Raw genomic sequence first — 94,462 nt, 5'->3', positions numbered from 1 at the left:
AAATACCTTTGCAGAGAGACGAAAGGCGTTTTCGTTTCTCTCCCTGTCCATCAAAGGAGGAAACTATTATGGCCAATATTTCATCGATTAAAACGGCATCCCTCAGTATGTGCTTTTCCGTCGGCGCCGTCCTGTTCAGCTCTCACGCCGGCGGCGGTTTTGCCACAGGCAATCAGGAAAACGTCTACTTCGTCAGCCTGGGCTGGCTCGGCCCCATTACGGCGATCATCACCATGCTGCTCTTTACCCTGACCATCAAAGAAGCCATGAACATGTACAATTCGCGGCACCTCACCAGTTACCGCCAGTTATTCCAGAACTTATACCGCCCCTTTACGGGCATCGAATACTTCTTTGAAGCCTTCTTCTATATCATGGTCTTAATGGCCGTATCGGCTACGATTTCCGGTGCCGCTTCCGCCATCAATGCCCAAACCGGCCTCAACTACTACGCCGGTATCGGCGTCGTCGGCATCATCATCTTCTTCTTGACGATCTTCGGTGCCGGCCTGGTCCGCCGAGCAACGACGTACATGGGCATGGCCATCCTGGCCATGGTCGCCATCATTTTCTCGGTCGGCATCTATACGGCAGGTTCCGTTGAAGGAACCCAGGCCTTTACAGCCGTCATGGCCCAGGACTTTTCCGCCAACGGTTTCATCAACGTCCCGACAGCCATTCTCCACGCCTTCACCTATGCCGGTTTCCAGTGCGTCGTCATCCCGACCATGATCGTCGTCGGTACGCCCTTAGTCACCCGTAAGAACTGCGCCACGTCGATGTGGATTTCCTTCGCCATGAACGCCGCTGCCCTGACCTTAGCCGTCGTCATGCTCTTAGGCTGGTCCGGCTTCTACGGTAAATCGACGCTGCCGACGCTGACCAGCAGCCAGGCCATGGGATTACCGTGGCTGACCATCGTCTACAGTGCCTTCCTGATGCTGTGCCTCATTTCTACCGGCGTCACGACGGTCTTCGGCTTCACGGCTCGTTTTTCGGAAATTGATATCTTGAAAAAAATCAGCTCCCGCTCGGTCATCCGCGCTGCCATGGTCACGGCCTTCATCATCATCGCCTCGATGACCGTTTCCATTGCCGGCCTGACCAATATCATTAAATACGGTTACGGCTACTGCGGATACGCTGCCATCGCCATCATCATCGTCCCCTTCCTGACCATTGGCCGCTATAAAAATAAGCGCTACGCCAATGATGCCGCATACCGGGCTCGCATCGACAGCATGAACGAAAATCCCCAGGCTGCCCAGGCTTTCAAACCGACGGCCGAAGCTGCCGGCCATTAATTGAGATAACTCAAGGTATCGCCAAAAGACACGTCCGCTCACAGACAGACAAAATGCCTTGCATCTACGAGGGTGCAAGGCATTTTTATCGCTTATGATATTTTTTATTCGACTAAGCGGTCAGGCACTTTCAGTTTCATGAAACCGTATGTGCCATTGGCAATCATCAGCAAGTCCCGGTCCTGTACGTTGAGTTTCTGACGGATTTCAGCATCCCGATTCGCCAAGATTTTGGCACTCCAATTGGGATCGATGAGGGACGAGCAGCCGGCAGCGACGATTTCCGAATGGGCCAGTGCCGCTTCTACGTCGGCACGAGTGCGGACGTCACCGACGGAAATGAGGGGCATGCGGCCGCCAATGGCGTCGTGGACATAGGCCAGCATCGATTTTTCCTGGTATTCCGGAAGTTTGGTCTTACGGTCATAACGGGTCAGGGAAATATGGAGATAATCCAATTTCTTATCGGCCAGTTTATCGACGAGCCACAAAGTTTCCTTCAAATTGAAGCCCGGATCCGTTTCTTCCCGCGGCGAAAAACGGTAGCCGATGATGAAGTTGGGAACGTTCATGGCATCGACGGTTTCAATGATGCCATCGACAACGCGTTCAATGAAGGTATAGCGCTTTTCCAGGCTTCCACCCCATTTGTCGGTGCGGCGGTTGGAATGGGGTGAAAAGAACTGGTGCAGCAAGTAGTGGTTGGCACCGTGGATTTCTACGCCGTCAAACCCGGCTTTGACAGCTCGAACGGCAGCCTTTTTAAAGTTTTCGATGATTTCTTCGATTTCGTCATCCCGCAGTTCCCGCGGCGTTTCGGCACCTTTCTTGGCAGCAGCGACGGCGCTGGGGGCTACAGGCTGTTCGCCTTCGATGGTCTTGCTGTCGGTCATGCGGCCGGCATGGAAGATCTGAAGGATAGCCCGGGTCCCGTCCCGTTTTATCGTCGAAGCCAATTTGCTGAGATTGGGAATGAATGCATCGTCATGGACGCTCAATTCCCCGGTCCACCCCTTGCCGTTCGGCTGGATATAGGCTACGCCCGTAACAAACATGCCGACAGCACCGGTGCGCATGCCGTAATAGGCGATTTCGTCACCTGTGACCGTGCCGTCATAATAACTCATGCGCGTCGTCATGGGCGGAATGGCCAAGCGGTTCTTTACCGTAAGGCCTCGTTTGAAGGTAAGGGTATCCGTTAAGTTAGTCACTGTCTTCACCTCTCTTGAAAGATTATGTCAGTATACGTTTAATAGAGGCACGCCATCATGCCGGCATTTCGTGCTCAGTCCCGGTCGGACGCGCTTAAATTCGACGATTCCCGTCGGAATTGAATGTAGCCGTAATAACAGTGCCTGCATCGTACCATCTAGCGTGGTTTGTTTTATCATACCCCAGGCCTTCCAACCCGTCAAGAGACGTCATCAAAAGAAGAAGGAGCTGCCCCTTGAGGATCTTTTCCTCAGGCACAGCTCCAGTTTCTTATAATTCAAATACGTCTCTGCGGCGCAGGGGCAAGTATTGTTTTTCATCCCGCAGTTGGCGGGCCTTTTCGTAATCCAAATCAGCCAACAGGAGTTCTTCACCGGCTCCTGCCAAGGCCGCGACAGATCCGTCCGGTCCGGCAACGATGGTCTGACCACAGAAATCCATGACGCCTTCTTGACCGGTACGGTTGACCATGACGGCATAGAAACTGTTCTGGAAAGCAGGGATCCGAATTTCCCATTGGAATACATCCAGCGGTTCTGTCGTTTCATTGGCCACAGCCGTAATGACCAGATCCGCCCCTTTCAGCGCCAGCGTCCGGAAGCTTTCCGGATAATGACGGTCAAAGCAGACGATAAGGCCGATATTGCCGGCTGATGTCGGCACGACGACGAAACCGTCATCGCCGGGCGAGAAGTAATCCTGCTCATAGAAATGGTGGGCCCGGACAATATGGTTCTTGCGGACAATGGCTTTGATTTCCCCATTTTCATCGATGACCATCATCGTCGGATAAATCTTTCCGTCCCAAGTCAATACCAGTGAAAAGACGCCGATGATGCCTTCTTCCCGGCAGGCACGGCACAGTCCTTCGATATGCGGATCATCCAACGGAAGGGCGATATTGTCCTTAGAAAGACCGGCATACTGCGGTATATATTCCATCAGCTGCCCTTCCGGAAAGCAGACCAGCTGTGCGCCGGATTCTTTCGCCTTATGAAGATAGGTCAGGGCCTTCTGATAATTTTCTTCTAAATTTTTTCCCAACCGGAGCTGGGCACAAGCAATGCGTACCATGAGTTACCTTCCTCTCCTTCTTTATTGCAAGATACGCTGCAGGCGGCGAACCGTTTCCTGCAGGACTTCCATAGAAGCCGCAAAAGGCATGCGGATACAATTTTCAGCACCTCGGCCAAAGGCATCCCCCGGCGCTGCAGCAACCCGGCCCTCGGTAAGGAGGTATTCACTTAAGGCCAGGGAATCCATGCCGCGGTAATCAATCCGTGGTAAGACATAGAAGGCACCTTGAGGAGCCCGGCAGGTGACGCAGGGGATTTCATTCAGGGCCTGTACAAAATATCGACACCGTTCATCATATTCCCGGCACATGCGGCTGACGTCGGCTTCACAATCGAGGGCCGTAAGAGCTGCACTCTGCACGAAGGATGTCGCACAGTTGAGAATATGCTGCTGGACTTTCGCCATTTGCCGAAGCAGATCCGGATCGGCAGCGACGTAGCCCAGACGCCAGCCGGCCATGGCATAGGCTTTTGAAAAACCGTTGAGCGTAATGACCCGGCCCTTCAATTCGGGCAGGCTGGCCGGACTGATATGCTTGAACCCGGAAAAAATGATTCGTTCATAGATTTCGTCGGAAAAGATGAGCAAATCCCGCTCACAAGCCACTTCGGCAATGGCCTTCAGTTCATCAGCCTGGCAGACGCGGCCCGTCGGATTATTGGGCGAGCATAAAATAATGGCCTTCGTCTGCGGCGTAATGAATCGCTCAATCTCACTCTTGCGAATCTGATAGTTATCCTCATAAGACAAAGGGATGCCGATAGCTTTGGCCCCCGTCAATTCAATAATGGGCTTATAGGATACATAGGCCGGTTCAAAATACAGGGCTTCATCACCGGCCTGGAGGCAGGTAAAAAGGCCGATGAAAAGCGCTAATTTCGTACTGGCCGTCACTAAAATCCCTTCCGGAACGGCATCGATGTGATTTTCGACCTGCAGTTTCTGTGCCAGTTTCCGGCGCAGTTCCGGCAGGCCCTGACTCTGGATATAAGAGGTGAATCCGGCCTTCATATCTGTATAGGCCCGTTCGATAATCGGTGACGGCGTCTTAAAATCCGGTTCACCACCGGCCAGGTTAATGATATCCTGGCCTTCTTCTTTCATCTGTTTTGCCAAACTCATGAGCCGCACCGTTGCAGACGGCTGCAGCTCCTTTACCCGTTGGCTGATAAAATCACGCATGACTGATCCCTCCTGTTTCAATTACTGCCACTTCTTGGCAAAGCCCATCAAATCGGCCGTCGTTTGGCCTTGCTGCAACAGAACTTTCAATTCGTCTTCTTTGGCTTTCTTAGCTTGTGATTTTTCAAGAACTTCTGCTGCTTTTTCCTTGGGAATGACGACGACACCGTCGGCATCGCCGATGACGATGTCACCGGGATGAACGATTCGTCCTCCGCATTCAATGACAGCATTGATGGTACCGCATGTTTCTTTCAGCGTCCCGTTCGGGCAGACGCCTCGGGCAAAGACGGGATAGTTCATGTCGATGATATCCCGCTTATCCCGGCAGGCCCCGTCGATGACGACGCCGGCGATTCCCTTGGCCCGGCAGGATGTCGCAAAGAGTTCCCCAAAGACACCGGCCTGGAGATATCCCCCGCACTGAATGACCAAGACGACGCCCGGCTTGGCTTCGGCAATAGCCCGGTGAATCGTCAGGTTGTCGCCGGGCACGCAGGTCACGGTCATGGCATAACCGGTCATTTCAAAATGATAGTCCAACGGTTTTATAGCCTCATCCATACTCCCTTCCCGGCCGTTCATATCACAAATGTTCCCTGTCGGGATACCTTTAAAAGCACTGGCAATATCCATATCGATTCCCCTCTCTTACTGTTCTTCGTGTGTCTGCAAATGATGATAGCCCATCTGTGCCCGAGCTTCTTTCAAGGTCTTACCGCTCTTGACCAGGGCTACAATCTTTTGTTCCGTCTCTTCAATGGATCGGGCGATTTTCAGCGTCGTTTCTACGGCCTGCAAGGGAATGCAGACGGCACCGTTTTCATCGGCTACGATCAAATCTCCGGGGCAAACCTTGACCGACGAAATAGAAACAGGTTCGTTAATCGAAGAAACTTCAACGCGGTCCTTGCCGGTCATCATGTAATTGCCTTTTGTAAAGATCGGATATTTTAACGCTTGAATCGTCTTAACGTCCCGGCATACGCCGTCGATGACCGTACCGGCCACGCCTTTCCATTCAGCGACCTGGGACATGATATCCCCCCAGACCGTGCAGTACTGTCTGCCTTCATTGGCAATGACGACGACATGGCCCGTCGGCACATCGTCGAGGAAATCGCCTACAGTCCCCTTAGTTTGACCGCAGGGAATATACTGTACGGTAAAAGCCTGGCCGCAAAGACGCGTTCCCGGGACGACGGCTTTGATGCCCAAAAGGCCACCGTCAATACCCTGCTTATCAAGAGCATCGGTCAGAGAAGACGTATCCAATTCTTTAAAAGCTTCTACGATTGATGTATCTAATTCTTTATAGTTCATTTTGACTGCATCCTTTCTGTGATTCCATAAAAGTTACCGGTTTATTCATACCTGTAAAAAAATAAATGACCGTGAGAGCAGCATACAATACCAGGGCCACGCAAAAACCGATACGAGTCGACTCCCCATAGGCGATAACCACCAGGGAAACGGCGATAAAAGCGGCGGCAATCCACGTCGTCAAGGGGTAAAAAGGCAGGCGGAAACGGCTTTCCTTTATTTTCCCGGCGGCCAACAGCCGACGATAACGGTGGTGTGAAACCAAGATGATCATATAGGTCACCATGATGGACGTCGAACCGGCTCCAACCATTGCATTGAAGACATCCTTCGGCACGAAAAGGCTTAAGATAACGCCGGCAAAGAGGGAAATGGCAATGACGATGACACAGCGGTACGGAATGCCGTTGCCATTTATCTTCCGGAGATACTGCGGCGCCTGATGCTGTTCCGACAAGTTAAACACCATTCGCGTCCCGGCAAAGAGATTACTGTTAAACGAAGACAAGGCCGACGTCAGTACGACGAAGTTCATGATTCCGGCTGCTTCTTGAATGCCTGCGTAGTGGAAAACTTGGACAAAGGGACTGCCGAAATTCCCGCCTACCTGATCCCAGGGGAAGATACACATGACGACAAATAACGAGCCGACATAGAAAATGAGGATTCTCAAAAAGATATTGTTAATGGCTTTCGCCAGCGTTTTTTCAGGATTCTGTACTTCACCGGCCGTATTGCCGATCATTTCCGAACCGCCGTACGCATAGATACAAAACGGCAGGGCCATCAAAAAGCCAGAGGCGCCTTTCGGGAAGAAACCTCCCGTATCCCATAAATGAGAGATCCCGACAGGTTCCGAAAATTGCCCGATACCGACAAAAATAATGAGTCCGCCAAAGAAAATCATGCCGACAATGGCAATAATCTTAATCATGGCAAACCAAAATTCCAATTCCCCAAAATGGCGGACGGCCATGAAATTCATCCCGACGATCAGGGCAAAGGCCAGAAACGACCATAACAATCGCGGCGTATCCGGAAGCCAAAACTGCATGAATATCGGTGCTGCAATGATTTCTGCCGTGCAGACAGCCCAAATCATGTACAAATAATTCCACGAAGCCATAAAGCCGGCCCAAGGACCGATATAGTCCCTGGCATGGCGGGCAAAGGACCCGGAAACCGGATTATGTACGGACAACTCGCCTAAAGCCCTCATGACAATAAAGACAATCAAGCCGCAAACCATATATCCCAGGATAATCGACGGCCCTGTCAGCTGGATGGCCGGGGAAGACCCCAGGAACAGGCCGACACCAATAGCTGTGCCAATGGCCATCAACTGAATATGCCGTTCTTTTAAACCACGCTGCAGACCTTCTTTCGTTTTTTCAGCCATAATATAACCTCCTTATACCCGACCGAGCTGAGACTGACGTACGTACACATAGCCGTCCATGATGAGCCGGGCAGTCCGGTACATAGCCGCTTTGCGAACGATAATAGAATCTTTTTCAATATCGACAATCGATTCTGCCGGAATGATTCCTGCCGGATGACCGATACGGATGTCCAGGTTCTGCTTCGTCTCCGGTCGGACGACCGGACTGACGACAGTGCCGGGAAGTTTTGCCGCAATGGCCAAGGTAACCGTTGACGTAACAGGATAACTCTTGTGGACTTGCTGCATGAACAGCAGGCGGCTGACAATATCGACATCCTGTCCGTCTACGTGCTTGCCGTCAAAGGTCTGATACGACGCCGGCGGACTGACCAGTGCAATAAAGGGAACGTATCCCGATTCTTGTACGGAAGACTGCCAATGCTTCACCATTCCGATTTTTTCAGCTGCTTTTCCTCGAATTTCTTCCAACAAGTCCATGACTTCCTTATTGGCTTCGAGCATTTTAGGCGTTTCCAGACCGGTCAGATTGAGTTCAGCGGCTTGGATAAAGACCAAGGGATTGCCGACATCAAAGATGGAAACGCGATAATTCCGACCGCGGGCTTCAATGACATCGGATAAATTTCCGGTAGGCAGCATCTTTCCCGTAAAGGCTCCCTGCCCGTCTTTCCAGTCTAAGGTGATGCGGGCCCCGGACCCCGGCACGCCGTCAATATGAAGCTCTCCGTCGACGACGGCTTCGCCTTCAGAAACGGGTATTTCCGCGGTGACGATATTGTCAGAATTCGTCAAGTGGATCCGAACGGTTGTCACCGGTTCCGTTACCGGAACCAATCCGTGATGGATGGCAAACGGGCCGACAGCAGCTGCGATATTGCCGCAGTTCCCCTTGCGGTTGACACTGGCTTCGTCGAGTGCCACCTGAGCAAAGGTATAATCTACATCCGCATCAGGCCGTGACGGCGGACCGATGATGGCACATTTGCTGGTCAGTAGGTCACCCCCTCCCAGCCCGTCTATTTGACGGATATCCGGTGTCCCGAAAATCTGTAAGATGACCTTATCCTGCTGATCCCGATCCGACGGCAAATCGTGAGCCATAAGAAAAATTCCTTTACTCGTGCCGCCGCGCATAATACTACAGCGGATCATGTTCATTCCCGGATACATTCAATCAACTCCTTTCAACTATTCCTATTGGTTAATCTCATTATATACGCTAGTCATTCATTTGAATAATGAATGATTTAGCATTATAATATAGATAACTTAGATATTTTATGATATATATCCGCCGTAAGAAGGGATCATTATGAACATCACTGCCATCCGCGTCTTCTTGGAAATCGTCAAGACACACAGTCTTTCGAAAGCAGCGGAAAACCTCTACTTATCACAGTCGACGGTCAGTCATCATTTAAAAACCATGGAAGCCGAACTGAACAGTCAGCTCATTATCCGCCATCAGGGCCAACGGACGATCCACCTGACTCCCAAAGGCGAAAATTTTCTTCCCCTGGCAGAGCGTTGGCTCTCCTTATTTAAGGATACACAGGCGCTTCAAGACATGCGGCCGCACAGCACCTTATCCCTGGGCTGTACAGACAGTCTCAATACCTACGTCTTTCCGGAGCTGTACCAAAATCTCCTCTCCCATGAAGAGACCCTTGACTTAGACATCCGAACCCAGCATTCACAGGAGATCTACAATCTCCTCTTAAATCATGAAATCGACACGGGCTTCGTCATTACCTCCTTCGCTTACAAAAATGTCGTGACCCGAATCTTATTCACCGAACCGATGGTCTTATTGTGCCAAAAAGACATGCCGTTTCCTTCTGCTTCGATTCATCCCCAGGATTTAGACGTAAAAAAAGAAATCTTCATCGACTGGAGCCCTGAATTTCGAGCCTGGCATGATTTCTGGTTCAATACCGTCACCAGTCCGCGCATCAAGTTCAATAATCCGTCATTGAGCCACTATTTTCTAAAAAATAACTACTGGTCTATATTCCCGATCTCCATGGCCCGTTTACTGCTGAAAGAAATGGATTTGGCCGTCTATCCACTGACCTCACCGCCGCCAGATAGGACCATTTATCAAATCACCCATAAGGAGCCCCTTTCCAATCACATTCCCGTACTCACGACATTTCAAAAATACGTCACCTACTTCCAGGAAACGACGACGCTATTTCAAAAACTCTAAAAGGAATGCCCCTCCGCTGTCGCTGGGCCGGCCAACCAAAAACACCCGATATCAAAGGAATCCCTCTGATATCGGGTGTTGTCATGTATTCCGTTTTTGCGGTGCCCCTTAATGGAAGCGCCAGGTCATGCCGGCGTTGAGTTCCCATTCATTGTCGTAGGAGCCGTTGAAGTTCCGTTCGAATTCGAGCCACAGGCTGCGGTCGTTGCTGAGTTCGGCCGTAATGCCGGCGCCGATGTCGTACCACGTATCGTGATGGGTCTTATCGAAGCGCAGGCGTTCCAAGCCGTCCATAGAGGTCAGGTTGAAGGTGCGGTTCCCGGCAAATTCATGGAGGATGTCGGCCTTGAAGTACCAAGCCTTGTTGGCGTCGATGTCACGGCCGAGGCGGAATCCCAGGCGGCCGATGAAGCTGTGGACGCTGTCGAAGTCCTGATGAATACCGTCGCTGGTCCGGAAGTTGGTCCCGTTGATGTGAGTATATTGAAGCTGGCTCTGGGGCTCGATGTACCACGAATCGCGCAATTCTTTCTTGCGGCCCCATTCGACGCTGGCCTGTTGGTACCAGGACCCGAAGGAGCTCTTCGAGGCTTCGCCGTCGAAAAGTCTCGTCGTCCCTTCGCCGTTAATCTTTCCAATGCGGCCGACGACGTCGAGATAATGGCCCTTCTGACCGAGCCAGGTCTGATAGAAGCTGCCCGTGTAGCCCTTGTACTTGCCCTGCCCTTCGGTAAAGGAGGTTTGGCTGCGAAGGTAGCTGAAGGAAAGACCCTGACGAAGGGTACTTCCATCCTCTCTCTGATCTACGCCGTCGAAGCCCAGTTCAAAGCGGTTGCTGTGACCATCATAGCTGTCACGGCCGAGGTGGCGATAGGTCAAACGGGCCCACATGCCCGAATCTTCCCCATCAGTATAACGAGCTTCGCCGAGTCGTTTATTGAGGGTATCCATATTCGTCGCCAAGTCGAAGAGGGCTCGATTCTGTACGTCGGCGGCCGGAACGACGTTGCTTTCGACCCTATCGACAGCCGTGAAGTACCAGTCCGTCGTATCATTCGTTGTTTCGTGGGTGAGGCCGATAACGGGCTCATAAAGATGACCTTTATGGGTGATGCGCCCCTGAATGGAACTGGTGAGGACGGCGTCGCTGTTATTCAACGTCGCTACATACAAACGATCATTAACCCCCATCTTATCGAGGTTCATGGCCGACGAATCAGCAACGACATTCTGCGTTCCCGTGGCACTGTCGGTCACGGTTACATAATCGCTGTTGGCCGTAGCATTCTTAGCCCCCTGATTGGACAGCCAGTCCAAATCCATGGCCAGTGTGCCCGTGCCGGAGAGGGTATTGACGGTTAACTGCTGACCGGTCCGGCTGCTGTCTCTCATATTGACGGTGCCGTTATTGGTAAGGTTAGTCAGGGAGCTGTCGCCGGTCACATTCCAAACGGTTCCCGTCCCAAGATTCAAGTCCAGCGTTCCCGTGCTTTCATCGGTGCCGTCTGCGGCTCGATTGCGATAAGAGGAACGAGAAAGGGCCGCGCTGTCAGACACGGTCGTCGTCCCGGTCAGGTACGAGCCGACCTTATTCAAGTCGAGAGAAATAGTACCATCATCGGCCACGATATTGCCTTTAATGTATTTAGCCGCATCCTCTGCGGTCGCCTCGATGACGCCGCCGTCGACAGCATGTAAAGCCGTGCCGCTACTGCGAATCGTCAAAGGTCCATTGAAAGTGATGGTACCGCCATTTTGAGCAACGGCGCCATCAGCGCCATTCAAGGCGGCTTCTCTACCGACGATGATATTACTGCCGTCAGCCATAAGTCCTGTCACAGTGCTATTAACGGTCAAGGGCCCGTTAAAGAGGAGAGTTCCGCCATATTCAGCGATAGCTCCGTCGGCTGCAGTAAGGACAGCTGCCCCGTCGATAGTGATTCTTCCTTCATCGGCCGTAAGCCCCGTTGCCGTGCTGGTGATCGTCAAAGGACCCTTAAAGAGAACCGCTCCGCCATTTTTAGCAATGACTCCGTCTAAGCCATTCAGGACAGCTTCACCTTCGACAGTAATACTACTATTATCTCTGTAAGCTACAAGGCCGGTATCCGTACTGCGTACGGTCAAAGGCCTTTTAAAGAGAAGGCTTCCGCCGTTTTGAGCAATAGCTCCGTCGACGGCCTCCACATCAGCAGCCCCGTCAAGCGTAATCGTACCCTCATCGGCATTAAGTCCTACGTCACTACTCGTAAGCTTCAGAGATGGGCCGGTAAAGGAAATCGTTCCTCCATCGATAACTACGGCGCCATCTCCCGTATCCATGTCAACCTTTCCTCCGAGGGTAATTTTACCGCCATTATTAGCATATACCCCAACAGCCCCGTTATTAGAGATAGTCAGCGTCCCTTCGGTAGCCTTAGCCGTAATCACAGCCTTTTCGCCATCGGCATACAGATTGGCAATTTTCGGATTTCTATCATCTGCTCCGGTCGTCGAAAGAGTCATATCGTTGCCGGCTTTCAAATTCACCGTGCCCTTGGCATGAACGACAGGTGCGGCTACACCGATATCTAAGATCATATCGTTACCGGCCGTGATATTCGCCGTACTGCGCTCATCGGTATCAATCAGACTGACAGATTGTCCGGCCTTGGTACTGACGGAAATATCATTTCCGGCTCCTACCGTGACAGACGCCCCCTCCTTAAGGTCAAACATGTTTACCGACGGAACATCTTTCAGAATAATATCATGTCCGGACTTGATAGAGGCCTTGCTTCCAGATTCTAAAACATGAACAGGGTTCGCATTTTCCTTCTGATTATTATAGATAATATCGTTCCCGGCCACCAAATTGACTTCTGCTTTATTCTTACCAAATACAACACGATTCACACCTTTATTATTGAAGTGGATATCATTATCGGCAGATAGGCTCACTTGACTCTGATTCTCCGCGTGAATCATCTGATTCGTACCATACTTTGGATTCTGACCATACTCCTGATTCAATATCACATCGTGATTAGCATGTATATTCGCCGTTCCCGCCTTTTTAAGCTCTATTATAAAACTCATGCTGCCATTGTTTACAACGAAATCCTTCCCTGCCGATAGAGAAAGAACACTCCCTTTATCTCGAATAAAAAGCGGGGAATACTCATTATTATTTTCAACCTTATTAAATTCAATATTGTTTTTCGCATCAAGAGAAATTTTCTGTCCCACCCCCGTAGAATAGATAGAAGAAACCTTATGGAAGTTACTAACTATATTGTCGGCATTGGTAATCGTAACTTTATTATCATTTCCGCCAGAAAAATTAATAAAATTGCCATATTCTCCTGCAGTAAGCGTATGTCCATCCATATCAAGGGTAAAGGACTTATGGTCTTGACGACTCGCACCAATAATCGGCCAACTGTCGCTATTATCGTTGTTATGGATTTCCACATCACTTGCAGCCCGGACTATTTCTTCAGCCTTATCCACCGTAACCCCATAGCGCCAAGGAGGAAGGGTATATTCACCCGATATCTCCTCTCCCCCCGTCCAAAGGGAGGTACTGGCATAGGAACCGGCCACGGGCATGGCCAGCAGCATGGTCAAAATACAAGCGCGTAATACATTCCGTTTCTCCGTTTTCATCGTATCCTCTCCAAACATAAAAAATCCGAAAATCATTCATTTTATTCAAGTATAAATTACTTTTGGTCATTTATCTATATACTTATGTAATAGAACAGTCATTTATCTGTATAATATGTGTAAGTTTTATGTTTATACGATCAATTTATCGATAAGTTGCTGTGATATATGTATTTTTTTGAACGAAAAAATCCCCGATATCAAGATATTCCGCCTGATATCGGGGATAATAGTTTATGTATTCAATTGTTTCCCTTATTTCCCTTAATGGAAGCGCCAACTGAAACCACAAGCTCCCGTCGTGGCTACGTTCCGTCGTAGGACCGGCATCGACGATCATGACCTTTATTGTAATTTTCAAAAAAAATCCCCGACAGCTATCGTTACTATCGGGAATCAGGTATTCACTTTTTGATTGTCTTTCACAGACAGAAAATTTAAAACGGTCGCCGTTCAGGGCACTCCATACCAAAATAAAAGGCCACGCACCTCATTTTCCTGCGCCTATTTTGGACAAGGTTGTCAAACACCAGGCAAAGGCTTTGGCACAGCGCTTATCCGTATGTTGGAAGTGATTGCCTTTATTCCATTCGAGCGCGGCTTCCAGTCCTCCGAGCGATTTCAGATACTCATAGTGGCTGCAGATGGAGTCTTTGACGGTGGCCATGACGGTATTACGGGTCCGCCATTCTCGATCGCCGAGGCTGAGGTAGACAGCCTTCGTCTTAGGTCGGTCCTGCCGGGCATAGTCCGACCAATGAGGGAACCAAACCGACGGCGACGCGGCAGCAATGGCTGAAAAGGCATCAGTCTGCCACGCCGTCCACAGTGCGAAGAGTCCGGCCAAGGAATAGCCGCCTAAGATGATAGGCAGCTCTTGAGGCAGTCCGTATTCTTCGATTGCCTTCGGGACGAGCTCTTTTTCGATAAAGGACAATGTTTCTCCTGCACCGTGCCCAAAGGCAGTATTGCCAAAGACCGGCGGCGCGTCCCAGGGGGACAATTCTTCATAAGGCTCAGCCACGGAAAAGGCCAGTAAGGAAAAAGGCACGTCCACGGCATCGACAAGGGCCTGCACTTCTTTGTCCAACGCCGCTTTATCCGGTTCGTCGACGGGCTGGATCAGCAGATACGACGGCGATGCCCCTTCATAGAGAACGCCGTCTCTGCCGGCAACGGAAAAGAAATGTTTCTCCACTGTCTCACCGCCCTTCTTTATCCGCCAAAAAGGCTTCGGCATCTTTGCGGACCTCTTCTAAATCGAGGCCTTGACTGCGGGCACCGAAGATACAGCCGCAGTAAGGCTGGCGATAGAGTCCGTAGGCTTCGGCCATCTTAGTCGAGGTCAGAAAGCCGTTGCCCTTCTTAAAGTCCGTAGGCAAGTAGGAAATCCCGTATGCTGCTTCAATCTCGCGGCCGACGTCATTGATGACCTGCGAATTTTTATGAGGGCTGACGGTCAAGGTCGTCGTGAAGTAATCGAAGTCGAGTTCCTTCATCTTTTCGGCAGCGGCCTTCATGCGCTGCTCAAAACAAACGCGGCAGCGGGCGCCGCCTTCCGGCTCGTCTTCCAGGCCTTTTACGGCTTCAAAATAAGATTTAGGCTCATATGGGGCGGCCAAGAAGTGAACGTCGTGGCCCGTTTTTTCATTATATTCGGCAATGAACTCTTTCTGCACCCATTCCCGCCGCTTATATTCCGCTTCGGGATGAATGTTGGGATTAAAAAAATAGACCGTCACGTCGGAAACCTCAACCAGGCGATCCAAGACGGCCGTACTGCAGGGACCGCAGCAGGAGTGGAGCAGAATCCGCGGCTTGACGCCGTCCTGCTGCCAGCGCTTGGCCATCTTCTGGTACACCGTATCGTAGTTGATCCGCTGGTTCGGATTCATACGGGATAAAATTTCATGATAATCGATCATCGTCTGTACTCACTTTCTGTCGCCTAAAAGACGGCGAAAAGGACGGCACGGACACCGTAAAAAAACACCCGCGCGGCTTCCCGGCTGCGTGGGTATGGTCTTTCAAATTGGTGGAGCATAGGGGGATCGAACCCCTGACCTCAAGATTGCGAACCTTGCGCTCTCCCAGCTGAGCTAATGCCCCAATACGTCCTTATTGTAACGCAAAAGTTCCTGAGGTACAAGAAAAAGTTGATCCCCGCCCCAAACTAGAACCACCTTATTCAAACAAATCATCTAAGCGATAGAGAACAACGTCCGGTCGGGGCGTAACTTGATAGCCGGAACGGGAAAAAAATCCGTATTGATAGCAGGCTAACCCCGTCTGCTGTACCTGTCGTATCTCCTCTTCTATCATGGCGTCCGTCAATGGAGACTGACGAAATTTCGCTTCATAAAAGATGTATCCTTTCCGGTCATGGGTTACGACATCGAATTCGCCATTACGATGTTCTTTCGGTAAATCATAATAGTAGCGGCCAATGGCATCGAATATTTCGGGCAGCTCTCCCCTTCTATTTTTTCGGATAAGGAATTGACGACAAATATCTTCAAAACAATGCGGAACAAGCTGTTCTTCAAAATCAGTGTCAATATATCGATCATAAAAGGCATCAGGCGACATAATACGCCGCTGTGAACTATATCGGAAAAGATATCGGTAATAGAAGCCAGCCATATTATCTGAAATATGATAGCTGGTTTTTTTCGCATTTTGAGCATCATTAATAGGAGCCGTCTTTTCCACCAGTTCCATCAAAATCAGTCGTTTCAATACCTCAGCCAGTACCGGGCTGCTGGAAATATGAGATTGGGACAAAATATCCTTATACCGCCGAAAACCTCGCGCTAAGGCTTCAAAGGCTTCATTAGCATTGACAAATTTCCCCAATTCTCCCAATAAATACATTTGAACCTCATTTTCTAACCGCGCACCCGGTACAACGAGAAGGCGAAGAATATTGTCACGAACGCTCGTAGTCTCATCGACAAGCCGGTTATAGTAAGGAATGCCGCCAAAAACACTGTACAAGCGAATCTTATCGACGGGAGAAAATGAAGGATAGAACTGCGCTGTTTCAAAATAGTCCATGGGATGCAAATGAATCGTCATGGTCAATCGGCCGTACAGTGGATTTTCTTCCAATAATAAGGATTTCATCGTGTCCACGAAGGAACCGCAAAGGATTAATTTTAACTGCGATTGGCCGTGATATTTGTCAATCATCGCCTGAATGATGCTGTCAAGGCCTTTTACGGTCTGACGTAAATAGGGATATTCATCCAAAACAAGTACACTCTTTTCCCGACAAGCCTGTTGAAAGAAAAAATCCAACAAAGCTTCAAAACTGTCAAAAGACAGCGGCGGATAGCCATATATTTCGGAAAACAAAGCCGATAAGCTCTCGGTATTATTCATCTCCGTCGTTCGCTTACACTGATAGTACAGTCCTTTTGTCTGACAGCCTTGCAAAAATTGTTTTATCAACTCACTTTTCCCTACGCGGCGTCTGCCATAAATAAGGACGACTTCTTGTTGATCTGAATGGTACATTTCCGCCAATTTCTCTAATTCATCCTGTCTGCCAATAAACATATTTTCTCCTTTACTCAGATTTATTTTAGTCATATTATTTTTAGTCGGAAATTTATGACTCATTCCTTTCCGACTAAAATACTTTTAAGTAAATTATACCATACTTCAAGACTTCGCGGCTACAGGGAAAGAAGAAGAGGAAATTTGTATCCCCCCTATGGGCTTATATTTCTTCCTTTTTTTCAGTAAAATAATACTATATTAAACTATTCGTGGAAAAGAGGTCATTATCAATGCATATCCCTGAGAATTATCTGAGCCCTTCGACGTGCGGCGTCCTGGGGGCGGTCATGGTTCCGATCTGGCTGCTGTCGATCCGCAAGGTCAAGGAAACGGTCCCTCGTGAAAAGCTGCCCCTCCTCGGCGTCGCTGCGGCTTTTTCCTTCTTGGCCATGATGTTCAACGTTCCCCTTCCGGGCGGTACGACGGGTCATGCCGTCGGCGGCACGCTCATCGCCATCCTCCTCGGCCCCTACGCGGCCTGTCTCTCTGTCAGTGTGGCCCTTCTCATCCAAGCCCTCTTCTTTGGCGACGGCGGCATCTTAGCCTTTGGCGCCAACAGTTTCAACATAGCCTTTGCCTTGCCCTTTACGGGATATTTCGTCTATCACGGCGTAAAAAAACTCATCTCTTCGGATATCATCGCTGCCGGTATCGGCTCTTATGTCGGCATCAACGTCGCCGCCTTCTGCGCTGCCGTTGAATTCGGCATCCAGCCATTGCTCTTCACCGATGCCGCCGGTCAGGCATTATACTGCCCGTACCCTCTGTCCATTTCCATTCCGGCCATGATGATCGGCCATATCACGATTTTCGGTTTGGCTGAAGTCATCTTCACGACAGGTGTCCTGGCCTACCTCAAAAAGACATCGCCCGCTTTATTTCATATGTCGGCTCCGGCCTCGTCGAGTAAATCCTTGTTCGGACTCTTGGCTGCCCTCATTTTGGCCACGCCTTTAGGGCTCTTAGCTGCCGGTACGGCTTGGGGCGAATGGGATGCGGAAGAACTGGCAGAAACGGATTTCTTCGGCTCGGCCTTAGGCTATACGCCGGCCGGTATGGAAAACGGCTTCTCCTTCGATGTCCTCATGCCGGACTATGCCATTGCAGGGCTCCCCGACGTTTTAGGCTACATCATTTCCGCCCTCGTCGGCACGGCCCTGTTGATCATCATCTTTAAAGTCATCGCGTCCTTCCTGCCGGCCAAGCCGTCCTTTGACACACCATCTCAGCATTAGGAGGCCTAAACGATGAAACTCCCCGAATGGGCGCAGCGTGAAGAAATTTATAATCCCGGCCGTGACCGGGATTATTTCATTTCCCGCTCTCTCCTGCGCTTAGTTTCTATATTGAAGGCCCTGCGCCAACAGCACGGCCCGTCGCGATGGTCCGTCGGTGCCGGTCCGGCCTTGCTGACGACCTTACTCATGATTCTCCTCATCGTCCTCTGTCGGACCATGGCCTTTCTCTGGGCTGTCCTGGCCGGTGAATTGGTCCTCCTGGCCTTCCATCCGGGACGTGAGCTGCGCACGACCTTGGCGGCAGCCCTTGCCGCTTCCGCCGTCTGTGCCGTCATCGTCACCCCGGCCTTTTTTCTCGGCAACGGACGCCACGTCTTTCTCCTGCCCTGTAAAACCTGTCTCACCGTCCTCTGTCTGATGCTCCTTCAGCAAAACGTGTCGTGGCACAAACTGACGGCCGCCCTCAAGGCCTTTCACGTTCCGTCGCTGGTCATTTTCATCTTGGATACGACCTTACGCTACATCGCCATCCTCGGCCAAGAATCGGCAGAACTCTTGACGGCCCTGAAACTGCGCTCCGTCGGCCATAATCCCGATAAAAAAGCGGCCCTCAGCGGCGTCGCCGGCATGATGCTGCAAAAGTCGCAGCGCCTCTCTCAGGACCTCTACGAAGCCATGCGCTGCCGCGGTTTCACCGGCGAATACCAAGTCTATGATGAGGGAAAAAGGCGTTCCTTGTCACCGGCTACGGGCGTGCTGCTCCTGATGCTCTTATCTTACGTCTATCTCTTCATCCGCTTGGAAGGAGTTCTTTCATGATTATTCTCGACGACGTCTGTTTTGCCTATGACGACAGACCCATTCTCAGTCACCTGACGGAGACGATCGAACCCGGTCAGGCCGTCCTCCTCACCGGGCCCAACGGCTCCGGCAAATCGACTCTCCTGCGGCTGTTGAACGGCCTTATATTCCCGCAGCTGGGGACCTATACCTTTGACGGCACGGTCATTACGGCGGCCAAGATGCGCGACCACCGCTATTCAAAATGGTTTCACCAGCGCATCGGCTATATCTGGCAGCATCCTGATTCGCAGCTCTTTTGCAGCAGCGTCCGCGAAGAATTGGCCTTCGGTCCCGTCCAAATGGGCCTCCCTTCCGAAGAAGTCAAAAAACGCGTCGATGATGCTATGGATCTGTTGGGCCTGACGAAACTGGCCGACAGGGCGCCTTATTCCCTGTCCGGCGGCGAAAAGAAGCGGACGGCTATGGCCTCCATCCTGACCATGAATCCCCAGATTTGGACCATGGACGAGCCGGAAAGCTACCTCGATGCCGACGGCCTTGCCTGGTTGGAAGATTTCCTGCCCAGCCTGAAAGCAGCCGGAAAGACCCTCATCGTAGCGACCCACCACGCCGGTATCATCGAAAAGATTATCGATAAAGAAATATCAATGAAGTCATAAAAAAACAGATGCAGACCTATTCGTAGGCTTGCATCTGTTTTTGATTGGCTTTCACACGTTCATTCATGGTGTTGATTTGTCCTGCTTTGTGCAAAGCCTGCCGTCCGGCATCGTATTTCCCCTGCCGAAAATACAGGACGGCCATGGCATTGGCAGCATCTGCCGACTGGGGTGAAAAGCGGAGGATTTCTCGGAAGGAACGCAGAGCCTCTTCATCGTTTCCGAGGTCCATGGTCAGCATTCCGCGATTATACCAGGCCTCTAAAAATTCGGGCCGAAGGGCAATGGCCTTATCATAACTTGTGAGGGAATCGTCGAGGTTCCCTCTTTTTTGCTGGGTCAAGGCCAGATCATACCAGGCTGCCGAAGACTCTTCATTTTGCTTTATGGCTTGGCGAAAATCCTCTTCGGCCAGCCAGTAATACCCTTTATGGAAGAAGACGATGCCCCGATAAAGATAGGACGTCGGGTCGTCCCTGTGGAGGATGACTTTTTCAAAGCCCGTCAGTAAATCATCGTCGCTCCCGTCCGGCGTCTGGGCTTCGGTCCACATCCAGAGGATTTCCTGACCGTAGTGCTTGCCGGGGACGGCCCAGCGACCATTGAGGCCGGTCCAATTCGTCACCTTTCCGTAGAGGTCGGGATGATTTTGAACGAGGAGTTCATAACGGGGATCTACGATAGCCGTTTTCGGCCGTTCCGTGCTGGCATAAGCCAAAAGATGCTGGATATGGGCGCGAACGCCGAGCTGCGGCGTGGCAAAACTGGCTCCGGGGGCCCCGTTTCCCGTTGCACCGAGGCCGCAGAAATTATTCTGCTCAGGCGACACGTCACCGCCATAGGCAAAGTATCCCGTCTCCTTCAAGGCCTGACAGAGGGCGACGTCGGGACGGATGCCTTCGCGGCCGGCTTCGTCGTAATAAGCTTGTACGACGTCTTCTAAGGGAGCGTTTAATTTAGGATTGGCATTGCGCTGACGGATGAAGCGGACCATCTGCGCCTGAGATACTGTCGCCGGCCCCATGATCGTATCGGAGCCTTCCGGCACGTCGAGGAAGGGCCGATCATAAGGCGGCAGCATCTGCCAGTGAGCCTTCTCGACAGCCTGTTTGTCAACACCTATTTTAGCTTGAACCGGAAGAGACACGAAAAAGGGCAGGCCCAACAGCACTGCCCCCATAAGGCCTGCCAAAAGGCCTCTTTTCAGCTTAGAATTCACGATAGATGCCCTTCTTCCGCTTAGCTTCCGTAGATTTAGAAATATACGTCCCCAAGACTAAGGGATAGCCCTTGCGCTCGATGATTCGGGCCATGTAATTCCGGAAGGGACAGGGCGGCCGGTGGTACGAGTCGGATACGACGCACGAGGCGAAATGGATGGTGACATTTTCTTTATCATCGCCGTAGCGCTTCATCTTCCGGGCCAAGTTTTCGAGCTTGGCTGAAATGCCGGCACCGCAGCAGCCGCCGCAGGTCATCATGAGAAACCGCGTATCGGCGGGATAATCAGCCATGGTGTCCACGCGGTTGGCGAAGGTATTCATACAGGCATAGCCGCTGCAGCGCTTGGTGACGATATCGCATTGGATGACGACGACTAATTGGGACATAAGGTTCCCTCCTTTTAGTTATATACGTAGGTATTCAAGAAATCCTGAGTCCAAGCCGGATCGATGCGGGCCAGCACCGGTTCTTCTTTCGGCAGATTTTCCGATAAAGACTGTTCAAACTGGTTGTACAAGGGGCTGAGGCCGTCCTTAAAATCAATATAGGCGCCCTGTTCCGAGGCCTTGTCGAAGAATACCAGGCGAAGGGAGCCGTCATCCTGGCTGACAAAGTGGCAGCTCGTAACCTTAAAGTCCTTATCCTGTTCCTTAAATTGAGCCAGGGCTGCGGCTTTGGTCAATTCCATCAAGCGGTCATCGAGGCCGGCTTCAAAGATTGTTATTTTTTCCAGCAAATCTTCTTTCGTCCGGACCAGGCGGAAAATATACTGATTGGCACTCATGCGTTCAAAGACCTGGTGATTGTCCGCCATATCACGGTCAGCCCGCTGTTCATCATTCTCAGTCGGCCCGTAAAACACCATGAAGCGACGCGCTGCGTCGTGATATAAGAAACCGTAGTCGATATTCACCGTCGTGCCGCAGTGCGGGCAGTGATAGTGAAAGGCGTCTAAGGACGCGATGCTGTCCTTCATTTCCGGGTTTTCGGCGATGTCGACACTATCCCAAACGGTAAAATTCCCGGCCTTTTGACAGGCAGGACACGTGATTTCTTCTTGGTGCTGCATACTCATGATGAATACCTCTCTTCTCTGCCACCGTAGATGGCGTTTTTTTTATTATACCACAATCATAAGACCGGGCATACGGCCGGAGTCGGTCTCAAAGGAAGCCTTCTAAGCACCGCTGGTCACACGCAGTCCGACGATACCGGCGACGATGAGAGCGACCGACAAGACCTGCCAGGGCGACAGGGATTCGTGAAAGAAAATCAGGCCGGCGATGACGGTTCCGACGATGCCGATACCCGTCCAAATGGCATAGGCCATGCTGATGGGAAGATGACGCAGGGCCAAACTCAGAAAGATGAAGCTGCCGGCCATGGCGACCAACGTAAGGACGCTGGGCACGAGCCGTGAAAATCCGTGAGTATATTTCAGGCCCACGGCCCAGCCCATTTCTAAAATACCGGCAATCAATAAGTAAATCCAAGACATATAAATCCTCTCCTTCTCTAAAAAAAAGGTACGCTGCACGATTCCAACAAAGGCCTACTGGAATCGTATCGCGTACCCGGCGGTAATCTATATATGCAGTTAACATGTTTCTACGGGTGGCATTTTATCACAGAAAATTTCCCTTGTCAACAGTCCCGTCCTGTATGGAAAGTCTCGTGGCATCCATAGAAAATCTCTTTCAGATAAACGTTTGACCTTTTACAACCTACAGACAGACAAGAGCGGATATGCTATAGTAAAAACAGCAACTGTGAAGGGGGGCATCTCCATGAAAGACGCCTATGTAAAATTCATGCTGGCAACGGTCATTTACGGTACCAACGGCATCATTGCCAGCCACATTCCGCTGTCGAGCTACGAAATCGTCCTGACCCGAACGGTCCTGGGCAGCCTGTTTTTAATGGTCCTGACGACCTTCCGCCATGAATGGAGTACCCTCCATCAGATGACGCCCAGGGAATGGCTGCTCTTAGTCCTGGCCGGCGTCTTTCTGGGCGGGAACTGGATTTTTCTCTATGAAGCCTACCAGCATATCGGTGTCAGTTTGGCCACTCTCTTGTGTTATATCGGGCCTATTTTGATCATGATACTGTCGCGGTTCGTCTTTAAAGAGCCCTTCACCCTTCCCAAAGTCACAGCCATGATTTTGGTCACCTTAGGCATCATGGCCATCAACGGAGCCGACTTTAAGGCTCACGGCCTGTCCTGGGGCGTCGCCTGCGGCTTTCTCGGCGCCGTCTGCTTTGCCCTCTTGATCATCGTCATGAAAAAAGCAAAACCCATGACGGGTTTCTTTTCCCCGGCCTGTCAGCTCGTCGTCGCCTCCCTCCTCGTCGGCGCCGTCACCTATACTATCCCGACTCCGGCCGTCGATTTAACCCTCCAAGACCTGTCCTACATGGCCATATTAGGCATCATCAATACGGGCCTCGGCTATGCCCTTTATTTTACCGGCGTTCAACGCCTGTCGGCCCAGAGCGTTTCCATCTGCGGCTACTTCGAACCCTTCACGGCCCTCCTCTTGTCGGCCTTGATTCTCGGTGAAATCCTAACGCCCATGCAGTGGCTCGGCGCCGTCCTCATCCTCGGCGGCGTCGCCTTGAGTGAATTATGGCATCCCCGCAAAAAAAGACAAGAAGCATTGTAACGCCTCGGTCATGCCGTCCTGTCGATATGCCAGGACGGCATATTCGGTAAAAGCGTCGGCTAAGGGAATGACTCGAAGCCCCGGATAGGCATCGCCCTGATGGAGGGGCAGGACGGCAAAGCCCTGGGACATGCTGACCGTCAAGAGCTGCTCGGACAAGTTCTTACAGCGATGGATTTCTTCAAAGTCCTGATGAAAAGCCTGTCGAAAATTATTCCGTATCTTCTCGACATAAGCCGGGCTGTCCGACTTGGTCACAAAGGGCGCATGGCCGACGACGGCTTCGATGTCCCCATATCGTTCCCACAGGGAATTGGCGCAGACAAAGGACTGGCGAATAGCAAACAATGGCCGATACATAAAGGAGTCCTTCACCGCCTGGGCGTCAGAAAAGACGAATCCGTCGAGGAGACCGGCTGCTAAATGACGCTCTAAGTCGGCCACGTCATCAAAACTGAAATACAATTTATATTCCGGATAGGCTTCTTCAAACCGGCGCAGCCATAAGGCTTCGACGTATTCCTGCATGGCCATTCCCAGACGGATTTCGGTATGCCCCTTCCGCCGCAGAGAATCGCGCAGCTCTTTATAAGACCGGCAAATTCCCTTCATGCCCTCGTAAAAACGGCGGCCTTCTGCCGTGAGTGACACACCGCGGTGTTCCCGGTAGAAAAGCGGACACCCCAGGTCCCGTTCCAAATTCGTAATATATTTTGTCATCGTCGTCTGGGCAATGTGGCAGTTATGGGCAGCCTGGGTAAAATTATTCAGCCTGGCCGCTTCTAAAAAATACCGTATCTTGGAAAGATCCATGGCCATCCTCCTCATCCATCACTTTTTTTCATGGCAAATACCGCAGGTTTCATTAGTCAAGGCCCATCAGGCATGATAAAATAAGGAAGTTTCAAGAAAGGAGTCTTGCCAATGAATTACTTTTCCATCGTCCTTGTGCAAATCATCGGCTTCGTCATCTACATCCTTATCGGTATTGCCGGCGTACGGATGAAAGTCTTGACCCCTCGTTCTCTCGGCGTCTTATCGCAGTTCATTACCAAGATATCCCTGCCCCTGCTCTTATTCACCAATACCCTCAACGGGGCGACGCGCCAAGAGTTCGTCGACGACCTTCCGGTCTTGGCCGTAACGGCCCTGCTTTATTTTTTATTATACCCCCTCAGCCGACTTTTGGCACGCCTGTTCAGCCTAAAGGGCAATGAAAATCACGTCTACAGCGCCTGTTCCATGTTCGGCAACATCGGCTTTATGGGCATCCCCATCGTAGCTGCCGTCTTTCCCGAACAAGGCATGCTCTATATCGCCTTATTTACCGTCGTCGACCAGCTCCTGCTGTGGACGGTAGGCGTCAATTTAACGGCACCGACAGATAAGGAAAACGCCATGTCCATTGCCAGCCGCCTCTTAAAGATGGTCAACCCGGCTACGATTGCCGTCACCTTAGCCGTCATCGGCATCTTTATGGATGCCCATCTGCCACAGTCCATCAATATTCCGCTGACGAAGGCCGGTGCCGTGACGACACCCTTGGCCATGATTTACATGGGCGGCTTATTCTGCTTCATCGACCTGAAAAAATACATTGGCAAAAAAGAGTTTTATGGCACGGTCCTGGTCAAGATGTGCCTCTTTCCCATTTTCTTCTACGAACTGGGCACGATGTTAGGCGTCATGAACGACATCGTCATCACCTTGAGCCTCCTCTCTGCCCTTCCTACCATGGCCGCCGTCGTCATGTTGGCTCAAAACCAGCAGTCCGCCGGAGAATACGCCGCCGGCATGACCTTAGTGACGACGATCTGCTCCATCTTCACCCTGCCCCTGGTCTGCCTCTATTTCGGCTAACTCAATTTCACGCAGAACAAAAGCTGTCCCATGAGGACAGCTTTTTTCGTGTAGACAACCTAATTCATGAACTTGTCAAACTTACGCGCAGGCAACATGCGAAGGCTCCGGCCGGGCTCAAACGCAGCGTATCGCCGCCGTCACAGTCTCTTGGCTGCGATAAAACATCTTACGAAGCCATCGGGCCGGCCTGTACCGGATTGTCGGACAGACTATATAGGGTCCGCTGTTCCCTTATGACGAAGAAAATGGAAATGATAAGGGCCAAGGCGTCACTGATGGGCTGGGCCATGAAGATACCATTGATGTCCCACAGTACAGGCAGCATATAGATGAGCGGGATGAGGAACAGAATCTGCCGTAAAAAGGTGATGACGATGGAAGGCATCGGTTTGGCAATGGACTGGAAGAATGTCGTCACCAGCATGACAAAGCCCAGAATCGGGGTGATGCAAAAATTGGCCCGCAGTCCGGGAACGCCGATGGCCAGCATATCTTCCGTAGCCCCAAAAGCCGCCAGAATGGCCTCGGGAAATACCATGATCAGAATCCAGATGATGCAGGTAATGCCGACCGAAAAAGCGGAGGCCTGATATAAGGTGGCCATAACCCGATGGTACTGTTTCGCTCCGAAGTTGTTGCCGACGATGGGCTGAATCCCCTGGCTGATACCGCTGGCCGGCATGATGACAAAGGTCATCATACTAGAGACGACGGCGTAGACACTGATGGCCGTATCGCCGCCGTATTGGCCTAATTGGCTGTTATAGACGAGGCTGATGAGACCCATGGCCATTTGGGCAATCCAAAAGGCAAAGCCGCAGGAAATGATAGTCCGCGACAGCCAGGCATCGAAGGCAAAGGTATCCCGTTTGATTTCGACCTTCGTATGGCCTTTCCAAACGAGGTAAGCCCCAAAAAAGGCCGAAAGGAATTGACCGATAACCGTCGCCCAAGCTGCACCGGTGACGCCCCAGTCGAGGCCGGCCACAAAGACGGCGTCGAGGAGGATGTTGGTCACGGCCCCGACAGCCGTTACGCCCATCCCCAGGACGGGCTTTCCGGAAACGCGGACAAAGTCGCAAAAAACCTGGCTCAGCCCTTGAAAGAGGCAGCCCAGGGCCACGATGCGGTAATAAGCGAGGGCGTATTCATAAGCCGTTTCGGTAACGCCGAACACCTTTAGGATAGGATCGGCAAACAGCAGCAAAAAGACGGACAGCAGCACTTCAAAGACGATGACTAAAATCAGGGAATTGCCAAAGGAACGGTTCATATTCTCCTGTTCCCCTTTTCCGGAAAACAGGCTGAACAGAGACGATCCGCCGGCGCTGCAAGTCAGGCCGAAAGCCATCATCATGTAAAAAAGAGGAAAGCAAATCGAAAGACCGGCCAAGGCCGACGTGCCGTTGAAGTTGCCTACAAAGATCCGGTCGACGATGTTATAAATGGCTGTAATCAAAAGAGAAATAGCCGCCGGAATGGAGTATTTTAAAATCATGGGAAAGAGCTTTCCCGTCGAAAAATCATTTTTTTCATTCATATTAAAGTGCCTCGCCTTTCTATCATATCTTAGTTTCCTAAGTATTTAGTTAAAGAGAAAGGACAACGCGTCTGCCCTTTCAGTCAGACAGGTTATCCATCATCTTCTCAACGACCTTCACAAAGACTTGCAGGTCCTTTTTAGAAATGTCCTTGATCAGTCTTTCATCTAAGGCCGTCAAATCGTCTATGACTTGCTGCCGATACCGCAAGGCCCTTTCCGTTAAGACAATCTTTTTTAAGCGGTTGTCATGGGCGGCCGCCTCACGGGTAATGAGTCCGTTCTTTTCCATCTGCTTTAAGAGCTCCGTTGCCGTCGACGGCCGGATGCCGAACTCTTCTTCAAGATCTTTTTGGAAGACGTCTTCTCTTTGGGCCAGCAAAAAGTGAAGGGTCCGCCCTTGAGAGCCGCTGAATTCACCGCGGGACGGAAGCATCTCTAACTTTCGGCGCAGCTTGTTGGACAATTTGCTGACATAACTTCCAATATGTCGGTTATTCGCTATCATGGCGCCCTCCTATTTCTTAGTTTCCTAAGTAATTGTATCTCAAATACGACGGCCTGTCAATAAGGCATCCGGCGCATAAAAAATCACCGTCAAGGACAAAATCCCTGACGGCGACGGTTTTCCCGCTATAGTTCATGTATGCATTTTTACAAAAAGTGGTGGTCATGACACGGATACGAGGCTTACCAATCCAATTTTCCCGTCATGAGGTAGACCAAGAGTCCTTTTTCGGCATGCCGTCTGTTTTCGGCTTCGTCGAGGATCGTTTCCAAATGAGCTTCCATGACGTCTTGGCTGATTTCATAGCCCGGATGGATGGGCATATCATGGAATACCATGGTGTCCGTCCCTTCCATGAGGTCGGCGTCAATCTGATAAGGCATCATCATGTTGATGATCTTGTCTTTCTTTTCGGCGTAGTCGGGATTGGTGAAAAATTCCATGTCGACCCAGGTATCGGTGTAGACGCAGTCGACGTCAGCGACGACTTTCTTGAGGTCTTCTTTAGAAATATCCGTCGGCAGTTCTTTATAATGGCCGGTCTCTGCCAAGGTGTCGTAAAAGTCAGCCGGCACGTTGGTGATCTGACTGAAGGGCGTCAAGCCGTACATGGTACCGCCCAATTTGACGACGATTTCACTGAGCGAGTTGTAGGTATTATTTTTAGCCCCGATATAGAGGACCTTGGCTTCAAAGCGTCCCGTCTTTTCATAGAGGGTCAGCATGTCGGCCAGGGCCTGAGACGGATGGAAGGTATTGTCACAGCCGTTGATGACGGGAACCGTGGCATATTTCATGAAGCCTTCCGTCGTTTCGGCCTTCTTGAACCGGCCCATGATGCAGTCCACGTTGCGGCAGACGTACTTGACTTCGCTCATGAGGTCGCCAATGGTGAAGTTGCTATCCTTCCAGAGCTGGTTGTAGGCCTTGCCGCCCAATTCTTCCATGCCGATGGAAAAGGACAAATAAGTCCGGTTCGACGTCTTTTCAAACAAGGTATATAATTTTTTGCCGTCGAGAATATGGCTGTAAGCGTCTTGATTCTTTTTAATCTTGTCGGCCAATAATAAGATGCCTTTCAATTCTTCGGCTGTATAATCGATAAAGCTGTTGGCGTGTTTCATGTATATCCATCCTCTCATCCTGTAAGACTATAACTTGTCGATGGCTATATCATAGCACAAGGCCTTTCCTTTATCAAGTATTTATACGTAATTTTCTTTAATTTATACATATAAATCAATTTCATGCAGCGCAATATACTTTCGGAGACGCAAAAAACCGGTAATCACGATGATTACCGGTCCAAAAGGTCTATGTGTTACTTTCCGATTAAGCTTTAACTACGTTAGCTGCCTGCGGTCCGCGCGCACCTTCAACAATATCGAATTCAACATCCTGACCTTCGGCCAAGGATTTGAAACCATCTTCCTGAATGGCAGAGAAATGAACGAAAACGTCGCCGCCGTCTTCTCTTTCGATGAAGCCATAACCTTTTTCTGCGCTAAACCATTTTACTTTACCGTGCATGATAAATCCTCCTAAAAATCAAAACAATTACAGCTATCCATAGCAAGTGCTACCTTATAGCTCTTTTGTTAGTGTAACATAACAGATTGCTAATGTCAATCGAATTTATATAAGTAAATTCCCGAGTATTTCCTTATTTTTTTACATAATGAGCAAAGGCAAACTTATATTTATTATTATTATTTTTATCATGGACTTCCCGTTCTGTTTCTGTCCACTCGTCGCTCTTCCACTCCGGAAAGAACGTGTCAGCACCGGGAAAAACTTCGTCGATTTCGGTCAGATAGAGGCTGTCCGCCAATGGCAAAAAGGCGCGGTACATGGCGGCCCCGCCGATGATGAAGTAGTCTTCCTCCGCCTTCATAGCGGCACACATGGCCTCCGGGCTGTGAAAGAGGGTCACTGCCGGACTATCGACATGGTAGTCCGCCTGATGGGTCAGGACCCAATGAGGGCGTCCCGGCAGAACACCCGGCAGGCTTTCAAAGGTCTTGCGGCCCATGAGCATCGTGTGATTCATGGTGAGGGCCTTGAATCGCTTCAAGTCGGCTGAAATATGGCATAAGAGGTCGTTGTCCCGGCCGATGCCCCGGGATCTGTCGACGGCGGCAATGAGATGGATCATCAGACGGCCACCTCCATGGACAGTTTGCCCAAATGCTGATAATCGTCAAGACGGATGTCGTCCGGTGTAAAGGCGTAGAAATCGTGAATGTCCTTGTTAAGTATCAATTTAGGAGCATCCAAGGCCTGATTTCGGCGGGCCAGCTGGGTCTTCATGGCTTCGACGTGATTTTCATAGATATGGGCATTGTTGATGACGTGCGTAAAGAGGCCCGGACGGAGGCCGGCAGACCTGGCAATGAGGTGGATGAGAACGGCATACTGGGTCATGTTGAAGGGTACGCCCAGGCCCATATCGCCGCTGCGCTGAATGAGCATACAGTTCAAGCGGCCGTCAGTGACATCCCACAAGGTCTGGTAGGCACAGGGCTGGAGGGCCATGTCATCCAAATCCTCGATATTCCACAAGGATACGATCATGCGCCGGCTCTGGGGATCGTTTTTCAGGGTATCCAAGAGCTTATCCACCTGCTTATACTTCCGGATCTGATAGCCGTAAGCCTTGCCGATGGTCCCGTCAGGACGCATCCATTCGTCCCAAACGTGGCAGTTCATCTTCTGCAGCTCCCGCACATCGTTGCTCTGGAGCTGCCAAATCCAAAGGATTTCTTTGACGGCTGTCTTAAAGGCCACGAACTTCGTCGTCAAGATGGGAAATTCATGTTCCAAATCGAACTGCATCATCTGATGGGGCAGCTTGTACGTCCGCACCCCCGTGCGGTTGTTGTCGAAATAGCCGTGGTCGAGGATATTTTCGACGATATTCAGGTATTGTGTATCGGCCATGCTCATGTAGTATCACCTCAAAATTACTGATTATTCATATAAGACTGAATGGCGCTGATGAAACTGCGGCCATATTTATGCAATTTAAAACTGCCGACGCCCTTGATGTCACCCATGGCGTCGAGGCTGCTCGGCTTAAGGGCTGCCATATCCCACAAGGTGGCATCGGAAAAAATGACGAAGGGCGGAATGTTTTCGTCCTTGGCTAAGTCGCGGCGAACGGCCCGCAGGGTGTCGAACAAGGGGCGCAGGGTCTCTTCGTCAAAGGTCCCGGCACTGCGTTTTTGCCGGCGTTTGGGAATGGCCGCCGGAATCTCTTCAACGACTCGTTTCTGCTGAACGATGCGTTTATGGCCCCCCATCGCCTGCCTTCCGTCTGCCGTCAGGGAGACGACGGGATACTTTCCGTCAGACTGCTCGAGATAGCCGTCGTCGATGCACTGGCGCACCATATCGCGAACTTCGGACAGGGAAAAATTACCGAGCATGCCGAAGACGGCATTGCGGTCAAAGCCATAGCGGCGAATCTTAGCATTCTGACTCCCTTTCAGGATGTCGGACACCATGGTCAGGCCAAAGCGCCCTTTCAGTTCGTCGACGCAGAGGCAGATGCTGCGCACCTGTTCGGTCATGTCCTCTTCGACCGTTTCCTGGTCACAATTGCCGCATTTATCGCAGTGCTCCCACGACGGATGCTCACCAAAATACGACAGAATATAATGGCGCAGGCAGTGGTTGCCTTCACAGTAGCGAACCATGGCATGGAGCAGGCGGAATTCGACCTCCTGCTGTTTGGCGTCGCGAGTCGATTGCTCGATGAGGAATTTCTGGATCATGATATCCTGGCGGTTAAAGAGGAGGATACAGTCCCCCGGTGCCCCGTCGCGGCCGGCTCTGCCGGCTTCCTGGTAGTAACTTTCGATGTTTTTCGGCATCTGGTAATGGATGACGTAGCGGACATTGCTCTTGTCGATGCCCATGCCGAAGGCGTTGGTCGCTACGATGACCTGGATTTTATCGTAGGTAAAGGCTTCCTGCATGGAACGGCGCATCTCGTCGCTGAGACCGGCATGGTAACGGCCGGCCTTGATGCCCCGCCGATTCAGTTCATCACAGATGCGGTCGACTTCCTTGCGCGTCGCCGCATAGATGATCCCGCTGTCCTCTTTATGCTTGGCAATGTAGGACAAGGTGAACTCCATCTTAGCCTTGGCATGAACGACGCGGAAATAGAGGTTGGGCCGGTCGAAGCCGCCGATAAAAATGCGTTCCTTTTGAAGGCCTAAGAGGGACATCATGTCGTGCTTGACCTTTTCCGTCGCCGTCGCCGTAAAAGCCCCGACGACAGGCCGCTGGGGAAGGGCTGCGATCCAGTCGCGGACGGTGCAGTAACTGGGCCTAAAATCATGGCCCCATTGAGAGACGCAGTGGGCTTCGTCGATGATGAACATGGAAATGGGCAGGGTCTGCATGAAAGCCGTAAAGAACTGATTCTCCAGTCTTTCCGGCGAGATATAGACCAGCTTGATGCGGCCGGCACGGATGGCAGCAAAGCGGGCCTTCACTTCTTCAAAGGTACACTGGCTGTTGATATATGTCGCCGGTATTTCCTGATTGACCAGACTGTCTACCTGGTCTTTCATCAGGGAAATGAGCGGTGAAATGACTAAGGTCACGCCGGGCATCATCAGGGCCGGAAGCTGGAAGCAGATCGACTTCCCCGCCCCGGTCGGCATGATTGCCAGGCAATCGCGGCCGTCGAGCAGGGTCTGAATGACTTCGTGCTGGCCCGGCCGGAATGACGAATAGCCAAAATACTGTTTTAACAATGATTCAATTTGAAGCATGAAACAAGGCATCCTTCCTTGAGTGAACGTACAAAGGGAGCTGCCGCAAAGCGACAGCTCCCTTATATCATATCATTTTTAGGCTTATTTTGCCAATTCTTCTTTCAGTACTTCAGCTAAGCGTTTGATACCTTCTACGATGCGTTCTTCCGGCATGTTGGAGTAGTTGAGGCGGAAGTGGTTAGCATTGCCGCCATGCGGGTAGAACGGACCGCCCGGCACGTAGGCAACGTTTTTCGCTAGGACTTTAGGCATGAGTTCTTTCGCATCCATGCCTTCGGGCAACGTTACCCACGTGAACAGGCCGCCTTCAGGGTATGTAAAGGTGATGCCTTCAGGGAAGTATTCTTTCATCGAATCGCACATGAGATTGCGGCGTTTTTTGTACAATTCTTTGATCTTTGCAACGTGAGCATCGAGATCGTACATATCGATGAAGAAGGAAGTCTGGCGCTGACCGAAGGACGAGGACTGGAGGTCAACAGCCTGTTTCAGCTTAACGACTTTATCAATGATGACCGGATCAGCAACCATCCAGGCAATACGCAGGCCCGGCATGAGGATCTTCGAGAAGGAGCCGAGGAAGATGATGTTGCCCTTGGTATCCATCGATTTGAGGGACGGAACTTTGTCGCCGTCGAAACGGAGTTCGCCGTACGGATCGTCTTCGAGAACCGGGAAGTCATAGCGGTTGATGATGTCCATGAAAGCTTTGCGGCGTTCCATCGGCCAGGTAATGCCCGTCGGGTTCTGGAATTCAGGAATAACATACATCATGCGGACGCGGTCGCCGTATTTTGCCAAGATTTTTTCGAGTTCTTCCGGGATGATGCCTTTGTCGTCCGTCGGAACTTCGACAAATTCAGGACCACAGAGTTTAAAAGCGTTGATAGCGCCGAGGTAGGTCGGGCTTTCTACGAGAACGACGTCACCGGGGTTGAGGAAAATCTGAGCCAAGAGGGACAGACCCTGCTGGGAGCCGGACGTGATGACGATGTTTTCAGGGGTGCAGTCGACCATGAAGGATTTTTTCATGCGTCCTGCGATCTGTTCGCGAAGGGGTGTGTAACCTTCGGTCGTGCCGTACTGCAGGGCTGCCTGGCCTTCTTTGGTCAATACAGCTTCGTCAACTTTTTTGAGATCTTCTGTCGGGAACAGTTCCGGAGCCGGCAGGCCGCCAGCGAAGGAAATAATTTCCGGCATGGTCGTCAGTTTCAAGAGTTCACGGATTTCAGAGGCTTTCAAATTCATAGCTAAGTTGGAAAATTGCATATTCACTCACTCCTTCATAATTGTGCATAGCGCATATCTATGTTTATATAGTATCATTTAAATTACTTTTATGCAATTAAACGTTTATGTCATAGCTACATTCTCATTTATGCAAACCTATAAATTCGTGGGTATTATGGTCAATTACTGATAATACCAAAAGTAAACTCCATAAAATATTAAGTAATTCATGTAAAAAATTTTTAAAAAAATAAAAAAAGAAAAGACGCCCTCGGGAGAGAGCGTCTCATTTCCTGCAAAGTTTAATTATTTTCCCATCTTTTCTTTCAAAACTTCAGCTAAGCGTTTAATGCCTTCGACGATGCGGTCTTCCGGCATATTGGAGTAGTTCAAGCGGAAGTGATTGCCGTTGCCGCCGTTAGGATAGAAGGCTCCGCCCGGGACATAAGCGACTTTCTTTTCGATGACTTCCGGCATGATGGCCTTGGCATCGATGTTTTCGGGAAGGGTAACCCAAGTGAACAGGCCGCCTTCCGGATAGGTAAAGGAAAGGCCCTGAGGGAAGTATTTTTTCATCGAATCGTACATCAAGGTGCGGCGTTTGCCGTAGAGTTCGCGGATCTTGGCGACGTGAGCGTCGAGGTCGTACATGTCGATGTAGTACGAAGCCTGGCGCTGAGCAAAGGACGAAGACTGGAGGTCGACGGTCTGTTTCAGCATGACCGCTTTTTCAAGGATGTCCTGATGAGCGACCATCCAGCCGATACGAAGGCCCGGCATGAAGATTTTCGAGAAGGAACCGAGGAAGATGACGTTGCCCTTGGTATCCATCGATTTCAAGGTCGGCATGGTCTGGCCTTCATAGCGAAGTTCGCCGTACGGATCGTCTTCGATGACCGGGATATCGTGTTTATTCATGATATCCATGACGGCTTTACGCCGTTCCAGAGGCCAGGTGATACCCGTCGGGTTCTGGAATTCCGGGATGACGTACATCAGGCGTACGCGGTCGCCGTACTTTTCAATAGCCTTTTCCAAGGCTTCCGGTACCATGCCCTTGTCGTCCGTTTCGACTTCGACGAACTGGGGAAAATTGACGGCAAAGGCGGTCGTGGCGCCCATGTAGGTCGGGCTTTCAACGAGGACGACGTCGCCTTCGTTCAAAAAGAGTTGGCCGAGAAGAGACAGGCCCTGCTGAGAGCCGGCGGTAATGATAATGTCTTCATAGGTGCAGTCCGTATTAAAGGACGATTTCATGCGGGCAGCAATCTGTTTGCGCAGCGGAATGTAGCCTTCCGTCGTGCTGTACTGCACGGCCTGACGCCCTTCTTTCTTCAAAATTTCCACGTCCACCTTCATCATTTCATCAATCGGGAACAGTTCCGGAGCCGGAAGGCCGCCGGCAAAGGAAATAATTTCCGGATTTTCAGTGACTTTCAGGATTTCACGGATGTCAGATGCGTGCAAACTTTTTGCTTCTTCAGAAAACATTACCATAAAACTTCACTCCTATCTATTGACTTGCTTTCGATACGACGTATAACAACCCGTCGTAATGTTTTTTATTATACCACTTCAGAGTGTGTTATTCTACATTTTTTATGAAAAAAACAGGAAAAGTTGCTCGAATTAAGAAATTCGTAAGCAAAACCTTTTCCTGTTAACGGTTTTTATTCATTTTTATCAGCTGCAAAAAACTGCTGCGTTGCCTTTTCGTCTTCTTTCATCTGGGCGATGAGGTCGTCTGCCGAGGCAAAGACTTCTTCACCGCGCAGGCGCTTTCGAAAACGCAGACTGACGTTCTTACCGTAAAGATCCTTATCCCAGTCGAGGACGTGGGTCTCGATGCGGCGGTACTGGTTCTCAAAGGTCGGGTTGTCGCCGATGTTGGTCATGGCCGGGTGCCCTTCTCCATCCCACCACAATTCGGTCACATAGACGCCGTCCGGCGGAATGGCCATGTTGATGGGAATGAGCATATTGGCCGTAGCAAAGCCGATGGTCCGGCCGCGGTGGTCACCGGGTACGATGGTCCCGGTCAAGGCAAAGGGGCGGCCCAGAAGGTTTTCAGCCGTCTCCATGTGGCCCATTTGGATGAGCCGGCGGATGACGGTGCTGCTAATGGGCGTCGTACCTCCCGGCCGTTCGAGAAGATCCAGGGCTTCAACGGGAATAGCGTAGTCCGCCATAAAGGCTTTCATCGTGTCCGTATTGCCGGCCGCCTTAGCCCCATAGGTAAAGTTGGAGCCGACGACGATGACCGACGGATGAATATAAGTCACGAGATTTTGGCAGAATTCCTCCGGCGATTCACGCAGGAGCCCTTCGCTCATGGGCAGGAGGACCAAGCCGTCGATGCCGACGGCTTCAATGTATTCTGCCTTTTGGGCGATTGTCGCCAAGCGAAGCGGTTCTTTTTCCGGGCATAAGACCGACATGGGATGAGCCGTGAAGGTGACCACCATGGTTTTCACACCGCCGGCAGCAGCCCGCTTGATGGCTGTCTTCATGACCATCTGATGGCCTTTATGGATGCCGTCAAAGGTCCCGAGGGCCACGACGGCGCCCGTAAAGCCGGTTATTTCCTGAAAGGAGTGGAATATTTCCATCGTTAGTTACCTCACAATCCGTCTGCAAACATCTTATGGGGACGCAGGATATGGTGCTGTTCATCGTAGCGGACGATGCCCATCAATCGCCCGTCAGGGCCATAGACACGCAGCACGTCTCCATCGGTGAGGTTCGGCCCGGCAAAGGGCACAGGCCGCCCCTGAAGGAGAAAATCACACTGCTTGGTCGAGCAGTTAGCCCGCCTTATATCGTGAATGGCCATGTCGGCCGGAAGGACATAAGACGCAGGATCTTGTTCCAACATTTCTAAGGTCGCTGCTTCTTCAATGGTAAACAGACCGGCCCGGGTTCGGACAAGATAGGTCATGCAGGCGCAGGTCCCAAGGGCCGTCCCCAAATCGCGGATGAGGGATCGGACATAGGTTCCCTTAGAGCAAGTCACGGCAAAGGTACCGCGCCGGCCGTCAAAGGACAGGAGTTCCAGACTGTGGATTGTCACCTGCCGCACAGGCAAGGTGAAATCCCGGTCCTGGCGGGCCAATTTATAGGCCTTGACGCCGTTGACGTTAATGGCCGAATACTTCGACGGCGCTTGTTCGATATCGCCGCAGAAAGAGGCCAGGACGCGGCGGACATCTGCTTCGGAAAGATCCGGAACCGGCAGCCGTTCGACGACCGTCCCCGTACTGTCTTCGGTATCGGTTTCCAGACCCAGGACGAATTCGGCATGGTAGGACTTGACGTCGCTGTCGCCGTATTCGATGAGGCGCGTCGCCTGCCCGGCATAGACCGGCAGGACACCGGCTGCCAAGGGGTCGAGGGTACCGGCGTGGCCCATCTTCTTCATGCCGTAAATGCGCCGCAGGCAGCCGATGACGTCGTGGCTCGACATTCCCGTCGGCTTCAGTACATTAATGATTCCATGTATCATAAGCGCTTTTCAATTTCCTTTACGATGATCGCCTTAGCTTCATCTAAAGGCTTTTCGATGGTACAGCCGGCAGCCCGAATGTGCCCGCCGCCGCCGAAAGAAGCGGCCACAGCATTGACGTCGATGCCTTTCGAGCGCAGGCTGACCCGCGTTTCTTCAGGGCCGATGTATTTTACCGTAAAGGCCACTTCAGCGCCCTTGATGCGGCGGGCATAGTCGATATAAATGCCCGTGTGCTCGCCGATGATGGAAAGGAGTTCCGGCGTGTAGGACAGGCAGGAAATGCGGCCGTCGGCAAAGAGTTCCAGCTGATCGAGAACCTTCGACAAGGCCCGGAGCTTGTTGAGCGACCGAGCGTCGAGATGGTCTGAAATGACGTCGGGCTGAGCACCGTTGTCGACGAGGACGGCTGCCATGCGCAGGGTATGGCCCGTCGTGTTGTTAAACTTGAAGAAGCCGCAGTCTGTGGCGATAGCCGTATAGAGGGCATCGGCTATGGCCGGAGACCACGTGATATGCCACTGGTCAAAGAGGTAGGTCAAGATTTCTCCCGTCGCCGCATAGTCGGGCTTAAAATATTCCCACTGGGCAAAATGCTCATTCGAGACGTGATGATCGAGGTTCAAAACCTTGCCGCAGACGAGGTCGGCTGTCTTACCGATCCGTCCTAACCCTGTCGCATCGAGGACGACCGTCAGCCACGAGGCATCGGTTTTGACCTGGTCGGGCCGGCAAATAGCCGACAAGCCGTCGAGGAAGTTATAGCGGTCGTCAATGTCATCGTCGATGACCATGACGGCATCCTTCCCTTCTGCTTTCAACCAATGCCACAAAGCCAAGACGCTCCCTAAGGCATCGCCGTCAGGACTGACATGGGCCGTCACCAAAATGTGGTCATAGTGGTGAAGGAGGGTATAGATTTCCTGGGCGGAACAATTCATGTCATCAGTCCTTCTTTTCAATGTCGTGCAGAATCTTATCGATTTTCATCCCATAGTCAAGGGACGTATCTTCTTTAAATACAATGGACGGCGAATAGCGGATGCCGAGGCGTTTTCCGACTTCCGTCCGAATATAGCCGGTGGCGCGTTTCAAGGCCTCTAAGGTCTTTTTTTTCGCTTCGTCGTCGCCAAAGAGGCTGACGTAAATCGTCGCGTCGCGCAAGTCGCCGGTGATGCGGGCATCGGTAACGGTGACGAAACCGATGCGCGGATCTTTTAATTCATTCAGGAGCATCTTCGATACTTCCTGTTTAATAAATTCCTGGATTTTTCGTACTCGTAATTCTCCCATCGAATGTCCCCTCCTTTATTCGGGTTCGACTTCGACCATTTCGTAGGCTTCGATTTCGTCGCCTTCCTTGATGTCGCGGTACTTTTCAAGGGTAACGCCGCATTCGTAGCCCGAAGCGACTTCCTTGACGTCATCTTTAAAGCGGCGCAGGCCGTCGATTTCGCCTTCGTGAACGACGATGCCGTTACGGATCAGGCGGATCTTAGACGTGCTGGTGATCTTCCCTTCCTTGACATAGGAGCCGCCGACGATGACCTTCGGCGTCGTAATGACTTTACGGACTTCGGCACGGCCGATAATCTTTTCTTCGTATTTCTTTTCGAGCATGCCCTTGATAGCCGCTTCGACGTCGTTGATGGCGTCGTAAATGACGCGGTACATCCGCATGTCGACCTTTTCGTGTTCGGCCATTTTACGGGCAGCCGCATCGGGACGGACGTTAAAGCCGATGATAAGGGCGTTCGAAGCCGAAGCCAGCATGATATCCGATTCGTTGATGGCGCCGACGCCGGAGTGGACGATGGCAATGCGGACTTCGTCGCTCTTGATGCCCATTAAGGACTGGCTGAGCGCTTCGACGGAACCTTGGACGTCGCCTTTGATGATAAGCGGCAGTTCCTTCAATTCCCCTTGCTGGATCTGGTTGAACAAGTCGTCAAGGGTAACCTTGGCATTGACGTGGAGTTCGGACGAACGTTTCTTTTCCATTCGTTTTTCAGCAACGGAACGAGCCGTCTTTTCGTCGGTCACGTTCAAGATGTCACCGGCTTCCGGGACGTCATTGAGGCCGAGGATTTCGACAGGCAGGGACGGTTCAGCTTTCTTGACCCGTTCGCCCCGTTCGTTGTTCATGGCACGAACTTTCCCGAAGGCCGTGCCGACGATGATCGTATCGCCGACGCGAAGGGTCCCTTTCTGGATGAGGACAGACGCCACAGGACCGCGGCCCTTATCGAGTTTGGCTTCGATGACGACGCCTTGGGCCGGACGGTTCGGGTTCGCTTTAAGATCCTGTACTTCTGCCAAGACGAGGATGTTTTCGAGGAGTTCGTCGAGACCGATTTTCTTATGGGCCGAAACGGGAACCATGATAGTATCGCCGCCCCAGTCTTCACTGATGAGGCCGTATTCGGTCAGCTGCTGCATGACGTGTTCCGGGTTGGCACTTTCTTTATCGATTTTATTGATGGCGACGATGACCGGTACGCCTGCCGATTTGGCATGGTTGATGGATTCAATCGTCTGAGGCATGACGCCGTCGTCTGCAGCGACGACGAGGACGGCAATATCTGTAACCTGAGCGCCGCGGGCACGCATGGCCGTAAAGGCTTCGTGGCCCGGCGTATCCATGAAGGTGATCTTCTTGCCTTCGTAACGGACCTGGTAAGCCCCGATGTGCTGGGTAATGCCGCCGGCTTCGTGGCTGGTGACATTGGTCTGACGGATGGCGTCGAGAAGGCTCGTTTTACCGTGGTCAACGTGACCCATGATGGTGACGACAGGCGGACGGGTTTTCAGGGTTTCCGGGGCATCGATGATTTCTTCGATTTCCGTCGGATCTTCCGGCGGAGCTTCCATAGTAACGGTGACGCCGAATTCATCGGCAATCAAAGAGGCCGTATCAAAGTCGAGTTCCTGGTTGATCGTCGCCATGATACCTCCCATGAGGAGTTTCTTCATGACTTCACCGACATCGCGGCCCAACCGTTCTGCGAAATCTTTAACGATGATCGTTTCCGGCAGTTCAACCGACGTCGGATAGTTCTTCTTCGGCATTTCAGCCGCGACAGGAGCCTGATTTTTCTGATTCCGCTTGTTTTTATGCTTGCCCTTGTTTAATACGTTGGACAAGAGCGTATGCGGACGGCTGCCGCCGTTATTGCGGTTGTTGCGGTTCTGCTGGCCGCCGCGGCGATTGTTGTTCTTATTGTTGCCGCCGCTGCGGTTAGCGCCTTCGTTTCCGCCCTGCTGGGAGTTGCCGAAGTAGCGGGTACGTTTCGTATCGCCGCCCTGACGGTTCTGCTGGCCGCCTTTATTGCCGCTCTGATGCTGGCGGGAAGCACCCTGCTTTTGACCGGCCTGGGTATTTTTAGCGTTATGGCCCTGTTGACCTTGCTGCCCCTGTTGGCGTTTGGCATTCTGGTTCTGGGTATTCTGCGTTCCCTGATTGTTCTGGCTGTTCTGTCTGCGCGGGTTGCTCTGTTTTCTGTTTTTATTCTGTCGGCTCGTTTCGTTCACTGTTCGGCTATTTCCTTCCCCTGTCGTTTTATGTTCCTGTTTCTTTTCCGTTTTTCTTTCCGGTCTGCTTTCCGGCTTCCTTTCCGGTTTGCGGTCTGCCTTGGCATCTCCCTTGGGACCTTTTTTAAAGGCTGCGTCGAGGATGCCCTTCATCTTATCATCGATGCTGGTAAAATTACCGGCTTTAATCTGATGATCTTCTAACGTTTTTCTAACGATTGTCGTAGAAACGCCGTATTCTTTCGCGACTTCGTATAATCGTTTCGTCATCTAGTTACCCCCTTCTATATATCACGCTTCGCTTTCTCTATGGCTGCCGCAAATCCTTTATCGTCGACCAGAACGATGACGTTCTGGGCTTTGCCGACAGCGCTTCCTAATTCATCTTTTGTATATGTATCAATGACGGCGATCCCTTTTCTTTCGGCCAGGCGGCGGTATTTGGTGACGTTGTCATTGCCGCCGTCGGCTGCGAGAAACAGTAAAGGTACGCTCTTTTTTTTCAATGTTTTCTGTGCGGCTCCATCACCGCAGACGGTCTTACCGGCCCGGCAGGCAAGGCCTAAGAGATTGAGGATTTTGTCGCTCACAACAGGTCCTTTCTCAATGCTTCATAAATATCATTCGATACCTTGGTCTTTAACGACCGCTCCAGGCGATGCTCTTTATACGCTTTTTCGAGGCATTCGCTGTCCGGGCAAAGATAGACGCCGCGGCCGGACTTCTTGCCGGTCTTGTCGATTTCGACCGTACCTTCCGGCGTGCGGACGACGCGGATCATCTCTTTCTTGCTCTTGAGTTCCTGACAGCCGGCACAGACGCGCATCGGAGTTTTTCGGGTCTTCATCGTTTATTCTCCTTCCGTCGGTACGGTCGTATCGTCATCTGAAGGCAGGGCCATTTCGCTGAGGACGTCCAAGTCGTCGGCTTCTGCCGCTTCCGGAGCCTCTTCGTCGAAAGATTCAGCTGCCTGGCTTTCGCTCTTGATGTCGATTTTCCAGTTAGTCAATTTCGCTGCCAAACGGGCATTCTGGCCGGCTTTGCCGATAGCCAGGGACAATTGATAGTCGGGAACGACGACGCCCGAAGATTTTTCAGCTTCGTCGACGGTAACCGAAATGACCTGAGCCGGGCTGAGGGCATTGGCAATATAGACGGCCGGATCTTCATCCCATTTGACGATGTCGATCTTTTCGTTCTGCAGTTCCGAAACGATGTTTTGGACGCGAACGCCTTTAGGACCGACACAGGCGCCGACGGAATCGACGTTTTCATCACGGGAATAGACGGCGACTTTAGAACGGCGGCCCGGTTCGCGGGCTACGGATTTCAGTTCGACGACGCCTTCGTAAATTTCCGGTACTTCCAATTCAAAGAGGCGCTTGAGCAGGCCCGGATGGGTCCGGGATACGAGGATCTGAGCGCCTTTCGTCGTCTTGCGAACTTCGACGACGTAGCATTTGATGCGTTGGCCTACGGTGTAGGTTTCCGTCGGAATCTGTTCCGACGCCGGCAGGATGGCTTCGGCTTTCCCGAGATCGACATAGACGCTCTTATTTTCGATACGCTGGATGATTCCCGTAATGATGTCATCCATGCGGTCGGAAAATTCATCATAGACGATATTGCGTTCGGCTTCACGCAGGCGCTGAATCATGACTTGTTTGGCAGCCTGGGCGGCGATGCGGCCGAAGTTGGCCGGTGTGACATCGACGTTGACGATGTCGCCGACTTCATAGCCGGGATCGATGAGCCGTGCCTTATCGAGAGAAATTTCGATGTTTTCATCTTCGACGTCATCGACGACGGTCTTGGCAGCCCGGATCTGGTAATCCCCTGTCGTGCGGTCCAAGGTAACTTCTGCCGTCGGATTGGCATCGGGCTCCTTTTTGTAAGCCGTAATCAAGACGGCTTCCAGAGAGTCGCAGATGACATCCGAAGATACGCCTTTCTCTTTGGATAAGTAAGCAATAGCATTGAGCAATTCTTTATTCACGGTAATAACCTCCACTAAAAATCAATATGCAAACGGACTTGCGATATTTCTTTCCTGTCTATCTCGTGTTCCTCCCCATCGATCAGAACGACGAGCTTATCGTCTGCCGTCTTTTTGACCAGTTCAGCCGTCACATCCTTGACGCCGTTCCAAGCTTTGAAAAAATGAATATCAACCAATCGGCCGGCATAGCGGATAAAGTCTTTATCCTTCCGCAAGATGCGGTCCAGTCCGGGCGACGATACTTCGAGGAGATAATTTTCGCGAATCGGATCCTTTTCATCGAGGACCCGGCTCAGTTTTTCACTGACAGCCTGGCAGTCTTCCAGGTCGACGCCGCCTTCTTTATCGATAAACACGCGCAAGTACCAGTCCCGCTCACGCACGTATTCGACATCGACTAACTCGATATCAGATCCCGCAATAATCGTTTCTACTTCTTTAGCAATCAAATCTTCAATGTGTTCACGTCTCATCGTATTCACCAGCCTGTCCTCAAAAAATTTCTGTTAGGTAAAAGTTAAGAGTGGGCTCTCACCCACTCTTCGCATCGAAACATCTAAATTACTTTTAGTATACCACTGTCTGGTCATTCTGACAACGACTTGTCCCGGTCGGCACCGATATCATCGAGGACCGGAAGTAACCGCTTGCGCAAGGCTGCTTCCAATTCCCGCAACGTCGACGTATCGAAGTCGTGGACCAGATTGGGGAAGTTCTGCACCCGCCGTTCGGCAAAGAAATCGTCGCGCAGGACGTTGTACATCAAGGACAGCCCGCTTCGCGATGCCTTATCGTAATAGGATAAGATCATATAAGAGCCGTTGATGATGCGAACGGCCTCGTCCGGCTTGATAAGCCGCCGAAACCCGTCGTACGATTCAGGCAGAAAGTCATCCCAGGAAAGGTCGGGCAGTCCCTTGTTTTTCAGAATGACACCGAAGTTTTTCCTGCGTTCCACATAGGAATCATGAATGATCCGGGCCAGCCGCTCTTCCACCATTTTACGAAAGGCGTCGAAGGACCCGGTGATAAATTCGATAAAGGCAAATTCCAACATGCCGATATCGACCCGAACGGCGTATTCTTCCGATTCGGGATTGAAGATAGCCCGCACAGTCCAGCCGTTCTCCTTATTTTCATAAGTGAACAGGCGATATTCGACGGGGTTGCCGTCTTTTTCAACCATGCGATATTCTTCCAATAACTGAAAATCTCCCACCGTAAGTGGGAGAACAGTCATGATATTCCATTGTTTGAGTGTTTCAATCAATGTGTTATCCATAGTAATGAATGGTGCGGTTGGCGGGAGTTGAACCCGCACGATCGAAGATCACTGCCGCCTGAAGACAGCGCGTCTGCCATTCCGCCACAACCGCATAACTTAAAAATCATAAAGCTGCTTGTAGTGCTTTTCGTTCAACAAAACTATTCTAACATATTCCCGCGTTTCTGAAAAGGGTATTTTTTCAATTTCTTGAAAATCTTTTGTCCAGCCATATTCCCGGACCCAAGAATCGACGTGTCCCCGACCGGCATTATACGCAGCCAGAGCCAGTATTTGATTCCCATCATACTCTTTCAAAAGATAAGCGAGATACCATGTTCCCAGCCTTATGTTGGTACGGACGTCACTGAGTTTATCCGGCGTGTAGTCAGTCATTCCCATCTCATCGGCAATCCATTGGGCCGTATCGGGCATGACCTGCATCAGGCCATGGGCGCCGGGTTGAGACGAAGCCCGTTCGTCGAATTTGCTCTCAACTAAGATGACGGAGGCCACCAGGGCCGGATCGATCTTGGTTTCATAAGCATACTGCCGAACGAGATAATCGTACTGAAGGGGGTAGACGAACTTGCGCATGACATCGTCTTTCCATGAATAGAAATACGATGCCGAAAAGAAAAGCAACAGTGCTGCTATGATGATTGTCCCTTTGGTACTTCCCTTTTTTCTCACGTCTTTTCCCTACATTTCAATGCGGTCCATCAAGTCCTGCCAAGCGGCTTTCACTTGTGTCCGCGTCGCTTCAGGCGACCCGTTATTATCGATGACAACCTGTGCCAAAGACCGTTTCTCGTCGATGGGAAGTTGGGCGTGAATCCGCGCCAACGCCTCTTCTTCCGAATACCCGTTGCGCTTCATCAGCCGCAAAAGCTGAGTCTTCGGATTGACGTATACGAGCCATGTTTCGTCAACGTACGAATTGTATTTTATCTCATAAAGTAAAGGCATGTCAAGAAAGATGACCGGATTTTTTTTATCTTCTTCGATTTTTCGGATTTCCCGTTCGATGCCGTCATGGATGAGGGGAAACAGCAGGCCTTCGAGTTTTGCCTTTTTCTCCTTATCTTGAAAGACCAAACTGCCGATATAGGCCCGGTCCATAGAACCGTCCTCACAAAGAGCCTTAGGCCCAAAAGCAGCGGCAACGGCGGCAAGGCCCTTCGTCCCCGGCAGGACAACGTCATGAGCGATGACGTCGCAATCGACGATGCCGGCACCATACTCTCTGAGCATGGTCACAACGGTACTCTTCCCCGACGCAATGCCGCCGGTCAATCCGATATGAAGCATAAAAATCTCTCCCTCTCCGTGCAATATATTTCTATTATACTGGCAGAATGACTTCCTGTCCAACGCTGCCTTGTTTCCCCAATAAAAGGACCCATATCGTAATCACACTTTTATTGATTGCTGTGTTTTTCATCACTTTTGTTCATTCTTTATGGGTACTCCTCAACAATCATAGCATAGAAAAAATCATATATCATTTTATATGACATTTCTTTCCCTGCATCATTAGCCAATCTCATAGCTTGCTCTGTCCCAAACCTATATCCGATAATTTCAGAATAAAATAAGAATTCTATAACATCCTTATATTTTTTACTTCCCATCCTATCATTCAAAAAAATTCCAAAACAAGTGTCCACAATTTTAGAATGAATTTTTTTCTTGTCAAAATCTCGGCATTAACAACTCTCGTTAAATCATTTACCAGAATATCTTTATAAAATATAACGTTTAAATTATCTCCTATGTATTTTATTCTATTATTACGCTCTTTACATTGAGCATATGTCTTGTCATAATCGTCCATCATTTCATTCATTATATCAGTAAATTTCGAATCACTTTTATATTCTTCTTTTATAGAATTTAACGCCTCTAGAGCCCCCTGTTGCAATGCATATATGAGTTCCGTTTCTAAAAAAATCTCTCCATATTCGATAGGCTTGAAAGCTTTCCATCCCAAGTAGCATTCTAAAAAACCATTCACTTTACATTTCACTTTCATAGAAAACATGTCATTAAAATAAAAAGATTGTGTCGTATCTATAATGTCCTTATTGACATGCATAACCTGCTGGGCAATTCCATGGGCATGGGCATTAGTCAGCACACTGTGAAACTCATATAGGTTCTGCACATAATTAACAAAGCCAGCCAATTGTACCACCGTATTATATAAATCACTTTTGAATTTCTTCTCAGCCTGCCCTCTATTAAAGCGATACATAAAAACGGCTGTTCCAGCTGAACAACCTGCTGCTATTACAGATAAAATAGCCATAAACGTGTTCAAATCCATCTTAAATATACCCTCATAAATCTAGTTTATATTAAAAGCTAAAAGCATAGCCGCAAAATACAGCTATGCTTTCATTAGTTCTAATTTGTCGAAACAATATTCTCTCTAGACCTTATAAATGAATCTTAGAGGCACATTTCGTAGATCTTCACGATGTCGTCAGGCGTGAGGTCGATGAAGCCGTGGAGGGTTCCGCCGAGCTGTTTGCAGGCGTTTTCGGCCATATCCCGGAAGTGTTTGTCGTCAATGCCGAGATCGGACAGGCGGCTGTCGAGGCCTAAGGTCTTAAAGAAGAAATCCGACAAGGCTTCGATAGCCTTTTCAGCCCCTTCTCGATCGGACAGGCTGTCGTCGAGGCCAAAGACGTTGGTTCCCAGACGCTTAATCTGCCAAGCATTGTCATCGTTCATGACATATTTGAGCCAACGCGGGATGAGGATGGCCAGGCCGTGACCATGGGTAATGTCGTAGACGGCGGACAGTTCGTGTTCCATGCGGTGGCACGACGTCATCTGAGAAACGCCGCCGGCCAAAAAGCCGTTGAGGGCCCACGTCGACGCCCACATGAGGTTGGCTCGGGCTTCGTAGTTATCCGGTTCCTTAAGGGCAATGGGAGCAAATTTCACGACGGTTTTCAGCACTTCGTCCTGGACGCGGTAGATCATGTCCATCCGAGGCTGTCTTGAAAAGTACACCATATCAAAGATATGGGCCATGATATCGACGCTTCCGGAAGCCGTCTGGTAAGCCGGCACGCTGAAGGTGTTGGTCGGGTCGAGGAAGGATACGGCAGGCTGGACAGCCGGCGAAAAGTACGGCAGCTTATCCTTCGTATCGACGTTACTGATGACGGCGCCGGCATTCATTTCAGACCCCGTAGCAGCGATGGTCAGGACCGTCATGAGGGGCAGGGCCTTCGGACTTACGACCTTCTTCATGACCAAATCCCAGCAGTCGTCTGTATCGGCGGCTACCGTGGCTGCCATGACTTTCGAAGCGTCGATGGTCGAACCGCCGCCGACAGCCAGGATGACATCGATGCCTTCTTCCCGGCAAATCTTGACGCCCTTATTGACCGTCGTATGGCGCGGATTCGGTTCGACACCGCCCAGTTCGGAAAGGGTCATGCCGGCTTTGGTCAAAACATCGATGACCTTATCGTAAAGGCCGATGCGTTTAATGGATCCGCTGCCATAGACGAGGAGGACTTTTTTGCCAAAAGCCGCCGCTTCTTCACCGAGGTGGGTTAATTGATCTTTCCCAAAGTAAATTTTTGTTTTATTTTGAAATACGAAATCGTTCATCGTAAAACTCCCTTCTTAAAGAATGATTCTATATATATGTAATTCGCCGCCCCCGGCAGAATCCCTTTTTCAAAATCTTAATACATCCCTTTCCTATACGACAATGCAAAACAGGCCGCAAAAAAAGCACGACTGTCTGTCAAGCAGCCGTGCTTTGATATCAGGCTTTATCGAAAAAATATCAGTGTGTCTCTTTCAAATACTGCAAATCACCGAACCAGTACGAAGCCGTCGTACCGCCGTCGATGAGGATGTCGCTGCCGGAGATGAAACGGCCTTTGTGGCTCATGAGAAATTCCGCCAAGTCACCGATTTCATCGGGCGTACCGGCGCGGCCGGCCGGGCTGAGGGACAGCATCTTGCGGTAGCCGTCTTTACGCGGACCGTTCAGTTCGTCCTTAGCCAGGGGCGTAATGACGATACCCGGGCTGATGGAATTGACCGTCGCGCCTCGTTTCCCCCAGTTCGTGGCTTCGGCCATGACCCGCAGGACGTTGCAGCGCTTTGAATACTGATAGGCCTTCAACGTATCTGTGATAGTTTTGAGAAAGGGCAGGTCCAACAGTCCTTCCGTCGGCGTCAGGGCCAGTTGATCCGTTTCTTCCTGAGACAAGGCTCCCAATCGATGGCCGGACTGGGACGAAATGATGATACCCGAACCGCCGGCTTCGATGACCTTGCCAAATTCTTCCAACAGGACCGCCGTGCCGTAGAGGTCTACTTTCAAGATCGTTTCGATCGATGCCTGAGACGGCGATACGCCGGCGGCATTGATGAGAAACTTAATGGCGCCGAACTGCTTGGCATGATCGATGAGGGCCAAAATGGACGAGCGCGACGAAATGTCAACGGCCAGAGTGCTCGTTTTAAAGCCTGTATTTTCTAAAACTGCAGCCGCCCGGTCAGCCTGTCCCTGATTCACATCGGCCAAGACGATGTGACGGCCGCTTCCGACGCGGCGGGCAATGGCCTGGCCGATCTGGCCGGAACCGACTAAGACGACGACTTCCTTTTCATTTGCATTCATCGAGAGATTCCTCCTATATATACAATACATGATAAATCATGGATAGTGGCAGGATGCTGGTTCCTGTCGACATTGGTATTGTACCGAATTCGTCCATTTAACACAATTCGAAATCAAAAGGCGTTCCATTAGTTTTACTTATGTCAAAACTACGGTATAATAGCAGTAACGTTTCAAAAGAAAGGAGTGAGTCCATGCTGTTTCGCCAAATGAAATACTTCATGGCCGTCGTCGACGCCAAGAGCTTTACCGAAGCCTCCTATGCCTTGGAAATTTCCCAATCTGCCGTATCGCAGCAGATCAAGGCCCTCGAAGAGGACTTAGGCGTTCCTTTATTGATTCGCCATCATCGGCATTTTTCCCTGACGCCGGCCGGTGACTATTTCTACCGCCACGGAAAGGAACTGCTTCAAGAAATCGAAGCGTTCAAGGCGGAAACCCGCAGGCAAGGCGAAGATAAAGAGCTGCACCTATCTATCGGCTATCTGAACAACTACGTCGGCAGCGAGCTCTATGAAACGATTGCCGCATTTTCTGCTGATTACCCGGAAGTGACCATCCATATCTTCAATGGAACTCACGAATCCCTGTACTGGGAACTGCGTACGCGAAAAGCCGACTTGGTTCTCAGCGACCAGCGCCGGGCCTTTTCCGACTTATACGAAAATGACATTCTCATAAAGGGTACGGTCTATGCCGAGATATCTCGTCAGAATCCCCGGAGTCAACAGGAATTCCTTACCTTGGAAGACGTGAAGCGCTTCCCCTGCATCCTGGTCACGGCGGAAAATCAGGAAGCGTCAGAAGCTGCCTATTATACCGAGACCCTGGGCTTTGCCGATAATTTTCTCTTTGCCCGTACCATCGAAGAAGCACGGCTCCTCGTGGCCGGCAACCGCGGCTATCTGCCTTTGGAAAGTTTTTCACCGACGCCGCCGTCGGGCACGGCCTCGCGCTGTCTGCCCCTCTATCGAGGCGGCAGTCCCATGATGCGCCATTACTGTCTCTTTTGGCATAAGGACAACAGTACCTACTACGTCGAGGAATTTGCCCGCCTGCTCCACCAGCGGATTAAGGAGTACCAAAAAGGGTAACCCCGCCAAAATATACGTAACGTTGTCGTTCTATTTATGAATTGTTTAAGCTGTCTCTGTACCATAAAGTATCATTACCATTAGGAGGGATCTTATGCTTTCTGCCTTACGGCACCACCGGCGCCTGGTATTCGTTTTTTTCCTGCTGGCCGCCGCTTTTCTCTACTTCGCCCACATCGACTCGTACCATCTCATCGAGCTCGACGAGGGCCGCTACCATCGTATTCCCATGGAAATGGTCCTGTCCGGCGACTATCTGACACCCCATTTCAATTACATGCCCTACTTTGAAAAACCGATCTTCCAGTATTGGGTGACGGCCCTGGCTATGAAACTCTTCGGCTTTAAGGAATTTACAGGCCGCGTCCTGCCGGCCTTGACCGGTTTTGGAAACGTCATCTTAGCCTACGTCCTGGGCCGAACCATGTACAACGGACGAACGGGCCTCATGGCCGCCATCATCCTGGCTACGTCGGCACTCCAGCTCATCGTCGCCTCCATCGGAGTCCTCGACATGGCCCTGACCTTTTTCGTCGACGCCTGCCTGGTCACCTTTTATCTCTTTGAAAGGACGGAAGAGAAGAAATATCTCCTCCTCTTCTATGCTTCCATGGGGCTTGGCATGCTGACCAAGGGGCTCATTGCCATCGCCTTTCCCGTGGGCATCCTCTTTTGGTATGCCCTGTGCACGCGGCGGCCGCGGCTCTTTTTAAAACTTTTCTACGTGCCCGGAATCCTGCTCTTCCTGGCGATTTCCGTCCCTTGGTACTACCTCGTATCGAAAGCCAACCCGGATTTCTTCTATTTCTTCTTCATCCGCGAACACTTCCTTCGCTTTGCCACCAAGATGCACGAACGCTTCCATCCTTGGTACTACTTCGTCCCGGTCCTCATTGCCGGTCTCATGCCCTGGACGGGCTTTCTGGCGACCTTTTTCAGTAAAAAAGGCATCTTCCGCGCGCCGGGCACGCTGCGTCACAAACAGGATCTCATCCTCCTGTCCTTGTGGGCCGGCCTGATCTACGTCTTTTACAGCATTTCCGATTCCAAACTGCCGACGTATATCCTGCCCTGCTGGCTGCCCTTATCGGTCCTCTTGGCAGCTTCCCTGGAACGGTGCCGCCGCGAAAACTCCTGGCTCGGCCACAGTTTCCTCATCAACTCCCTGCTCTGCCTCCTCTTTACGGCAGCCGGCGTCGTCTACCTCATGCACACCGATTTTCTGACGATTGCCGACTTCTTCAGTCACGGCGGCCTGCTCATCGCCTCCCTCCTCATCGGGACGGCAGCCGCAGCCTGGTCGTGGCACAAGCGGCGAAGCTTCCTTTCGGTGTTCGTCATCCTCACCATCATGGCCTATGGCTTCGGCCTCGGTGCCCATCAGATTCAAGGCCAGATCCACGACCACCAGACGGCCTATACGGTCAGTCAGGATATTAAAAAGCTGAACGTACCGGACAGTACGCCCATCATCATGTACGGCTACTTCATCCCGGGCCTGGTCTATTACCTCGACCGTCCCATTGCCACGGGCAACTTCATGGGCGAATTGAACTTCGGCATCCATCACACGGAGCGGACGGGCATGTACTATGGCAGCAACGAATTGTATGCCCTCTGGAACAGCGATAAGCCGGCCGTCATCGTCGTCGAAAAGAAATACTTGGAAGAAGCCCTGCGCGTCGTCGGAACACCTCCGGCTCGGCGCATTACCGACGAAGACTACACGGTTCTCTTAAACGGCCCTGCCGCTCAGGACGCGGCTCGATAAAGAGCTGTATCGCAGCATCGATACTTGAAATAATCCGCTAAACAACAAGATACACAAAAACCAGCACCATGACGACAACCATCGCCATGGTGCTGGTTTTCTTATCGGTGAAAATCCCGAGGCAAGGATTCTATGTCAGTTGTTCTTTGAAAAAATCGGCGACCGCCCGGGCAGCCCCGTCTGTATCGTGACTGAAGACATGGTCTTCGCCGTCGATGAGATGAAGTTGGCCGTTAAAGTAGATGCGCTGATAACGCTGGCTGTACGTATAAGGCGCAATGACGTCACCTGTACCGTGAATCATGTAGGCCGGGCCCTGATACTGGGACGCCGTTTCATAAATGGGAAGGGTCTGAGCCGTTTTGACGTAGTTGGCTCCGACTTGATAATCCCGTACCTTGATGGTTTCCGGCGGATTGAGGGGATCGTAGTGAATCCCAAAAAGCTGGCCGCGAATGGCATCCTCCCGAAGGACGGCGGCCGGCGCCATGAGGGCCAGGGCTTTCACCTTCTGTGTCCCCAGTTCGCCGGCCGTCATACTGGCAACGACGCCGCCTTGAGAGTGACCGGCCAGGGCGATTCCCGTCACGCCGGGAAGCTTACCGGCATAGTCATAGACGGCTTTGGCGTCTTCGATTTCGTTGAGGACGGTCATATCTTGGAATCGTCCTTCGCTCTTCCCATGACCGTTAAAATCGAAGCGGATGGACGCAATGCCGTCTTTTTCTAAGTCATCGGCGAGTTTCGTCAGAAGGGGCCGCTCCTTATTCCCCATGAAGCCGTGCATGATGATGACTAAAGGATATTCGCTCTTTCCGTCAGGCCGCTGAAGGACAGCCGACAGTTTTCCGTGATTGCCGTCAATGGTGACGTCTTGGGACTGAGCGGCACCGACACCGGTCCCCATAGAGAAGAGGCCCAAGGTCAGTAAAGAAAGGCCCAACAGTCGTTTAAAATGACGCATAACAAAACCTCCTAACGATAGGATACTACCATCTGATATTGTATTATCATTGTACCGCCTCTCCACAATCATGTCAATAATTACATATTAAAGATAATGAAATTCCAATACTGAAAAACGACCCTCCAACGAAGTACGCCACACACCCTCAATGCCGTATGCCGATGGAATCCGTCGACAGGCCTCAATCCCGCAACGCCCCAACGGGCCAAGCGAATCGAGAAAGGATACGTGCAAGAAAGACACTCCGTCACGAAAAAAGAGAGCCGTCTAAAAAGACAACTCCCTTTTGTATGTGAATGACATCTAGCGTTAAGCCGGCTCCTCACTTCTGGCATGTCGGGCAGTAATGGGTGCCGCGGCCGTTTAGTTTTACGTATTCAATAGTCGTGCCGCAGACCGTACACGGCGTCCCTTCGCGGCCGTAGACGCGGAGGTTTTCCTGGTTCTGCCCTTCTTTGCCATTGCCGCTGATGAAATTCCGTATCGTCGTACCGCCGTGTGCGAGGCCTTCTTGGAGAACAGCCGTGATAGCCTCATGGAGTTTCACCGCTTCTTTTTTCGTAACCTTACAGCCTCGGCGCAGGGGACGGATTCCGGCGCGGAACAGGGCTTCGTCGACGTAAATATTGCCGATGCCGGCCACCTTGGTCTGGTCGAGAAGGACCGTCTTTACCGGCCGGCGCGTTTCCTTTAAGAAACGATACAAGCCCTCTGCTGTAAAAGCCGGACTGATGGCATCGGGACCGAGGTTGTCATAGCCTTTGATCCCCGTCGGTCCTTCTGTCGGTACGAGCCATAAACAGCCCAAGGTTCGGATATCGCGATACAGGAGTCGGCCTTCCGTCAGAGAAAAGACGACGTGAACGGCCCGTCCGGCATACTCTCCAGGCATAGCTTCATAGAGGAGGCTGCCCGTCATCCGAAGGTGCACCAAGACCGACCAAGGGCCGCTGCAGCGGAGAAAAAGGTATTTTCCACGGCGGCTGACGCCTTCGATTTCCGTTCCGGTCAGGGCCGAAACGAAATTTTCTGCCGTCGTATTGCGGATGAGCCGCGGCAGGGATACGTCGACGGCCGTGATGCCCTTATGCTGTACCTTGTTTTCGATAAAGGAACGTATCGTTTCTACTTCCGGCAATTCCGGCATAAACTCACCTACTTCGCTTCTTCCCAGTTGGCGCCGCTGTGAATGTCTACGACGAGGGGAACGGAAAGGTCGACGATGTGTTCCATCGTATCTTTTAAGAGTTTTTCGATTTCCTCTTTTTCGGCAGCCGGCACTTCTAAGACCAGTTCGTCATGAACCTGGACCAAGAGCTTGCTTTTCAGCTTCCGCTTTTCCAGCTCATCTTGAACGGCGTTCATAGCCAACTTGATGATATCGGCGGCACTGCCCTGGATAGGCGTATTCATGGCCGTCCGTTCGGCAAAGGAACGGCGCGTGAAATTCTTACTGTTGATGTCCGGCAGGGCCCGGCGGCGGCCGAACATGGTGACGGCCATGCCGCTCTGTTTAGCCGACTCGATGAGGCCGTTCATATAGGCGTGAATCGTGCTGTAGCGAGCAAAGTAGGAATCGATATAATCCTTGGCTTTCTGACGGGAAATGGAAATGTTGCGGGCCAGACCGAAGTCACTGATGCCGTAAATGATGCCGAAGTTGACGGCCTTGGCGTGAGACCGTTCTTCCGGCGTAACTTCGTCCCAGGGAATGCCGAAAACTTCCGATGCCGTCCGGCGGTGGATATCCTGCCCTTTTTGGAAGCCGTCGATCATGGTCGGGTCCTGAGAGAGATGAGCCAAAAGGCGCAGCTCAATCTGCGAGTAGTCGCCCGATACGATATAGTCATAGCCCTTGCCGGGAATGAAGATGGACCGTATCTTGCGGCCCTGTTCAGTCCGGATGGGGATATTCTGCAAGTTGGGATCGGAACTGCTGAGACGGCCCGTTGCCGTCACCATTTGGTTGAAATGGGTATGGATACGTCCTGTTTCCGAAGAAATGAGCGGTTCCAGCCCGTCGAGATAGGTCGAGATGAGCTTCTTCAAGGCCCGGAAGCGGAGGATCTTATCAATCATGGGATGCTTATCTAAAAGGGCATCGAGGACGGAACTGTCCGTAGAATAACCGGTCTTGGTCTTTTTAATGACCGGCAGCTTCAATTTTTCAAAGAGGATGACGCCGAGCTGTTTCGGTGAGCTGATGTTAAACGTTTCGCCGGCGTCGTCGTAAATAGCTTCTTCCAAGGCATCGGCCTGGGTCGATAACTCGCTCTTCATAGCCATGAGCCGTTCCGTATCGACAGTAAAGCCGTTCATTTCCATGACTGCCAGGGTACGGACCAGAGGTTCTTCGATGGAATCGTAGAGGTCGGTCAGATTCCCTTCTTTCAGTTGTGCTTCAACTTTCGGCCAAACGGCAAGGGCAAAGGCGGCATCACTGACCAGCCGCTGCACATCGTCACCAGCCGGTTCCTGAAGGCTGACGTCGAAGGTTTCTGAAATATAGGTCAGGCCGTAAGACGTCCGCGTCGGATCCAAAAGGTAGGCTGCCAGGATGATGTCCTTTAAAGGCAGTCGACCCGAAGTCACGGCGGAAACGGCCTTGATGAGATTTTTTCCATCAGCCGTAATGACGGCTTTAGCTTCCGGCAACACGGTGAGGTAGGCTGCATAGTCCCCCTGAGGCACGGTAAAAGCCCCCTCTTCCGTCGCCATGGCAAGGCCCGTAATCCCCGGAACGGGCTGATGATCGTCAAATTCGGCGGCTACGGCAACGATTTTCCCCTTCAAGCTTTCAGTCGGCGGCGCATCGACGGCCGTGACTGCAGCTTCTTCGGACTCCGTTCCTGTGCTGAGGTGAGAAAAGCGGTCAAAGGCGGCAAAACGTTCCAAGAGATTGCGGAAGCCCAGGCTTTTAAAGAGTTCAGCTACGTCAGCCTGACGAGGCTGGGGCTGGAACTGGTCGATGGTATAGGTCAGGTCGAGGTCGCAGCGAATGGTCGCCAAATCTTTGGACAAGAGGGCCTTATCCTTATTGTCGGCCAATTTTTCCTGAAGCTTCTTCCCTTTCACCTCGTCGAGGTGTTCATAGACGCCGGCGACGCTGCTGAATTGGGAGATGAGCTTCAAGGCCGTTTTTTCGCCGACACCAGGGACACCGGGAATGTTGTCGGCCGTATCGCCCATGAGGGCCTTCATTTCGATGACCTGAGCCGGCGTATAGCCGTATTCTGCTTCCATAACGGCCGGCGTGACAGCCAGCATCTGGGTAATGCCCTTCTTGGTCAGATAGACTGTAACGTCGTCAGTGACTAACTGGAGGGCATCGCGGTCACCGGTAACGACGTCGACGGCATAGCCTTCAGCGGCCATGTTTTTCGCAAGGGTACCGATGATGTCATCCCCTTCATAGCCTTCCTGTTCGAGGACGGAGATACCCAGGCAGTCGAGGACTTCGCGGATCAAGGCGAACTGAGGGCGCAGGTCGTCGGGCGCTTCCTTACGGGTCGCCTTATAGCCGTCATACAAGTCGTTGCGGAAGGTGTACTTTCCCTTGTCGAAGGCGACGGCGACGTACTGCGGATCGAGTTCGCTGTAGAGCTTCAATAACATATTCAAAAAACCATAGACGGCATTGGTCGGACGTCCCTGAGGATCACTCAGATGGGGAATGGCAAAAAAAGCCCGATAGAGCAGGCTGCTGCCGTCGATGATGACGATATTCTCTTTCATACTCTAATTGGCCCTTTCTTTAATATATAGTCTAGCGGTGCAGGATGGAGCTCAGGATGCTGTACAGGCAGTAGATGACAAAGATGCCGAGCAGATAAGGCATGGCCATGACGATGAGTCCCAAGGCACCGATGATGACGGCGACGACGCAGAAGACGATGACGCCGATGGCTAATTTTACGCGCCATGACAGACCGCTGGTCACGATATGGATTCGCTGCTGCTGCGCGTTCTGCTGTTCCCGCAGCCGTTCTTCATAAAGGGACTGCTGGTCGTGGACCGTACCGTCTTCATCAATGGTCGGTCCGCTGAAGTTGTCTCGTTCGTGATCCGAGAGAATTTTGGGATCTTCTGAATTCATAACGTAATACTCCTATCTTTAGTAATTTCTGTTTTTCATACGGCGTTCAATATCGCGTTTGGCTTCTTTTTCAGCCAAGGCCTGGCGTTTATCGTACAGTTTCTTCCCTGTCGCTAAGGCCACGGTTACCTTGACTTTCCCCTTCTTAAAATAGAGATTGAGGGGAATGAGGGTATAGCCTTTTTCCTGAATCTTGCCCAATAATTTTATGATTTCATACTTGTGGAGCAAGAGCTTGCGCGTCCGCAGCAGGTCATGGTTAAAGCGATTTCCCTGTTCGTACGGGCTGATATGCATCCCTAAGAGCAGGACTTCGCCGTTTTCAATGCGGCAGAAGCTGTCTTTCAAGTTGACCTTGCCCTGGCGCAGGGATTTGACTTCTGTACCGGTCAGGGCGATGCCGGCTTCATACGTTTCATGAATAAAATAATCGTGACGGGCCTTGCGGTTATCTGAAATATATTTCACACCTTTAGTCGGTGATGTTGACACTAGTGATTCCTCCTACTTCTTACTCTTTTTATTGCGGCGCACTTTGGTATTCTTGCCTTTGCGGTCGTTTTTACGGCTGTTCTTCTTATCCTTGCGGATTTTCTTATCCTTCTTTTTATCTTTCTTCGAGCCGCCTGCGCCGGCGAACCAATTGCGCTTGGTCTTGCCTTCCTTGTTGTCGCTGCTCTTTCGTTTATGGCGCCGTTCACTACTGGCGGCCATCAACTTTTGGACGTCTTCCAGCGATTCATAACGGCCGGGAACGAAGTCGATTTCTCCTTTTTCGACGTTGACCTGAGCCAAGGTGACTTCCATGGCGTCGCCGAGACGATAAATCTTGCCGCCGAACTGACCTCGAAGCGTATAAGACGTTTCGTCGAATTCGTAGGCATCATCGGTCAACAGGGAAATGTGGATCAAACCTTCGATACCGTTTTCGAGGCCTACAAAGAGACCAAAGGACGTGATCCCTGTGACATGGGCTTCGAAAGGCTGGCCGATGAAGGGCAGCATGTACTGGCATTTCTTGAGGTCGTCCGTTTCCCGTTCGGCTTCGACGGCAATGCGTTCCCGCGAGCTGGCCTGATTGGCGGCCATGGTGTGGAAGGACAAGGACTGCTGCGCTTCTTCTTCCCGCAGTTTGCCGCGGCGCTGATACTGGCGAATGAGGCGGTGGACCATGAGGTCCGGGTAGCGGCGGATCGGCGACGTAAAGTGGGTATAGCAATCCGAGGCCAGACCGAAATGGCCGGCGTTGGCCGTAGCGTACCGGGCCTGCTGCATGGAGCGCAGGGCGATGGTCTGAACGACGGCGGCTTCATCGGTACCCTTGGTACTTTCCAGCAGTTTTTGGAAATCAGCCGGTTTGACGTGTTCCGAATCGGGTACGGGCAGGTTGAAGCTCGACAGGACGGTACGCATCATATCCAGCCGTTCCGGTTCGGGAATTTCATGGATTCGGTACACCGACGGGTTATCGCTGTCGCGGAGATAGCAAGAGACGGTTTCATTGGCAATGAGCATGCTTTCTTCGACGATCTGTTCGGCCAGGGTCCGTTCCCGTTTTTCTAAGCGAAGGGGTACGCCTTCCGGGTCGAGGATGACCTTGTATTCCGGGAAATCAAAGTCGATGGCCCCGCGGCGAAGGCGCATATTCTTTAAGATTGCCGACAGTTCCTGCAAATCCCGAAGCATGGGCATGAAGGGCTGCAAATCCTCAGGGATGATGCCGTCGACCAGGGCTTTTCGGACTTCGACGTAGTTACAGCGGCGCTTGACGCGGATGACAGCCGGTCCGATGTCGGATTTGACGACCTTGCCCTTATCATCGATTTCCATGACACAGGTCATGGAATAGCGGTCTTCCCCGGCGTTGAGGCTGCAAATACCGTTGGACAGGACTTCAGGCAGCATGGGGATGACCCGGTCGACGAGGTAGACACTGGTGCCCCGATTATAGGCTTCTTCATCGATGGCCGAGTGAGGACGGACATAGTAGCTGACATCGGCAATGTAGACGCCCAGGCGGAAATGGCCGTTGGGCAGTTTTACGACGTCGATGGCATCATCAAGGTCTTTAGCATCTTCACTGTCAATCGTAATGAGCTGACGGTCGCGGTAGTCGCGGCGGCCGTCTTCGAGGACGACGGTCTGGTCGATGGCATCGGCTTCGGCCGTTACCTCTTCCGGAAAGGCAAAAGGCAGGCCGTGGCGGGCCATGATAACCTTGATGTCGAGGTCGCGGTCGCCGTTATAGCCGAGAACTTCCGTCACTTCCCCTTCGGCCTTGCGATTCCGTGTCGGCCATTTGGTAATCGTCACCAAGACGCGGGCACTGCTGCGGGCATTGCCCGTTTTATCGAGAGGAATGTAGATATCTTCACGAATCCGTTCATCATCAGGCTTTACAAAAGCGCTGTGTTTTTCCAATTGGAAGGTACCGACTAAGGTCTGGTTAGCTCGTTCGACGATGGAAATGATTTCCCCTTCCTGCTTGTGGCGGCCGTTCCCGGCATGGATGATACGGACCGTGACCTTGTCGTTATTCATGGCCGTGTTGCGGTTCTGCTCGGAAATATAGACGTCCTCCGTCAGATCTTCGCTGATGACAAAACCAAAGGTCGGCGTGTATCCCTTATAGATACCGGTAATTTCCTGCGGCGTTTTGGCAGCAATATATCGATCGCCTGTAATTCTCATGAGCTTCTCACTCCTCACCAATTCATCAAATGTTTCAAATACGTCAGCCAGTCTCGCACCGGCAATGCCGAGCTGTTCGGCACAGTCTTCGACGGTCGCCCCTTCGGGGGCCATGGCAGTACATATATTTATTATATCATGAGCCAGCTTTAAATCCATAGTGCTCCTCCCGACATGTCCGCTTATAAAAAAGAGCCGCCGCATATGCGACAGCCCTCATTAGTTTCATTAAAAGGTATGCATCAATCTGCCCAACACGAAGGTACAGACGGCAAACAATACCGATAAGATGATAGTCATTTTGGAAAGCAAGGCATCCATGCCGCGGGCACGACTGCCAAACAAGTCGTCGGCACCGCCGCCAAAGCCTGCACCCATCCCCTGGGTCTTGCTCTTCTGCGCTACGACAACACCGATGATGAGCAGTGCCAAAATGACAACGATGATTTCTAATGCAGTGATCACGTTAATCCTCCTCACACAATGACGCTAACAGTATTATTGTACACTTATTTAGCCTTTCTATCAATAGTTGATTTCGGCTCTTTCTCAATCTTTTCTGTTTCTTCTTCATTGCGTGTTTCCAGATAGTGTTCCAACTTGCGTTTGACCCGTTGGAGGGCATTATCGATGGATTTTACGTGGCGATGGAGTTCCCGTGACATTTCATTATACGATTTCCCGTCTAAATAGGCCGTCAAGACGTTCCATTCCAGATCACTGAGGATTTCGTTCATCTTCATCTCAATGTCGTTGAATTCTTCCCGTCCGATGATGAGCTCTTCCGGGTCGCTGACGCGAATGCCCGACAAGATATCCTGAAGGGTCCGGTCGGAATCTTCATCATAGATGGGCTTATTGAGGGATACGTAAGAATTGAGAGGTATGTGTTTCTGCCGCGTCGCCGTCTTAATGGCCGTAATGATCTGCCGGGTAATGCATAGTTCGGCAAAGGCCCGAAAGGACGACAATTTATCACCGCGAAAATCCCGCGTCGCCTTATAAAGGCCGATCATTCCTTCCTGGATGATGTCATCCCGGTCGGCACCGACAAGAAAGTAGGCGCGAGCCTTCGATTTTACAAAGTTACGGTACTTGTGGACGATATAATCGGTAGCCTGCCCGTCCTTTTCGGACTGGGCAATCCTGACGATTTCTTCATCACTCATGCCTGCAAAGCGGTCATTTTTTTCAGTTTCATGAGACGCTGCCTGCATTATCGTCACCTCACTTATTTGATGGTATTCGCCTGACGCTGGCGCACGACTTCATACATGAGCAGTGCCGCTGCTACGGAGGCGTTTAAAGAATTGACGTGGCCAAACATGGGAATTTGGACCAGGACGTCACAGGTCTCCTTGACCAAATGAGAAATCCCCCGTCCTTCACTTCCGATGACCAGGACGACGGGATCGGTCAAAGAGCTGTGGAAGTAATCGGTTTCCCCCTCCATATCGGCGCCGATAACCCAAAACCCCCGTTTTTTGAGTTGTTTCAGCGTCTGGGAAATGTTCCCTATCTGCACCAGCGGCAGGTATTCGATGGCCCCGGCCGACGTCTTACCCACCGTTTCATTGATCGGCGCTGACCGGCGTTTCGGCAAGAGGACGGCATCGGCACCGGCACATTCGGCGGTCCGGATGATAGCGCCTACGTTGTGGACGTCTTCCAGGCCGTCGAGGAGAACCAAAAAGGGAACCTTGCCCTTTTCATCGGCGGCGATGAGGACGTCCGTGAGGTCGGCATATTCAACGGCTTTGGCAAAGGCCACGACGCCTTGGTGACGGTTATCCGGCGCCAGGCGGTTCAAGACCTTTAACGGCGTCTCTTCGACGAGGATATCCGCCTCGGCTGACAAATCGCGAATGCGCTGCAAGGGCTTCGTTTCATTGCCCGACGCGACGTATATCTTGGTAATGGACCGGCCTGCCTTCAAGGCTTCGGTGACGCTGTTGCGGCCGATGATCAGTGTATCCGCGCTCATTCCTTACCTCCTCTGGTTTGGCTGCAGTAAGCCTTGGTTTCTTCATAAATCTGTTCCATGATCTCAGCCAACCGTTCCTCCTGCCCGGCCATGACTAAAAAGCCGACTAATGCTTCAAGGGCCGTACTGTCATGGTATTCGGCAACGGTAGCACTTTTAGGCGCCATAGTATGGGCGTTCCGCGCCCTTTGACAGACGCTTTTTTCTTCTTCTGTGAGGCTGTCGCGAAGGCGGCGGTAGACCCAGGCCTGGGCCTTAGCCGACACGAATTCCGCGGCCAGGCCGTGGAGGACCTGTACCTGGGGAATCCCCGTTTCCACCAGGCGCTTGCGAAGGGTCAAGGCATAATAAGCGTCGCCGACGAAGGCCAGGTTGATGGAATCGAGACGGGCGGCATCGCTTTCAGGGACATCGAGGCGCTTGCCTTCGGCAAAGGCCTCGTAGGCCCGTTTTTTTAAGGCTTGGAGTTGTTTGAATTTCACTTTTTCCAGCGTGCTCCCTGGGGAGAATCTTCGATGGTGATGCCTAGGGCGGCCAATTTATTGCGGATAGCGTCGGCCAGGGCAAACTGTTTCTGAACGCGGCATTCCTGACGGATGTCGAGGATGACCTGCATCAAATCGTCGTAGTCCTTGCTGCTGGCATTGGCTTTCTGACCTTCCCAGCGTTCTTCCAGGATGCCGAGGATATCCGTAAAGGTCTTGAAGATTCGTTTTACTTCCGACATAATCGCCGAATCGACGGGAACGTTGTTGGTAACGACGGCATTTTTATAGATATTGACGTTCTTCGCCAAGTCGAACATGGCAGCACTGGCAAGTGCCGTATTGAAATCGTCGCACATGGCCGTTTCAAAGTCGTCTTCGTCCTTCTTAGCTGCCGCCAAGAGCTGTTCGGCTTCGGTCGATTTGCTGCCGGCCGGCATTTCCATGAGTTCCAAGACGTTGTCGATGGCCGTGCCCAAGCGTTCCAGGCTGCGCGTCATTTCGTCCAGGCGTTCATCGCTGAAGTCCAAGGGGCTGCGATAGTGGTTGGAAATGAGGAAGAAGCGCAGGGCATCGGGGCTGTAATGAGCCAGGACGTCTTTTACCAGGAAGAAGTTATTCAAGGACTTACTCATCTTTTCCGAGTTGATCGTAATGAACCCGTTGTGCAGCCAGTATTTAACCATCGGTTTCTTGCCGGTGTAGGCTTCGGACTGGGCAATTTCATTTTCATGATGCGGGAAAATGAGGTCGCTGCCGCCGCCGTGGAAGTCAAAGGTATCGCCGAGGTACTTATGGCTCATGGCCGAGCATTCGATGTGCCAGCCCGGACGGCCTTTGCCCCAAGGGCTGTCCCATGCCGGTTCGCCCGGTTTAGCACCCTTCCAGAGGGCAAAGTCCATGGGATTATGTTTGCGGTCGTCGACTTCGATGCGGGCGCCGGCTTCCATGTCATCGAGGCTGCGGCCGCTCAATTCACCGTAGTCGTCAAATTTTTCGACACTGTAATAGACGTCATTGTCGATGACGTAGGCATCGCCCTTATCGACCAGACCCTTTACCATTTCAATGATGTCATCCATATGTTCCGAAACGCGGGGATAACGGTCAGCCCGACGGATATGGAGCTTATCCATGACATCGAAGTAGGCCGCAATGTAGCGGTTGGAAATCGTATCCCAGCTGACGCCTTCGCCATTGGCAGCGTTGATGATCTTGTCATCGACGTCGGTGAAATTCTGGATATGCGTGACTTCGTAGCCGAGGTGTTCCAGGTAGCGCTGGATGACGTCCCAGGTTACGAAGGGACGGGCATTCCCCATGTGGGAATGGTTATACGGCGTAATGCCACAGACATACATTTTGACCTGGCCCGGCGTGACGGGAACGAAGGTCTCCTTTTTACGAGTCAGCGTATTGTATACTTTCAGTTCTCTCATACTGTTACCCCCCTGAAAATTAAACCAAAAAAGCCACCATCCCTTATGACAGAGACGGTGGCCCGCGGTTCCACTCTGTTTTTACGGCACAGCCGTAATCTTTACTGCGCAGTAACGGGCGCACCCGGACCGGATTACTCCATTCACCCGGCCTGCTCACAAAGGCAGCGTTGCAGTCTTATGACCTGAAAAAGCTCTCAGCCACGGCTTTTTCTCTCTGGCGGATGCCACTGCAACTCATTTTGCTCATCGCAGATGCGTATTCAAACATACTATTTGATACATGTTATTAATTAATATGTACGTATATAGTACCCAATAATCACTTATCTGTCAAGATATAATCATTATTATTTATCAAGGACGGCACTCAGGCGATTCAAAACTTTTTCGCGGCCCATGAGGGCGACGATGACGTTCAAATCGGGACCGTGCATGACGCCCGTAATGGCCACGCGGATCGGCATGTAGACGAATTTCCCCTTCACCTTGAGGCCCTTTTGAATCTTTTTGAACAAGGGCTGTACCGTATCGGCCGTGACTTCATCAAGGGCCGTCAGTTCATCGCGGAACATGGACAGGACGGCCGGGGCTGTTTCTTCGGCGAGGACGGCTGCCGTTTCTTCGTTTTCCGGGGCATAGTCTTCGGTGAAGAAAACCTTGGCGGCATCGACGATCTGAGCGCCGTACTGGACGTGTTCGCGCATGGCGGCACAGACAGCTTTCAGCCAATCGGCTTCGGCCTGATCCGGATTTTCACTGGCATAACCGGCCTTTTGGAGGTGCGGCAGGCACAAGGTATAGAGCTGATCTTCATCGAGTTCTTTCATGTAATGGAAGTTGATCCAGTTCAATTTTTCAATATCGAAGACAGCCGAATTCTTAGCCACGCGGCTCAGGGAGAACTGTTCGTTCAATTCGTCGCGGCTGAAGATTTCCTGGTCGCTGTCCGGCGTCCAACCGAGGAGAGCCAGGAAGTTTACCAGGGCGTCAGGCAGATAGCCCATATCGCGGTACTGCTGAACAGAAGTGGCGCCGTGGCGCTTACTCATCTTCTTCTTGTCGGCGCCGAGGATCAGCGATACGTGGGCAAACTGCGGGGCTTCAAAGCCAAGCGCTTTATAGATGACCAGCTGACGCGGCGTATTCGACAAGTGTTCTTCAGCACGGATGACATGGGTAATGTGCATCAGGGCATCGTCGAGGACGACACAGTAGTTGTAGACCGGAATGCCGTCGGATTTGACGATGACGAAGTCGCCGACGTTGTTGGAGTCGAAGGACACGTGGCCTCGGACCAGGTCGTCGAGTTCAATGGTTTCATTTTTCGGCGTCTTGATGCGAATGACATGAGGACGGCCTTCTTTTAAATACTGTTCGACCGTTTCTTTCGGAAGATCGGCGCATTTTCCCGAGTATACCGGCGTTTCGCCCTTAGCCAGCTGGGCGTTCTTTTCGGCTTCCAATTCTTCCGGCGTGCAGAAACAGTAGTAGGCTTTGCCTTCAGCCAAGAGCTTATCTGTATATTTCTGATAAATGTCCAGGCGTTCGGTCTGGCGATACGGGCCGTCGGCACCGCCGACATCGATACCTTCATCCCAGGTAATGCCCAGCCATTTCAAAGCTTCTTTAATATTTTCTTCCGATTCGGACGTCGAACGTTTGCGGTCCGTATCTTCGATGCGGACGACGAACTTGCCGTTCGTGTGTTTAGCGACAAGGTAGTTGAACAGTGCCGAACGGGCGCCGCCGATATGGAACGGTCCCGTCGGACTCGGAGCAAAACGAACGCGTACTTCCTGTGACATAAAAAATTCCTCCTAAATACATACTTATAGGTACGATTGATAGCTTAGGATCATGGCCGCCGCTTGAGCTGCCATGCCTTCTTCCCGGCCGACGAATCCTAATTTTTCGGTCGTCGTCGCTTTGACGGAAACGGCCGACTTAGAAATCCGCAGGGCCTCGGCAATATTTTCAATCATCTGCGGCACAAAGGGTTTGATTTTAGGCTGCTGTGCCAACAGCGTTACGTCAAGATTGACGATGCGGCAGCACTTTTCCTGCAAGAGATGGCGGACCTTAGAGAGCAGCACCAGGCTGGAAATGTCTTTAAAGGTCTCATCTGTATCGGGAAAATAGGTCCCGATATCACGAAGCCCTGCCGCGCCTAATAAGGCATCCATGACGGCGTGAATAAGGACGTCGGCATCGGAGTGGCCTTCAAGGCCCCGATCAAAGGGAATCTCGACGCCGCCGAGAATGAGCGGCCGCCCTTCGATCAGGCGGTGGACATCGTAACCGGTGCCGATGCGCTGGACCTCCCTCCCTTTCAAATACAGGGACAGGATGGGAATGTCGTCGCGGGTCGTCACCTTACGGTTCTTATCGCTGCCTTCAAGGATGACGACGGGTACGCCCATGGCCTCGACGAGGGACGAGTCGTCCGTCGCCTTGAGTCCTTTCAGCCGCGCCTGTTTATGGGCTTCCATCAATAAGTCCCGATGGAAGATCTGCGGCGTCTGGGCCGCCACTAAGCGGCTGCGGTTCAGCGTATGGAGCCGGCCGTCGTCACCGCGAACTTTAATGGTATCCTTTAAGGGAATCCCGTAGATGGCGGCCCGAGCCGTTTCCATCATGACCGCTCCCTGATCATACCAATCAGGCGGCGCAAAGGGACGGGCTCCGTCGTGGACCATGACGACATCCATATCGGAGCCGACAGCCAAGAGCCCGTTATACACCGAATCCTCTCGTTCCGCCCCGCCTAAGGTATAGCGCACAGGCTGAATGGGATGGAGATCATCGACGATACGGCGGATCTCCTTGGTATCGATGCGGGAATGGACGATGACCACTTCATGGACCGAGCGGGCTGCAAAGATGTTCCGCAGGGTATGGGTCAGGACAGGCTCGCCGCACAGCGGATAAAAGAGCTTATTCCGCTCGTAACCGAAGCGGCTCCCTGTACCGGCCGCTACCACGATGACAGATACTTTCACACATTTCACCTACTCATTTGCGATTTTTACAAATATCATGCGACCGGCAGACGTCTGCAGGACAGACGTAACCGTAACCGGCATAGTCGAGCCGATATATTTCTGACCGTCTTCGACGACGATCATCGTACCGTCGTCGAGGTAAGCAACACCTTGGTTTTCTTCCTTGCCGGCCTTGACGATGAGAACATTCATCTGCTCACCGGGAACGCGGGCCGGTTTCAACGCGTTGGCTAAATCGTTGATGTTGAGGACGGCGACGCCTTGAAGGCCGGCAACCTTATTCAGGTTGTAGTCGTTGGTGACGACCTTGGCATTGATTTTACGGCCCAGGCGGACGAGCTTGGAGTCGACGCCCTGGACGTCGTCAAAATCGTCATTGATGATGCGTACTTCGACGTAGTTGTCTTCCTGCATCTGCTTTAAGATATCGAGGCCGCGGCGTCCCTTATTGCGCTTCAATAAGTCCGACGAATCGGCAATGAGCTGGAGCTCTTCCAAAACGAATACCGGCACCAAGAGCGGTCCTTCGAGAAAACCGGTACTGCAGATCTCGGCGATGCGGCCGTCGATGATGGCACTCGTATCGAGGAGCTTCCCGGAAAATTCCAGTTCCCTGCGCTTGTGCTCCTTGTTCGGACGACCCAGACGCAGGTTGCCGACGAGGGCAATGATTTCACTCTTCTTGCGGACGGCAATGCTCATGCCGGCATACCCAAAGACGATATTGAATACAATCGGTCCGTAAGCGCCAATAATCGGCAGTCGAGCGAAGGCCAATCCAATTAAATTTGCAATGATAAGTCCAAAAAGCAAACCTAACGTCCCGACGATGATATCCTGGCTTTCAAAATCATTAAGACCCAATTCGATACGATGAATGGCTGCCCAAATGAGGCGCAGCGCAAAAGGCGAAATGCCGTAGCCCACGAGGGCCCCGAGAATGATGCCGACAATATAAGTCATGACGGCCATGATGGTCGTCCCAAAAATACTGCCGTGGAAAAATTCCCCTTCGATTTCTGCACTGATAAACGGCGTCCCGATAAGCTGGTCGGCAATCATGACAAAAATGACGACCATGATCAGGATGATGACGCCTTTCATGATATTATCAGCTACAATGCGGGCATTAAACTTCTTCGGTTTCCGTTCTTTATAGTCTGAACCCGTTTTATCTTCCATACGTAAAAAGACACCTCTCTCTCCACATCTCAACTGTAACTACACTAGTTTACCACATTTCCGGACAATGTACCACAATTGCCCCGTAAAGTTTTTGGTTCTGAAGGCAGGCGGCACCTGGCTCGACCGTTTCGCTGCCTTCAAAGGTTAAAAGGTAACGCCAAAAATGCCATGACGACCCGTTCATGACATTTCAGCAACAGACAATTATTCACAAAGATAGGTGTAGAGTTTCTCTTCGACAGGCTTATCGATGACAAATCGAAAATTGACGATGGGCAGCTGCACGCCGGCATCGTTGGCAATGGTCGTCTCTACGGGATCGCCGAGGACCTTTAAATCGCCGATATAGTAGAAGTTCGACCCTTCGGCATCGCTCTTTTTCACGAACAGCAGCTTCCGCGTACGGCTGTCCTGAATAGCCGGAATCTGGGAAGAGGTCAGGCGAACGCGGGCCCGGGTCATCCAACTGAACTCCTGCGGGGATATGAATCGGTCTTCATACTTCGTATTGGCTGAAATATCGTCACACTTTTCATAGGTAACGAAGATGGGACACGTATGTCCGACGATTTGATAGCCGTTCAGCGTCCCTTCGCGGTTCGTATCGTAATTGAGAATGCGCGATACGTCTTTTCGGGAATAGCGTCCATAGCGTACAAAACCGCCGACGATATCGGGATCATCTTGAATATACAGGGATTCAAAGCGATACGTCCCGTAATCGAGGACATCGTGGACATAGGCCTTAAATTCGGCGTTCTGTTTCAAGGATTCAAAATACGGAGTCGACCGATAGACATGGTTTTCAAAAGAAAGGAGGGGTGAACCTCCATATTTCTGCTGCGCCTTTTTGCCAAAAAATTGCAGACTTAATACCCGGGCAGCATGGTCCATCGTTTCCGTCGAAGGCAGGAATCCGTACAATCGCTCCATCTCTGCCGCAAGGTCCGCCGTCGACCACGACGATCCGGCCAGGACATGACGAAGGATCAAGATCTCTTCGATGCGTTTTCCATTTGAAAGTTCTAAGCTCATCAGCTTCAGCACGACCCGGTGGGCGTCATTCAGCGTCGACGGCTGCGGCTCCATATACTGGGAAAATTCATAGAAGGACTCTTTTTTGGCAATGAACAGCATCGGATCCTTATCGCCAAAACGGACAAAATCCATCATCATGGGCTCTCTGCCCAAACGGCATTTCATGTCGCGATAGGCGTTTTTCAAGTCGTCTAAATCGGCTAAGGCCTTCTTTTTGTCGATGGCCGCATAGATTCGCTCCTTGGCAATGTCGTCGAAGTGGACCGACGTCGGTCCGGGCAGGAAATTGGTCTGCATCAGACTGCGGACAAAATCCTTATCGTAGGTCCGGTCGCCAAAGAGGGCAATGGGCAGGAGAAAGTTATTTTCATAGTTGCCGATGAAGTCGAGGACTTCTAAATAGCGCTTATAGGGATACTTTCGAAGGCCGCGCCCCAGCTGCTGGACGAAGACGATGGCCGATGCCGTCGGACGCAGCATGATAACTTGATTGACCTGAGGAATATCGACGCCTTCATTAAGGATATCGCAGGTAAAGATATAATCCAAATAGTCACCGTCTTCTTCGGCCCTGGCTTCTAAATGACCGATGGCGTCCTGCCGTTCACGCTCTGTCGAGGCGCCGGTCAAGGCCACGGCCCGTCGGCCGTGTTTGACAAAAGCAGCCGCCAGAGTTCGCGCTTCTTCGACGCTGCGGCAAAAGACAAGGCCTTTGACGCGGTCCGTATCACTGCCGTAGAGGTCGGCATAATGGAGAATGTGCCGCACCCGTTCTTCACAGGTCAGGGCCGTAAAATCACTGTTGTCATCGAGGACCTCGCCATTGACCGTGATTTCGCTGACACCATGATAATGGAAGGGCACCAGCATATTTTCGGATAAGGCGTCGTGAAGGCGGATCTCATAGGCAATCTGGTGGTGAAACAAGGCGTAAATATCGAAATCATCGGACCGTTCCGGCGTCGCCGTCATGCCCAAGAGGAACGTTGGCTTAAAGTAGTCAAGTACCTTCTGATACGTCGCCGCTCCCCCATGATGGACTTCATCCATGACGATGTAGTCAAAGGCATCGGGAGCAAAGGAATAGAGGATGTCATCACGGGATAAGGTCTGTATCGTCGCAAAAAGATAAGGCTTGTCGACGTCTTTATCGTGCCCTGTCAATAGACCCGTGTCGGCCGGATCGACGCCGACTTTGACGTAGCTGGCACGAGCGCTTTTGACGATGAGCTCGCGATGGACGACGAAGAGGAACCGCCGCGGCCTCAGTTTCATGACATCGAAGGCCGACAGATAGGTCTTGCCGGTCCCCGTCGCCGAAATCAACAGCCCCCGGTCTTCCCCCTGGTCACGAAGCTTCTGAATGCCCGCGAGGGCCGCCTTTTGCATGGTATTGGGCTGAATCTTATGAAAGGGCAGATACAAGCCCCTTTTTCTCGGATTCTGGCGTTTATAAATGCTTTGATAGGCCTGGATCCAATCTTCATCGACGACTTCCGCCGTATCCCACAAGGCTTGGAATTCCTCTTGTGTCTGACGGATGAGGGCCCCGTTTTCAGCCGACGTAAAAAAGACGTTCCATTCCTGATTGTGCGTCAAGGCATTGGCCGTCATATTGCTGCTGCCGATGACCATGGTATAGTTTTCGGGCCCGGCCTGAGCGCGGTGAAAGAGGTAGCCTTTGGCATGGAAGGCCCGTTCTTCGGTCACCATCCGCAGTTCTACATTGGGAAATTTCAACAGCTCCCGCAAGGCATCGGGCTCTGTAAAATTCAGGTACTGCGAGGCCAGTATCTTCCCTACGGCCCTGTGATTTTCGATGAGGGCATCCTTCAGGCAGGCAATGCCGCTCTTGGTCAGAAAGGCGACAGAAAACAGAAACTGGTCGCAGACGTAGAGCTGCGACAAGATGGTGTCGAGGACCTTTCGTTTCTTTTCTTTATTATTCGTCAGGATTTTCGGCACATAGCGCTGGTCGGCTTCGATGGTATAGTCGATAAAGCCTTCGCGCAGGCACTGTTCAAGGGCTCCGTATTCCGCCATGACTCCGCCTACTTTCCGGCTAATTTAAGCATGATCGGCACGTCCGCCGGAGCCCAGTCCAAGGTCGGCAGATCTTTTGGCGCCAACCACTTGGCGGCGACGTGTTCTTTTCGGATGAAATCAGGATTATCCAGCCGGCAGTAAAAGGCATGGAGGCTGATGGAAAAATCGGGATAGTCGTGATGGACGGTCATATAGAGGTCTTCTTCCCGGACCGATACATGGACGTCCATTTCTTCCCGCAGTTCCCGTTCAATCGCTTCGTGCTTCGCCTCACCGGGCTCGATTTTCCCGCCCGGGAATTCATACTTAAAGCTGACGTAGTCGAACTTCCCCTGTCCTCGTTCCATACAGAGGATCCTTCCGTCGTATTCTAAAATCGCTGCCACCACTTCCAAATGCTTCATCACACGTCCTTCTTTCCTCGTTTTTCCCTATTTTACCATGGTAAAGACTTTTTGCCTACTGAAAGCCGGCTTTTCCCAACAGAATCGGGATGATCCGCCAAAATCAAGCAAAGGCCTTTTCAATAGCCTCCCGAAGGGTGGCCACGCCGACGAAGCGGCAGTCCTTCGGAAAGGCACCGGGATCGACGTCTTCGAGGTTCCCCTTCGGCATGATAAAGGTGCGAAAGCCCATTTTCGCCGCTTCCTTGACGCGGCGCAGGGCCTGGGGCACGCGGCGGACATCGCCGGTCAGGCCGACTTCTCCCATGACGACGGTCCGGCTGTCCATGGAGATGTCGCGCAGGCTGGAATAGACGGCCAGGAGGACCGGCAGATCGGCTGCCGTTTCCGTCAGGCGCAGGCCGCCGACGACGTTGATATAGACGTCCTGACTGCCAAGGGCGGCACCGAGGCGCTTTTCAAGGACGGCCAGGAGGATGATGAGGCGGTTATAATCCATGCCCGACGCCGTCCTCCGGGGAACGGCAAAGACCGAGTGGGCCGTCAGGGCCTGGATTTCCCCCAGCATAGGGCGCATGCCGTCGAGGACGGCGGCAACGGCAGAGCCGGCTTGGTCGGCCGCCCGTTCCGCCAGGAGGAGCTGAGACGGATTTTCCAGTTCTGACAAGCCGCCGCCGGTCATGGTGAACAGGCCCGACTCGTTGGTCGAGCCAAAGCGGTTCTTAATGCCCCGAAGGATGCGGAACTGGTAGTTGCGTTCCCCTTCAAAATAGAGGACGACGTCGACCATGTGCTCCATCATCCGCGGTCCGGCAATGGCTCCGTCTTTCGTGACGTGGCCGATGACGATGACCGGAATGGCTTCACTTTTGGCAAAGGTCATGAGGCGGCTCGTCCCTTCGCGGATTTGGGATAAACTGCCCGGCGTCCCTTCGACAGACTGGCTGTACATGGTCTGAATCGAGTCGACGATGACCAGGGCCGGCCGCCGTTTATGGGCTTCACTTAAGATATTGTCCAAGGACGTATCGGCCTGAATGACGAGATTCGGCGCGGCAATGCCTAAGCGCTGAGCCCGTAACTTTATTTGACCGGCCGACTCTTCGCCCGAGCCGTAGAGGACGGCGCCGTTCTTATCACAGACGGCCGCCGCCAATTGGAGGACCAGTGTCGATTTGCCGATGCCCGGATCACCGCTCAAGAGGATGAGGGCTCCCGGCACGATGCCGCCGCCGAGGACGCGGTCGAGTTCTCCGATTCCCGTTTCGACGCGGGTCATATCTTCTAAGGCGATGTCCGACAAGGAGGTGGCCCGCGACGCCGGTCCGCTGCGGGCCATGCTTTGGGCCGCCTTAGGGGCCTCAGGAGCCACCTGTTCTTCTGCCATCGTATTCCACTCGCCGCACTGAGGGCAGCGGCCGAGCCAGCGGCTGGAAACGCTGCCGCAGCTGGTACAAACGTAACGAGTTTTTGCTTTTGCCATACTTTCTCCTTTGCACTGTGTTTTAGTGCGGTTCATAAAAAAGGCTTCGCATGACAAGCACTGCCTTCATGCGAAGCCCTTTCATCATTCTGTCGTAAAGACGAGCTTCTTCTTATCTAAGCTGTCGACGTGAATCGTATTGCCGTCTTTGACGTCACCGCTTAAGAGCATTTCCGAAATCGGGTCTTCGACCAGTTTCTGGATAGCTCTCTTCAGCGGACGGGCGCCGTAGGCAAAATCGGTCCCATCCTTGACGAGGACGTCATCGGCGGCCGTCGTCCAGTTCAGGCCCACACCCTTTTCGCCAAGACGCGCCGTCAGCTCTTTGAGCATGATATCGACGATCTGACGAAGATCGGACTGAGCCAGGGGGCTTGAAGACGATCATTTCATCGATACGGTTCAAGAATTCCGGCCGGAAGAAGCGTTTCACGTCCTCGAGGATTGCCTTTCGCGCTTCGTTGAAAGCCTTTTCTTCACTGCCGTCACCGTCACCGCCGGTAGCAAAGCCCATGACCGGACCGGACGGACGGAGATGGGAGGCCCCGAGGTTGCTGGTCATGATGATGACCGTATTGCGGAAGTCGACGGTCCGACCCTTCGAATCGGTCAGCCGGCCTTCGTCGAGGACCTGCAGCAAGAGGTTGAAGAAGTCGCTGCTGGCCTTTTCGACTTCGTCGAAGAGGATGACACTGTACGGTTTTTCCCGGACGGCATCGGTCAGTTCGCCCCCTTCTTCATAGCCGACGTAGCCCGGAGGGGCGCCGACCAAGCGGGAGACGCTGTATTTTTCCATGAATTCGCTCATGTCGATGCGGATCATGTTGTCGGGGCTATCGAAGAGTTGGGCCGCTAAGGTACGGGCCAATTCCGTCTTGCCGACACCGGACGGGCCGAGGAACAGGAAGGAACCGATAGGACGGTTGGCATCTTTCAGTCCGGCCCGGGCACGGCGAACGGCTTTCGCTACGGCCGTAACGGCATCGTCCTGACTGATGACCCGCTTATGCAGCTCTTCTTCCAAGTGGAGCAGGCGCTGCGATTCCGTTTCCGTAATCTGCTGGACGGGAACGCCGGTCCACATGGAAACGACGTCGGCAATGTCGTTTTCGGTCACGACGAGTTTTTCATCGTCATGCTGCTTCTTTTCCTTCTGCAGGGCCGAAATTTCCGAAGCGATTTTTTTGCCGGCATCGCGCAGGGCGGCGCATTTTTCAAAGTCTTCCCCATCGAGGGCGGCTTCTTTTTCCTTCTTGATATCGGCCAGCTTCTGTTCCAGGACCTGCAGTTCATGAGACGGCGCATAGACTTTCATGCGGACCCGTGCCGTCGCTTCGTCCATGACGTCGATAGCCTTATCGGGCAGGTAGCGGTCGGAAATATAGCGGGCCGACAATTTGACGGCAGCCCGTACGGCTTCATCGGTGATACGGGCCTTGTGGAAGGCTTCGTAGCGATCGCGCAGGCCGAAGAGGATGGATACGGCGTCGTCTTCATTCGGTTCACCGACCTGGACGGGCTGGAAACGCCGAGCCAAGGCGGCATCTTTTTCAAAGTGCTTCTTATATTCGTCAGCCGTCGTCGCTCCGATGCACTGCAAATCGCCGCGAGCCAGGGCCGGTTTCAGGATATTGGCCGCATCCATAGCGCCTTCTACGGCACCGGCGCCGATGAGCTGATGAATTTCATCGATGAAGAGGATGATCGTATCGTCGCGGGAAATGGTATCCAAGATGCGTTTGATCCGTTCTTCGAATTCACCGCGGTACTTGGTACCGGCGACGATGCTGGCGAGGTCCAGGGAAAAGACGCGCTTGTCTTGCAGGCTGTCCGGGACGTTGCCGGTAATGATACGCTGTGCCAGCCCTTCGGCAATGGCAGTCTTACCGACGCCGGGAGCGCCGATGAGGACCGGATTGTTCTTCGTCCGGCGGCTTAAAATCTGAATGACGCGGCTGATTTCTTGTTCTCGGCCGATGACCGGATCGACCTTATCCTTTTTGGCCCATTCATTGAGGTCGCGGCCGAACTGGGATAAGTCGCTGCCCTTTTTATCTCCGGCGGGCTCACTGCCGGCTGCGTCGCCGTCATTCATGAGCTCGCTCAGGCGCTGGGACACGAGGTCGGGATCGATATCCATATTTTCGAGGATCTGGACGGCCATGCCCGTTCCTTCGGCCAGGATGCCGAACAAGAGGTGTTCGGTTCCGACGTAGTTCTGTTCCAATCGATTGGCTTCACGGACGGCCATTTCCATGACCCGTTTAGTACGCGGCGTCAGGCGCAGTTTTCCCGTCGTATCGGTGCCCCAACCGACCTGCTGTTCAATGGCACGGGTAACATTCTCTGACGTCAGGCCCAGCTGAGAGAGGATCAGTCCGGCAATGCCGTCTTTATTTAAAACGAGACCGAGCAGGATATGCTCTGTTCCGACGTAGTCATGATGAAATTTCTGTGCCGTATCCTGTGCAAACTGAAGCACAGCTTTGGCATCGTTGGTAAATCTGTTGTTCGCCATGGGAAATCACTTCCTTCTGTACTCACGGAGCACTTGCTGCACCGCTTTGGCGCGTTGGTGCTCTAAGTCTTCGCCGCTTAATTCCGAGCCTGCCTGAAGTTGGAGCCAAGCAGGATCCGAAGCGGCCATAATGGCTTCATAAGCCAGGGGCTGCACGGGGATGACCCCCATGTCGATGCCGAAGCGAAGGTCGCTGGCAAAGTTCAGCGTTTCCCGGTCATCGAGGAGCCAGGCCTGACTGAGGGTGCCCCAAGTGCGCAGCCATTTATCTTTCAAGTTATTCTTATTGTGATCCCAAACCAAGGTGCGGCAGTTCTGTTCTTCCTGCACGATCTGGGTCACGATTTTTCGCAGTTGTTCCATCGTATCGGCTTCAGTCACCCCCAGGGTAATCTGGTTGGTGATCTGGAATATGTTACCGATGGAGTCGTTCCGTTCCCCGTAGATACCGGAGAAGGTAAATCCAAATTTCGTCGTCCCTTGGACGATGCGGTTAAAGCGCTTCATCATGACCAGGGCCGGGACGTGAAGGGTCACGCCGACGGTCAGGCCCGTACCGGTCAGGGAGGGACTTGCCGTAAGGTAGCCGAAGTCATCACGGAAAGCAAAATCCAAGTGGCTTTCCAAGGCATCGTCGATCTGGGCGGCCTGATCCCAAACGCGCCGCAGGTCAAAGCCCGGGGCGGCAACTTGGATACAGAAATGGTCGTCTTCATTGACCATGATCGACACGGCACCGTCGTCGCGGAGGAGAATCCCCCGATGGTTCGGCCGTTCAATATGGCCGGCTGACGACAGATGCTTGACGGCCAGTACCTCCCGTTCGAGAGGCGACAAGTCTTCAAAAGAAATGAAGCGGTAATGGCCCTGTCCTAGGGTGTTCAGTGTACCGAGCTGTCCTTTGGCTTCGTCGAGGACGGCCGACAGTTCTGTATCCGAGGCTTTATCGGGAAATACATATTTCTTTAAATTCCGATTCAAGCGGACCCGACTGTCGAGGACGATGTCCCGGAATTCACCGGTCCCGTCCTGCCAAGGACAGAGCGGCGCCATGAGCATATCGCGTACCACGGCTTATTCCCCCTTTCCATCAGCCGGAAGCTGGCGTTGGAGCGCCCGGATTTCGTCGCGGACCTTGGCCGCTTCTTCGTAGCGCTCTTCCTGCACGAGCTTTTGCAGGTGCTGGCGCAGGCGCTTAACCTGCGTTGCCGTCCGAAAGACGCCGGTCCCGCGATTCGGCACCTTGCCGACGTGCTTGCTGTGGCCGTGAATGCGCCGCAGGAGAGGCGGAATTTCTTCCTTAAAAGCTTCATAACAATCGGGGCAGCCGAATTTTCCCACATGGTTAAACTCCCCGTAGGTCATGCCGCAGCTGGCACAGCGCGGTTCATCGCCGCTAGCCCCTTGGTAATCGGGATAGGCCATCTTACGGAAAAAATCATTATCGATAATATTGACATCTCGCATATTCGAAAAGTTTGACTGTCTTTTAGCGCAGGTAGCACACAGGTGGACGTCCGTACGCTGCCCGTCTTCAATTTTGACGATATGGACAACAGCCTCGCGTTTTTTACAGGCATCACAGAGCATGGCCCTCACGTCCTTTCTATCTTCAATGAAGGTTCAGATTTTTCAAAATGTCGCTGATGACGAGTAAGCGTGAAGCCTCATCATCGATGCGGCGATAGAGTGATTCAAAGGTTAAATGGAGGATGACCGCCTCGTTGTTGGTGAGACTTCGCCTTTTAAGCAGTTCATACAGCAAGGCATCGAGGTCTTCCATGGAAATACTGACCGCCGGCAGGCGTTCGTGGAGCAATACCGGCGTGCGGTCCTCCTTCTTGGGCGTCAGTTTGATGATGCGGACGAATCCGCCGGACCCGCGCCGCGACTCGACCAGATAGCCCCGGTCGTTAGAAAATCGCGTACTCAGCACGTAGCTGATCTGCGACGGTGCACACTGCAGCTCGTCAGCCAGCTCATTGCGGCGCAACACGATATCGGAATTGTTTTCTTCCAATAATTTATGTAAGATAAACTGTTCGATTTTATCCGCTAATACACTCATCGTAAATCACCTCTTAAAAAAAATCGACGGGTTTAATTTTTCTTTTTGACTTTCGTATAGGTATATTATATTCGTCTTTTTGACTTTACGCAAGAGGTAAGAATGTAAAGAGTTCTCAAATTACGAAAAATAACCGCCTTTTTTCTCGCCAATGCCGCCCATTTGGTGTATGATAGATGGATTATAGAAGCGAGGTGTTACTCTTGAAACAGCGGGGACCCGGTTCCGTTTATTACTACTTTTTAAAAGAAAAGAAATTACTCCTTATCATCACCCTAAGCGGACTATGCTACAACGTCGGCATGATCGCCGGCCCCTGGTTCGACGGCCAGTTGGCCCAGTCCCTCTACGACATGTTCGGCGGCACCAAATAGGCATCCGACATGTACGCCCTCTGCCTGATGTACGCCCTGGTCATCATTGCCGTCCAGAGCCTGCGCTACGTAAAGCGGCTGTACGTCCGAAAGTTTGCCAACAACGTCAGTCTGACCATGAAGGACCTCCTCTATCAGCAGCTGGTACAGACGCCGACAGCGACCATGGAGGGTGAACATACGGGAACCTTGATGACCAAAGTCATTTCCGACATCGACACCTGTGTCGAAGGGATGCGTAAATTCACGACGGAAATCTTCGATACGGGCGTCGTCATGGTGACCTACCTGATCATGCTCTTGGTGTACGACTGGAAACTGACCCTCTGCATCCTGGTCTTCCCGCCCCTGGCTTATTTTCTGGCCAATCGCCTGCGGCGCCTGGTTGCGGAAACGGCAGCCCGCAGCAAAGAAAGCAGCGGCGCCTTGTCAGGCATCACCCTGGACCGCATCAGCAATGCCCTGACCTACCGCGTCTACGGCGAAGAAGACGTGCAAAATGCCCAGTACGAACGTTACCTGAAAGACTATGAACAGAAGATGATTTTAGCCAATCTCTGGGAAAATACGATGCAGCCCATCTATAAAATCATCGCTATGACCGGCACGATCCTCGTCGTCTGGCTCGGCGGCCGCAACGTCCTCGGAGAGGGTTGGCAAGTGTGGGACATCGCTGCCTTTTCGACGTACCTGTCTTGTTTCGTCAAGATGTCCATCAAGACCTCCCATGCAGCCCGCCTGTTCAACGCCGTCCAGAAGGCCCAGGTCTCATGGGGCCGCATCCAGCCCCGTCTGGCAGTCTCCCGGCCCCTGCCGGCTCCGGTACCGACCTTTCCGCCGGCCGCCCTTACGGTCCGCGACCTGTCCTTTTCCTATGAACCGGGCGATAAGCCCGTCTATCAGGGCCTGTCCTTTTCTGCCAACCCCGGCGATATCATCGGCATTACCGGCCCCGTAGCCTGCGGCAAATCGACATTGGGCCTTACCTTCCTCGGTGAAAAGCCCCACGGCGGGGAGATTTTCTTCGGTAACCGTCCCTTAGGAAATGGTCAGACCGGTGCAGAAGGCATCGTCGGCTACTGCGGCCACGACAGTGAATTATTTTCGGCAAGCCTTGAAGAAAACATTCGCTTCGGCCTTCCCGGGGACGTCACCAAAGTCATTGCCGAAGTCTGTATGGATGAAGACTGTAAGACCTTCCCCTTAGGGATTCAGACACCGATCGGCGAAGGAGGCCAGCGCCTCTCCGGCGGTCAACAGGCCCGCATCGCTCTGGCCCGCACCCTTTTCCATCGTCGGCCGCTCATGATTTTCGACGATCCCTTTGCCGCCGTCGACATGGCGACGGAACGAAAGATTTTCGAGCACCTGCGACAATCCTACAGGGACTGTATCATCCTCCTCATTTCTCACCGCCTGTCCCTCTTTTCTGAGCTCGACCAGGTCATTTGGCTCAACCCTGACGGTATGGCCGTGACGGCAGACCATAAAACCCTCTATGAAACCAACGACGACTATAGAAGACTATATCGGATGCAGCAAGCCCAGCGAGGTGACCGCCATGACTAAGATATTTTGGCAAACCGTAAGGTCCAATGTCCGGCTCATCATCGGACTGTGCCTTTCCATCGCCGCTTCTATCGGCGTCAACGTCGCTCCGCCCCTCATTTTGCAGTACATCGTGGACAGCCTGGCCGGCGGCCATTTTACAGCCCTGCCCTTACTGACGGCAGGCGTCGTCTATTTTGCCGTAAACGCCGGCAGCTGCCTCGTCGACGCCCTGAAAGAAACGTTGATCACCATCTTCGGCCAAAAGATCACCCACAGCCTGCGCTCGGCCATGTGCCGCCGCCTCGACATCCTGCCGGCACCGTATTTTGTCAACCACGAATCGGGCGCCGTCACGTCCCTCTTCGTCAACGACGTCGATACCCTGGAAGACCTCTTTGACTCCGGTGTCGTCAGCATGATTGCCGACGTCCTGACCATCTTCAGCATCCTCGTCGTCGTCTTCCACCTCAGTCCCGGCCTGGGAATCTTATTGTGCATCGCCCTGCCCCTCTTGTTTATCCTGACCCGCTACTTCCAAAAGCGCATGCTGAAAGCCCAGCGGGACAACCGCATCGCCATCGGCCGGACGAACGAACTCATCCCGGAAACGGTACACAACATCCGCACCATCCACACCTGCCAGCAGGAGCGCCACCTGCGGCGCCGGTACGGACAGACGATCGAGGCCAGTTTTTCCGCTATGGAACGCAGCAATTTCTGCGACGCCATCTACTCGCCCATCGTTATTACCCTGTCGACGCTCATCATTTGCATCATGATGGCCTTATCGGTCAGCAGCTCCTTCCTGCAGGACCTCTTCGGCATGACCGTCGGTACCGTCGTCGCCCTCATTGCCTACGTCCGCCTCATCTTCTCGCCGATTGAAAGCATCGGCATGGAGATCCAGAATATTCAGTCGGCCGTGGCCGGCATCAGCCGCCTGAAAGAATTTTTCGCCCATCCCGTAGAAGAACCGGGAGACAGGGTTGACCTGAATTTTACCGCCCCGCCGCTGGTTATCGACGACGCTGCCTTTAGCTACGGCCGTGAAAATGTCTTCCGCAACCTGTCCCTGGCCGTCAAGAAAGGGGAAACGGTCACCATCACGGGCCGCACCGGTTCCGGTAAGAGTACCCTGTTCAAACTCATCCTCGGCCTGTACGCGCCCCAAGAAGGCTCAATCCGTGTCTTCGGCTGCGAGCCTTCTCGCCTGGCTCCGTCCATTCGACGCCAAGTCTTCGGCTACGTAGAGCAACAGTTCCACGACGTCGCCGGTACCATCGAAGACCAAGTGACCCTCAAAGACCGGCGCATCTCAAAAGGCGCCGTCGAAAAGGCCTTGCGACTCGTCGGCCTATGGGATCTCTGCACTTCCCTCCCCGAGGGACTTCACACGCCCTTCCGACAAGAATATTTCTCCCGCAGCCAACTCCAACTCCTGTCCATCGCCCGAGCCGTCGTCATGAATCCGCAAATCCTCTTACTCGATGAAATCACGGCCAACCTCGATGCCCTGACCGAACGCCAGGTACTGGAAGCCCTTCAGGCAGCCTCCCAAAACCGGACGGTCCTGTCCATTTCTCACCGCCTCTACGAAGCCCAAGGCGGCCGCCTCGTCGTCATGGGCACCGCCCAAAAGGGCCGTCCTTCGTAAGACACTGCCACAAATAACTCCACAGACTCACCTGATAAAGCGCTTCTCCGGATTTTGGCCCGTGGGAGCGCTTCTTGGCTTTGCAGCCGCCGGAATCGGACGACGTCAGTGACAAGACGCGCCTTTCCATCCTGGCCAAAGTCTATGAAACCTTAGAAGAAGCACGAAAAAAGCCAGCTCCCGGAACGTATGAATACGCGGGAACTGGCAGAAGATCTCTGCGTCCTGGAAAAAGGATGCATTTTTGAATAGGCCCTCTCAGACGGCCGTTACCCCTTATGGGATAGAAGCAAAAGGTGCTTTGTGCTGTTTTAAAAGGGATGGCGGCTACTGATTAAAGATGGTCAGTCACCCCTTCGGCGCCTCGATGGGGTCGTAATCGGCCGGTTTATCGACGATGGACGCTTCATCGACGGCAGACGGAGCCGGATCAAAACCGTCGCGGAACAGCTTGTGAACAGCTTCGATGTACGGCGGAACAATATCATCCATGAGGAGATACCGCTTGCGGAAGAGATTGCGCTTCTGCGACTTAATTTCGTCGTACTTACGGCGCTTTTCCTCAATGGGAAGGCGGAAATACCACGATTCGCTTTTATCGGGCACGGCCCCTTCCCCAATCCAGAAGTCATTGAAGTTGGTCTTCTTGGAACGGTTGCCGCGCAGCATGTGGCTGTTGGTATAGAAGCCGTCGTCAGTGATGACGTACATATCGCGGATGCCCAAGGTCTGGACAAAGATACGCATCAAATAGAGGATGAAATTCTTAGGCCGGTAGCCAAAGAGCTTCTTGGTCAGGATCTTGGTCGTTTCCAGGCCGTGCTTCGAGCCTTGGATGGTACCGATATACATGGACGGCGTACCGTCTCCGTTGTAATCGAACCGGAAGTTAAAATGGTAGATCATCTGGCCTTCATGATAGAGGTAGAGCGACAAGAACCCTTCTTTTCGCTGGCCCGTATCAAAGATGAGCCGCACTTCAAGGGGCATCGACGGGTCGTCAGACGTCCAGAGCGTATAGCCTTTGCCCCAATAGATTTCGCGGATGACATCATCGGAAAAGAAGGTCCGCAAAATCGTGAAATGATGCTTTAAGGCGTCGAGGCGTTGGCGCATGGTCGAATTTTTGAACAAGAAGACGCGGGTCATGACTTCCTGGAAGTCCGGGTCATGCTGCTCAAAAAAGCCCTGCATCGGCTCATAATGGTCAAAGAAATCGTACAATTCTTCGAACAAAGCCCGATTCGAGACCGCCCTTGCAAAAAAAACGACAGCCCGCTTGTTCTCTTGAAAATTCCGAGGTCCGTATATGAGTCGCGACAAGTGCCAAAAATAGGAAATACTATGCATGAAATTCCTCCTATCAAGTACAATCCAATAGACCTATTATACGGGCAGGCCGGCGGGCTGTCAATTATTCATGTTTTAAAAGAGCTTATAACCGTCTTAAGATGTCCGGCGATACGTTGGACAAATCATGAACGCCGGTAATCATCATGGCATCCATGATTTCCCGTTTCAAAGCATCTAAGTAGAGCTTGACGGCTTCAGCCTGGCCGCCGATAGCGGCGATGGCGACAGGACGGCCGATGAGGACGGCGTCGGCACCGAGGGCCAACATCTTAAGGACGTCTTCCCCATGGCGGACACCGCCGTCGACGAAGATCGTAAGACGGCCTTTTACAGCCTTGGCGATTTCCGGCAGGACGTCGGCCGTTCCGACCATACCGTCGAGGATGCGGCCGCCGTGGTTGCTGACGACGATGCCTTTGGCACCGGCATCGGCACAGGCAACGGCTTCTTCAGGAGACATGATGCCTTTTACGATAAAGGGCAGGGACGTCGATTTGACCAGCTCGGCAATGTCACTGGCGCTCTTAGGGCCGACGGGCTGGCCAAAGATATGCATATTGATCAGCGTCGACGCATCGATATCGCTGGCAACGGCAAAGGCATGGGCCTTTTCAGCGACTTTAATTTTTTCAATGATCTGGTCGTTGCTGCGCGGTTTGATCGTCGGAATGACCGTTTCTTCCCGTTTTTTCGAAGCTACGATCCCCGATTCAAACATGTATTCCATGCCGCCGTCACCGGTAAAGCACAGAGTGCCGGCATCGAAGGCGCCTTTGGAAACGGACTCGTTATAATCCATTTCAACCGTAGCCGGGTCACCGGGGACCTTGGAATTGAGGATGACGCCGCCGACGGGAGCGACGAGGACCGGCATGCTGATTTCTTTACCGAAAATCGTAACCGCCGGATTGGGGTCAAGTTCACTGTCCATACTGCGCATGACCAGGCCATATTCGGCCAGTGCTTCTACGTTGCGCAGGAACGATTTTGCCGTCCGCAGACCGCCAAAGCCGGGAATCATCCCCTTACAGGCCTTGCCGTCGCATTCGGGACAGACGAAGCAGCCCTTCATCTTTTTGCGAGCGAGTTCGCGAGCTTCTTGTAAATCCATAGAAAAACCCTCCTTCAGTTTATAAAATATATAAAAAATTTAAATAGTAAGCAAAAATAACCGTTTTCAGGACTAGTCTTCCCTTGTTTATCCCAATGATAAACAAATTTCATACGAGGCTGCTGCCAGCGAATGTAACGCAGCTGCCGCGGAGACGTAAGGTGCTTAACGGGTAAAGATTTTATTAAAAGCCCGTGTCCTATAATTCTGCTCCAGCATCCTCACATGAGACAAGAAGGCCGGATCGTCAAAATACTTGGCTCCATAGGGACAGGATTGGACGCAGCGCTGACACTTGATGCAGATGCCCGTTACCCGGTCCGGCCGGTCCTTATCGATGGAACCCATAGGACACTGGCGGGCACAGAGGCCGCAGGATGTGCATTTTTCCATATCCGTCTTAGGGACGGCTTTTAAGAATTTCGCCGGCTGCCCGTCTTCCCCTTTAGGAATATAGTAAGGTGCTTTCGCGTCGCCGTCAACGGCCAGGGAATCAGTCGGACAGTCTTCCCCTTGAAGGCTTTCGATGACGCGGCCGGCCAAGCTCCTGACGTCAGCCAGGTCATCCTCATCGGGACGGCCTGAGGCCAGTATCTTAGAAAAGGCATGCTGGGCGACAAAGGCACCGGCACCGACGAGGTTGAAATCGTTTTCTTCCAGAATGGCACAGAGTTCGGCCAGGGAATTGTCAAAGGAACGGTTGCCGTAGGTCACCATGGCGACAGCCGGCGTTTTTTTACCGAATAATTTTTCTCTGTACGTCGGCATAATCTTATTGGGAAGCTTTCCGGCGTAGGTCGGCCCGCCGACAACGACGAGATCCTCCGCGGAAAAGCGATGTGTCTCTTCTCGCTCAGCCGGAAGGTCCAAGGATATCGTCTCAAGGGGCACCTGAAGGGCCTCGGCCACCTGGCCGGAAAGGGCGCAGACGATGTCCTTCGTGTGACCGGTCGGGCTGAAATAAACAGCATAGACTTTCTGAATCTTCAAATAAATCCCTCCCAACACGAGGAACGATAAGTTGTATACCTCCATTATATAGAAAACAGGCGCTAAAGTCACTGACTGCGCCTGTTTTCTTTTTATTTTTTGTGGTACAATCAAATCCGTAATTGACGACGAAAGAACGAGGTGTCTCATGAAAAAGAAAGTATATGCCGTCCGGAACGGCCGCAAGACGGGATTATTCATGTCTTGGGATGACTGCAAAAAACAAGTCGATGCCTTCCCGGGGGCTCGCTATAAAAGTTTTACCGATGCCGACGAAGCCTGGAAATGGTTGAACGGTGAAGACGTACTATCGGTTCGAAAACCGGTGCGATCAAAGGCTCCGACCTTAAGACCGACGACAGCGTCCCTGCCCTCCGATGAGGACCAGGATTTTGTCATCTACACCGATGGGTCTTGCCTGCGCAACCCCGACGGTCCCGGCGGCTGGGCCGTCGTCGCCCGCAACGTGGCCACAGGCGAAGTGACCGAACTCTCGGACGGCCATCCGTCGACGACGAATAACCGCATGGAGCTTCAGGCGGCCATCATGGCCCTGCGCTTTGCACCGGAAGGCACAAAAGTCGCCCTCTATACAGACAGTCAATATCTGAAAAACGGCATCACTAAGTGGATGGTCAATTGGAAGCGCCGCGGTTGGAAGAAAGCCGACGGCCAGCCCGTCTTAAACCAAGGACAATGGATGGAACTCGATAAGCTCTACGGCTCTCATAAAGTCACCTTCCACTGGGTCAAAGGCCACGTCGGCGTCGCCTTAAATGAACGCTGCGACCAACTGGCCAAGGCCGAAGCGATGAAATATCGCTGAGACGTCAGCTTACGGCACGGATGAGGTTAAAGACCTGCTGAGCCGTGCGGGTCATGTTGCCCATAGCTGTGTCGCGGTCCATGGCTTCCTTTAAGGGCATGGCCTTATCGACGATGGAAAAGAAGGCGTCGATGCCCTGCCGGTTACACTCGCCGGCATCTTCCGTCGTGCAGCCGGCCAGGGCGATGACCTTAGCCCCGTACTGTTTGGCAAGCTTGGCCACACCGATTGGGGCCTTGCCCATGGCCGTCTGGGCATCGAGGCGGCCTTCGCCAGTGATGACATAATCGGCATCGGCGACGACATCGGCTAATTTAATAGAATCGAGTACGATTTGGATGCCTGAACGAAGGCTGCCTTTCAGATACGCCAAGAAGGCAAAGCCCAGTCCGCCGGCCGCTCCGGCACCGGAGGCCTGACTGTAGTCTTTTCCCAAATAGGCTTCGGTAACGGCAGCAAAGGAACGGCTGGCCTCATCTAAAGCTTTGACATCGGACGCTGACGCCCCCTTCTGAGGGCCAAAGACAGCGGCCGCTCCTAACTCCCCATATAAGGGATTGGTCACGTCACAGGCGACGTCGAAGGTGCATTCTTTTAAGGCCGGCAGAACATGACTGTCGTCGACGGAGGCGATGTCGCCTACGGCAAGGCCCCCGGTCCCGACGATTTATCCTTCTTTATCGCGAAAGACATAGCCTAAAGCCTGGAGCATGCCGACGCCGCAGTCACTGGTCGCACTGCCGCCAAGGCCGATAATGAAGTGGCGGATGCCTCCTTCCATGGCTTTGGCCATGACCTGGCCGACACCATAGGTCGTCGTATAGAGAGGATTGCGCAGCTCTTCCGGTACCAAACCGAGACCGGCAGCCCCTGCCATTTCAATGACCGCCGTTCTCGTCTCGGGCAAATATCCGTAGGAACAAGAAACATCATTTCCCAAAGGACCCTGAACGACGGCGCTGCGAAGCTCCCCGTTCATGCCTTCGACAAGGGCTTCGACGGTCCCTTCTCCGCCATCCGCCAAGGGTTTGACGACGATCTGTACGGGCTGGCTTCCATAGGCTTTACGAACGCCGGCTTCGATGGCTCTCCCGGCTTCGACCGACGTCAGACTATTTTTTAATGAATCGATGGCAATGACAACTTTCATATTCCCCACTCCTTTATACACTATGAGTTATCTACATATTTATTGTGCCTCTAGTGTAACAGAGGAGTTTTTTCATTTCTATGTTACCCATACCAAGAAACGCTGCCATTTTTCGGTTTTAGAACCATGGCAGCGTTGCGATATACAGGGTGACGGCATCGCCGAAAGACCGCGGGTCGAGACCCGTCGTCTCGGCGATTTTTTTCAGCCGGTACTGGAGGGTATTCTTATGGATAGAGAGGATGTCTGCTGTCTGCTGAATGGAAAGGTTTTGCCGGTAATAGACCTGCAGCAAATGAATTTCACTGTCCGTCAGGCCCTGGCAGATATCCTGTCGATAGCGGCGCCGAAGGGGGGCGCTCAGGCTCTGCAGTAAGAAGGCCAGTTTCATGTCGTCAGCATGGATGCTGAAGGCCTCTCGGTCTGCCGCGGCCTGAAGGGCTAATTTGGCAAAGCGATACGATTCGTAGACGCGGTGAAAAGGCTCTTCGGTCCCGATACCGACGCGGACAGACGGATAAAACAGCCCCTTCCACCGGGACAGCCGCTTATCCCAAAGAGGATAGATATCTTGCGGTATGATGAGCACGAAGCTGTCGGGATAGATATAGGTAAAGAGGGAAATACGGAGTTCCCCACAGGCCGTCGTCATGGCCTTGCGAAAATCGTCGGTCCGGCCGGCCCCATCCTGCCAGCGAAAAACGGCTGCCACATAGGAATGTTCCGTCAGTTCGGGCCGTTCGTCAGCCATCTGCTGCATCGTATCCCGGTCATGATAAATAAGGGCCATGACCTGGCGGCTGCGGTATTCCTGCTCGCTGAAGGCCTCTTCATTGAGGCCGTATTCTTTAAGGAATACTTCACAGATCTTGGTCAGCAAAAAACCGTACTGGCTGACGACTTCCGGTTCACCCGTAATACCGATGACACCGAGGACTTGCCGGTCCATGATAATCGGGTAGTTGACGCCCTTACTGACACCGTCTTCCGGTCGGTTCTCATGAACGGTTTGAACCTGGCGCAGCCTGGCTGCCGCTGCCCCCACTTTATGATACGTACCGATCCGTTTCTCATCGGTACTGGCCATGATGCGGCCGTGACGGTCGATAAAATTGATATTCCAGCCGATGACAGCCTTCGCCGAATCGACGATTTGCTGAGCCAATTCATCGGTAATGCGGACCTTCATGTCCCCTCACCTTCTTCCGATACGGCCGGTCAGGACAGGGCTACGTCCATGGCCATCATCACCGTAAAGCCCAGGGCAAAGGACAAGACGCCGATATCAGAGTGCTCGCCGGCCGACATTTCCGGAATCAATTCTTCGACGACGACATAGCACATAGCGCCGGCTGCCAAACTGAGGAGATACGGCAAGACAGGCAGGATAAAAGCCGTCAGGGCGATGGTAATGACAGCCCCGATCGGTTCGACGATACCGGAAAGGACACCGCCGATAAAGGCCTTATGGGATCCCATTCCGGCCGACTTCAAAGGCATGGAAATGATGGCCCCTTCGGGCATATTCTGGAGGGCAATGCCGAGTGACAAAGCCAGGGCACCGGCGGCACTGATACCGGTCTGATCGGCGAGGAGCCCGGCATAGACGACGCCGACGGCCATCCCTTCAGGGATGTTGTGCAAAGTGACGGCCAAGACCAGCATCGTCGTCCGCTGCAAATGACTGTGCGGCCCTTCGGCCTCTTCACTGTACATATGAAGATGAGGAACGAGGCGGTCCAAGGCCAAGAGCAGAAAGATCCCCAGCCAGAAGCCGACGACAGCCGGCACGAAACCAAAGCGGCCTAAATGAGCCGATTCTTCCATGGCCGGAATGAGGAGACTCCAAATCGAGGCGGCAATCATGACGCCCGAGGCAAAGCCCGTCAAACCACGCTGAACCTGGTGGTTCAATTCCCCCCTCATGGCATAGACGCAGGCGGCCCCTAAGGAGGTCCCGGCAAAAGGAATTAAAATGCCAATAATGGCACTGTTCATTGTACTGTCCATAGTAAAACCCCTTTCATTTCCTATATTTTTCCTTTCATTTTACCTATCTGCGGCCCTCCTGTCAATGACCCGAAAGGCGTTGAAAATGGGATTAATCCGCAATTTCCAGCCGTTTTCATTTCGCTCGGCTCGGCGGAAAGGAAATCACAAACGGGACAGCAAAAAAGACTATAATCATCGTGACGGGTGCAACAATAAATTATAGCCTTTCCTGACTTCGATTATATTACGTTGTAAAAACCCAAGTTTCACCAAAGATGCAAATCGCTATGGACAAGGGGCTTGAACACTTCGTCTCATAGGCCTGAATATCCCTCGTGGGAAGCCCTGGTTTTATCTGAAAGCTTGGATTTAGGTTACTATTCACTGGCTAAGGCACTGTCACCGGTAATCTTGCCGGGAAGGACCAAAGACAAGGCCATGCACACTAACGCCGGTGCCAGCCAGCCTAAGCCGCTGTCCCCTAAGGGCAGTCCCTGAATCAACGTCCCTGCTGCCTGGACACCGAAGAACTGATAGGCGATGTCGATGGCCGATACCATGCCGGCTGCCGCTGCGGTGCAGCGCATGCCTAACTTCGACAGGCTGACGAATTTATTGAGAATGGTCAGCATAACGACGACGATGGCAATGGGATAGACGAAGAGCAGCAAAGGCAGGGTAATCTGAATGATCTGGTTCAGACCCAAATTGGCTAACAGGAAGCTGACGACACAGATGAGGGTGACGTACTGCTTATAGGACAGGACGGTAAATTCTTCGGCAAAGAAGGTCGAAACGGCAGCGATGAGTCCGACCGTCGTCGTAAAGCAGGTCAAGGTGACCATGACGGCCAGGAAGGCCATGCCGACGGTGCCGAAAATCTGGAACGACGTCTGGGACAAGACGTAGGCGCCGAGGTTGACGCCAGGGTCGGAATAGACCGACTGGGGAATGGGAAAATGATTGCCGAGGAGGGCCAGCCCCAGGTACAAGCAGCCCATGAGGACGGCAACGGCGGCGCCGGCCATCCAGACACTGGCCATGTGTTCCTTTTTCGAAGTGAACTGAATCCGCTTCAAGGCGCCGATGGCGATGATGCAGAAGGCAAAGGAAGCCAGGGTATCGACGGTGTTATAGCCTTCGATAAAGCCGGTGCCAAAGGCCGAGGCCGCGTATTTTCCCATGGGAACCGCTTCCGACGGCGTCGTATAGGCGATCATGCCGACGATGATGATCAGAATGATCATGACGACGAAGATCGGCGTCAATACCTTGCCGACGCGGTCGAGGAGTTTCGACGGCGTAATGGACAGCCACCATCCGCAGGCAAAATACAGGGCCGTAAAGATGGCCAGGGGTATCATGCCGTCACCGGTAATGGGCAGGATGCCGATGGAAAAGGACGTCGCTGCCGTTCTGGGAATGGCCATCAAAGGTCCAATGGCCAAGTACATCAACGTTAAAATAATAAGAGAAAATAAGGGCGAAATCTTGCGATTCATTTCGGCTCGGAAGCCTCCTGGATTAAAGGTCCCCATGATGACGGCAACGACGGGCATGCCGATGCCGGATAAGAGAAAACCGAGGATGGCCGGCGTGAAAGCCTGACCGGCCTGAAAGCCTAAGGACGGCGGGAAAATAAGGTTCCCGGCGCCAAAGAACATACCGAATAATAGCAATCCAACTTGTGCTCCATTTTTGAACATAAACGGGATAACTCCTTTCTGAGTAGACATTACCTCCGTCTATTTTAAAGTTTAAAGATGGCGCTGTCAATTATAAAGTATGCATCACAAGACCCTTGTTATTTCAGAATTACATTACCCACCGCTTGGGCGACGAGTGCTTCCCCATTCGGTTCGGAATGGAGCATGTTGAGATACATACAGGACAGCTGAGCTTCGGCATAATTCTTGAAGTAATTGAAGGCTGCACCGTTGCTGTCGCTGTCGCTCATGCCGTATTTCTGAACGGCGATTTTCTTTAAGAGGGCTGATGTTTTCTGAGCAGACGGGGAGCTGAGGACCCAATCGTGGTCGCCGAGGTGAACGATATAGCCTTCCTGACGATGCGGTGCCGGAAGACCGTCGCCCATCTTATTGAGGGCGCCGTAGGCAATGGGATCTTTCTGAGCGATGATGGCCGCCGCTTTGATCCACGATACGACGTCGGCTTCCCCTTTGGCATCGTTCGGTGCGCCGTGGGCACAGGCCTGAGCGACGACTTCTTCCGCCGGCAGGCTGCGGTACATCGATTCGGCAATGGACAGGACGTGATGAGCGCCTTGACCGGCAATGGTGTATTCCTTTAAGGACGAGCCGTCGGCCTGCCACTGGAATACGAAGGGTTTCATGATATCGTGGAGGAGCTGACCGGCTAAGGCAATGTCAGACTTCACGCTGTAGCAGAACACTTCTTCATAGGTACGGATGATGCTTTCCGTAATATGGACGTTGGCACTGACATGGGTGGACAGGCCGCCCGGATAGGGATGGTGACTGCCGTAGCCGCTGCCCGGTGCCGTCATGAAGGGCTGTACCTTACCCGAGAAGGGCGGCAGCAGATGCTGGACGTCGATTTTTCCGGTATCGATAAGACCGGCTGCTGCCAGCTTCGAATAGAGCATGCTGATGGACGAAGCCGACGTATATTGCTGCATGAACATCGGCGTCGGATGCTGGATCATGGTCGTTACCGTATCGCGCAGCCAGCCGTCTTTCAGTTGACGAGCCTGTTCCAATATGTAAGAATAATTACGGGTAACCAATTTCGATGCTTTGGCACAGACTTCGGCGTCTTTCGGCAACTGGCTAAACGATAGGGGCGTCAATTCTTGTTTTGAAAGACTCGACCCGCTCCCTTTCGCCAAAGAAAGGTCGGGCATGGAGAATAAGGCCGCACCTACAGCCGTTCCTGCAGCCATCTTCAAAAATGTCCGTCGTGAAAAATTATGTTGTTCCATGGTATAATCCCTCCTAAAAGTACAAACTAAGGACAGTATAAGTCCGTTTTGTATAAAAAATGTATATGCTGAGAAAAGATAAAGAAAAAATAAATAGCGAGGGATAATTTTACAAAAAAGCGATTCTTTCTTTACCCAAAGGCCACATTTTTTACCTATACTGATAAAAAAAGCAAGGAGGTTTTTCTTATGTTTGGTTTAGGTGTTCCTGAATTAGTCCTCATTTTAGTCATCGGTCTGGTCATCTTCGGGCCGGGCAAACTGCCCAGCATCGGCAATGCCCTCGGCAAGAGCCTGAAGGAATTCAAAGAAGCCGTCCACGAACCGGCCGCTGCCAAAGAAGACATCAAAGAAACGGTTTCCGAAGCCGTATCGCCGGCATCGACTGAAAATCATGGAAAGTAAAGAAGCCGTCATGCCCCTCACGGGGCATCTGTCGGAACTGCGCCGCCGCCTCATCATTTCCATCGCCATGCTGGCCGTCGGCATGATTCTCAGCAACTTTTGGCTCGATGAGATCATGGCCTTTCTGTCAGCGCCGGCAGGAAAGCTCTATTTTATGAAACCGGCCGAAGCCTTTTTCATCTATTTCAAAGTCATGTTAACTGCCGGCGCCATCATCACCGCGCCGGTTCTTTTTTACGAATTTTGGGCCTTTTTGGTCCCGGCCTTTACGACCCACGAAAAGCGCCTGCTCTTCTTTTTAGTGCCGACGTCCTTGAGCCTCTTCCTGTCGGGCATCGCCTTCTCGTGGTTCATCGTCCTCCCCAGGGGGCTCCAGTTTTTCCTCAACTTTTCGTCAGATGCCGTCCAGCCCCTGCTCTCCATGGAAAGCTACCTCAATTTTGTCTTCATGCTGGTCTTGCCCTTCGGCCTCATCTTCAACCTGCCCTTGGTGCTCATCGTCTTGGCAAAACTCGGCCTCATCAGCTCGGACATGCTGGCGAAAAAGCGGAAATACATTATTCTCCTATCCTTCGTAGCCGCTGCCGTCATCACGCCGACGACGGATATTTTATCGCAGTGCCTCTTAGCCATGCCCATGATCGTCCTCTTAGAAATCAGCCGGCTGATCATCAAATACGGCCTGCGGACCTGACAGACTCATACCCCTTCAGACTGCCCTTACGCGGCAGTCTTTTTTTATGGTATACTAAGGGCGAACGTCGTACAGACGAATCCAGATAAAAGAGGCATTCCCATGGAAAAACATTTTGATATCAACGAAGAGGGCTACAGCGTCCGCTGCCGGCTCTTCGTTCACGACAGCCATAAAAATGAACGCACCTTCGACCACGTAGCCATCGTCACCCACGGCTTCGGCAGCAGCAAAGACACGGCCGGCACGGCCCACTTTGCCGAACAGCTGACCTCGAAGTATAAAGATTTTGCCATCATCGCCTTTGACTGGCCCTGCCACGGTGAAGACGCCCGCAAAAAACTGGCCGTTCCCGAATGCATGACCTATTTGACCTTGGTCACAAACTATGCCAAAGACACGTTGGGCGCGAAATTCCTTTACAACTATTCCACCAGCTTCGGCGCTTATCTTACCCTGCGCTACATCCTCGAAGTCGGCAATCCTTTCCGAAAAATCGCCCTGCGCAGCCCAGGCGTCAACATGTATGACAGCATGAGCAACCACATCGCCGAAGAAGGCTTTGCCAAACTCAAAAAGGGTAAGGAAATCCAAGTCGGCTTCGAACGAAAAATGAAAATCGACCAGGCCTTCATGGATGATTTAAAGAGTTTTGACGTCAATGACCACGAATACTTCGACGTCGCCGACGACATCCTCATCATCCACGGGACGAAGGATGAAATGATTCCCATCGCCTTATCCCGGCAATTTGCCGAAAATAACGTCATCGAATTCTACCCCGTCGAAGACGCCAACCACCCCTTCCAAAATCCCAATCATATGGCCCTGGCCATCCATAAGATCATCGAATTCTTCCAACCAGAATCGTAATAATCCATCAAAAAAACGACCTGTTGACGAAAGCATCGTTCTTTCATCAACAGGTCGTTTCGTATATCATCGTCTTTTAAAAGGAACCTCCGCGGCCGCCATGGCCGCCTCCGCCTCCTCCCAGATTGAAGCTTCCCGGCCCGCTGTCATCGTCATCACGACGGCGAGGTTTGGGAATGCGCTGTACCGTGAGGAATAAGAAGGTATCGGTCTGCTCAGACAACTGGAAGCTGTGCGAATCAAAATAGGTATCGGCAGCCGTTGCCCTTCGGACGTTGCTCATCCTCATGATGAGGTAGCTGCGGAAGATCATGGCAGCCAGCGCGGCCAAGACAGCCGCCGTCGCCAAATCCAGCCATTGATAGGCATCGTCCTTATCATAGGCCTTGCCCTGATCGTTATAGTAGGCCAAGAGCTGGCCCGACGAATGGGCATATTCCTCGAAGGCCTCCATGTAATTTCCCTTCTTTAAGAGGGGCAGGACGGCATCTTCGATATGCTTCAACCCATCCGTATCGCTGACCTTGTCGCGCATGGTACGGTCCGTCACGATATACCACTGGCGCTGGTCCATGGCTACCACGAAGACCATATTGCCATTTTTTCCATCGCCGTACTGCTCATCGAGGACATGGTCGGCATAGTCACCGATTTTCATGCCGTGCGTCGAACGAACGATGTAAACGGCCAGGCGCACATCGTACGTAAAGTTGACGTTCTTTAAGGACCTCTCCAGTTGGCTTTGCTGCGACTTCGTAAGGACGCCGGCCTGATCGACAACATTTGGAACGCCTTCCGCCAGGGCCGTCCCCATGAGGATCAAAAAGGATAGGACCAACAGGGCCGTCCGCATGATAGTTTTCAACACAAGACTCCCCCCTTATATTGGCCACGGTTTACCACCCATAATGGCGTGAACAATCAGATAGAATACCGGCAGCGTAACCAGCATGGCGATCAGAAAAGCCCAGTAGGATTTCACCTTATCATAGGGCAGAGAACCGACAAAGCGGCCCGTCTGGCCGTTCATCATAAAGGTATAGGGCTTGTCCTGATAGCGCGTCGTCAAGATCCATACCGGTGCCATAGCGTATTCCACCGAGTCTTCATCTTTATGGACGAAGCCCCCTTCGAAGGAGCGGCGCTGATGATTGACGACGGTATTGCTGAGGAGGTCAAAGGAACTTTTCTCTAAGCGGGAATCGGCCCGAGGCACGGCGGCTTCGGCATCGACGTCGTACTTATCGGCTAAGCAGCCGGCAAAGTAGGCCGAGTTAAAGGGCACGATTTCGCTGTAGTCAAAGGGCTCGATACTCTCCATATAGAGGTCATTGATTTTCTTACTGCCGTCGACGGGAATCCGGTTGAAAGTCAGCTGACCGATGCGGTCGCACTGATAGACCCTTGTCTCGACGATGCGTTCATGTTCCGTCTCGAGATAAGAATCGTCTTCAGCCCGAAAGGAGGCCGACGCCGTAACCTTGGCATTGAACAGCCAAAAAGGGACGTACATGGGCTGGACGTCTTCGATGCGGTTGTTCACCGTAAAGGCCTTGGGAAGAAGCCAATGGCCCCTATAGAAGCGTTTTAAGGCCGCAATGGCTTCATCTTTCGTCTTTTTAAAAGGAATGATGAAGTCGGGCCGCAGCATCCCCGAAAAACGGCTGGGAATGAGGGTCGGATTGCCGCAATAACAGCATTCGGTAGCCATCGTATTGTCATCGCAGACGATTTCAGCCCCGCAAGAAGAGCAAGTATAGCCCTTCAGCCGGGCCGCTTCCTCATCGCTCCATTCGTTGCCGGCCTTTTCGGTCTGCCACTTAGCCTGTCGGGCCGCATCGGCTTCAGCCG

Annotated in this window: 86 protein-coding genes, 2 tRNA genes and 2 pseudogenes; 16 read left to right on the top strand and 74 right to left on the bottom strand. The window is 52.3% G+C overall.

Features of this window, described 5'->3' with window-relative positions; translation table 11 throughout:
• Positions 1-68: 68 nt before the first annotated feature.
• Positions 69-1,304, top strand: coding sequence for a YkvI family membrane protein (locus tag TX77_RS04225; RefSeq protein ID WP_044503585.1), 1,236 nt, complete (start codon positions 69-71; stop codon positions 1,302-1,304).
• 104 nt (positions 1,305-1,408) lie between these two features.
• On the opposite strand, the gene TX77_RS04220 is transcribed toward TX77_RS04225, so the two are convergent.
• From TX77_RS04220 to TX77_RS04190, 7 genes are all read right to left on the bottom strand, one after another.
• The gene (locus tag TX77_RS04220; protein WP_044503584.1) at positions 1,409-2,515 is read right to left on the bottom strand and encodes an NADH-dependent flavin oxidoreductase; all 1,107 of its coding nucleotides are present in this window, start codon (positions 2,513-2,515) and stop codon (positions 1,409-1,411) included.
• A 271-nt stretch (positions 2,516-2,786) separates the two neighbouring features.
• A complete protein-coding gene (locus TX77_RS04215) occupies positions 2,787-3,590 on the bottom strand; it encodes a carbon-nitrogen hydrolase family protein (RefSeq protein WP_044503583.1) in 804 nt (267 codons plus the stop codon).
• 21 nt (positions 3,591-3,611) lie between these two features.
• Positions 3,612-4,775 (bottom strand): pyridoxal phosphate-dependent aminotransferase, encoded by a 1,164-nt coding sequence (locus TX77_RS04210; protein ID WP_044503582.1) that lies wholly within the window; start codon positions 4,773-4,775, stop codon positions 3,612-3,614.
• Between the two features lie 21 nt (positions 4,776-4,796).
• A complete protein-coding gene (locus TX77_RS04205) occupies positions 4,797-5,411 on the bottom strand; it encodes a 4-carboxy-4-hydroxy-2-oxoadipate aldolase/oxaloacetate decarboxylase (RefSeq protein ID WP_044503581.1) in 615 nt (204 codons plus the stop codon).
• A gap of 15 nt (positions 5,412-5,426) precedes the next feature.
• Positions 5,427-6,098: an RraA family protein gene (locus TX77_RS04200; RefSeq protein ID WP_044503580.1), complete on the bottom strand. Its 672-nt coding sequence runs from the start codon at positions 6,096-6,098 to the stop codon at positions 5,427-5,429.
• Positions 6,088-7,497, bottom strand: coding sequence for an amino acid permease (locus TX77_RS04195; RefSeq protein WP_044503579.1), 1,410 nt, complete (start codon positions 7,495-7,497; stop codon positions 6,088-6,090). Before TX77_RS04195 ends, TX77_RS04200 begins: the two co-directional genes overlap by 11 nt.
• Before the next feature lie 12 nt (positions 7,498-7,509).
• Positions 7,510-8,655 (bottom strand): 2-methylaconitate cis-trans isomerase PrpF family protein, encoded by a 1,146-nt coding sequence (locus TX77_RS04190; RefSeq protein WP_268257938.1) that lies wholly within the window; start codon positions 8,653-8,655, stop codon positions 7,510-7,512.
• A gap of 160 nt (positions 8,656-8,815) precedes the next feature.
• Here TX77_RS04190 and TX77_RS04185 point away from each other — a divergent pair, with 160 nt between their 5' ends.
• Complete coding sequence (locus TX77_RS04185) at positions 8,816-9,712, top strand: LysR family transcriptional regulator (protein WP_044503577.1); 897 nt, start codon at positions 8,816-8,818, stop codon at positions 9,710-9,712.
• A gap of 108 nt (positions 9,713-9,820) precedes the next feature.
• Here TX77_RS04185 and TX77_RS04180 read toward each other — a convergent pair whose 3' ends face one another.
• From TX77_RS04180 to TX77_RS04160, 5 genes are all read right to left on the bottom strand, one after another.
• On the bottom strand, positions 9,821-13,360 hold the full coding sequence (locus TX77_RS04180; protein WP_044503576.1) for an autotransporter outer membrane beta-barrel domain-containing protein: 3,540 nt from the start codon (positions 13,358-13,360) through the stop codon (positions 9,821-9,823).
• A gap of 490 nt (positions 13,361-13,850) precedes the next feature.
• Entirely contained in the window at positions 13,851-14,600 is a 750-nt protein-coding gene (locus TX77_RS04175; RefSeq protein ID WP_044503575.1) for an alpha/beta hydrolase-fold protein, read from the bottom strand.
• Positions 14,563-15,285, bottom strand: coding sequence for an epoxyqueuosine reductase QueH (locus tag TX77_RS04170; RefSeq protein WP_044503574.1), 723 nt, complete (start codon positions 15,283-15,285; stop codon positions 14,563-14,565). Before TX77_RS04170 ends, TX77_RS04175 begins: the two co-directional genes overlap by 38 nt.
• A gap of 108 nt (positions 15,286-15,393) precedes the next feature.
• A tRNA-Ala gene (locus TX77_RS04165) sits at positions 15,394-15,469 on the bottom strand.
• Positions 15,470-15,544: 75 nt separating this feature from the next.
• Positions 15,545-16,921, bottom strand: a complete 1,377-nt coding sequence (locus tag TX77_RS04160; protein ID WP_044503573.1) for an ATP-binding protein — start codon at positions 16,919-16,921, stop codon at positions 15,545-15,547.
• 233 nt (positions 16,922-17,154) lie between these two features.
• On the opposite strand from TX77_RS04160, the gene cbiM reads away from it, so the two are divergent.
• The 3 genes from cbiM to TX77_RS04145 are packed head-to-tail and all read left to right on the top strand — an operon-like array spanning position 17,155 to position 19,625.
• Entirely contained in the window at positions 17,155-18,159 is a 1,005-nt protein-coding gene (gene cbiM, locus TX77_RS04155; protein WP_044503572.1) for a cobalt transporter CbiM, read from the top strand.
• Positions 18,160-18,171: 12 nt separating this feature from the next.
• A complete protein-coding gene (locus TX77_RS04150; protein WP_044503571.1) occupies positions 18,172-18,981 on the top strand; it encodes an energy-coupling factor transporter transmembrane component T in 810 nt (269 codons plus the stop codon).
• A complete protein-coding gene (locus TX77_RS04145) occupies positions 18,978-19,625 on the top strand; it encodes an energy-coupling factor ABC transporter ATP-binding protein (protein ID WP_044503570.1) in 648 nt (215 codons plus the stop codon). The genes TX77_RS04150 and TX77_RS04145 overlap by 4 nt, the downstream gene beginning before the upstream one ends.
• Positions 19,626-19,641: 16 nt before the next feature.
• Here TX77_RS04145 and TX77_RS04140 read toward each other — a convergent pair whose 3' ends face one another.
• The 4 genes from TX77_RS04140 to sugE form a co-directional block, all read right to left on the bottom strand.
• Entirely contained in the window at positions 19,642-20,844 is a 1,203-nt protein-coding gene (locus TX77_RS04140; RefSeq protein WP_230198029.1) for a glucosaminidase domain-containing protein, read from the bottom strand.
• A complete protein-coding gene (locus TX77_RS04135) occupies positions 20,834-21,235 on the bottom strand; it encodes a CGGC domain-containing protein (RefSeq protein WP_044503569.1) in 402 nt (133 codons plus the stop codon). Before TX77_RS04135 ends, TX77_RS04140 begins: the two co-directional genes overlap by 11 nt.
• A 14-nt stretch (positions 21,236-21,249) precedes the next feature.
• Complete coding sequence (locus tag TX77_RS04130) at positions 21,250-21,924, bottom strand: CpXC domain-containing protein (protein ID WP_044503568.1); 675 nt, start codon at positions 21,922-21,924, stop codon at positions 21,250-21,252.
• Positions 21,925-22,026: 102 nt separating this feature from the next.
• Positions 22,027-22,347, bottom strand: coding sequence for a quaternary ammonium compound efflux SMR transporter SugE (gene sugE, locus TX77_RS04125; protein WP_044503567.1), 321 nt, complete (start codon positions 22,345-22,347; stop codon positions 22,027-22,029).
• Between the two features lie 289 nt (positions 22,348-22,636).
• Between sugE and TX77_RS04120 the strand changes: the two genes are divergently transcribed.
• Complete coding sequence (locus tag TX77_RS04120; RefSeq protein ID WP_044503566.1) at positions 22,637-23,515, top strand: DMT family transporter; 879 nt, start codon at positions 22,637-22,639, stop codon at positions 23,513-23,515.
• On the opposite strand, the gene TX77_RS04115 is transcribed toward TX77_RS04120, so the two are convergent.
• A complete protein-coding gene (locus TX77_RS04115) occupies positions 23,477-24,328 on the bottom strand; it encodes a LysR family transcriptional regulator (RefSeq protein ID WP_044503565.1) in 852 nt (283 codons plus the stop codon). The two genes, TX77_RS04120 and TX77_RS04115, sit on opposite strands and share 39 nt — an antisense overlap.
• Before the next feature lie 111 nt (positions 24,329-24,439).
• Between TX77_RS04115 and TX77_RS04110 the strand changes: the two genes are divergently transcribed.
• Positions 24,440-25,375 carry an AEC family transporter gene (locus TX77_RS04110; RefSeq protein ID WP_044503564.1) on the top strand — a complete coding sequence of 312 codons (936 nt, stop codon included), beginning with the start codon at positions 24,440-24,442 and terminating at the stop codon, positions 25,373-25,375.
• Between the two features lie 169 nt (positions 25,376-25,544).
• Here TX77_RS04110 and TX77_RS04105 read toward each other — a convergent pair whose 3' ends face one another.
• The 26 genes from TX77_RS04105 to TX77_RS03980 form a co-directional block, all read right to left on the bottom strand.
• The gene (locus tag TX77_RS04105) at positions 25,545-26,918 is read right to left on the bottom strand and encodes an MATE family efflux transporter (RefSeq protein ID WP_044503563.1); all 1,374 of its coding nucleotides are present in this window, start codon (positions 26,916-26,918) and stop codon (positions 25,545-25,547) included.
• Positions 26,919-26,997: 79 nt separating this feature from the next.
• Positions 26,998-27,426: a MarR family winged helix-turn-helix transcriptional regulator gene (locus tag TX77_RS04100; RefSeq protein WP_049917286.1), complete on the bottom strand. Its 429-nt coding sequence runs from the start codon at positions 27,424-27,426 to the stop codon at positions 26,998-27,000.
• A 182-nt stretch (positions 27,427-27,608) separates the two neighbouring features.
• On the bottom strand, positions 27,609-28,550 hold the full coding sequence (locus TX77_RS04095) for a Rossmann-fold NAD(P)-binding domain-containing protein (RefSeq protein WP_044503562.1): 942 nt from the start codon (positions 28,548-28,550) through the stop codon (positions 27,609-27,611).
• Between the two features lie 208 nt (positions 28,551-28,758).
• Positions 28,759-28,959 (bottom strand): cold shock domain-containing protein, encoded by a 201-nt coding sequence (locus tag TX77_RS04090; RefSeq protein ID WP_218055521.1) that lies wholly within the window; start codon positions 28,957-28,959, stop codon positions 28,759-28,761.
• Between the two features lie 130 nt (positions 28,960-29,089).
• Positions 29,090-29,581 carry a dihydrofolate reductase gene (locus TX77_RS04085; RefSeq protein WP_044503560.1) on the bottom strand — a complete coding sequence of 164 codons (492 nt, stop codon included), beginning with the start codon at positions 29,579-29,581 and terminating at the stop codon, positions 29,090-29,092.
• Positions 29,581-30,372, bottom strand: a complete 792-nt coding sequence (locus TX77_RS04080; protein ID WP_044503559.1) for a thymidylate synthase — start codon at positions 30,370-30,372, stop codon at positions 29,581-29,583. Before TX77_RS04080 ends, TX77_RS04085 begins: the two co-directional genes overlap by 1 nt.
• Before the next feature lie 17 nt (positions 30,373-30,389).
• Complete coding sequence (gene recQ, locus TX77_RS04075; protein WP_044503558.1) at positions 30,390-32,213, bottom strand: DNA helicase RecQ; 1,824 nt, start codon at positions 32,211-32,213, stop codon at positions 30,390-30,392.
• An 84-nt stretch (positions 32,214-32,297) separates the two neighbouring features.
• Positions 32,298-33,485 carry an aminotransferase-like domain-containing protein gene (locus tag TX77_RS04070; RefSeq protein WP_044503557.1) on the bottom strand — a complete coding sequence of 396 codons (1,188 nt, stop codon included), beginning with the start codon at positions 33,483-33,485 and terminating at the stop codon, positions 32,298-32,300.
• 267 nt (positions 33,486-33,752) lie between these two features.
• Positions 33,753-34,943 (bottom strand): aminotransferase-like domain-containing protein, encoded by a 1,191-nt coding sequence (locus TX77_RS04065; protein WP_044503556.1) that lies wholly within the window; start codon positions 34,941-34,943, stop codon positions 33,753-33,755.
• A 173-nt stretch (positions 34,944-35,116) separates the two neighbouring features.
• Positions 35,117-36,055, bottom strand: a complete 939-nt coding sequence (locus TX77_RS04060) for a bifunctional riboflavin kinase/FAD synthetase (protein WP_044503555.1) — start codon at positions 36,053-36,055, stop codon at positions 35,117-35,119.
• 11 nt (positions 36,056-36,066) lie between these two features.
• Entirely contained in the window at positions 36,067-36,948 is an 882-nt protein-coding gene (gene truB / locus TX77_RS04055) for a tRNA pseudouridine(55) synthase TruB (RefSeq protein WP_044503554.1), read from the bottom strand.
• Positions 36,945-37,889: a DHH family phosphoesterase gene (locus tag TX77_RS04050; protein WP_044503553.1), complete on the bottom strand. Its 945-nt coding sequence runs from the start codon at positions 37,887-37,889 to the stop codon at positions 36,945-36,947. The genes truB and TX77_RS04050 overlap by 4 nt, the downstream gene beginning before the upstream one ends.
• Before the next feature lie 4 nt (positions 37,890-37,893).
• Positions 37,894-38,241 carry a 30S ribosome-binding factor RbfA gene (rbfA, locus tag TX77_RS04045; RefSeq protein WP_044503552.1) on the bottom strand — a complete coding sequence of 116 codons (348 nt, stop codon included), beginning with the start codon at positions 38,239-38,241 and terminating at the stop codon, positions 37,894-37,896.
• A 15-nt stretch (positions 38,242-38,256) separates the two neighbouring features.
• Entirely contained in the window at positions 38,257-40,749 is a 2,493-nt protein-coding gene (gene infB, locus TX77_RS04040; protein WP_044503551.1) for a translation initiation factor IF-2, read from the bottom strand.
• Between the two features lie 14 nt (positions 40,750-40,763).
• The gene (locus tag TX77_RS04035) at positions 40,764-41,069 is read right to left on the bottom strand and encodes a L7Ae/L30e/S12e/Gadd45 family ribosomal protein (RefSeq protein ID WP_044503550.1); all 306 of its coding nucleotides are present in this window, start codon (positions 41,067-41,069) and stop codon (positions 40,764-40,766) included.
• Positions 41,066-41,326, bottom strand: coding sequence for an RNase P modulator RnpM (gene rnpM, locus TX77_RS04030; RefSeq protein WP_044503549.1), 261 nt, complete (start codon positions 41,324-41,326; stop codon positions 41,066-41,068). The genes TX77_RS04035 and rnpM overlap by 4 nt, the downstream gene beginning before the upstream one ends.
• A gap of 3 nt (positions 41,327-41,329) precedes the next feature.
• Positions 41,330-42,475: a transcription termination factor NusA gene (gene nusA, locus TX77_RS04025; RefSeq protein ID WP_044503548.1), complete on the bottom strand. Its 1,146-nt coding sequence runs from the start codon at positions 42,473-42,475 to the stop codon at positions 41,330-41,332.
• Positions 42,476-42,489: 14 nt separating this feature from the next.
• Positions 42,490-42,951, bottom strand: coding sequence for a ribosome maturation factor RimP (locus tag TX77_RS04020; RefSeq protein WP_044503547.1), 462 nt, complete (start codon positions 42,949-42,951; stop codon positions 42,490-42,492).
• Between the two features lie 113 nt (positions 42,952-43,064).
• Positions 43,065-43,760, bottom strand: coding sequence for a hypothetical protein (locus TX77_RS04015; RefSeq protein WP_230198028.1), 696 nt, complete (start codon positions 43,758-43,760; stop codon positions 43,065-43,067).
• Positions 43,761-43,769: 9 nt separating this feature from the next.
• Positions 43,770-43,854: transfer RNA gene (locus TX77_RS04010), tRNA-Leu, on the bottom strand.
• Between the two features lie 5 nt (positions 43,855-43,859).
• Positions 43,860-44,435, bottom strand: a complete 576-nt coding sequence (locus TX77_RS04005) for a lytic transglycosylase domain-containing protein (RefSeq protein ID WP_044503545.1) — start codon at positions 44,433-44,435, stop codon at positions 43,860-43,862.
• 9 nt (positions 44,436-44,444) lie between these two features.
• Entirely contained in the window at positions 44,445-45,053 is a 609-nt protein-coding gene (gene coaE / locus TX77_RS04000; RefSeq protein WP_044503544.1) for a dephospho-CoA kinase, read from the bottom strand.
• Between the two features lie 149 nt (positions 45,054-45,202).
• The gene (locus tag TX77_RS03995; RefSeq protein WP_154651855.1) at positions 45,203-45,376 is read right to left on the bottom strand and encodes a hypothetical protein; all 174 of its coding nucleotides are present in this window, start codon (positions 45,374-45,376) and stop codon (positions 45,203-45,205) included.
• A gap of 8 nt (positions 45,377-45,384) precedes the next feature.
• Complete coding sequence (locus TX77_RS03990; RefSeq protein ID WP_044503542.1) at positions 45,385-46,071, bottom strand: hypothetical protein; 687 nt, start codon at positions 46,069-46,071, stop codon at positions 45,385-45,387.
• A 125-nt stretch (positions 46,072-46,196) separates the two neighbouring features.
• Positions 46,197-47,375, bottom strand: coding sequence for an iron-containing alcohol dehydrogenase (locus TX77_RS03985; protein WP_044503541.1), 1,179 nt, complete (start codon positions 47,373-47,375; stop codon positions 46,197-46,199).
• A gap of 181 nt (positions 47,376-47,556) precedes the next feature.
• A complete protein-coding gene (locus TX77_RS03980; protein WP_044503540.1) occupies positions 47,557-48,402 on the bottom strand; it encodes an SDR family oxidoreductase in 846 nt (281 codons plus the stop codon).
• Positions 48,403-48,596: 194 nt separating this feature from the next.
• Between TX77_RS03980 and TX77_RS03975 the strand changes: the two genes are divergently transcribed.
• Both TX77_RS03975 and TX77_RS03970 read left to right on the top strand, forming a co-directional pair.
• Entirely contained in the window at positions 48,597-49,496 is a 900-nt protein-coding gene (locus TX77_RS03975; protein ID WP_044503539.1) for a LysR family transcriptional regulator, read from the top strand.
• Positions 49,497-49,590: 94 nt separating this feature from the next.
• Positions 49,591-51,267: a glycosyltransferase family 39 protein gene (locus TX77_RS03970; protein WP_044503538.1), complete on the top strand. Its 1,677-nt coding sequence runs from the start codon at positions 49,591-49,593 to the stop codon at positions 51,265-51,267.
• A gap of 130 nt (positions 51,268-51,397) precedes the next feature.
• On the opposite strand, the gene TX77_RS03965 is transcribed toward TX77_RS03970, so the two are convergent.
• The 21 genes and pseudogenes from TX77_RS03965 to TX77_RS03865 all read right to left on the bottom strand — a co-directional run bounded on the left by TX77_RS03965 (position 51,398) and on the right by TX77_RS03865 (position 76,676).
• Positions 51,398-52,231, bottom strand: coding sequence for an alpha/beta hydrolase (locus TX77_RS03965; RefSeq protein ID WP_081651694.1), 834 nt, complete (start codon positions 52,229-52,231; stop codon positions 51,398-51,400).
• Between the two features lie 325 nt (positions 52,232-52,556).
• Positions 52,557-53,381, bottom strand: a complete 825-nt coding sequence (mutM, locus tag TX77_RS03960) for a bifunctional DNA-formamidopyrimidine glycosylase/DNA-(apurinic or apyrimidinic site) lyase (RefSeq protein WP_044503537.1) — start codon at positions 53,379-53,381, stop codon at positions 52,557-52,559.
• Between the two features lie 8 nt (positions 53,382-53,389).
• Entirely contained in the window at positions 53,390-55,969 is a 2,580-nt protein-coding gene (gene polA, locus TX77_RS03955; RefSeq protein WP_044503536.1) for a DNA polymerase I, read from the bottom strand.
• A gap of 31 nt (positions 55,970-56,000) precedes the next feature.
• A complete protein-coding gene (locus TX77_RS03950; RefSeq protein ID WP_044503535.1) occupies positions 56,001-56,330 on the bottom strand; it encodes a hypothetical protein in 330 nt (109 codons plus the stop codon).
• Between the two features lie 18 nt (positions 56,331-56,348).
• Entirely contained in the window at positions 56,349-56,822 is a 474-nt protein-coding gene (gene smpB, locus TX77_RS03945; RefSeq protein ID WP_044503534.1) for an SsrA-binding protein SmpB, read from the bottom strand.
• A gap of 12 nt (positions 56,823-56,834) precedes the next feature.
• Positions 56,835-59,180, bottom strand: a complete 2,346-nt coding sequence (rnr, locus tag TX77_RS03940; protein ID WP_044503533.1) for a ribonuclease R — start codon at positions 59,178-59,180, stop codon at positions 56,835-56,837.
• Positions 59,181-59,249: 69 nt separating this feature from the next.
• A complete protein-coding gene (gene secG / locus TX77_RS03935; protein ID WP_044503532.1) occupies positions 59,250-59,486 on the bottom strand; it encodes a preprotein translocase subunit SecG in 237 nt (78 codons plus the stop codon).
• Positions 59,487-59,530: 44 nt separating this feature from the next.
• The gene (sigH, locus tag TX77_RS03930; protein ID WP_044503531.1) at positions 59,531-60,238 is read right to left on the bottom strand and encodes an RNA polymerase sporulation sigma factor SigH; all 708 of its coding nucleotides are present in this window, start codon (positions 60,236-60,238) and stop codon (positions 59,531-59,533) included.
• Between the two features lie 14 nt (positions 60,239-60,252).
• Complete coding sequence (gene rlmB / locus TX77_RS03925; protein WP_044503530.1) at positions 60,253-61,005, bottom strand: 23S rRNA (guanosine(2251)-2'-O)-methyltransferase RlmB; 753 nt, start codon at positions 61,003-61,005, stop codon at positions 60,253-60,255.
• The gene (locus tag TX77_RS03920) at positions 61,002-61,487 is read right to left on the bottom strand and encodes a Mini-ribonuclease 3 (protein WP_044503529.1); all 486 of its coding nucleotides are present in this window, start codon (positions 61,485-61,487) and stop codon (positions 61,002-61,004) included. The genes rlmB and TX77_RS03920 overlap by 4 nt, the downstream gene beginning before the upstream one ends.
• Positions 61,484-62,929 (bottom strand): cysteine--tRNA ligase, encoded by a 1,446-nt coding sequence (gene cysS / locus TX77_RS03915; RefSeq protein ID WP_044503528.1) that lies wholly within the window; start codon positions 62,927-62,929, stop codon positions 61,484-61,486. Before cysS ends, TX77_RS03920 begins: the two co-directional genes overlap by 4 nt.
• Before the next feature lie 350 nt (positions 62,930-63,279).
• The gene (gene gltX / locus TX77_RS03910) at positions 63,280-64,737 is read right to left on the bottom strand and encodes a glutamate--tRNA ligase (RefSeq protein WP_044503527.1); all 1,458 of its coding nucleotides are present in this window, start codon (positions 64,735-64,737) and stop codon (positions 63,280-63,282) included.
• Positions 64,738-64,761: 24 nt separating this feature from the next.
• Positions 64,762-65,931 carry a 2-C-methyl-D-erythritol 4-phosphate cytidylyltransferase gene (gene ispD / locus TX77_RS03905; protein WP_044503526.1) on the bottom strand — a complete coding sequence of 390 codons (1,170 nt, stop codon included), beginning with the start codon at positions 65,929-65,931 and terminating at the stop codon, positions 64,762-64,764.
• 9 nt (positions 65,932-65,940) lie between these two features.
• A complete protein-coding gene (locus TX77_RS03900; RefSeq protein ID WP_044503525.1) occupies positions 65,941-67,116 on the bottom strand; it encodes a PIN/TRAM domain-containing protein in 1,176 nt (391 codons plus the stop codon).
• 207 nt (positions 67,117-67,323) lie between these two features.
• Positions 67,324-70,200: a DEAD/DEAH box helicase gene (locus TX77_RS03895; RefSeq protein WP_044503524.1), complete on the bottom strand. Its 2,877-nt coding sequence runs from the start codon at positions 70,198-70,200 to the stop codon at positions 67,324-67,326.
• 8 nt (positions 70,201-70,208) lie between these two features.
• Entirely contained in the window at positions 70,209-70,607 is a 399-nt protein-coding gene (locus TX77_RS03890; protein WP_071822310.1) for a (deoxy)nucleoside triphosphate pyrophosphohydrolase, read from the bottom strand.
• Positions 70,608-70,710: 103 nt separating this feature from the next.
• Positions 70,711-72,090, bottom strand: coding sequence for a DNA repair protein RadA (gene radA, locus TX77_RS03885; RefSeq protein ID WP_044503523.1), 1,380 nt, complete (start codon positions 72,088-72,090; stop codon positions 70,711-70,713).
• An 84-nt stretch (positions 72,091-72,174) separates the two neighbouring features.
• Positions 72,175-74,608 (bottom strand): annotated as a pseudogene (locus TX77_RS03880) (ATP-dependent Clp protease ATP-binding subunit).
• Positions 74,609-74,614: 6 nt separating this feature from the next.
• Entirely contained in the window at positions 74,615-75,679 is a 1,065-nt protein-coding gene (locus TX77_RS03875) for an ATP--guanido phosphotransferase (protein ID WP_044503522.1), read from the bottom strand.
• 3 nt (positions 75,680-75,682) lie between these two features.
• Positions 75,683-76,198: a UvrB/UvrC motif-containing protein gene (locus tag TX77_RS03870; RefSeq protein WP_044503521.1), complete on the bottom strand. Its 516-nt coding sequence runs from the start codon at positions 76,196-76,198 to the stop codon at positions 75,683-75,685.
• 22 nt (positions 76,199-76,220) lie between these two features.
• Entirely contained in the window at positions 76,221-76,676 is a 456-nt protein-coding gene (locus TX77_RS03865) for a CtsR family transcriptional regulator (protein ID WP_044503520.1), read from the bottom strand.
• A gap of 176 nt (positions 76,677-76,852) precedes the next feature.
• Here TX77_RS03865 and TX77_RS14005 point away from each other — a divergent pair, with 176 nt between their 5' ends.
• Genes TX77_RS14005 through TX77_RS03855 form a run of 3 tightly spaced genes read left to right on the top strand, consistent with a single transcriptional unit; the run spans position 76,853 to position 80,255 of the window.
• Positions 76,853-77,050, top strand: coding sequence for a hypothetical protein (locus TX77_RS14005; protein ID WP_230198027.1), 198 nt, complete (start codon positions 76,853-76,855; stop codon positions 77,048-77,050).
• 9 nt (positions 77,051-77,059) lie between these two features.
• On the top strand, positions 77,060-78,619 hold the full coding sequence (locus tag TX77_RS03860) for an ABC transporter ATP-binding protein (protein WP_230198026.1): 1,560 nt from the start codon (positions 77,060-77,062) through the stop codon (positions 78,617-78,619).
• Positions 78,612-80,255 (top strand): ABC transporter ATP-binding protein, encoded by a 1,644-nt coding sequence (locus TX77_RS03855; protein ID WP_044503519.1) that lies wholly within the window; start codon positions 78,612-78,614, stop codon positions 80,253-80,255. Before TX77_RS03860 ends, TX77_RS03855 begins: the two co-directional genes overlap by 8 nt.
• A 348-nt stretch (positions 80,256-80,603) precedes the next feature.
• On the opposite strand, the gene TX77_RS03850 is transcribed toward TX77_RS03855, so the two are convergent.
• From TX77_RS03850 to TX77_RS03840, 3 genes are all read right to left on the bottom strand, one after another.
• Positions 80,604-81,605: a VirK/YbjX family protein gene (locus TX77_RS03850; protein ID WP_044503518.1), complete on the bottom strand. Its 1,002-nt coding sequence runs from the start codon at positions 81,603-81,605 to the stop codon at positions 80,604-80,606.
• A gap of 85 nt (positions 81,606-81,690) precedes the next feature.
• Positions 81,691-82,719 (bottom strand): alpha-hydroxy-acid oxidizing protein, encoded by a 1,029-nt coding sequence (locus TX77_RS03845; protein ID WP_044503517.1) that lies wholly within the window; start codon positions 82,717-82,719, stop codon positions 81,691-81,693.
• Positions 82,720-82,884: 165 nt separating this feature from the next.
• Positions 82,885-83,709: a 4Fe-4S binding protein gene (locus tag TX77_RS03840; RefSeq protein WP_044503516.1), complete on the bottom strand. Its 825-nt coding sequence runs from the start codon at positions 83,707-83,709 to the stop codon at positions 82,885-82,887.
• A gap of 148 nt (positions 83,710-83,857) precedes the next feature.
• On the opposite strand from TX77_RS03840, the gene rnhA reads away from it, so the two are divergent.
• Positions 83,858-84,535 (top strand): ribonuclease HI, encoded by a 678-nt coding sequence (gene rnhA / locus TX77_RS03835; RefSeq protein WP_044503515.1) that lies wholly within the window; start codon positions 83,858-83,860, stop codon positions 84,533-84,535.
• A 4-nt stretch (positions 84,536-84,539) separates the two neighbouring features.
• On the opposite strand, the pseudogene TX77_RS03830 reads toward rnhA, so the two are convergent.
• The 5 genes and pseudogenes from TX77_RS03830 to TX77_RS03810 form a co-directional block, all read right to left on the bottom strand.
• Positions 84,540-85,685: pseudogene (locus TX77_RS03830) on the bottom strand (glycerate kinase family protein).
• A gap of 118 nt (positions 85,686-85,803) precedes the next feature.
• Positions 85,804-86,874 (bottom strand): CdaR family transcriptional regulator, encoded by a 1,071-nt coding sequence (locus TX77_RS03825; protein ID WP_044503514.1) that lies wholly within the window; start codon positions 86,872-86,874, stop codon positions 85,804-85,806.
• A gap of 29 nt (positions 86,875-86,903) precedes the next feature.
• A complete protein-coding gene (locus TX77_RS03820) occupies positions 86,904-87,695 on the bottom strand; it encodes a ZIP family metal transporter (protein ID WP_230198025.1) in 792 nt (263 codons plus the stop codon).
• Between the two features lie 359 nt (positions 87,696-88,054).
• The gene (brnQ, locus tag TX77_RS03815; protein WP_044503513.1) at positions 88,055-89,383 is read right to left on the bottom strand and encodes a branched-chain amino acid transport system II carrier protein; all 1,329 of its coding nucleotides are present in this window, start codon (positions 89,381-89,383) and stop codon (positions 88,055-88,057) included.
• A 98-nt stretch (positions 89,384-89,481) separates the two neighbouring features.
• Entirely contained in the window at positions 89,482-90,639 is a 1,158-nt protein-coding gene (locus TX77_RS03810; protein WP_044503512.1) for a twin-arginine translocation signal domain-containing protein, read from the bottom strand.
• Positions 90,640-90,828: 189 nt separating this feature from the next.
• Here TX77_RS03810 and tatA point away from each other — a divergent pair, with 189 nt between their 5' ends.
• The 3 genes from tatA (at position 90,829) to TX77_RS03795 (ending at position 92,611) form a co-directional block, all read left to right on the top strand.
• Positions 90,829-91,044, top strand: a complete 216-nt coding sequence (tatA, locus tag TX77_RS03805) for a twin-arginine translocase TatA/TatE family subunit (protein ID WP_044503511.1) — start codon at positions 90,829-90,831, stop codon at positions 91,042-91,044.
• Complete coding sequence (gene tatC / locus TX77_RS03800; RefSeq protein WP_044503510.1) at positions 91,034-91,738, top strand: twin-arginine translocase subunit TatC; 705 nt, start codon at positions 91,034-91,036, stop codon at positions 91,736-91,738. The genes tatA and tatC overlap by 11 nt, the downstream gene beginning before the upstream one ends.
• 102 nt (positions 91,739-91,840) lie before the next feature.
• Entirely contained in the window at positions 91,841-92,611 is a 771-nt protein-coding gene (locus tag TX77_RS03795) for an alpha/beta hydrolase (protein ID WP_044503509.1), read from the top strand.
• 76 nt (positions 92,612-92,687) lie between these two features.
• On the opposite strand, the gene TX77_RS03790 is transcribed toward TX77_RS03795, so the two are convergent.
• Together TX77_RS03790 and TX77_RS03785 are read right to left on the bottom strand one after the other, a co-directional pair.
• Complete coding sequence (locus TX77_RS03790) at positions 92,688-93,479, bottom strand: TPM domain-containing protein (protein WP_049917285.1); 792 nt, start codon at positions 93,477-93,479, stop codon at positions 92,688-92,690.
• Between the two features lie 12 nt (positions 93,480-93,491).
• Positions 93,492-94,462 (bottom strand): TFIIB-type zinc ribbon-containing protein (locus TX77_RS03785; RefSeq protein ID WP_044503508.1); only part of this gene is annotated, 971 nt, incomplete at its 5' end.

Source organism: Megasphaera massiliensis, assembly GCF_000455225.1.
Lineage (GTDB): Bacteria > Bacillota > Negativicutes > Veillonellales > Megasphaeraceae > Megasphaera > Megasphaera massiliensis.
The sequence above is the reverse complement of the archived record's forward strand: the minus strand, read 5'-3'. Positions and strand labels throughout refer to the sequence as shown.

What these genes read in the sequence shown, in the direction of transcription:
- coaE (WP_044503544.1), bottom strand. Translation starts at nt 45,053, where the DNA reads ATGCTTCATATCGGATTGACCGGCGGCATTGCGTCGGGGAAGAGTACC.
- tatA (WP_044503511.1), top strand. Translation starts at nt 90,829, where the DNA reads ATGTTTGGTTTAGGTGTTCCTGAATTAGTCCTCATTTTAGTCATCGGT.
- TX77_RS03980 (WP_044503540.1), bottom strand. Translation starts at nt 48,402, where the DNA reads ATGAATGCAAATGAAAAGGAAGTCGTCGTCTTAGTCGGTTCCGGCCAG.
- TX77_RS04170 (WP_044503574.1), bottom strand. Translation starts at nt 15,285, where the DNA reads ATGATCGATTATCATGAAATTTTATCCCGTATGAATCCGAACCAGCGG.
- TX77_RS03870 (WP_044503521.1), bottom strand. Translation starts at nt 76,198, where the DNA reads ATGCTCTGTGATGCCTGTAAAAAACGCGAGGCTGTTGTCCATATCGTC.
- TX77_RS03855 (WP_044503519.1), top strand. Translation starts at nt 78,612, where the DNA reads ATGACTAAGATATTTTGGCAAACCGTAAGGTCCAATGTCCGGCTCATC.
- TX77_RS04115 (WP_044503565.1), bottom strand. Translation starts at nt 24,328, where the DNA reads ATGGATCTTTCCAAGATACGGTATTTTTTAGAAGCGGCCAGGCTGAAT.
- TX77_RS04180 (WP_044503576.1), bottom strand. Translation starts at nt 13,360, where the DNA reads ATGAAAACGGAGAAACGGAATGTATTACGCGCTTGTATTTTGACCATG.
- TX77_RS04110 (WP_044503564.1), top strand. Translation starts at nt 24,440, where the DNA reads ATGAATTACTTTTCCATCGTCCTTGTGCAAATCATCGGCTTCGTCATC.
- TX77_RS04185 (WP_044503577.1), top strand. Translation starts at nt 8,816, where the DNA reads ATGAACATCACTGCCATCCGCGTCTTCTTGGAAATCGTCAAGACACAC.
- TX77_RS04175 (WP_044503575.1), bottom strand. Translation starts at nt 14,600, where the DNA reads ATGCCGAAGCCTTTTTGGCGGATAAAGAAGGGCGGTGAGACAGTGGAG.
- TX77_RS04015 (WP_230198028.1), bottom strand. Translation starts at nt 43,760, where the DNA reads ATGGATAACACATTGATTGAAACACTCAAACAATGGAATATCATGACT.
- TX77_RS04200 (WP_044503580.1), bottom strand. Translation starts at nt 6,098, where the DNA reads ATGAACTATAAAGAATTAGATACATCAATCGTAGAAGCTTTTAAAGAA.
- TX77_RS03965 (WP_081651694.1), bottom strand. Translation starts at nt 52,231, where the DNA reads ATGCGTCATTTTAAACGACTGTTGGGCCTTTCTTTACTGACCTTGGGC.
- TX77_RS03825 (WP_044503514.1), bottom strand. Translation starts at nt 86,874, where the DNA reads ATGAAGGTCCGCATTACCGATGAATTGGCTCAGCAAATCGTCGATTCG.
- TX77_RS04190 (WP_268257938.1), bottom strand. Translation starts at nt 8,655, where the DNA reads ATGATCCGCTGTAGTATTATGCGCGGCGGCACGAGTAAAGGAATTTTT.
- TX77_RS04130 (WP_044503568.1), bottom strand. Translation starts at nt 21,924, where the DNA reads ATGAGTATGCAGCACCAAGAAGAAATCACGTGTCCTGCCTGTCAAAAG.
- TX77_RS03850 (WP_044503518.1), bottom strand. Translation starts at nt 81,605, where the DNA reads ATGCATAGTATTTCCTATTTTTGGCACTTGTCGCGACTCATATACGGA.
- TX77_RS03860 (WP_230198026.1), top strand. Translation starts at nt 77,060, where the DNA reads ATGTACGCCCTCTGCCTGATGTACGCCCTGGTCATCATTGCCGTCCAG.
- TX77_RS04195 (WP_044503579.1), bottom strand. Translation starts at nt 7,497, where the DNA reads ATGGCTGAAAAAACGAAAGAAGGTCTGCAGCGTGGTTTAAAAGAACGG.
- TX77_RS03845 (WP_044503517.1), bottom strand. Translation starts at nt 82,719, where the DNA reads ATGGATTTACAAGAAGCTCGCGAACTCGCTCGCAAAAAGATGAAGGGC.
- TX77_RS03810 (WP_044503512.1), bottom strand. Translation starts at nt 90,639, where the DNA reads ATGGAACAACATAATTTTTCACGACGGACATTTTTGAAGATGGCTGCA.
- sigH (WP_044503531.1), bottom strand. Translation starts at nt 60,238, where the DNA reads ATGCAGGCAGCGTCTCATGAAACTGAAAAAAATGACCGCTTTGCAGGC.
- tatC (WP_044503510.1), top strand. Translation starts at nt 91,034, where the DNA reads ATGGAAAGTAAAGAAGCCGTCATGCCCCTCACGGGGCATCTGTCGGAA.
- TX77_RS04225 (WP_044503585.1), top strand. Translation starts at nt 69, where the DNA reads ATGGCCAATATTTCATCGATTAAAACGGCATCCCTCAGTATGTGCTTT.
- TX77_RS04160 (WP_044503573.1), bottom strand. Translation starts at nt 16,921, where the DNA reads ATGTTTATTGGCAGACAGGATGAATTAGAGAAATTGGCGGAAATGTAC.
- sugE (WP_044503567.1), bottom strand. Translation starts at nt 22,347, where the DNA reads ATGTCTTGGATTTACTTATTGATTGCCGGTATTTTAGAAATGGGCTGG.
- TX77_RS04100 (WP_049917286.1), bottom strand. Translation starts at nt 27,426, where the DNA reads ATGATAGCGAATAACCGACATATTGGAAGTTATGTCAGCAAATTGTCC.
- TX77_RS04080 (WP_044503559.1), bottom strand. Translation starts at nt 30,372, where the DNA reads ATGAGCATGGCCGATACACAATACCTGAATATCGTCGAAAATATCCTC.
- TX77_RS04145 (WP_044503570.1), top strand. Translation starts at nt 18,978, where the DNA reads ATGATTATTCTCGACGACGTCTGTTTTGCCTATGACGACAGACCCATT.
- TX77_RS04070 (WP_044503557.1), bottom strand. Translation starts at nt 33,485, where the DNA reads ATGCAATTTTCCAACTTAGCTATGAATTTGAAAGCCTCTGAAATCCGT.
- TX77_RS04060 (WP_044503555.1), bottom strand. Translation starts at nt 36,055, where the DNA reads ATGGAAATATTCCACTCCTTTCAGGAAATAACCGGCTTTACGGGCGCC.
- TX77_RS04120 (WP_044503566.1), top strand. Translation starts at nt 22,637, where the DNA reads ATGAAAGACGCCTATGTAAAATTCATGCTGGCAACGGTCATTTACGGT.
- TX77_RS03950 (WP_044503535.1), bottom strand. Translation starts at nt 56,330, where the DNA reads ATGAATTCAGAAGATCCCAAAATTCTCTCGGATCACGAACGAGACAAC.
- TX77_RS04020 (WP_044503547.1), bottom strand. Translation starts at nt 42,951, where the DNA reads ATGAGACGTGAACACATTGAAGATTTGATTGCTAAAGAAGTAGAAACG.
- rbfA (WP_044503552.1), bottom strand. Translation starts at nt 38,241, where the DNA reads ATGGGAGAATTACGAGTACGAAAAATCCAGGAATTTATTAAACAGGAA.
- TX77_RS03990 (WP_044503542.1), bottom strand. Translation starts at nt 46,071, where the DNA reads ATGGATTTGAACACGTTTATGGCTATTTTATCTGTAATAGCAGCAGGT.
- TX77_RS04105 (WP_044503563.1), bottom strand. Translation starts at nt 26,918, where the DNA reads ATGAATGAAAAAAATGATTTTTCGACGGGAAAGCTCTTTCCCATGATT.
- TX77_RS04215 (WP_044503583.1), bottom strand. Translation starts at nt 3,590, where the DNA reads ATGGTACGCATTGCTTGTGCCCAGCTCCGGTTGGGAAAAAATTTAGAA.
- recQ (WP_044503558.1), bottom strand. Translation starts at nt 32,213, where the DNA reads ATGCTTCAAATTGAATCATTGTTAAAACAGTATTTTGGCTATTCGTCA.
- rnhA (WP_044503515.1), top strand. Translation starts at nt 83,858, where the DNA reads ATGAAAAAGAAAGTATATGCCGTCCGGAACGGCCGCAAGACGGGATTA.
- TX77_RS04205 (WP_044503581.1), bottom strand. Translation starts at nt 5,411, where the DNA reads ATGGATATTGCCAGTGCTTTTAAAGGTATCCCGACAGGGAACATTTGT.
- TX77_RS04050 (WP_044503553.1), bottom strand. Translation starts at nt 37,889, where the DNA reads ATGAATTGTTCCGCCCAGGAAATCTATACCCTCCTTCACCACTATGAC.
- rlmB (WP_044503530.1), bottom strand. Translation starts at nt 61,005, where the DNA reads ATGAGCGCGGATACACTGATCATCGGCCGCAACAGCGTCACCGAAGCC.
- truB (WP_044503554.1), bottom strand. Translation starts at nt 36,948, where the DNA reads ATGATACATGGAATCATTAATGTACTGAAGCCGACGGGAATGTCGAGC.
- TX77_RS04150 (WP_044503571.1), top strand. Translation starts at nt 18,172, where the DNA reads ATGAAACTCCCCGAATGGGCGCAGCGTGAAGAAATTTATAATCCCGGC.
- TX77_RS03975 (WP_044503539.1), top strand. Translation starts at nt 48,597, where the DNA reads ATGCTGTTTCGCCAAATGAAATACTTCATGGCCGTCGTCGACGCCAAG.
- TX77_RS03865 (WP_044503520.1), bottom strand. Translation starts at nt 76,676, where the DNA reads ATGAGTGTATTAGCGGATAAAATCGAACAGTTTATCTTACATAAATTA.
- polA (WP_044503536.1), bottom strand. Translation starts at nt 55,969, where the DNA reads ATGAAAGAGAATATCGTCATCATCGACGGCAGCAGCCTGCTCTATCGG.
- TX77_RS04085 (WP_044503560.1), bottom strand. Translation starts at nt 29,581, where the DNA reads ATGATCCATCTCATTGCCGCCGTCGACAGATCCCGGGGCATCGGCCGG.
- TX77_RS03970 (WP_044503538.1), top strand. Translation starts at nt 49,591, where the DNA reads ATGCTTTCTGCCTTACGGCACCACCGGCGCCTGGTATTCGTTTTTTTC.
- TX77_RS03895 (WP_044503524.1), bottom strand. Translation starts at nt 70,200, where the DNA reads ATGGCGGAATACGGAGCCCTTGAACAGTGCCTGCGCGAAGGCTTTATC.
- TX77_RS03900 (WP_044503525.1), bottom strand. Translation starts at nt 67,116, where the DNA reads ATGGAAGATAAAACGGGTTCAGACTATAAAGAACGGAAACCGAAGAAG.
- TX77_RS03985 (WP_044503541.1), bottom strand. Translation starts at nt 47,375, where the DNA reads ATGAACGATTTCGTATTTCAAAATAAAACAAAAATTTACTTTGGGAAA.
- TX77_RS03890 (WP_071822310.1), bottom strand. Translation starts at nt 70,607, where the DNA reads ATGAAGCATTTGGAAGTGGTGGCAGCGATTTTAGAATACGACGGAAGG.
- rnr (WP_044503533.1), bottom strand. Translation starts at nt 59,180, where the DNA reads ATGGATTTAAAGCTGGCTCATGATATAATAAATATATGTACTGCCATG.
- TX77_RS03820 (WP_230198025.1), bottom strand. Translation starts at nt 87,695, where the DNA reads ATGGACAGTACAATGAACAGTGCCATTATTGGCATTTTAATTCCTTTT.
- infB (WP_044503551.1), bottom strand. Translation starts at nt 40,749, where the DNA reads ATGACGAAACGATTATACGAAGTCGCGAAAGAATACGGCGTTTCTACG.
- TX77_RS03795 (WP_044503509.1), top strand. Translation starts at nt 91,841, where the DNA reads ATGGAAAAACATTTTGATATCAACGAAGAGGGCTACAGCGTCCGCTGC.
- gltX (WP_044503527.1), bottom strand. Translation starts at nt 64,737, where the DNA reads ATGTCACAGGAAGTACGCGTTCGTTTTGCTCCGAGTCCGACGGGACCG.
- cbiM (WP_044503572.1), top strand. Translation starts at nt 17,155, where the DNA reads ATGCATATCCCTGAGAATTATCTGAGCCCTTCGACGTGCGGCGTCCTG.
- mutM (WP_044503537.1), bottom strand. Translation starts at nt 53,381, where the DNA reads ATGCCGGAATTGCCGGAAGTAGAAACGATACGTTCCTTTATCGAAAAC.
- cysS (WP_044503528.1), bottom strand. Translation starts at nt 62,929, where the DNA reads ATGAGAGAACTGAAAGTATACAATACGCTGACTCGTAAAAAGGAGACC.
- rnpM (WP_044503549.1), bottom strand. Translation starts at nt 41,326, where the DNA reads ATGAAGACCCGAAAAACTCCGATGCGCGTCTGTGCCGGCTGTCAGGAA.
- TX77_RS04135 (WP_044503569.1), bottom strand. Translation starts at nt 21,235, where the DNA reads ATGTCCCAATTAGTCGTCGTCATCCAATGCGATATCGTCACCAAGCGC.
- radA (WP_044503523.1), bottom strand. Translation starts at nt 72,090, where the DNA reads ATGGCAAAAGCAAAAACTCGTTACGTTTGTACCAGCTGCGGCAGCGTT.
- TX77_RS14005 (WP_230198027.1), top strand. Translation starts at nt 76,853, where the DNA reads ATGGATTATAGAAGCGAGGTGTTACTCTTGAAACAGCGGGGACCCGGT.
- TX77_RS04095 (WP_044503562.1), bottom strand. Translation starts at nt 28,550, where the DNA reads ATGAAACACGCCAACAGCTTTATCGATTATACAGCCGAAGAATTGAAA.
- TX77_RS04210 (WP_044503582.1), bottom strand. Translation starts at nt 4,775, where the DNA reads ATGCGTGATTTTATCAGCCAACGGGTAAAGGAGCTGCAGCCGTCTGCA.
- TX77_RS03995 (WP_154651855.1), bottom strand. Translation starts at nt 45,376, where the DNA reads ATGGGAAGTAAAAAATATAAGGATGTTATAGAATTCTTATTTTATTCT.
- brnQ (WP_044503513.1), bottom strand. Translation starts at nt 89,383, where the DNA reads ATGTTCAAAAATGGAGCACAAGTTGGATTGCTATTATTCGGTATGTTC.
- TX77_RS04065 (WP_044503556.1), bottom strand. Translation starts at nt 34,943, where the DNA reads ATGGTAATGTTTTCTGAAGAAGCAAAAAGTTTGCACGCATCTGACATC.